Origin of the sequence: Bradyrhizobium diazoefficiens (assembly GCF_016616885.1) — a bacterium.
GTDB classification, from domain to species: domain Bacteria; phylum Pseudomonadota; class Alphaproteobacteria; order Rhizobiales; family Xanthobacteraceae; genus Bradyrhizobium; species Bradyrhizobium diazoefficiens_F.
Genome location: NZ_CP067102.1, coordinates 2,340,970 through 2,453,099, shown reverse-complemented (window position 1 = coordinate 2,453,099; position 112,130 = coordinate 2,340,970). Strand labels below are relative to the sequence as shown.

General features: G+C 64.1%; 110 protein-coding genes and 4 pseudogenes (2 of these 114 only partly in view). 44 read left to right on the top strand and 70 right to left on the bottom strand.

Translation table 11 applies throughout. From position 1 onward, the window contains the following. From JJC00_RS11115 to JJC00_RS11095, 5 genes are all read left to right on the top strand, one after another. Window positions 1-87, top strand: partial view of a LemA family protein gene (locus tag JJC00_RS11115; protein WP_200472600.1) — the 3' portion only. It extends 474 nt beyond the left edge of the window; 87 of the gene's 561 nt are visible here — the last part of the coding sequence; the start codon falls outside the window, past its left edge; the stop codon is at window positions 85-87. A 32-nt stretch (window positions 88-119) separates the two neighbouring features. Then, complete coding sequence (locus JJC00_RS11110) at window positions 120-1,367, top strand: M48 family metallopeptidase (RefSeq protein WP_200472599.1); 1,248 nt, start codon at window positions 120-122, stop codon at window positions 1,365-1,367. A 205-nt stretch (window positions 1,368-1,572) separates the two neighbouring features. Continuing rightward, window positions 1,573-2,325, top strand: coding sequence for a hypothetical protein (locus JJC00_RS11105; RefSeq protein WP_200472598.1), 753 nt, complete (start codon window positions 1,573-1,575; stop codon window positions 2,323-2,325). Between the two features lie 62 nt (window positions 2,326-2,387). Beyond that, entirely contained in the window at window positions 2,388-3,056 is a 669-nt protein-coding gene (locus tag JJC00_RS11100) for a hypothetical protein (RefSeq protein ID WP_200472597.1), read from the top strand. 85 nt (window positions 3,057-3,141) lie between these two features. Continuing rightward, window positions 3,142-3,474: a GIY-YIG nuclease family protein gene (locus tag JJC00_RS11095; RefSeq protein WP_200472596.1), complete on the top strand. Its 333-nt coding sequence runs from the start codon at window positions 3,142-3,144 to the stop codon at window positions 3,472-3,474. Between the two features lie 19 nt (window positions 3,475-3,493). On the opposite strand, the gene JJC00_RS11090 is transcribed toward JJC00_RS11095, so the two are convergent. The 5 genes from JJC00_RS11090 to petA all read right to left on the bottom strand — a co-directional run bounded on the left by JJC00_RS11090 (window position 3,494) and on the right by petA (window position 10,006). Then, the gene (locus JJC00_RS11090; protein WP_027529190.1) at window positions 3,494-4,033 is read right to left on the bottom strand and encodes an adenine phosphoribosyltransferase; all 540 of its coding nucleotides are present in this window, start codon (window positions 4,031-4,033) and stop codon (window positions 3,494-3,496) included. Between the two features lie 99 nt (window positions 4,034-4,132). After that, window positions 4,133-6,298: an anthranilate synthase component I gene (locus JJC00_RS11085; RefSeq protein WP_200472595.1), complete on the bottom strand. Its 2,166-nt coding sequence runs from the start codon at window positions 6,296-6,298 to the stop codon at window positions 4,133-4,135. A gap of 230 nt (window positions 6,299-6,528) precedes the next feature. Next, window positions 6,529-7,203 (bottom strand): dienelactone hydrolase family protein, encoded by a 675-nt coding sequence (locus tag JJC00_RS11080; protein WP_200472594.1) that lies wholly within the window; start codon window positions 7,201-7,203, stop codon window positions 6,529-6,531. 146 nt (window positions 7,204-7,349) lie between these two features. Beyond that, window positions 7,350-9,413 (bottom strand): cytochrome b/c1, encoded by a 2,064-nt coding sequence (fbcH, locus tag JJC00_RS11075; protein WP_200472593.1) that lies wholly within the window; start codon window positions 9,411-9,413, stop codon window positions 7,350-7,352. 62 nt (window positions 9,414-9,475) lie between these two features. Further along, window positions 9,476-10,006 carry a ubiquinol-cytochrome c reductase iron-sulfur subunit gene (gene petA / locus JJC00_RS11070; RefSeq protein ID WP_027529194.1) on the bottom strand — a complete coding sequence of 177 codons (531 nt, stop codon included), beginning with the start codon at window positions 10,004-10,006 and terminating at the stop codon, window positions 9,476-9,478. Window positions 10,007-10,306: 300 nt separating this feature from the next. Between petA and JJC00_RS11065 the strand changes: the two genes are divergently transcribed. From JJC00_RS11065 to JJC00_RS11040, 6 genes are all read left to right on the top strand, one after another. Continuing rightward, the gene (locus JJC00_RS11065) at window positions 10,307-10,765 is read left to right on the top strand and encodes a tRNA (cytidine(34)-2'-O)-methyltransferase (protein ID WP_200472592.1); all 459 of its coding nucleotides are present in this window, start codon (window positions 10,307-10,309) and stop codon (window positions 10,763-10,765) included. Between the two features lie 30 nt (window positions 10,766-10,795). Then, window positions 10,796-11,428, top strand: coding sequence for a 7-carboxy-7-deazaguanine synthase (queE, locus tag JJC00_RS11060; protein ID WP_200472591.1), 633 nt, complete (start codon window positions 10,796-10,798; stop codon window positions 11,426-11,428). Between the two features lie 16 nt (window positions 11,429-11,444). Continuing rightward, window positions 11,445-11,810: a 6-pyruvoyl trahydropterin synthase family protein gene (locus JJC00_RS11055; RefSeq protein ID WP_200474079.1), complete on the top strand. Its 366-nt coding sequence runs from the start codon at window positions 11,445-11,447 to the stop codon at window positions 11,808-11,810. 4 nt (window positions 11,811-11,814) lie between these two features. Further along, window positions 11,815-12,714, top strand: a complete 900-nt coding sequence (hemF, locus tag JJC00_RS11050; protein ID WP_200472590.1) for an oxygen-dependent coproporphyrinogen oxidase — start codon at window positions 11,815-11,817, stop codon at window positions 12,712-12,714. Beyond that, window positions 12,705-13,457, top strand: coding sequence for an HAD family hydrolase (locus JJC00_RS11045; RefSeq protein WP_200472589.1), 753 nt, complete (start codon window positions 12,705-12,707; stop codon window positions 13,455-13,457). The genes hemF and JJC00_RS11045 overlap by 10 nt, the downstream gene beginning before the upstream one ends. A gap of 316 nt (window positions 13,458-13,773) precedes the next feature. After that, the gene (locus JJC00_RS11040) at window positions 13,774-13,992 is read left to right on the top strand and encodes a YodC family protein (RefSeq protein ID WP_200472588.1); all 219 of its coding nucleotides are present in this window, start codon (window positions 13,774-13,776) and stop codon (window positions 13,990-13,992) included. 194 nt (window positions 13,993-14,186) lie between these two features. On the opposite strand, the gene JJC00_RS11035 is transcribed toward JJC00_RS11040, so the two are convergent. Together JJC00_RS11035 and dapD are read right to left on the bottom strand one after the other, a co-directional pair. Next, complete coding sequence (locus tag JJC00_RS11035) at window positions 14,187-14,915, bottom strand: sulfite exporter TauE/SafE family protein (RefSeq protein ID WP_200472587.1); 729 nt, start codon at window positions 14,913-14,915, stop codon at window positions 14,187-14,189. Window positions 14,916-15,212: 297 nt separating this feature from the next. Further along, window positions 15,213-16,184 (bottom strand): 2,3,4,5-tetrahydropyridine-2,6-dicarboxylate N-succinyltransferase, encoded by a 972-nt coding sequence (gene dapD / locus JJC00_RS11030; RefSeq protein WP_200472586.1) that lies wholly within the window; start codon window positions 16,182-16,184, stop codon window positions 15,213-15,215. Window positions 16,185-17,190: 1,006 nt separating this feature from the next. Between dapD and JJC00_RS11025 the strand changes: the two genes are divergently transcribed. After that, complete coding sequence (locus JJC00_RS11025; RefSeq protein WP_200472585.1) at window positions 17,191-17,463, top strand: hypothetical protein; 273 nt, start codon at window positions 17,191-17,193, stop codon at window positions 17,461-17,463. 42 nt (window positions 17,464-17,505) lie between these two features. On the opposite strand, the gene JJC00_RS11020 is transcribed toward JJC00_RS11025, so the two are convergent. The 7 genes from JJC00_RS11020 to JJC00_RS10990 form a co-directional block, all read right to left on the bottom strand. After that, window positions 17,506-18,579, bottom strand: a complete 1,074-nt coding sequence (locus tag JJC00_RS11020) for a TauD/TfdA family dioxygenase (protein ID WP_200474078.1) — start codon at window positions 18,577-18,579, stop codon at window positions 17,506-17,508. 1,134 nt (window positions 18,580-19,713) lie between these two features. Continuing rightward, a complete protein-coding gene (locus JJC00_RS11015; RefSeq protein WP_200472584.1) occupies window positions 19,714-20,454 on the bottom strand; it encodes a tetratricopeptide repeat protein in 741 nt (246 codons plus the stop codon). A 269-nt stretch (window positions 20,455-20,723) separates the two neighbouring features. Continuing rightward, on the bottom strand, window positions 20,724-21,494 hold the full coding sequence (locus tag JJC00_RS11010) for a sulfite exporter TauE/SafE family protein (RefSeq protein ID WP_200472583.1): 771 nt from the start codon (window positions 21,492-21,494) through the stop codon (window positions 20,724-20,726). Then, a complete protein-coding gene (locus JJC00_RS11005) occupies window positions 21,491-22,747 on the bottom strand; it encodes a CCA tRNA nucleotidyltransferase (RefSeq protein ID WP_200472582.1) in 1,257 nt (418 codons plus the stop codon). The genes JJC00_RS11010 and JJC00_RS11005 overlap by 4 nt, the downstream gene beginning before the upstream one ends. Continuing rightward, window positions 22,737-23,021: a DUF6111 family protein gene (locus JJC00_RS11000; protein WP_200472581.1), complete on the bottom strand. Its 285-nt coding sequence runs from the start codon at window positions 23,019-23,021 to the stop codon at window positions 22,737-22,739. The genes JJC00_RS11005 and JJC00_RS11000 overlap by 11 nt, the downstream gene beginning before the upstream one ends. Next, the gene (locus JJC00_RS10995; protein WP_200472580.1) at window positions 23,018-23,698 is read right to left on the bottom strand and encodes a CoA pyrophosphatase; all 681 of its coding nucleotides are present in this window, start codon (window positions 23,696-23,698) and stop codon (window positions 23,018-23,020) included. Before JJC00_RS10995 ends, JJC00_RS11000 begins: the two co-directional genes overlap by 4 nt. Next, window positions 23,695-24,306, bottom strand: coding sequence for a DUF1285 domain-containing protein (locus JJC00_RS10990; protein ID WP_200472579.1), 612 nt, complete (start codon window positions 24,304-24,306; stop codon window positions 23,695-23,697). The genes JJC00_RS10995 and JJC00_RS10990 overlap by 4 nt, the downstream gene beginning before the upstream one ends. Window positions 24,307-24,579: 273 nt before the next feature. Here JJC00_RS10990 and JJC00_RS10985 point away from each other — a divergent pair, with 273 nt between their 5' ends. The 4 genes from JJC00_RS10985 to JJC00_RS10970 all read left to right on the top strand — a co-directional run bounded on the left by JJC00_RS10985 (window position 24,580) and on the right by JJC00_RS10970 (window position 31,547). After that, the gene (locus JJC00_RS10985) at window positions 24,580-25,578 is read left to right on the top strand and encodes an AAA family ATPase (RefSeq protein ID WP_200472578.1); all 999 of its coding nucleotides are present in this window, start codon (window positions 24,580-24,582) and stop codon (window positions 25,576-25,578) included. Then, entirely contained in the window at window positions 25,578-26,522 is a 945-nt protein-coding gene (locus JJC00_RS10980; RefSeq protein ID WP_200472577.1) for a DUF58 domain-containing protein, read from the top strand. Before JJC00_RS10985 ends, JJC00_RS10980 begins: the two co-directional genes overlap by 1 nt. Further along, window positions 26,519-29,332: a DUF4159 domain-containing protein gene (locus JJC00_RS10975; protein WP_200472576.1), complete on the top strand. Its 2,814-nt coding sequence runs from the start codon at window positions 26,519-26,521 to the stop codon at window positions 29,330-29,332. Before JJC00_RS10980 ends, JJC00_RS10975 begins: the two co-directional genes overlap by 4 nt. A gap of 151 nt (window positions 29,333-29,483) precedes the next feature. Beyond that, window positions 29,484-31,547, top strand: coding sequence for a hypothetical protein (locus JJC00_RS10970; protein WP_200472575.1), 2,064 nt, complete (start codon window positions 29,484-29,486; stop codon window positions 31,545-31,547). A gap of 72 nt (window positions 31,548-31,619) precedes the next feature. Here the strand turns inward: JJC00_RS10970 and JJC00_RS10965 are convergent, their stop codons facing one another. From JJC00_RS10965 to JJC00_RS10955, 3 genes are read right to left on the bottom strand one after another with little or no spacing between them, the layout of a single operon-like run. Next, window positions 31,620-32,747 (bottom strand): nickel/cobalt transporter, encoded by a 1,128-nt coding sequence (locus JJC00_RS10965; RefSeq protein ID WP_200472574.1) that lies wholly within the window; start codon window positions 32,745-32,747, stop codon window positions 31,620-31,622. After that, on the bottom strand, window positions 32,744-33,469 hold the full coding sequence (locus JJC00_RS10960) for a DUF1007 family protein (RefSeq protein ID WP_246774174.1): 726 nt from the start codon (window positions 33,467-33,469) through the stop codon (window positions 32,744-32,746). The genes JJC00_RS10965 and JJC00_RS10960 overlap by 4 nt, the downstream gene beginning before the upstream one ends. 60 nt (window positions 33,470-33,529) lie before the next feature. Continuing rightward, the gene (locus tag JJC00_RS10955; protein ID WP_200472573.1) at window positions 33,530-33,982 is read right to left on the bottom strand and encodes a hypothetical protein; all 453 of its coding nucleotides are present in this window, start codon (window positions 33,980-33,982) and stop codon (window positions 33,530-33,532) included. A gap of 222 nt (window positions 33,983-34,204) precedes the next feature. Between JJC00_RS10955 and JJC00_RS10950 the strand changes: the two genes are divergently transcribed. The 4 genes from JJC00_RS10950 to JJC00_RS10935 all read left to right on the top strand — a co-directional run bounded on the left by JJC00_RS10950 (window position 34,205) and on the right by JJC00_RS10935 (window position 38,759). Then, complete coding sequence (locus JJC00_RS10950; protein WP_200472572.1) at window positions 34,205-34,393, top strand: hypothetical protein; 189 nt, start codon at window positions 34,205-34,207, stop codon at window positions 34,391-34,393. A 78-nt stretch (window positions 34,394-34,471) separates the two neighbouring features. Further along, on the top strand, window positions 34,472-35,701 hold the full coding sequence (locus JJC00_RS10945) for a GTP-binding protein (RefSeq protein ID WP_200472571.1): 1,230 nt from the start codon (window positions 34,472-34,474) through the stop codon (window positions 35,699-35,701). Window positions 35,702-35,846: 145 nt separating this feature from the next. Further along, on the top strand, window positions 35,847-36,251 hold the full coding sequence (locus JJC00_RS10940; RefSeq protein ID WP_200474076.1) for a DUF2946 family protein: 405 nt from the start codon (window positions 35,847-35,849) through the stop codon (window positions 36,249-36,251). A 147-nt stretch (window positions 36,252-36,398) separates the two neighbouring features. Next, window positions 36,399-38,759: a TonB-dependent receptor gene (locus JJC00_RS10935; RefSeq protein ID WP_200472570.1), complete on the top strand. Its 2,361-nt coding sequence runs from the start codon at window positions 36,399-36,401 to the stop codon at window positions 38,757-38,759. Between the two features lie 75 nt (window positions 38,760-38,834). On the opposite strand, the gene JJC00_RS10930 is transcribed toward JJC00_RS10935, so the two are convergent. The 6 genes from JJC00_RS10930 to JJC00_RS10905 all read right to left on the bottom strand — a co-directional run bounded on the left by JJC00_RS10930 (window position 38,835) and on the right by JJC00_RS10905 (window position 43,943). Then, a complete protein-coding gene (locus tag JJC00_RS10930; RefSeq protein WP_200472569.1) occupies window positions 38,835-39,218 on the bottom strand; it encodes a RidA family protein in 384 nt (127 codons plus the stop codon). A 23-nt stretch (window positions 39,219-39,241) separates the two neighbouring features. Beyond that, window positions 39,242-39,475: an amidohydrolase family protein gene (locus tag JJC00_RS10925; protein WP_246774173.1), complete on the bottom strand. Its 234-nt coding sequence runs from the start codon at window positions 39,473-39,475 to the stop codon at window positions 39,242-39,244. A gap of 35 nt (window positions 39,476-39,510) precedes the next feature. Continuing rightward, window positions 39,511-40,860: an N-acyl-D-amino-acid deacylase family protein gene (locus JJC00_RS10920; RefSeq protein ID WP_200472568.1), complete on the bottom strand. Its 1,350-nt coding sequence runs from the start codon at window positions 40,858-40,860 to the stop codon at window positions 39,511-39,513. Between the two features lie 10 nt (window positions 40,861-40,870). Then, window positions 40,871-42,190 (bottom strand): MFS transporter, encoded by a 1,320-nt coding sequence (locus JJC00_RS10915; RefSeq protein ID WP_200472567.1) that lies wholly within the window; start codon window positions 42,188-42,190, stop codon window positions 40,871-40,873. A gap of 162 nt (window positions 42,191-42,352) precedes the next feature. Then, window positions 42,353-43,123 (bottom strand): IclR family transcriptional regulator, encoded by a 771-nt coding sequence (locus JJC00_RS10910; protein WP_200472566.1) that lies wholly within the window; start codon window positions 43,121-43,123, stop codon window positions 42,353-42,355. Window positions 43,124-43,190: 67 nt separating this feature from the next. After that, complete coding sequence (locus JJC00_RS10905; protein WP_200472565.1) at window positions 43,191-43,943, bottom strand: haloacid dehalogenase type II; 753 nt, start codon at window positions 43,941-43,943, stop codon at window positions 43,191-43,193. 225 nt (window positions 43,944-44,168) lie between these two features. Here JJC00_RS10905 and JJC00_RS10900 point away from each other — a divergent pair, with 225 nt between their 5' ends. Further along, the gene (locus JJC00_RS10900; RefSeq protein ID WP_200472564.1) at window positions 44,169-44,801 is read left to right on the top strand and encodes a hypothetical protein; all 633 of its coding nucleotides are present in this window, start codon (window positions 44,169-44,171) and stop codon (window positions 44,799-44,801) included. A gap of 54 nt (window positions 44,802-44,855) precedes the next feature. Here the strand turns inward: JJC00_RS10900 and JJC00_RS10895 are convergent, their stop codons facing one another. The 5 genes from JJC00_RS10895 to JJC00_RS10875 are packed head-to-tail and all read right to left on the bottom strand — an operon-like array spanning window position 44,856 to window position 48,545. Then, a complete protein-coding gene (locus tag JJC00_RS10895) occupies window positions 44,856-45,323 on the bottom strand; it encodes a hypothetical protein (RefSeq protein ID WP_200472563.1) in 468 nt (155 codons plus the stop codon). A gap of 26 nt (window positions 45,324-45,349) precedes the next feature. Continuing rightward, window positions 45,350-45,865 carry a GNAT family N-acetyltransferase gene (locus JJC00_RS10890; RefSeq protein WP_200472562.1) on the bottom strand — a complete coding sequence of 172 codons (516 nt, stop codon included), beginning with the start codon at window positions 45,863-45,865 and terminating at the stop codon, window positions 45,350-45,352. Between the two features lie 57 nt (window positions 45,866-45,922). Next, window positions 45,923-46,858 carry a glycosyltransferase family 2 protein gene (locus JJC00_RS10885; RefSeq protein WP_200472561.1) on the bottom strand — a complete coding sequence of 312 codons (936 nt, stop codon included), beginning with the start codon at window positions 46,856-46,858 and terminating at the stop codon, window positions 45,923-45,925. Next, window positions 46,855-48,006, bottom strand: coding sequence for a hypothetical protein (locus JJC00_RS10880; protein WP_200472560.1), 1,152 nt, complete (start codon window positions 48,004-48,006; stop codon window positions 46,855-46,857). The genes JJC00_RS10885 and JJC00_RS10880 overlap by 4 nt, the downstream gene beginning before the upstream one ends. Window positions 48,007-48,053: 47 nt before the next feature. After that, window positions 48,054-48,545: an NUDIX domain-containing protein gene (locus JJC00_RS10875; protein ID WP_200472559.1), complete on the bottom strand. Its 492-nt coding sequence runs from the start codon at window positions 48,543-48,545 to the stop codon at window positions 48,054-48,056. 92 nt (window positions 48,546-48,637) lie between these two features. Here JJC00_RS10875 and JJC00_RS10870 point away from each other — a divergent pair, with 92 nt between their 5' ends. Further along, window positions 48,638-49,519, top strand: coding sequence for a metallophosphoesterase family protein (locus tag JJC00_RS10870; RefSeq protein ID WP_200472558.1), 882 nt, complete (start codon window positions 48,638-48,640; stop codon window positions 49,517-49,519). Between the two features lie 98 nt (window positions 49,520-49,617). On the opposite strand, the gene JJC00_RS10865 is transcribed toward JJC00_RS10870, so the two are convergent. The 3 genes from JJC00_RS10865 to JJC00_RS10855 all read right to left on the bottom strand — a co-directional run bounded on the left by JJC00_RS10865 (window position 49,618) and on the right by JJC00_RS10855 (window position 52,230). Beyond that, window positions 49,618-50,172: a hypothetical protein gene (locus tag JJC00_RS10865; protein WP_200472557.1), complete on the bottom strand. Its 555-nt coding sequence runs from the start codon at window positions 50,170-50,172 to the stop codon at window positions 49,618-49,620. A gap of 190 nt (window positions 50,173-50,362) precedes the next feature. After that, complete coding sequence (locus tag JJC00_RS10860) at window positions 50,363-50,572, bottom strand: DUF4170 domain-containing protein (protein ID WP_200472556.1); 210 nt, start codon at window positions 50,570-50,572, stop codon at window positions 50,363-50,365. A gap of 23 nt (window positions 50,573-50,595) precedes the next feature. Further along, window positions 50,596-52,230 carry an isocitrate lyase gene (locus tag JJC00_RS10855; RefSeq protein WP_200472555.1) on the bottom strand — a complete coding sequence of 545 codons (1,635 nt, stop codon included), beginning with the start codon at window positions 52,228-52,230 and terminating at the stop codon, window positions 50,596-50,598. A 236-nt stretch (window positions 52,231-52,466) separates the two neighbouring features. On the opposite strand from JJC00_RS10855, the gene JJC00_RS10850 reads away from it, so the two are divergent. Beyond that, complete coding sequence (locus JJC00_RS10850; protein WP_200472554.1) at window positions 52,467-53,912, top strand: helix-turn-helix domain-containing protein; 1,446 nt, start codon at window positions 52,467-52,469, stop codon at window positions 53,910-53,912. A 160-nt stretch (window positions 53,913-54,072) separates the two neighbouring features. On the opposite strand, the gene JJC00_RS10845 is transcribed toward JJC00_RS10850, so the two are convergent. Further along, complete coding sequence (locus JJC00_RS10845) at window positions 54,073-54,366, bottom strand: antibiotic biosynthesis monooxygenase (RefSeq protein ID WP_200472553.1); 294 nt, start codon at window positions 54,364-54,366, stop codon at window positions 54,073-54,075. A gap of 228 nt (window positions 54,367-54,594) precedes the next feature. On the opposite strand from JJC00_RS10845, the gene JJC00_RS10840 reads away from it, so the two are divergent. Further along, entirely contained in the window at window positions 54,595-55,407 is an 813-nt protein-coding gene (locus JJC00_RS10840; RefSeq protein WP_200472552.1) for a hypothetical protein, read from the top strand. A gap of 176 nt (window positions 55,408-55,583) precedes the next feature. Beyond that, entirely contained in the window at window positions 55,584-55,943 is a 360-nt protein-coding gene (locus JJC00_RS10835; RefSeq protein ID WP_200472551.1) for a hypothetical protein, read from the top strand. Between the two features lie 23 nt (window positions 55,944-55,966). Here JJC00_RS10835 and JJC00_RS10830 read toward each other — a convergent pair whose 3' ends face one another. Together JJC00_RS10830 and htpX are read right to left on the bottom strand one after the other, a co-directional pair. Continuing rightward, on the bottom strand, window positions 55,967-56,608 hold the full coding sequence (locus JJC00_RS10830; RefSeq protein ID WP_200472550.1) for a tetratricopeptide repeat protein: 642 nt from the start codon (window positions 56,606-56,608) through the stop codon (window positions 55,967-55,969). A gap of 135 nt (window positions 56,609-56,743) precedes the next feature. Next, window positions 56,744-57,724, bottom strand: coding sequence for a zinc metalloprotease HtpX (gene htpX / locus JJC00_RS10825; protein WP_200472549.1), 981 nt, complete (start codon window positions 57,722-57,724; stop codon window positions 56,744-56,746). Window positions 57,725-57,868: 144 nt separating this feature from the next. On the opposite strand from htpX, the gene JJC00_RS10820 reads away from it, so the two are divergent. The 5 genes from JJC00_RS10820 (at window position 57,869) to JJC00_RS10800 (ending at window position 61,576) form a co-directional block, all read left to right on the top strand. Continuing rightward, window positions 57,869-58,144: a hypothetical protein gene (locus tag JJC00_RS10820; protein ID WP_200474388.1), complete on the top strand. Its 276-nt coding sequence runs from the start codon at window positions 57,869-57,871 to the stop codon at window positions 58,142-58,144. Next, the gene (locus JJC00_RS10815) at window positions 58,134-58,325 is read left to right on the top strand and encodes a hypothetical protein (protein ID WP_246774172.1); all 192 of its coding nucleotides are present in this window, start codon (window positions 58,134-58,136) and stop codon (window positions 58,323-58,325) included. Before JJC00_RS10820 ends, JJC00_RS10815 begins: the two co-directional genes overlap by 11 nt. A gap of 34 nt (window positions 58,326-58,359) precedes the next feature. Next, complete coding sequence (locus JJC00_RS10810) at window positions 58,360-59,679, top strand: lytic murein transglycosylase (protein WP_433996524.1); 1,320 nt, start codon at window positions 58,360-58,362, stop codon at window positions 59,677-59,679. A gap of 110 nt (window positions 59,680-59,789) precedes the next feature. Continuing rightward, on the top strand, window positions 59,790-60,293 hold the full coding sequence (locus JJC00_RS10805; protein ID WP_200472547.1) for a DUF1993 domain-containing protein: 504 nt from the start codon (window positions 59,790-59,792) through the stop codon (window positions 60,291-60,293). A gap of 182 nt (window positions 60,294-60,475) precedes the next feature. Continuing rightward, on the top strand, window positions 60,476-61,576 hold the full coding sequence (locus JJC00_RS10800) for an alkene reductase (RefSeq protein WP_200472546.1): 1,101 nt from the start codon (window positions 60,476-60,478) through the stop codon (window positions 61,574-61,576). A 216-nt stretch (window positions 61,577-61,792) separates the two neighbouring features. On the opposite strand, the gene JJC00_RS10795 is transcribed toward JJC00_RS10800, so the two are convergent. The 7 genes from JJC00_RS10795 to glpD form a co-directional block, all read right to left on the bottom strand. After that, entirely contained in the window at window positions 61,793-63,589 is a 1,797-nt protein-coding gene (locus JJC00_RS10795; protein WP_200472545.1) for an ABC transporter substrate-binding protein, read from the bottom strand. Between the two features lie 76 nt (window positions 63,590-63,665). Beyond that, on the bottom strand, window positions 63,666-63,995 hold the full coding sequence (locus JJC00_RS10790; protein ID WP_200472544.1) for a DUF2160 domain-containing protein: 330 nt from the start codon (window positions 63,993-63,995) through the stop codon (window positions 63,666-63,668). 10 nt (window positions 63,996-64,005) lie between these two features. Beyond that, complete coding sequence (locus JJC00_RS10785; protein ID WP_045007915.1) at window positions 64,006-64,812, bottom strand: carbohydrate ABC transporter permease; 807 nt, start codon at window positions 64,810-64,812, stop codon at window positions 64,006-64,008. Further along, window positions 64,812-65,786, bottom strand: a complete 975-nt coding sequence (locus tag JJC00_RS10780) for a carbohydrate ABC transporter permease (RefSeq protein ID WP_027529250.1) — start codon at window positions 65,784-65,786, stop codon at window positions 64,812-64,814. The genes JJC00_RS10785 and JJC00_RS10780 overlap by 1 nt, the downstream gene beginning before the upstream one ends. Continuing rightward, the gene (locus JJC00_RS10775; RefSeq protein WP_200472543.1) at window positions 65,786-66,871 is read right to left on the bottom strand and encodes an ABC transporter ATP-binding protein; all 1,086 of its coding nucleotides are present in this window, start codon (window positions 66,869-66,871) and stop codon (window positions 65,786-65,788) included. The genes JJC00_RS10780 and JJC00_RS10775 overlap by 1 nt, the downstream gene beginning before the upstream one ends. Before the next feature lie 12 nt (window positions 66,872-66,883). Next, entirely contained in the window at window positions 66,884-68,023 is a 1,140-nt protein-coding gene (locus JJC00_RS10770; RefSeq protein WP_200472542.1) for an ABC transporter ATP-binding protein, read from the bottom strand. Continuing rightward, complete coding sequence (glpD, locus tag JJC00_RS10765) at window positions 68,020-69,570, bottom strand: glycerol-3-phosphate dehydrogenase (RefSeq protein ID WP_200472541.1); 1,551 nt, start codon at window positions 69,568-69,570, stop codon at window positions 68,020-68,022. The genes JJC00_RS10770 and glpD overlap by 4 nt, the downstream gene beginning before the upstream one ends. Window positions 69,571-69,855: 285 nt before the next feature. Between glpD and JJC00_RS10760 the strand changes: the two genes are divergently transcribed. Both JJC00_RS10760 and JJC00_RS10755 read left to right on the top strand, forming a co-directional pair. Next, window positions 69,856-70,107, top strand: coding sequence for a type II toxin-antitoxin system Phd/YefM family antitoxin (locus JJC00_RS10760; RefSeq protein WP_200472540.1), 252 nt, complete (start codon window positions 69,856-69,858; stop codon window positions 70,105-70,107). Continuing rightward, entirely contained in the window at window positions 70,107-70,523 is a 417-nt protein-coding gene (locus tag JJC00_RS10755; protein ID WP_200472539.1) for a type II toxin-antitoxin system VapC family toxin, read from the top strand. Before JJC00_RS10760 ends, JJC00_RS10755 begins: the two co-directional genes overlap by 1 nt. Window positions 70,524-70,527: 4 nt before the next feature. Here the strand turns inward: JJC00_RS10755 and JJC00_RS10750 are convergent, their stop codons facing one another. Both JJC00_RS10750 and JJC00_RS10745 read right to left on the bottom strand, forming a co-directional pair. Continuing rightward, complete coding sequence (locus JJC00_RS10750) at window positions 70,528-71,376, bottom strand: DeoR/GlpR family DNA-binding transcription regulator (RefSeq protein ID WP_200472538.1); 849 nt, start codon at window positions 71,374-71,376, stop codon at window positions 70,528-70,530. 105 nt (window positions 71,377-71,481) lie between these two features. Next, window positions 71,482-72,156 carry an HAD family hydrolase gene (locus tag JJC00_RS10745; RefSeq protein ID WP_200472537.1) on the bottom strand — a complete coding sequence of 225 codons (675 nt, stop codon included), beginning with the start codon at window positions 72,154-72,156 and terminating at the stop codon, window positions 71,482-71,484. A 154-nt stretch (window positions 72,157-72,310) separates the two neighbouring features. On the opposite strand from JJC00_RS10745, the gene JJC00_RS10740 reads away from it, so the two are divergent. Further along, window positions 72,311-72,763, top strand: coding sequence for a nuclear transport factor 2 family protein (locus JJC00_RS10740; RefSeq protein WP_200472536.1), 453 nt, complete (start codon window positions 72,311-72,313; stop codon window positions 72,761-72,763). Window positions 72,764-72,905: 142 nt separating this feature from the next. Here JJC00_RS10740 and JJC00_RS10735 read toward each other — a convergent pair whose 3' ends face one another. From JJC00_RS10735 to JJC00_RS10695, 9 genes are all read right to left on the bottom strand, one after another. Then, complete coding sequence (locus JJC00_RS10735; RefSeq protein ID WP_200472535.1) at window positions 72,906-73,097, bottom strand: hypothetical protein; 192 nt, start codon at window positions 73,095-73,097, stop codon at window positions 72,906-72,908. A 219-nt stretch (window positions 73,098-73,316) separates the two neighbouring features. Beyond that, complete coding sequence (locus JJC00_RS10730) at window positions 73,317-73,727, bottom strand: acyl-CoA thioesterase (protein WP_200472534.1); 411 nt, start codon at window positions 73,725-73,727, stop codon at window positions 73,317-73,319. A gap of 7 nt (window positions 73,728-73,734) precedes the next feature. Continuing rightward, window positions 73,735-75,831, bottom strand: a complete 2,097-nt coding sequence (locus JJC00_RS10725; protein ID WP_200472533.1) for a 3-hydroxyacyl-CoA dehydrogenase NAD-binding domain-containing protein — start codon at window positions 75,829-75,831, stop codon at window positions 73,735-73,737. Window positions 75,832-75,833: 2 nt separating this feature from the next. After that, a complete protein-coding gene (locus tag JJC00_RS10720) occupies window positions 75,834-77,117 on the bottom strand; it encodes an acetyl-CoA C-acetyltransferase (RefSeq protein WP_200472532.1) in 1,284 nt (427 codons plus the stop codon). Continuing rightward, window positions 77,117-79,384 (bottom strand): acyl-CoA dehydrogenase, encoded by a 2,268-nt coding sequence (locus JJC00_RS10715; protein WP_200472531.1) that lies wholly within the window; start codon window positions 79,382-79,384, stop codon window positions 77,117-77,119. Before JJC00_RS10715 ends, JJC00_RS10720 begins: the two co-directional genes overlap by 1 nt. A gap of 302 nt (window positions 79,385-79,686) precedes the next feature. Then, window positions 79,687-80,310: a flavin reductase family protein gene (locus tag JJC00_RS10710; RefSeq protein WP_200472530.1), complete on the bottom strand. Its 624-nt coding sequence runs from the start codon at window positions 80,308-80,310 to the stop codon at window positions 79,687-79,689. A gap of 108 nt (window positions 80,311-80,418) precedes the next feature. After that, the gene (locus JJC00_RS10705) at window positions 80,419-81,018 is read right to left on the bottom strand and encodes a TetR/AcrR family transcriptional regulator (RefSeq protein ID WP_200472529.1); all 600 of its coding nucleotides are present in this window, start codon (window positions 81,016-81,018) and stop codon (window positions 80,419-80,421) included. Window positions 81,019-81,051: 33 nt separating this feature from the next. After that, on the bottom strand, window positions 81,052-84,189 hold the full coding sequence (locus tag JJC00_RS10700) for an efflux RND transporter permease subunit (protein ID WP_200472528.1): 3,138 nt from the start codon (window positions 84,187-84,189) through the stop codon (window positions 81,052-81,054). 227 nt (window positions 84,190-84,416) lie between these two features. Beyond that, window positions 84,417-85,523 (bottom strand): efflux RND transporter periplasmic adaptor subunit, encoded by a 1,107-nt coding sequence (locus JJC00_RS10695; protein ID WP_200472527.1) that lies wholly within the window; start codon window positions 85,521-85,523, stop codon window positions 84,417-84,419. Between the two features lie 139 nt (window positions 85,524-85,662). Here JJC00_RS10695 and JJC00_RS10690 point away from each other — a divergent pair, with 139 nt between their 5' ends. Both JJC00_RS10690 and JJC00_RS10685 read left to right on the top strand, forming a co-directional pair. Further along, window positions 85,663-85,923, top strand: a complete 261-nt coding sequence (locus JJC00_RS10690; protein ID WP_349643547.1) for an antitoxin MazE family protein — start codon at window positions 85,663-85,665, stop codon at window positions 85,921-85,923. A gap of 106 nt (window positions 85,924-86,029) precedes the next feature. Next, a complete protein-coding gene (locus JJC00_RS10685) occupies window positions 86,030-86,383 on the top strand; it encodes a type II toxin-antitoxin system PemK/MazF family toxin (protein WP_200472525.1) in 354 nt (117 codons plus the stop codon). Between the two features lie 74 nt (window positions 86,384-86,457). On the opposite strand, the pseudogene JJC00_RS10680 reads toward JJC00_RS10685, so the two are convergent. Further along, window positions 86,458-87,784 (bottom strand): annotated as a pseudogene (locus tag JJC00_RS10680) (MFS transporter). Window positions 87,785-87,859: 75 nt separating this feature from the next. On the opposite strand from JJC00_RS10680, the pseudogene JJC00_RS10675 reads away from it, so the two are divergent. After that, a pseudogene (locus tag JJC00_RS10675) lies at window positions 87,860-88,343 on the top strand (DUF2809 domain-containing protein). On the opposite strand, the gene JJC00_RS10670 reads toward JJC00_RS10675, so the two are convergent. Next, window positions 88,309-89,343 (bottom strand): LacI family DNA-binding transcriptional regulator, encoded by a 1,035-nt coding sequence (locus JJC00_RS10670; RefSeq protein ID WP_200472524.1) that lies wholly within the window; start codon window positions 89,341-89,343, stop codon window positions 88,309-88,311. The pseudogene JJC00_RS10675 and the gene JJC00_RS10670 sit on opposite strands and share 35 nt — an antisense overlap. A gap of 161 nt (window positions 89,344-89,504) precedes the next feature. On the opposite strand from JJC00_RS10670, the gene JJC00_RS10665 reads away from it, so the two are divergent. Next, window positions 89,505-90,494, top strand: a complete 990-nt coding sequence (locus JJC00_RS10665) for an NAD(P)-dependent oxidoreductase (protein WP_246774171.1) — start codon at window positions 89,505-89,507, stop codon at window positions 90,492-90,494. Between the two features lie 18 nt (window positions 90,495-90,512). On the opposite strand, the gene JJC00_RS10660 is transcribed toward JJC00_RS10665, so the two are convergent. The 3 genes from JJC00_RS10660 to JJC00_RS10650 form a co-directional block, all read right to left on the bottom strand. Then, window positions 90,513-91,673 carry a winged helix-turn-helix domain-containing protein gene (locus JJC00_RS10660; protein ID WP_200472523.1) on the bottom strand — a complete coding sequence of 387 codons (1,161 nt, stop codon included), beginning with the start codon at window positions 91,671-91,673 and terminating at the stop codon, window positions 90,513-90,515. A 116-nt stretch (window positions 91,674-91,789) separates the two neighbouring features. Then, window positions 91,790-92,044, bottom strand: coding sequence for a hypothetical protein (locus JJC00_RS10655; RefSeq protein ID WP_200472522.1), 255 nt, complete (start codon window positions 92,042-92,044; stop codon window positions 91,790-91,792). A 122-nt stretch (window positions 92,045-92,166) separates the two neighbouring features. Continuing rightward, the gene (locus JJC00_RS10650; RefSeq protein WP_200472521.1) at window positions 92,167-92,424 is read right to left on the bottom strand and encodes a hypothetical protein; all 258 of its coding nucleotides are present in this window, start codon (window positions 92,422-92,424) and stop codon (window positions 92,167-92,169) included. A 385-nt stretch (window positions 92,425-92,809) separates the two neighbouring features. Here JJC00_RS10650 and JJC00_RS10645 point away from each other — a divergent pair, with 385 nt between their 5' ends. After that, window positions 92,810-93,451, top strand: coding sequence for an OmpA family protein (locus tag JJC00_RS10645; RefSeq protein ID WP_200472520.1), 642 nt, complete (start codon window positions 92,810-92,812; stop codon window positions 93,449-93,451). A 65-nt stretch (window positions 93,452-93,516) separates the two neighbouring features. On the opposite strand, the gene JJC00_RS10640 is transcribed toward JJC00_RS10645, so the two are convergent. Continuing rightward, the gene (locus tag JJC00_RS10640) at window positions 93,517-94,821 is read right to left on the bottom strand and encodes a phospholipid carrier-dependent glycosyltransferase (RefSeq protein WP_200474071.1); all 1,305 of its coding nucleotides are present in this window, start codon (window positions 94,819-94,821) and stop codon (window positions 93,517-93,519) included. Window positions 94,822-94,984: 163 nt separating this feature from the next. On the opposite strand from JJC00_RS10640, the gene JJC00_RS10635 reads away from it, so the two are divergent. Both JJC00_RS10635 and JJC00_RS10630 read left to right on the top strand, forming a co-directional pair. Continuing rightward, window positions 94,985-95,686, top strand: a complete 702-nt coding sequence (locus JJC00_RS10635) for a FecR family protein (protein WP_200472519.1) — start codon at window positions 94,985-94,987, stop codon at window positions 95,684-95,686. Window positions 95,687-95,694: 8 nt separating this feature from the next. Continuing rightward, window positions 95,695-96,837, top strand: coding sequence for a hypothetical protein (locus tag JJC00_RS10630; RefSeq protein ID WP_200474072.1), 1,143 nt, complete (start codon window positions 95,695-95,697; stop codon window positions 96,835-96,837). Window positions 96,838-96,965: 128 nt separating this feature from the next. On the opposite strand, the gene JJC00_RS10625 is transcribed toward JJC00_RS10630, so the two are convergent. The 8 genes from JJC00_RS10625 to ggt form a co-directional block, all read right to left on the bottom strand. Continuing rightward, on the bottom strand, window positions 96,966-97,454 hold the full coding sequence (locus JJC00_RS10625; RefSeq protein WP_200472518.1) for a VOC family protein: 489 nt from the start codon (window positions 97,452-97,454) through the stop codon (window positions 96,966-96,968). 26 nt (window positions 97,455-97,480) lie between these two features. Continuing rightward, window positions 97,481-97,909 (bottom strand): VOC family protein, encoded by a 429-nt coding sequence (locus tag JJC00_RS10620; protein WP_200472517.1) that lies wholly within the window; start codon window positions 97,907-97,909, stop codon window positions 97,481-97,483. Between the two features lie 130 nt (window positions 97,910-98,039). After that, window positions 98,040-98,555 (bottom strand): cupin domain-containing protein, encoded by a 516-nt coding sequence (locus JJC00_RS10615; protein WP_200472516.1) that lies wholly within the window; start codon window positions 98,553-98,555, stop codon window positions 98,040-98,042. Between the two features lie 221 nt (window positions 98,556-98,776). Continuing rightward, window positions 98,777-99,241 (bottom strand): FKBP-type peptidyl-prolyl cis-trans isomerase, encoded by a 465-nt coding sequence (locus JJC00_RS10610; RefSeq protein ID WP_200472515.1) that lies wholly within the window; start codon window positions 99,239-99,241, stop codon window positions 98,777-98,779. 60 nt (window positions 99,242-99,301) lie between these two features. Continuing rightward, a complete protein-coding gene (locus JJC00_RS10605; RefSeq protein WP_200472514.1) occupies window positions 99,302-101,593 on the bottom strand; it encodes a xanthine dehydrogenase family protein molybdopterin-binding subunit in 2,292 nt (763 codons plus the stop codon). Between the two features lie 2 nt (window positions 101,594-101,595). Then, a complete protein-coding gene (locus tag JJC00_RS10600; protein WP_246774169.1) occupies window positions 101,596-102,573 on the bottom strand; it encodes an FAD binding domain-containing protein in 978 nt (325 codons plus the stop codon). Window positions 102,574-102,616: 43 nt separating this feature from the next. Next, entirely contained in the window at window positions 102,617-103,231 is a 615-nt protein-coding gene (locus tag JJC00_RS10595) for a (2Fe-2S)-binding protein (RefSeq protein ID WP_200472512.1), read from the bottom strand. Between the two features lie 169 nt (window positions 103,232-103,400). After that, entirely contained in the window at window positions 103,401-104,987 is a 1,587-nt protein-coding gene (gene ggt, locus JJC00_RS10590; RefSeq protein WP_200472511.1) for a gamma-glutamyltransferase, read from the bottom strand. A 183-nt stretch (window positions 104,988-105,170) separates the two neighbouring features. Here ggt and JJC00_RS10585 point away from each other — a divergent pair. Then, a pseudogene (locus JJC00_RS10585) lies at window positions 105,171-105,935 on the top strand (rhodanese-related sulfurtransferase); the annotation flags it as partial. Then, entirely contained in the window at window positions 105,928-106,146 is a 219-nt protein-coding gene (locus tag JJC00_RS10580) for a SlyX family protein (protein ID WP_200472510.1), read from the top strand. The pseudogene JJC00_RS10585 and the gene JJC00_RS10580, both read left to right, overlap by 8 nt. A 6-nt stretch (window positions 106,147-106,152) precedes the next feature. Here JJC00_RS10580 and JJC00_RS10575 read toward each other — a convergent pair whose 3' ends face one another. Both JJC00_RS10575 and JJC00_RS10570 read right to left on the bottom strand, forming a co-directional pair. Continuing rightward, window positions 106,153-108,054 carry a diguanylate cyclase gene (locus tag JJC00_RS10575; protein ID WP_200472509.1) on the bottom strand — a complete coding sequence of 634 codons (1,902 nt, stop codon included), beginning with the start codon at window positions 108,052-108,054 and terminating at the stop codon, window positions 106,153-106,155. 166 nt (window positions 108,055-108,220) lie between these two features. After that, entirely contained in the window at window positions 108,221-108,436 is a 216-nt protein-coding gene (locus JJC00_RS10570; protein WP_200472508.1) for a hypothetical protein, read from the bottom strand. A gap of 111 nt (window positions 108,437-108,547) precedes the next feature. On the opposite strand from JJC00_RS10570, the gene hemE reads away from it, so the two are divergent. Further along, window positions 108,548-109,582: a uroporphyrinogen decarboxylase gene (gene hemE, locus JJC00_RS10565; protein ID WP_200472507.1), complete on the top strand. Its 1,035-nt coding sequence runs from the start codon at window positions 108,548-108,550 to the stop codon at window positions 109,580-109,582. A 180-nt stretch (window positions 109,583-109,762) separates the two neighbouring features. Here the strand turns inward: hemE and JJC00_RS10560 are convergent. Both JJC00_RS10560 and JJC00_RS10555 read right to left on the bottom strand, forming a co-directional pair. Beyond that, window positions 109,763-110,123: pseudogene (locus JJC00_RS10560) on the bottom strand (hydroxymethylbilane synthase); the annotation flags it as partial. 15 nt (window positions 110,124-110,138) lie between these two features. After that, the gene (locus tag JJC00_RS10555) at window positions 110,139-111,809 is read right to left on the bottom strand and encodes an amidohydrolase (RefSeq protein WP_200472506.1); all 1,671 of its coding nucleotides are present in this window, start codon (window positions 111,807-111,809) and stop codon (window positions 110,139-110,141) included. Between the two features lie 137 nt (window positions 111,810-111,946). Between JJC00_RS10555 and JJC00_RS10550 the strand changes: the two genes are divergently transcribed. Further along, window positions 111,947-112,130: the 5' end (the start) of a winged helix-turn-helix domain-containing tetratricopeptide repeat protein gene (locus tag JJC00_RS10550; protein WP_200472505.1), read on the top strand. 1,562 nt of this gene lie beyond the right edge of the window; the window shows 184 of its 1,746 coding nt (coding positions 1-184); it begins with the start codon at window positions 111,947-111,949; its stop codon lies beyond the right edge, outside the window.

Below are 112,130 nucleotides of genomic sequence, written 5' to 3'. Positions count from 1 at the left end.
GGCATGTTCGGCTTCACCAAGAAGGACTTCTTCGATCTCGGCACCAGCCGCGCCGAGGTCGAGGCTGCGCCTCAGGTGAAATTCTGATCTGAGCCGATCGACCGGCAGGGCAACGCGTCATGGCCGCGTATGGTCTCTACACGCACATCGCCTCGAACAAGTTTCGTTCGATGCTGCTGCTCGCCGGCCTGTTCGCGCTGGTCTATGTGCTGGTCTATGCCGGCGCGCTGGTCGCCGAGGTCGTCATCAACGGCAACGGGACCGTCGCCTATTATCTGAACCGCGCCTTCCACGACCTCATCGTCGCTTTCCCGTTTGCAACGCTTGCGGCGATCGCCTGGATCGTCATCGCCTATTTCTTCCACCAGTCGATGATCGACGCGGTGACCGGCGGCCATGACGTCACCCGGCAGGAGCAGCCGCGGCTCTACAATCTGCTGGAAAATCTCTGCATCTCGCGCGGCATCACCATGCCGAAGCTGAAGATCATGGACTCTCCGGCGCTGAACGCGTTCGCGACCGGCCTCAATCCGCGGCAATATGCGGTGACCGTCACCACCGGTCTCCTGAAGGCGCTGAACGACCAGGAGATCGAGGCGGTGCTGGGCCACGAGCTCACCCACATCAAGAACGGCGACGTGCAGCTGATGGTGGTCGCCGTGATCATCGCCGGCGTGGTCGGCTTCTTCGGCGAACTGTTCTTTCGCGTGTTCACCAATTTGAGCTGGAGCTCTGGCGGATCGTGGTCGTCAGGCTCTTCCTCCTCGTCGTCGCGGTCGTCCTCGTCGTCGAGCGACAGCAAGAGCTCCGGCGGCGGCGCAATCGTGGTCATCATCATCGCGGTCGTGCTGATCGTGGTGGCCTGGCTGGTGTCGCAAGTGGTCAAGCTCGCACTGTCGCGCTCGCGCGAATATCTGGCCGATGCCGGCTCGGTCGAGCTGACGAAGAACCCTGACGCCATGATCTCGGCGCTGCGCAAGATCGAAGGCCGCGGCGAGTTGCCGGGCGCGACCTCCGCGGTGATGGAGCTTTGCCTCGACAATCCCCGCGAAGGCTTTGCCGATCTGTTCGCGACCCACCCCTCGGTGCAGTCCCGCGTCGACGCGCTGGTCAAGTTCGCCGGCGGTCGTGATCCCGGTCCGCTGCCGCCGCCGAACGACGAGACGGAACAACCCGCCGCGGACGAGCCCGAGGCGCAGGCCGATCAGCAGGACGCCCCGCCGGCACTGCCCCAGGGTCCGTGGAGCGATGCAGGCGGCCGGGCCACATCGCCGCCCGTCCCTGCGCCACGCCCCTCCGGAACCGCGGCCGGCAATCCGTTGGGCAGTTCGATAGGCAATCCCATGGGTCCGTGGGGCCGCCACTGAGCGTGCGGTCTGGCCGCGCCTCAAGCCGGTTTCACTGCGTTTGGGAAAAACTTCGGGAATTGCCGGCACGGCATGCCGAGGATTTGAATTCTCCCTTGTTTCTGCCATGTTCGCGCCCAACAGCAGACTTGGGACATCCTTGGGACATCGATTTGGGGCCCGGCCGATTGCGATCTCGCGATCGGGGGCGCGTTAGGGGACAGCAATGGCAAAGCCGGCAGTGGTTGTGGTGGGCGCGGACAAGGGCGGGGTCGGCAAGACCACGGTATCGCGCACCCTGCTCGATTATTTTTCCGCCAACAACGTGCCGACACGCGCCTTCGACACGGAGTCGCCGCGGGGAACGCTGAAGCGTTTCCATCCGGAGATTACCGAGATCGTCGACATGATGACGACGTCGGATCAGATGAAGATCTTCGATACGCTCAACGCGGCGAGCCCGTCGGTGACCGTGATCGACGTCCGTGCCGGCCTGCTTTCGCCGGCGCTGGCCTCCTTGCGCGACATCGGCTTCCTCGACGCCGCCAAGGCCGGCCAGATCACCTTCGCGGTGTTCCACATCCTCGGACCCTCGATCGCCTCGCTGGACGAGATCGCCGAGACCGCGGGCTTCATGGGTGGTGCAAAATATTTCCTGGTGAAGAACTTCATCAACGACACCCAGTTCTTCCAGTGGGACCAGTCGACCTACAATTCCTACTTCCACCGCATCAAGGATGCGACCGAGCTGACCATCCCCAAGCTCAACGAAATGGCCTATGAACAGGTCGAGGTTTCGTCAGTTCCGTTCCTGAAATTCGTCGCCAACAAGGGCATCAACGACGAGGCCGCGAATTATTCGTTCGTGCTCCGCGGCTATGTCCGGCATTGGCTGGCGAACGTGTGGAGCGAGTTCGACCGGATTCGGCTGACCGACATCGTCGGCTCGAAGTCCGGCACCCGCAGCAGCGAAAAATAGTTGCGGGCGAGGTACGGATACGGCTGGATTGGGCGGTGAGTTCGCTCAGATAATAGCTCGTGATGCCCGCGACGCCCCTCTACATCATCTGCTCGCCCCGCCCGCAGGTCGGCAAGACGCTGCTGGCGCGGCTGCTTGCCGAATTCCTGCTGCTCAAGAACGGCAACGTCACGGCGTTCGACGTCAATTTGAAGGAGCCGTCGCTGCTCGATTACCTGCCGAAGGTGACCGAGACTGCCGACGTCATCGACACCTACGGCAAGATGCAGCTGATGGACCGCGTCATCGTCGATGACGGGCTCGCCAAGGTCATCGACCTCGGCTTCCACGCCTTTGACGAGTTCTTCAAGATGACCGACGAGATCGGCCTGCTCAAGGAGGCGGCGCGCCGGCACGTGGCGCCGATGATCCTGTTCGTCGCCGACACCGATCGCGTCTCCGTCCGCGCGCACGAGATGCTGCGCCAGCAGATCCCGCGGATCAACCTGATCACCGTCGACAACGAGTTCATCATCCGCGGCGAGCTGCCGCCCGCGATGGCCGGCGGCCGGCTGTTCCGTCTGCCGGCGCTGCCCGGCTTCCTCAAGACCTATATCGACCGGCTGAACTTCTCCTTCACCGGCTATCTGCGCCAGGAGAAGGACTCTTCGACCGAGCTGCACCAGTGGACCCGGCGGAATTACCTCGCCTTCCGCGAGCTCGAGCTCAGCCTGATTCTGCAGCGGTCCTGACTATTTTACCCGGGTAATATTGACGCCGAACGTCCCTGCTGCTACTAAGACTGCGCAGCAGCGTCCCTCAGCAAGGCCCCTCCCCGTGAGCATCGACCGGAAAGCAGCCATCGCCGCCTACAAGGAGCGGAAGACCATTGCGGGCATCTACGTCGTCCGCTGCGCGGCCTCGCGCGAGGCCTGGGTCGGCCAGGCGCCGAACCTGGAGACGATCCAGAACCGCATCTGGTTCACCCTGCGCCAGGGCAGCCATCCCTGCCGCAGCCTCCAGGCCGCCTGGAACGCGCATGGCGAGGCCGGCCTGACGTTCGGCGAATGCGAGCGTCTGGAGGATGAGGAGAGCGGCTATGTCAGGAACGCGCTGCTGAAGGAGCGCGGGGCCCATTGGCGGGCCGAGTTGAAGGCGGAGGCGATCTAAGGATCGCCACGGCGGAGACTCAATGCCCCTCGAACGTCATCAGCGTGCGCACCGGCACGTCCATGGCGCGCAGCTTGGCGGCGCCGCCGAGCTCGGGCAGATCGATGATGAAGCAGGCGGCGACGACGTTGGCGCCGATCTGGCGCAGCAATTTTACCGCACCCTCGGCAGTGCCGCCGGTCGCGATGAGATCGTCGACCAGGATCACACGCTCGCCGGGCGAGATGGCGTCGACATGCATTTCCATTTCGTCGATCCCGTACTCGAGAGAGTAAGCGATGCGCACGGTGGTGTGCGGCAGCTTGCCTTTCTTGCGGATCGGCACGAAGCCGGCCGAGAGCTGATGCGCCACCGCGCCGCCGATGATGAAGCCCCGCGCCTCCATGCCGGCGACCTTGTCGATCTTGTTGCCGGCCCAGGGATTGACGAGCTCGTCGACCGCGCGGCGAAACGCCCGCGCATCCGCAAGCAAGGTCGTGATGTCGCGGAACATGATCCCCGGCTTGGGATAGTCGGGAATGGTGCGGACGCTCGCCTTCAGATCGTGGTCAAAGGTCATTGGTCTCTCGCTTTGGTTTTCTCGTCATTGCGAGCGAAGCGAAGCAATCCAGATCTCTTCTGGATTGCTTCGTCGCTTCGCTCCTCGCAATGACGGCACTCAATTCGCTCCCGCATCCAGCCGGAACGCATTCTCAACAATCTTTAGGCCCACCTCGTTGCCGAGCGACATCAGCGATTCCGGATGGAATTGCACGCCGCCGACCGGCAGGGTCTTGTGCTCCAGCGCCATGGCGACGCCGTCCTCGGTGCTGGCCGTGACATCAAGAACTTCGGGCATGCTGTCGCGCTCGACAAAGAGCGAGTGATAGCGGCCGATCACGATCTCGTTCGGCAGATTGCGCATCAAGCGCCCACCGCGCACCTGAACCCGCGAGGGCCGGCCGTGCGCGGGATGGGTGAGCTGGCCGAGCTCGCCGCCAAAATATTCGCCGATCGCCTGCACGCCAAGGCAGACGCCGAACACCGGCAGCTTGTTCTCCAGAGCCGCGTCGATCGTTGTCTTGATCCCGAAATCTTCGGGGCGGCCCGGGCCTGGCGACAGCACCAGCAAATCCCACCTCTTCTGCTTGAGCATGTCGAGCGCATGCACGTAGCGGACCACGGTAACGCTGGCGCCGACCTGACGGAAATAATCGGCGAGCATGTGCACAAAACTGTCGTCGTGGTCGATCAGCAGCACGCGCTTGCCCGAACCGGTGGCATCGGGGGCAAACGCCGACAGCGGCTTCGGCGGATCGCCGCGCAGCGCCTGAAACAGGGCTGCGGCTTTCACCTGGCATTCGCGATCTTCCGCGGCGGGATCGGAGTCGAACAGGCATGTAGCGCCGACGCGAACCTCGGCGAGACCGTCCTTCATGCGGATGGTGCGGATGGTGAGACCGGTGTTGATGCTGCCATCGAAGTTCACCGCGCCGATCGCGCCGGCATACCAGCGCCGCGGCGAGCGTTCGTGATCCTCGACGAACTGCATGGCCCACAGCTTTGGCGCCCCGGTCACCGTCACCGCCCAGGCGTGGGTGAGGAAAGCGTCGAGCGCGTCGAAGCCGGGACGCAACATGCCCTCGACGTGATCGACGGTGTGGAACAGCTTTGAGTAGGTCTCGATCTGCCGGCGCGCCAGGACCTTGATCGTGCCGGGGACGCAGACGCGCGCCTTGTCGTTGCGATCGACGTCGGTGCACATGTTGAGCTCGAACTCGTCCTTCTCCGAGTTCAGGAGCTGGCGGATCTGCTCGGCATCGCCGATCGCATCGGTGCCGCGCGCGATCGTGCCTGAAATCGGACAGGTCTCGACGCGGCGCCCGTCGGAGCGCACGAACATTTCCGGCGAAGCGGAGACGAGGAATTCGCCGTCGCCGAGATTCATCAGCGCGCCATAGGGCGACGGGTTGATGACACAGAGTCGCTGGAACACTTCGGCCGGCGAGCGGTCACAGGGCTCGGCGAAGAGCTGGCCCGGCACGGCTTCAAAGAGATCACCGCGGGCAAAGGCCGCGCGCGCGGTCTCGACTGTGGCCTGGTATTCGCCGGGCGCGTGATCGGCAAAGCCCTGGCGCCCCGTCTTCACATACGGGCTGTCGGCTGTCTCGCGCGGCAGGCCTTCGGTCGACTTGCCCTTCCACGCGAAATCGTAGCTGAGCACGACGCCGCGCCCTGTGGCACGGTCATAGGCGAGCAGGCGATCGGGGACGTAGAGCACGATGTCGCGCTGATCGTCCTCGCGCCGACGCTTCTGCACGAGGTCCTCGATCTGGAAGACGAGATCGTAGGCGAAGGCGCCGAACAGGCCGAGCAGCCCGTCGTCATTGGCGGAGAAGGCGGCGACGAGATCGCGCACCAGCGACATCACGCTGGCGCGCCGCGTGCGCTGGTCTTCCTCGACCGGCGCGTCGCCACGGATGATGTGGCCGGCAAGGCGCGTGGCGGTCTTCCCGGAGACCACGACGCAGGGCTCGCGCAGGACGTCAGCGAGGAAGGCGATCAGCACCTCGCCACGCGCGTTGAGCGCTTCGAGCTTGAAATTGACGCCAGTGGTCTCGAGCTTGAGCGGCGGATCGGAGAAGCCAAGGTCAAAGCTCTCGTAGCGCCCGGGGACGGTCGTGCCGGAGGACAGCACCACGCCGCGGCGCCGGTCGAGCAGGCTGACGAGATCGTCGAGCCTGTTGGCGCCGCCGGTGAACTGCTCGGCCACGCGCGAGATCGCGAGACCGCCGCGGGTGACGTAATCGCTTCTGGCCGGGAGGGCAAAGACTGTCCTGTTCATGGGGTCCTCTTACGAAACTTGCCGAGGAAACGCCACACAGGACAAACGATCAGGCCGCCGCGCTGTGCTGGCGACCTCAGACGATTTTGGGAAAAGAAATCGCACCGGCCACCTCTTAGGAGGTGCGCCACCAAAGACGGGCTGGGCGGGCTGCGATGCTCATGGACGGATACTCACCATGGCGCGGGGACGGCGTCAAGGGTGCCGCCCCGCACAATGGGCTACGGCGATTACCCCAAGTGCTTCCTGAAAAACTCCGTCGCCCTGCCCCAGGCGAGCTCGGCGGCTTCGCGGTCGTGCACGGCCTGGCGCTGCTCGTTGACGAAGGCGTGCTCGGCGTCATAGCGGAACAGCTCGAGCGACTTGCCGGCGGCCTTCATGGCTTTTTCGAAGCCGTTGACCAGCTCCGGCGTGCACCAATCGTCTATGTTGGCGAAATGGGCCTGCAGCGGGATCTTGACGTCGGCGGGCTTGGCCGCTTGCTCCGGCGGAATGCCGTAGAACACGACGCCGGCGGCGAGCTCCGGCACATGCACCGAACCGATGATGGTGACGGCGCCGCCAAGGCAAAAGCCTGTCAGCCCGACCTTGGCGCCGTTGCGCGACAGATATTGCGTGGCGCCGCGCACGGTCTGCGTGGTGGCGTCCATGAAGTCCAGCGAGTTCATCTCTTTGCCGGCCGCGTCCATGTCGTGGTACGGCACCACCTTGCCCTTGTAGAGATCGGGCGCCAGCGCATCGAAGCCGGCGAGCGCAAAGCGGTCGCACAGGCCCTTGATCTGGTCCGACAGGCCCCACCATTCCTGGATCACGACCACGCCCGGCGCGTTGCCGCGCGCAGCGTTCGCAAGATAGCCCGAGGCGTCCTTGCCGTCCGGGCGCTTGAAAGTGATGACGGTTCCCATGGTGTCCTCCGACGATGTGCTGTGGAGCGGTTGGCGGTATTTTGGCCGCTGGGAACGCGATAGGCAACCGCGCTAACAACACACGCGCGTGTGCAACAAAAAAGCCCCCTCGCGGGGGCTTTTCATTCTCGTTTCGCGTCGGCCGCTCAGTGCGAGTCGGCCCAGACCTTCTTCTTGGTGAAGTACATCAGGAACGCGAAGATGATCAGGAACACGAACACCTGGAGGCCGAGGCGCTTGCGCGCTTCCATGTGCGGCTCAGCGGTCCACATCAGGAATGTGGTGACGTCCTTGGCATACTGCGCAACCGTCGCCGGCGAGCCGTCGTCATAGGTCACCTGGCCGTCGCTGAGCGGCTTCGGCATCTTGATGGCATGGCCCGGGAAGTACTTGTTGTAGTACGAGCCCTCGGGGATGGTCACGCCTTCCGGTACCTTCTCCTCAAAGCCCTGGAGCACCGCCGAGACGTAGTCCGGACCCTGCTCCTGGTACTGGCTGAAGAAGTCGATGATGAACATCGGGAAGCCGCGGCCATAGGAACGCGCCTTGGTGATCAGCGACAGGTCGGGCGGTGCCGCACCGCCGTTCGCCGCACGAGCCGCCTGCTCGTTGGGGAATGGCGAGGGGAAGTAGTCGGCCGACCGGCCCGGACGCTCGAACATGTCGCCCGCATCGTTCGGGCCGTCCTTGATCTTGTAGTCGGAGGCAAACGCCGCCGCCTGCGCCGGCGAATAGCCGGGGCCACCGGCTTCCGCAAGGTTGCGGAAGGCGATGTAGGACAGGCCGTGACAGTTGGAGCAGACTTCCTTGTAGACTTTCAAACCGCGCTGAAGCGCACCGCGGTCATACTTGCCGAAAGGGCCCGCGAACGACCAATTGTTGCCCGGCGGCCTGGTGCCACCTTCCTCGGCGCGGGCATCCTGCAAGCTGCCGACGAACAGCGCGCCGGCCGCGACGAGCGCAACCGCGATCGAAGCCATCGCCTTGCCGCGCTTGGCGAGGATCGCCTCCGAGATCGAGTTGGGCACCGGCCGCGGCGTCTCGATGCGCGCGAGCAGCGGCAGCACGATCAGGAAGTAGGCGAAGTAGCAGGCCGTCAGGACCCGGCCGGCGATCACGTAGATGCCTTCCGGCGGCTGCGCGCCGAGATAGCCGAGCAGGATGCAGACCACGACGAAGATCCAGAAGAACTGCTTGGCCAGCGGACGGTACTTCGACGACCTGGTCTTGGCGGCATCGAGCCAGGGCAGGAAGCACAGGATGATGATCGCCGAGAACATCGCGGTCACCCCCGCGAGCTTGTTCGGGATCGAGCGCAGGATCGCGTAGAACGGCAGATAGTACCATTCCGGCACGATGTGCGGCGGCGTCACGCCCGGGTTCGCCGGAATGTAGTTGTCGGCGTCGCCGAGATAGTTCGGCATGTAGAAGATGAACCAGGCGTAGAGCAGCAGGAAGCAGGCGACGCCGAAGCCGTCCTTGATGGTCGCATGCGGCGTGAACGGCACCGTGTCCTTTTCCGTCTTCGGCTCGACGCCGTCCGGATTGTTCTGGCCGGCGACGTGCAGCGCCCAGACGTGGAGCACGACGACGCCCGCGATCAGGAACGGCAGCAGGTAATGCAGCGAGAAGAAGCGGTTCAAGGTCGGGTTGCCGACCGAATAGCCGCCCCACAGCAGCGTCACGATGCTCTCGCCGACATAGGGAATGGCCGAGAACAGATTGGTGATGACGGTGGCGCCCCAGAAGCTCATCTGGCCCCAGGGCAGCACGTAGCCCATGAAGCCCGTCGCCATCATCAGGAGGTAGATGATGACGCCGAGGATCCAGAGCACCTCGCGCGGCTCCTTGTAGGAGCCGTAGTAAAGGCCGCGGAACATATGGACGTAGACGGCAACAAAGAACATCGACGCGCCGACCGCGTGCATGTTGCGGAGCAGCCAGCCGTAGTTCACGTCACGAACGATCAGCTCGACCGACTTGAAGGCGAGATCGGCGTGCGGCGTGTAGTGCATCGCCAGGATCACGCCGGTCAGGATCTGCATCCCCAGCATGAAGGAGAGGATGGCGCCGAACGTCCACCAGTAGTTCAGGTTACGCGGGGTGGGATAAACGACGAAGGAAGAATGGACGAGACCCAGGATCGGCAGACGCCGCTCGATCCATTGCAGGGCCGGATTGCTCGGCTGGTAGTCGGATGGTCCGCTCATGATGCGATCCTGAGGAAATAAAACGGCGAGACGGCGCGAAGCTTCGGACGCGGGTCCGAAGCTCAGCCGATCTGGATTTTGGTGTCGGAAACGAACTGGTACGGCGGCACCGGCAGGTTCGCGGGCGCGGGCCCCTGGCGGATGCGGCCGGACGAATCGTACTGCGAACCATGGCAGGGACAGAAGAACCCGTCGTAATTGCCTTCGTGGGCGATCGGGATGCAGCCAAGATGGGTGCAGATGCCGATCACGACCAGCCACTGGTCGTGGCCCGCCTTGACCCGGGCTTCATCGGACTGCGGATCGGGCAGGCTCGCCACCGGAACGGCGCGCGCCTCGTCGATCTGCTTCTTGGTACGGTGGCTGATGTAGATCGGCTTGCCGCGCCAGAACACCTTGATGTCCTGCCCCTCGGCAACCGGGCTCAGATCGACCTCGATCGGCGCACCGGCGGCGATGGTCGAGGCGTCCGGATTCATTTGGGAGATAAAGGGCCAGAGCGCAGCTGCGCCCCCTACTGCTGCAGCTGCCCCCGTTGCAACGAATAAGAAATCACGGCGTGTCGGATGGTCCGCCGAAGACGCTGTCGTCACGATTCCAACCCTTTCTTCTTATGCTGCCGGTGGAACTTCTTATGCTGCCGGTGGAACCGTTCCAGGAGCCCCCAAGGTCCCCGGAACAGTCTGCCGGCGCCCGCGGCCCCCGCGGCGGCAGAACTTGGCGTGTCCCCCACCAAAACAAGGCGAAAAACAGCAGTCCAGAATCGTTCTATTGGCACCCTTGCCGGGCGAGCGCAAGCCCGCTAACGGCGCGGGAGCGTGCAATGCACGAATTCCGCGGCTGGCGATGTTTTATTGAGACATTTCCGGCCCTCAACCAACCTGTCATCGCCCATGCAGATCGCACTTTTCCAACCCGACATCCCCCAGAACACCGGCACGATTCTCCGCCTGTGCGCCTGCCTGGGAATCGCCGCCCACATCATCGAACCGGCCGGCTTCCCGGTCTCCGACCGGCATTTCCGCCGGGCGGGAATGGACTACCTCGACCACGTCAGCATCGTCAGGCACGATTCCTGGTCGAAATTCGAGGAGTGGCGGGCGGCACAAGGCAGCCGCCTGCTGGTGTTCACCACCAAAGCTGCCACCGACTACCGCGATTTCCGTTACCAGACGTCGGACATCCTGCTATTCGGGCGCGAGAGCGCCGGCGTCACCGACGCGGTGGTAGAGGCCGCGGATGCGCGGCTGGTGATCCCGATCACGCCGGGGCTGCGGTCGCTCAATGTCGCCATGACCGCGGCGATGGCCGCAGGCGAAGCGCTGCGGCAGGTCCGGAACCCGCAAGTTTGATATCAAGTTTGATATGACGAGGAGAGAGCAGTGAGTTACGCGGTCAAGGAAATCTTCCTGACCCTGCAAGGCGAAGGCGCCCATGCCGGACGCGCATCCGTGTTCTGCCGTTTTGCCGGCTGCAACCTCTGGAGCGGCCGCGAGGCCGACCGCGCCGAGGCGACATGTCAGTTCTGCGACACGGATTTCGTCGGCACCGACGGCACGCTCGGCGGCCGTTACGCCTCGGCCGTGGAACTCGCTGACACCATCGCGGCACAATGGACTGGTGCCGGCGACAACCGCTACGTGGTGCTGACCGGCGGCGAGCCGCTGCTCCAGGTCGATGATGCCCTGGTCGAGGCTCTGCATGCCCGCGGCTTCGAGATCGGCGTCGAGACCAACGGCACGGTCGCGCCGCCTGACGGCCTCGACTGGATCTGCGTCAGCCCCAAGGGCGGCAGCGAGCTCGTCGTGCGCCAGGGGCACGAGCTGAAGCTGGTCTATCCGCAGGCCCTCGCGGCGCCCGAGACTTTCGAGGGCCTCGCCTTCGAGCGCTTCTCGCTGCAGCCGATGGACGGACCACAGGTCGCAGAGAACACCGTGCGCGCGATCGACTATTGCCTGCGCCATCCGCAATGGCGGTTGAGCGTGCAGACGCATAAATCGCTCGGCATCAGATAGGATGGGTGACGGACAGATGTGGGAATTGACGAAATCGTTCCGCTTCGAGGCGGCGCATTCGCTGTCGGGAACGACCTTTGGTGCGGCGAGCGAAGAGATCCACGGCCACTCCTTCCGCGCCGAGGTGACGGTGCGCGGCACGCCGGATCCTGCGACAGGCATGGTGGTCGATCTCGGCCTGCTTCAGCGCGCCATCGAGGACGTGCGCGTGATGCTCGACCACAAGTTCCTCAACAAGATCGAGGCGCTGGGCACACCGACGTTGGAGAACCTGTCGCGCTTCGTCTGGGATCGGCTCGCGCCTATCGGCAAGCTCACCCGCGTCAGCATCCACCGCGACAGTTGCAACGAGAGCTGCACCTATTACGGTCCGCAGGACTAACGGCATGACATCCCCATTGGACCCGAGCTTAATCGAAGACCGCAAGGCGCGCGCCAGTAGCTGGTTCGAGCATCTGCGCGACGATATCTGCGAAAACTTCGAGCGGCTCGAGGACGAGGCGCCGCAGAGCCTCTACCCCGGCGAGGCCGGCCGCTTCGCGCGCACGCCCTGGCAGCGCACCGATCACAGCGGGGCTGCCGGCGGCGGCGGCGTGATGTCGAGGATGTCAGGCCGGCTGTTCGAGAAGGTCGGCGTGCATTGCTCGACCGTGCACGGCGAGTTCGCGCCCGAGTTTCGCGCGCAGATTCCGGGCGCGACCGAAGACCCGCGGTTCTGGGCGTCCGGCATCTCGCTGATCGCGCATCTGCGCAATCCGCACGTGCCGGCAGTGCACATGAACACGCGCTTCGTCGTCACCACCAAGGCGTGGTTCGGCGGCGGCGCCGATCTCACGCCGGTGCTCGACCGAAGGCGCACGCGGGAGGACGCGGACGCGCTCGCCTTCCACGCCGCGATGAAGGAGGCCTGCGATCAGCCCACCGGCGTTGCCGATTACGACAAGTACAAGACGTGGTGCGACGAGTATTTTTATCTGCCGCACCGGAATGAGGCGCGCGGCGTCGGCGGCATCTTCTACGACTGGCATGACAGCGGCGACTGGGACGCCGACCTCGCCTTCACCCAGGACGTCGGCCGCGCGTTCCTGAAGATCTACCCCGACATCGTCAGGCGTAATTTCGCAACAAGCTGGACGACCGATGATCGCGAGGAGCAGCTGATCCGCCGCGGCCGCTATGTCGAGTTCAACCTGCTCTACGACCGCGGCACCATCTTCGGGCTCAAGACCGGCGGCAATGTGGATTCGATCCTGTCGTCGCTGCCGCCGGAGGTGAAATGGCCATGACGACGATCAAGCCCGCAATCAAGCTGCTGCCCCGCGCCATGCTGATCGACATGGACGACACCATCCTGTCGGCCTATGGCCGGCCCGAGATCGCCTGGAACAAGATCGCAGAAGAGTTCGCCGAGGAGCTCGCGCCGCTGCCGCCGGCGCAAGTCGCCACGGCCGTGCTGGCCTATGCGCGGCAGTTCTGGTCGACCGCAGAACCGATCTGGCGGATGAAGCTCGGCGAGGCGCGACGGCTCACGGTGCGCGGCGGCTTCGCCGCGCTCGCCGCCAATGGCCACCGCGCCCTCTCCGATGATCTCGCTGCACGCCTCGCCGACCGCTTCACCACCTATCGCGAGGAAGCGATCTTCGTCTTTCCGGGCGCACATGATGCGATCGACGCGTTCAAGGCGCACGGGGTCAAGCTCGCGCTGGTCACCAACGGCGCCGCCGACATGCAGCGCGCCAAGGTCGAGCGCTTCGAGCTGACCCATCGCTTCGATCACATCCAGATCGAGGGCGAGCATGGTTTCGGCAAGCCCGAGGAGCGCGCCTATCTGCATGCGATGGAGGCGCTCGGCGTCACCGCCGAGGAGACCTGGATGATCGGCGACAATCTCGAATGGGAAGTCGTGACGCCGCAGCGGCTCGGCATCTACGCGATCTGGATCGACGTGCACGGCGACGGCCTGCCCGCAGGCTCGACCGTCAAGCCCGACCGCATCATTCGCTCGCTGACTGAGCTCGTGCCGGGCTAAATCCCGAAAACAACCCCATGCACAGTAGACAGCTATTGCGAATTCAATAGCTTGCGGCAAAACGCAACGGGACTACTGATTTTACGAAATCATTTGACGCGTCGGGCAAAACAGGTGCATGATGCCATCATCGCCGCGCCCGGGACGGAATAATCCCTGGACGACCATCGCGCGATCTCCCACTCGAACCTCTGCCATCGACGTTCGCGCAGTCCACGCAAGCCGGCGCAAATTCACGGGTCTCGCAGCCCGTGATCGGCGTGTCATGACGGCTTGCTAGCCTCCGCTCTCGTCGATCAACTCGAAAGGACCATCCATGGAACTGAAAACCGGCGACGTCGTGATGCTGAAATCCGGCGGCCAGCCGCTGACCGTCGCAGAGGTGAAGGGCGACGACATCCTCTGCCTCTGGATGGGCTCGGAGGGCGATCTGTTCCGCGAGACGCTGCCGCTGTCCACGCTCGAGCGTCTGGAAATCGAAGACGACGAGGATGAGGACGACGAAGACGAGGAAGACGACGAGGACGACGAGTAGGCGCGCCCAAGATCGTACCCTGGTCACACCGGCGCGCTCAGCTCCGGCACATCTGATGTCCGCTTCTCCGCCAACAACGGCGTAGTAGCGGACATCGCTGGATAGCGCAGAAGGGCCAGAAAGCGGACGTCGCCTTCACGCCGCGATCGACTCCACGGGGCAGACTGCGCACCGGAGACCTGCCCGCACGACGGCTAGAAGATCAGGACGGCGCCCGAAACCAACAGCAGCAACAGCACGACCTTGCGAAACGTGGCTTCGTTGATGCGGCCGAACAATTTGAGGCCGAGCCACGTTCCCGCAAACAGCGCAGGTAGTCCGATCAGAAACAGTTTGACGCTGTCCGGCGTGATGGCCCCTTTCGCGCCGATCCATAGCGCGCTCATCAGGAATATCGTTACCGCGACAGGTTGGAAAACGGCGCGCTGAACGTCCTTCGGCCAGCCGCGCAGACCGCACCAGATGGTGACCAGGATTCCCGCTAGCCCCGTGATGCCGCCCAGCACGCCGTTGAGAAAACCAACGCCGGCGTCGGCTGCGGAGCCGCCCTTCATCGGGGCGATCGCGGGACGAAACCACGCGTACAAACTGTAGGCGACGAGGAAGGCACCCACACCCATGCGTATGTGCACGGGATTGGACCAAGTCAGGATCGTCACGCCAACGGGCACGCCAATCGCTGCGCCCAGCACAAACGGCCAGAGCTTGTGCCAGTCCAGTGCCTGGCGAAGCTTCCAGACCGAATAGCCCTGCACGATCAGGCCAAAGGCGATGACGAGCGTGGCGGTTTGCAGGGGCGTGAAGATGTAGAGCCAGATCGACGAGACGATGAGCCCGAACGCAAAGCCGGAGAGCCCGGCGACCAGAGCACCGGCAAATGTCGCAAGAAGAAAAAGCGGAAGCTCGATGGGTAACCCGTCCATGTGTTCGCTCCATAGCATAGGATAAGCGAACAGCACTTGCGTGGGATCACCACTTGACGGGGAGGCTGCTACAACCCCGAGTGGGAAACCTTAGGCCGAATGGTGAAGAACTTCAATCGGGTTAAGGCCTCTGCGACCAAACTCCCGATGGGCCGGCGGACTCAGCCCCGGCACATCTGATGTCCGCTTCTGCGCCAACAACGGCCACTAGCGGACAACGCTGGATATCGCAGAAGGGCCCGAAGGCGACACCGCTGACGCGCCACATGTCGCCGACGACGTCATCGCGTGAGCTGCCTAGCTGTGAAGTTGCGAGTTGAGGCCGTCCCAATTCGGTGTGCGTCTGGTTGCCTCGAGAGCGCCGCTCTGGGAGTTCCGACGAAAAAGCAGGCCCTTTTGGCCTGAAAGTTCTTTGGCTTTCAGGACTCTGCCATCTTCCAAAAGGATGCGCGCGCCGGCTGTGACATAACAGCCTGCTTCGACGATACAATCGTCACCCAACGAAATGCCGATACCGGCATTGGCTCCGATCAGGCAACGCTCGCCAACCGTGATCCGCTCTTTCCCGCCGCCGGACAGAGTGCCCATGATCGACGCTCCGCCACCAACGTCGCTGCCACGTCCCACAACCACACCGGCGCTGATCCGACCTTCGACCATGCAGGGACCGAGCGTACCCGCATTAAAATTGCAAAAGCCTTCATGCATCACGGTCGTGCCCGGCGCCAGATAGGCTCCGAGCCTGACGCGATCCGCATCCGCAATTCTCACGTCCGCAGGCATCACATAGTCAGTCATGCGCGGAAACTTATCCACGCCTGTCACCTCGAATGCGAGGGCACGCTTTCGTGCTGCGATTTGCGCTTCCGGCACACGAGCGCCTTCACAGGGACCGAGGGTCGTCCAGGCAACGTTAGGTAACAGACTGAAAATTCCATCAAGGTTCAGGCAATTCGGCTGGACGAGCCGGTGGCTCAGGAGATGGAGTCGAAGATACGCGTCGTGCACATCGGTCGGTGCAGATGCAAGGGAGGCAATGTCGGTACGGATTGGAACGATCTCGACATTGCGAATGTCATCGTGTCGCGCATATCCGTCCGCCGACCGACCCAACGATCCAATGATCTCGTCGTTCGTCAGCCGTACCGTTGCCGCCTTGTCGGCCTCCGCAACCAGGCGCAGCTGAAGAAACCAGGAATCCAACACGCGACCGTCAGCGGCAATCGTCGCAAACCCCTCGCCGCTCGCACCCCTCAGCTCTATCGCCATTTGAATTGCTCACACTCCGATCCTGCATACGATGCATACGCGAGTTCTCCCCGAGTTGGCAAATTTTGCACGCTCAAACACGTGCGCTTTGGTTCAGGTGCCGACATCGTTGACCGGCTGTAAGACGGTTGGGCGGTCAGACGAACCTGCAGACGCCGTCATGGGAAAGAAGCTGCCGAGCGCGGCTCAGCAGCCTCTCTTTCCCTGTCAGGTCACGAGACGAGAATGTCAGCGACCGGTGGGATCGTTGCTCCGGCCGGGACGAATATTCTGGGGGCCACCCTGGCCACTGCTGGTCCCGCCACTGCCGGTAGCACCTGCGTTGGATCCGGCACCCGCATTGCTGCCGCTGCCCATGCCGCTTGTGCCGCTGCCCGATCCGTTGCCCGCCGCGGAGCCGGCTCCTCCAGGGCCCGCACCGGCGCCCGCACCCGCGCCGGCTCCAGTACCCGCTCCGCCCCCTCCCCCTGCGCCGCCCGCCTGCGCATGGGCGAAACCGATCGACGCGCCGGCAAGCAACGCACACATGGCCACAGAGAAAATTGTCTTTCGCATGTTTCAACTCCGTTTGACGTTATGCTCGTCAAGCCAAGCTGCTTGCGGATGTTCCTAACAACTGATCACAAGCTTTCCCAGTTCGTCAGGAACGATGTCGTGTAACGCCGGATTGGCGCTTGCCGCTGGGACGACAATTCGTTAGCCCTGCTCAGCGACCGGCTAGTCTTTCCAGGCGCCGTCCGGCCGGCATGGACCCGCTGACCACGGCAACGCTGGCACGCGCTCAGCGCAGACTGCGCCCCCAGTCCCATTTGATCGCAGCGCCGGAAGGCTCATTCAACTTCTCGCGTACTGCGATGTCGCCAGACCACATTTGTCAAATCGCACGATCGCTCGCCCCATGCGGGTCCGTAATGTCGGGGATGTGACCAGTCGTGAAGCCCATATCTGTTGGGACTCCGCGGCCGAGCCTTACCTAGGGATGCAAGGGGCAGCTGGAGAAAAAGCGATGCGTTCCATTTTGGCCTTGGGCCTTTTGATTTCCCTGTGCGGCGCTGCGAACGCGGCGACGGTGCATCACACCCACCGGCACGCGGTTGTTCACTCCCATCAGGGCATGTTACCACGTTCCGCTTCGAGCTTTGCCTACGCGCCAGACCGGCCGCCGACGGAATTCGGCTCCCCGCCCTCCGGTGGCAACGGTGAAGCGTATTACGGCGCTTCTCAGGGGTATGCGCCAGGCGAAAAAGAGCGATTTCTGCACAGCCTGTTCAGCCCGTAGATGCCCAAGCGCGAATCCTTGGGGCCACTCTGACCTCGACCATCAATCCAAGGGCACGTTCAGACTGGTGCCTTTGGTGATGATGCCGCCGCGGTTTCCAATCTCGATCGAGCCATAGCGCTGCTTGAAGCAATCGGGCAGCGGCCGGTCGTCCTTCATGCTGAGCCAAAGCCGCAGCAAATGACGCTTTTGGCTGGCATCGGGCCAATCGCGGAATCCGGTCCGGTCGTGCAACAGGGCATGATTGTAGACGAACTGCATGTCGCCCGGCTGAAGCCGCATGCCAAAATGCAAGCCGGGGTCATTTGCGAGCGCGTCGAACAGATCGAGTGCCTCGACGTGAGCCGGCGTCAGTCTTGGCGCATCGGGAAAGCGCTGCGCGCTGTCGATATATTGGCGCTGATAGAACCCGGTCAAAAATCCCGCATGCCAATTCAGCACCGGGATTTCAAGATACGGCTTTTCGTTCTCCGGCACCTCGCCGCGCCGGTCCGTCGCGATTGCGTCGAACAGGAGAGCGGCAAGGTCGGGACGCCTGTCAAACATCGCGTTGTAGATCGACGTCGTGCTGACGAGGAGAGAGTCGCCTCCCTCCATGGCCTCGCGAATGCAGAACAGTCCCACCACGTCGGATGAATCCGTGTGGAAGGTTTGCCGTTCCGACGTCTGATAAATCCGGGTGTTCGGATCCCTCGCATCGGCGCCGACGTCGCGGACGTGACCGAGAATGTGACCCGCTGCATTTTGCGACCGCGCCGACCCCAGATGCGCGCCCACCCCGCAAAAGATCGTAGCCGCAAACTCCTGGCTGTAATTTGCCACTCGCAGGCCGCGGATGACTTCGAAGCCAAGGCCCACCAGCAGCTTTGTCTTGAGCTCTTCCAGATGCGCGCCGAAGCGGGGAAGCGGAAAGCTATCCCTGGTGATGTCGGCGATTTTCCTGCTTCTGCCAAGATAGGATTTTGCCGCGCTCTCAAGCTCCGCGATCTCGCTGGCCGCAAGCGATATCAACCATCGATCCGGATTGGCCTTCATCTCAGCACCCAGCCAGGCCGATGGGATGTCGATCTTCCCGGAAGGGCGATTGATGCCGCGGGTCGTTGAGACCACGTTCATGGTGTTTACTCCCGAGAAGATTGATCGCCAGAAAGAGCGTCGGACCATCGACGATATTGTGCTTGCTTGCAACTTGGCCAGGCAAGATGCACGGGCCGGGCAATCGTCGCACATAACGTTGAGATCAGATCTGCGACGGAACGCAAACGAATGACTCGTGCCCCGCGCTGAAGCGCAGCCGCGAGCCGAGTGCACGGTCACGGCAATACACTCGACGCCGGCTTCTCTGCGAACAACGGCGCACCAGCGGACGTCACTGGAGGTCACAGAAGAGGCAGAAGCGACATTGCAACGGCGCGATCGGGCGGCGTTCTGTCGGCCACCATGTCGATGGCGCGGATGCTCCTACGTCCTCCGAATTGCCGGTATCAGAATGTTGTGATACAATCTCTAGCTGTCGGGACGGCTGTTCCGTCCCGCATTTGGGGAGGTACGTTATGCGATCGTCACTAGGCTTCGCCGTGCCGTCAGTCGTCGCCACCTTGTCAGCTGTCTTGCTGTGTAGCACCACGGCAATGTCGCAACCCACGCCAAACTCCACCCTTCCCGCCGTCTCGGTCGAAGCGCCGAAGGCAAGACCGACAGTTGTGCCGAGGCAGGGGCCAACGACCGTGACATCTCATCACCGGGCAACCGGCTCATCATCAGCTCAAAATCCGCAGTTCGCCCCGGGTTCAGCATTGTGGAGGCTTGCCAAGCTGGAGAGAGAAGCCCGCAGCTGCAACGGTGGTTGCGAAACAAGTTTCAGGGTCGGCAACGCTCCCTGGGTTGGATGTAGCCTTGCTGGCCAGGGAGGGGTTGATGGTAGCATGTTCTCGCCAACATGCACAGACACGCTCAGCTACAACACTTACGCGCAGTGCGTAGAGACCAAGGCCTTCCTTGGCGCGCAACCCAGAGAATCTCGGTGGCTTTGCAGCAGCCTGCTGGCCGGGGGCAAGCTGCCCGGCGAAAAGCGCGTCGCCGAGCAATTGGGCCGCCGCTAGTTCACGTCGCCCGGCGGCTGCATCAGAGACATTGGTTAGCATGGCTCGAACGTTTCGAGCCATGCGGAATGCTTATTTCGGATCAGGAGCGCAGGTTCGGACAAGGTGCCGACAGCGTGCGCGTCGGCCAACCCCAGCCATCAAGCCGTCAGCGCCGCCCCGTCATCGCGCTCAATTCTGTCTTGACGCGCGCCACGGACTTTGGGCCATCCGGGTCGGACGGAACGAATTGCGCGTACGCTTCGAAGTCGGACAATGCATCTTGGAGACTGCGCTTCTTCTCCAGCGCCACGCCGCGGTTGTAATAGGATTTGGCAGATTTCGGATTGAGCCGGATCGCCTCGTCATAGTCTGCGATGGCGCTGTCGAGATCGCCCTTGGCCAGGAAAGCGTCGCCGCGGTTGTCATAGGCCTCGACATATTTCGGATCGAGGCGGAGTGCGGAATCGTAATCGCCGATGGCGCGATCGCGATCGCCCTTGACCGTCCAGGCGTTGCCGCGGTTGTTGTAGGCTTCGACGTAGTTCGGATCGAGCCGGATAGCCTCATTGTAATCGCCCATGGCGCGATCGGCCGCCCCCTTCTCCGACCAGATGACGCCGCGGTTGTTGTAGGCCTTGGCGTAGCCCGGATCGAGCCGAATGGCCTCGCTGTAATCGGCGGCGGCGCGGTCAAGGTCGCCCTTGGCTCGCCAGGCGTTGCCGCGGTTGAAATAGGCCGCGACGCGCTTGGGATCGGCCTGGATCGCCTCGCTATAGTCGGCGATGGCGCTGTCGAGGTCGCGTCTGTTCTTATATTCGATGCCGCGGTCCAGGTAGATTGTCGCAAGCTCCCCGCCCCTGAGCTCGCCCGACGCAATGGCACGGGAGCACCGCCGCGATGGCAGCATCGCCCGATTGCCTTGCGCAGCTGTCCACGTCGTCCGCCGCAGCCACCGTCGGCAACCCGGCGAGAGCCACCACGGTCAGCCATGGAAACAGCCGGTATGCCGACGAGCGCATCTGCATCGCATGTGGTCCGCGATTAAATGGTGAAGCCGGGATAGCGGCCTCGCTATTCCGCTGGGCGCTGAGCCCGCTCCCTTAGTCGGGGGCGCAACGCGAACGGTTCATCGGCGAGGGGCTGCTCGCGGCACCAACGCCAATGGAGGAACGTCACCTACCCGATCAACTGCCTCGCTGCCGCCGAGATCATCACCAGCCCGCCGGTGATCACGGCGACGTCGAGAATGGCGGTGTGGATATGAACCGGAATCCGCTCGACGAAAGCTTTTGCCAGGAACGCGCCGGGGATGGCGATGCCGCCGATCAGGAGCGCGAAGGCGAGCACTTGCGTGGTGACCGCGCCGGCGAGGCCGAACACCGAGATCTTGATCAGGCCGGTGCCGAGCGAGATCATCGCGTCGGTTGCGATCACGGCGGCGCCTTCGAGGCCTGCGGCCATCAGCAGCGAGAGCAGGATCACTCCCGAGCCTGACGTGCCGCCGACCAGGACGCCGTAGCCGACCGATCCCGCGGCGAGCCCGGTGTCGCCGATCTTGACCTCGCGGCTCCGCAGCACGCGGCGCAGCGGCACGCTCAGGATCAGCATGGTGCCGATCACCAGCGCCGCGCCCGCATTGGTGAGGCGCGTGTAGCCATAGGCGCCGTGCGCGGTCGTCAGTGCCGCGCAGGCCAGCACGATCAGCGCGCGGCGACGGTCGGCATAACGGAGATAGGCAACGGCACGGCTGGAATTGGTGAAGAGCGCGGAGATCGCGATGATCGGCACCACCGGCTCGGCGCCGACCAGCGGCACCAGCACCAGCGGCATCAGCGCGCCGGTGCCGTAACCGGCGAGACCACCGATGATCGAAGCAAACAACGCCATCAACGCGACCAGCAGGAGCTGAAAAATCGAGATGTCGGCGAAGCCTGAAACGATGGTCAATTTTTCTGTTCGCGGGCGACGCGTGCTGCGGCTTGATCGGCGATGGAAGCGAGTGCGGCTTCCTCTAGTGGAAAATCCGCCGCGAGCCAAGCGTCCTCGGCGAGCGTCAACACATGTCCGAGCGCAGGTCCTTCAGCCATGCCGCGCGCGATGAAATCGGCGGCCAGAAGCGGGAATTTCGGCGCGGTCCAGCGTTGCGGCAGCTCGGCGAGCTCGCGCCAGCGCGATGAGGTCACGTCGCCGCCGGCGCGCGCCCAGGCCAGCAACACGCGATCGTGATAGCGCTCGGCACCAAGTCGGTACAGCAGGCGCCGCGCATTGGCTTCGTCCTTGGTGGCGAAGCGCCACCAGCGATGCCCCATCGAGTCCAGCGCCTTGGCTTCGGCGTTGGAAAGCCTCAAGCGGGTCGCGACACGCTTGGCGTCTTCGGTCACGGCGACCGTCAGCGCCGCGAGGCGGCGCGTCGCGTTCGCCGGCAAGCCCATCTCGCGCTCGATCGCGATAATCGCCGTCAGCGGTCCGGTATAGACGACGCCGCCGATCAGCGCCTGCAGCAAGCCGGCATCGGCCATCGCAACCGCCGCGCTGGACGCGCCGCCCGCCACCAGCAATTTCAGCATCTCCATGCGCACGCGCTCGGCCGAGAGCGCGGCGAGGCCCGCGCGGCCGCGGATGCAGGCGAGAGTGCCGTCGCGATCCGGCTCGCCGGCGCCGAAGGCGGCATGGATGCGGTAGAAGCGCAGGATGCGCAAATAATCCTCGCCGATGCGCTGGTCGGGATTGCCGATGAAGCGCACGCGCCGTGCCCTGGCATCCGCGATGCCGCCGACATAGTCGTAGACCATGCCGTTCGCATCGACCGACAGGCCGTTCATGGTGAAGTCGCGCCGCTCGGCGTCCTTCACCCAGTCGCGGCCGAAGGCAACCCTGGCCTTGCGGCCGAAGGTCTCGGTGTCCTCGCGCAATGTCGTGACTTCGTAAGGCGTGCCGTCGATGACGAGCGTGACGGTGCCGTGGTCGATACCGGTCGGCACGCTCTTGATGCTCGCGGCTTTCGCGCGTCGCACCACCTCCTCCGGCAGCGCCGTGGTCGCGATATCCGTGTCGCCCGGCGGCAGGCCGAGCAGCGCGTTGCGGACGGTGCCGCCGACCACGCGCGCCTCCTCGCCATTGGCGTTGAGCAGTTGCAGGACGCGCGCCGTCCCGCCGGCGGTCAGCCAGGGCGCACCAGCGAGTATTGGCTCAGCGCTCATCATCCGGCCCCTGTTTTTCAGTGCCTGGCACGAGCTTGCCGTTCACGACATGGGCGGGAACGTAGGTCGAGTTCGGCGCGGCGCCGGAGAAATGCGCGAGCCCAATCAGGCCCGCGATGACAAGCACCAGCGCCACCAGGATCAGGCGCGCGACGACGGTGATCGGCCAGGACGATTGCACGAACAGGCCGGTCCGCGTGGCGGCCAGGAACAGCGCATAGACGGCAAAGGGGATGAGGAAGATTCCGATCTCGGTCAGAACCGGCCGGATCATGACGAATAGATCCGCTCATACAGAACACGCAGCATTCCGGCCGTCGCACCCCAGATGTAGCGCTCTGCAAACGGCATCGCATAGTAAAACCGCTCCATGCCGCGGAATTCCTTGCTGTGCACCTGGTGGTTGGCCGGATTCATCAGGAAGGATAGCGGCACTTCGAATGCGTCATCAACCTCGGAATGATTGATGGTGAGCTGAAAGCCCGGCCGCACCCGGGCCACCGTCGGCAGGATGCGGAAGCCGAACGCGGTGCCGTAGAGATCGAGATAGCCGATCGGCTCGACGAAATCTCTGGACAACCCGACCTCCTCCTCGGCCTCGCGCAGCGCGGCGTCGAGCGGCGAGGAATCGGTCGCGTCGATCTTGCCGCCGGGAAAGGCGATCTGGCCGGCGTGATCGTTGAGATTGGCCGAACGCAGCGTCAGCAGGATGGTCGGCTCGGGATGATCGACCACCGCGATCAGGACGGCAGCGGGGCGCACCGGCTGCTCGCGCGCGACGATCTCGAGCATCTTGTCGGTGCCGGGATCGCCGGAAGCCGGAATGATGTTAGGATCGAACAGGCCGGGCGGAACGTCGAAGCCGAGCTTCGCCCTGGAGCGGGCGAAGAAATCCGCCGCGCGGAAAGCGACGGGCTCGCTCTTCTCGCTTTTGGAGATAGGCTTGTTCAAAGCGCGGCCCTCACCTGCTCCGCGTCGGCCATGGCGAAGAATTCGCCGGCCGACTCGACGCCGAACATCGGCTGGCCATCGACCATCCGCTCCTCGCCCATGTCAACCAGATCGTAATAGAGCGCGCGGGTGACCTTGGCCCAGAGGTCGGCGCGGACATGCAGATACGGCGTCAACCCGCCGTCCCTGGCCTGCTCGAAGCGCAGCCGGTGCGCGGCGTCGCAGGTGACCCAGTCGTCGACATTGGTGCGGAAGCTCAGCACGCGATGGTTGTCCTCGCCGCTCTTTTGCATCTCGACCGCCATGAACGGCGCGTCGTCGACACGGATGCCGACCTTCTCCACCGGCGTGACGAGGAAATGCTTGTCGCCTTCGCGCTTCAGCACCGTCGAGAACAGACGGACCAAAGCGGGCCGGCCGATTGGCGTGCCCATGTAGAACCAAGTACCATCGGAGGCGATTCGGATATCGAGATCGCCGCAAAACGGCGGATTCCACAGATGCACCGGAGGCAGGCCCTTTTTGGCGCCTTCGGCAGTGGCAGCACTTTTGGCGGCGGCAGTCAGCCCCTCAAGACCGCGATCGGCGCTCTGCCCTTGGTTCGCCATGGTTTGCCCTGACTCTGTCATTTGGCACGATTGGTGCAAGTCTGATCAGTACGTCTACGTTGTACGTATCTGTACGGTTCCACCCGGTAAAGTGCGGTGTGGAGGTCGCCACTTCGTGATGCCGTACATAACCCGAAGCCGATAAGGTGGGGATAGGTTAATTCAACGAATACATGGTCTTCCTGCAAGTCTAGCATAGGGCCCATGTTGCAAAGTTGATGCGATCATTTGACGACGCAGAAAAGCCGCGTGGCAGGCTTAAGGAGCTAACGGATGGCGGAAAGTGTCGAGAAGCTCGAAGACGGCGTCGTCCGTTCGGCCGAGCAGGTGTCGAGCCAGGTGCGCGCCGCGAAGGACGCGATCGCATCGGTGATCTTCGGCCAGGATCGCGTGATCGAGAACACGCTGGTCACGATCCTCTCCGGCGGTCACGCGCTCCTGATAGGCGTGCCCGGCCTTGCCAAGACCAAGCTGGTCGAGACGCTCGGCGTCACGCTCGGTCTCGATGCCAAGCGCATCCAGTTCACGCCCGACCTGATGCCGTCGGACATTCTCGGTGCCGAAGTGCTCGACGAGAGCACCGCCGGCAAACGCTCGTTCCGCTTCATCTCCGGCCCCGTCTTCGCCCAGTTGCTGATGGCCGACGAGATCAACCGCGCCAGCCCGCGCACGCAATCGGCGCTGCTGCAGGCGATGCAGGAGCAGCACATCACCGTCGCCGGCGCGCGCCATGATCTGCCAAAACCGTTCCACGTGCTCGCGACGCAGAACCCGCTGGAGCAGGAAGGTACCTATCCGCTGCCCGAAGCGCAGCTCGACCGTTTCCTGATGGAGATCGACGTCGATTATCCCGATCGCGATGCCGAACGCCGCATCCTGTTCGAGACCACCTGCGCCGAGGAGACGCTGGCGAAGGCATCATTGACGGCGGACGCGCTGATCACCGCGCAACGGCTGGTGCGCCGCCTGCCGGTCGGCGATTCCGTGGTTGAGGCCATCCTGTCGCTGGTGCGCTCGGCTCGTCCGGGCGAGGAGAGCGGCGAGGCCGGCAAGTTCATCGCCTGGGGCCCCGGCCCGCGCGCCAGCCAATCGCTGATGCTCGCCGTGCGTGCCCGTGCGCTGATCGACGGACGTCTCGCGCCCTCGATCGACGATGTGCTCGACCTCGCCGAGCCGATATTGAAGCACCGCATGGCCTTGACGTTCCAGGCACGTGCCGAAGGCCGCACGATTCCGGACGTGATCAAACAATTGAAGACACGGATCGGTTGATGGCCGCAGAGACCGGGCACACAGCGAAGGAGGCAATAGCGATCCGACGTGCCGATGGCGAAAGCCGAACGCTCGCCGCTTCGCTGCCGCGCCTGGTGCTCGAGGCCCGCCGCATTGCCGCCAACGTCATCCACGGCCTGCATGGCCGCCGCCGCGCCGGCTCCGGCGAAAATTTCTGGCAATACCGCCGCTTCGTCTCGGGCGAGCCGTCGCAGAACGTCGACTGGCGCCGCTCGGCGCGCGACGACCATCTCTATGTCCGCGAGCTCGAATGGGAAGCCTCGCACACGGTCTGGATCTGGCCTGATCGTTCGCCGTCGATGGCGTTCGCCTCGAAGACCGCGCGCGACTCCAAGCTTGAACGCACGCTGATTGTCGCCTTCGCATTGGCGGAGCTGCTGGTCGCGGGCGGCGAGCGCGTCGGCATTCCCGGGCTGATGGCGCCGACCACAAGCCGCAGCGTCATCGACAAGATGGCGCAGGCGATGCTGCATGACGATGCCGACCGGCTGAGCCTGCCGCCGTCCTTCGTCCCTGCGGCGCTGGCCGAAACCATCGTGCTGTCGGATTTCTGGTCGCCGATCGCCGAGATCAGGACCACGCTCGCGGGCCTGTCCGGCTCGGGCGCGCATGGCACGCTGGTGCAGATCGTCGACCCCGCCGAGGAATCGTTTCCCTATTCGGGCCGCGTCGAGTTCGTCGAGCCGGAAGGCTTTGGCGTGATCACCGCCGGCCGCGCCGAGAGCTGGGCGGAGGATTACACGGCGCGGCTTGCGCTGCACCGCGACCAGATCCGCGCCGAAACCAACAAGCTCGACTGGCTGTTCACGACGCATGCGACCGACCGTTCGGCGGCCGAGCTGTTGCTGTTCCTGCATGCCGGCATGCAGGTGAGCAAGTCGGGCGGGCGCACTACGACGATCAAGGCGGGGCCGGCCGCATGATGGGATTGCCGCTCGCCTTCACCGAACCGCTGCTCCTGATCGGCCTCGTCAGCCTGCCGGTGCTGTGGTGGCTGTTGCGCGTGATGCCGCCGCGGCCGCGCCGCATCGAATTTCCGCCGACACGCCTGCTGTTCGACATCGCCCCGCGCGAAGAGACGCCGTCGCGGACGCCATGGTGGCTGACCGCGCTGCGGCTGCTCGCGGCGGCCCTGGTGATCTTCGCCGCCGCCGGCCCGATCTGGAATCCGCAGACGGGCTTGGCCGCCAGCAAGTTGCCGCTGATGATCATGCTCGACGACGGCTGGAGCGCCGCATCGAACTGGGAAACGCGGATCCGGGCCGCCGACGAGCTGATCGCCAATGCCGACAACGACCGTCGCGCCATCGCGCTGGTGCCGCTGTCCGAGCCGAATCGCGACATCACGCTCATGCCGGCGGGCGCGGCACGCGTTGCGCTGCGGCAGATCGTGCCGAAACCCTATTCGATCGAGCGCGTTGAAACCCTTACCGCGATCGATCGTTTCCTGAAAGCGACTGGCGACTGCGAGATCGCCTGGCTGTCTGACGGCGTCGACACCGGCCGTGGCGAAGAGTTCGTACAAGGGCTCGGCAAGACCATCGGAGATCGCAGCTTGACGGTGTTCGAAGGCGGCACCTCCTCCCCGCTGGCGCTGGTCGCGGCGGAGAACGCGGCTGCGAGGATGACGGTGAAGGTGCTGCGAACCGACAGCGGCATCGCCGCCGGCACCGTGCGGGCGCTGGACCACAAGGCCTCGCCGATCGGCGAGGCGCGCTTCACCTTCGGCCCGCAGGACAAGGAGACCGAGGCGGCGTTCGACCTGCCGGTCGAGCTGCGCAACGACATCTCGCGGCTCGAGATTTCCGGCGAGCGTTCGGCCGGCGCGGTGCAGCTGCTCGACAAGCGCTGGCGGCGGCGCGCCATCGGCATCGTCTCGGGCGCGAGCAGCGAAACTGCGCAGCCGCTGCTGGCGCCGACCTTCTACCTCACGCGCGCGCTGGCGCCGTTCGCCGACGTGCGGCTGGCCGACAAGGGCTCGCCGCAGCAAGGCATCACCCAGTTCCTCGACCAGAAGCTGCCCATGATCATTTTGGCCGACGTCGGCACGGTCGCGCCTGAATTGCGCGAGCGTCTCAACGCCTGGATCGACCAGGGCGGCGTGCTGGTGCGGTTCGCAGGTCCCCGGCTGGCGCAGGCCGAAGACGATCTCGTCCCGGTCAAGCTGCGCAAGGGCGGGCGCACGCTCGGCGGCAGCCTGACCTGGGAGAAGCCGCAGCATCTCGCCGCGTTCGCCGCCGACGGTCCGTTTTCCGGCGTCGTCGTCCCCAAGGACGTCACCGTGAGCCGGCAGGTGCTGGCCGAGCCCGATGCGGTGCTCGCCACCAAGAGCTGGGCCTCGCTCGAAGACGGCACGCCGCTCGTGACCGGCGAGCATCGCGGCAAGGGCCTCGTCAGCCTGTTCCATGTCAGCGCCGACATGCGCTGGTCGGATCTGCCGATGTCCGGCACCTTCGTCGAAATGCTCAGGCGTGTCGTCGACATGTCCGGCTACACCGCCAAGCCCGGCCCCGGCGTTGCCACTGAGGCCAGCACCGAGACGCTGGCGCCGCTGCGCATGCTCGACGGCTTCGGCGCCTTCGGGCCGCCGCCCGCCACCGCAAAGCCGCTGACGGCTGATTATCGCGACCGCGCCACGCCGGACCATCCGCCCGGCTTCTACGGTCCGGCAGAAGGACCGCTCGCCGTGAACACGCTCGCCGCCGCCGACCGCATCGCAGCCCTCAACACCGCAAGCCTGCGCGCCCGGCACGCGACCTACACGAACGCCGAGCCGCGCGACCTGCGTGGCTGGCTGCTGTCGACCTCGCTGGCGCTGTTCCTGGTGGACGCGATCATCGTGGCGCTGCTCGGCGGCGGCCTCGCCGCGCTGCTGCGCCGCCGCGCCGCGCCTGCCATGATCCTGCTTGGGGTCATGCTCGCAGGCATCGCGGTATTTTCGCCGACGCCGTCGCGCGCCGACAGCATGTCGGACGAGTTCGCGATGAAGTCGACGTCGCAGACCCGCCTCGCCTACGTCGTCACCGGCAATGCCGACGTCGATTCCATCGTCAAGGCCGGCCTGTCCGGCCTGACGCTGTTCCTGGCGCAGCGCACCGCGCTCGAGGCCGGCGATCCCGTCGGCGTCGATCCCGCGCGTGACGAGCTCGCCTTCTTCCCGCTGATCTACTGGCCGATCGTGCCGGGCGCGCCAAAACCGCCGCAGGACGCCATCAACAAGATCGACGCCTATATGAAGCAGGGCGGCACCGTGATCTTCGACACCCGCGACGCGGTCGAAGCGCCGCCCGGCGACAACGGCGCATCGCAGACGCAGGGCATGCAGGCCCTGCGCGAGATCCTGTCCTCGCTCGACGTGCCCGAACTCGAGCCGGTGCCGCGCGAGCACGTGCTGACCAAGACCTTCTATCTGCTGCGCGACTTCCCCGGCCGCTTCAACTCGGGCCAGGCCTGGGTCGAAGCGCTGCCGCGTGAGGACGACGACGAGAGCGCACAGCGCCCCGCCCGCGGCGGCGATGGCGTCTCGCCGATCATCATCACTTCCAATGACCTCGCCGGCGCCTGGGCACTCCGTCCCGACGGCCAACCGATGCTGCCGCTCACGCCCGGCGAGCCGCGCCAGCGCGAATTCGCCTACCGCGCCGGCGTCAATATCGTGATGTACACGCTGACCGGCAACTACAAGGCCGACCAGGTGCACGCGCCGGCTTTGATCGAACGGCTGGGGCAGTAGAGATGCGCGTGACGAGCTTGAGCTACACGCCCCGTCATTCCGGGATGGTCCGAAGGACCAGATCCGGAATCTCGAGATTCTCAGGCGCGCAGTTGCGCACCGGCGTTCGATGCTTCGCATCGCCCCGGAATGACGCTGATAGGTCTGTCTGATGAATTACGGCATCGCGTTCACGCCGCTGGTTCCCGCGATCGTCCTGTGGATCGCGCTCGCTGCGATCGTTGTCATCGCAATCGTGCTGCTGCTTGCGCGGGCGCGCGGCGGAGCCGTGCGCGTCGCCGCGCTGGCGCTGTTCTTGCTGGCGCTCGCCAATCCCTCCTTCACGCGCGAGGACCGCGATCCCCTCACCTCGGTCGCCGCCGTCGTGGTCGACAAGAGCCCGAGCCAGAATTTCGGCAAGCGCAACCAGGAAGCCGCGAAGGCGCAGGAGGCGCTGGTCGACAGCCTGAAGAAGATCAAGGGACTCGAGGTGCGCGTCGTCGATGCCGGACAGGCCGACGGCGAGACCGACGGCACCAAGCTGTTCGGCGCACTGGCCTCGGCGCTGTCGGACGTTCCGGTCGACCGCGTCGCCGGCGCGTTCCTGATCACCGACGGCCGCGTTCACGACATCCCGGCCAACGCCGCCGCGCTTGGGTTCCAGGCGCCGGTGCAGGCGCTGATCACCGGACAGAAGGACGAGCGCGACCGCCGCGTCGCGATCACGGCGGCGCCGCGCTTTGGCATCGTCGGCCAGAACCAGACCATCACCTACAAGCTCGACGACCAGGGCGTCGCCGGCGAGCGCGCCAAGGTCACGATCCGCCGCGACGGCGAGGTCATCAACGAGCGCACGCTCTCAAGCGGCCAGAGCGCCAGCGTCGACGTCGAGATCAAGCATGCCGGTCCGAACATCGTCGAGATCGAGGCCTCGCCGCTCGAGCGCGAGCTGACGCCGGTGAATAATCGCGCCGTGGTCGCCATCGACGGCGTGCGTGACAAGCTGCGTGTGCTGCTGGTGTCCGGCGAGCCGCATTCCGGCGAACGCACCTGGCGCAACCTGTTGAAGTCCGACGCCAGCGTCGACCTCGTGCATTTCACCATTCTGCGTCCGCCGGAGAAGCAGGACGGCACGCCGATCAACGAATTGTCGCTGATCGCGTTTCCGACGCGTGAGCTGTTCCAGCAGCACATCAACGAATTCCAGCTGATCATCTTCGACCGCTACGCGCGCCAGGGCGTGCTGCCGATCGCCTATTTCGACAACATCGCGCGCTATGTGCGTTCGGGCGGCGCCGTGCTGGTCTCGGCCGGCCCCGACTATGCCTCGACCACCAGCATCTGGCGCACGCCGCTCGACACCGTGCTGCCGGCCGAGCCGGTCGGCGTCACCGAGAAGCCGTTCTATGCGCATCTCTCCGACATCGGCAAACGCCATCCCGTCACGCGCGGGCTGGAGGGCGCGGCGTTCGAACCGCCGCACTGGAGCCGCTTCTTCCGCACCGTCGAGACCCGCAATTCGGTCAACCCGCCGGTGATGACCGGCGCGGACGGCAAGCCGCTGCTGTTCCTGTCGCGCTTCGGCGAGGGCCGCGTCGCGCTGCTGCTGTCCGATCACATCTGGCTGTGGGCGCGCGGCTATGAGGGCGGCGGTCCGCATCTCGATCTGCTCCGGCGGATGTCGCACTGGCTGATGAAGCAGCCGGACCTCGACGAAGAGGCACTGCGCCTGCAAGTGCAGGGCAAGGATCTCGTGGTAGTGCGCCAGACCATGGCGGACAGCGTGCAGCCGGTGAGCGTGACCTCGCCCTCCGGCGTCTCGCATGATCTGACGCTCAGCCCCGGCGATCCCGGCGAATGGCGTGCCAGCCTGCCGGCGAACGAGCTCGGCCTGTGGCAGGCGACCGACGGCACGCTGAAGGCGCTGATCAATGTCGGCCCGACCAATCCGAAGGAGTTTTCGGAGGTCACCTCCACCACCGAAACCCTGAAGCCGCTGACCCAGGCGACCGGTGGCAGCGCCGTGCGGATCGCGGATGGCGGAAGCGTCGAGCTGCCGCGCATCCTCCCGGTGCGCTCGACCAGCGTCTTTGCCGGCGACGGCTGGATGGGCGTACGGATGCGCGACGCCAGCGTCGTCAAGGGCGTCGGCGTGCTGCCGATCTTCGCAGGCCTGATCGGCCTGTTGCTGCTGCTCGGTGCCTTCGCCGCGACCTGGCTGCGCGAAGGGCGCTGATCTCGCTCCTTGTTAAGGTCCCGACGTGCTGCGGAGGCAAACCCGCCATCGCAGCGGGTCGGCCGGCGACGTCTATCCGGCAAACGTCCAGAGGCGCTCGCTCTCCAGATAGCCGGCCAACAATAGTCCTCCGAACGCGACGATGAGCGCCGCGGCGCCAATCTCAATCGCTCGCATGACAAGCATGCCCGTTCCGGCGCGTGACCCGGCAATGCGGCCCGCCACGCGGCGCGCGCCAACCGCGAGGGTTGCGATCGCGGCCACGGTGATCGCCGTTCCCAATCCCATGATCAGCGTTGCACCCACGCCGGTCCAGAACAGGTCCTGCGCCAGCGCGAAGATCAGCACGATGATTGCGCCGGAGCAGGGGCGCATTCCAACCGCAACCACCGCAGCGATCCCTCGCCGCCACCCGCCGACGCCGGCGAGAGCGGCTGGCTCGGGCCCATGGGCATGGCCCCAAGCCGAAGCATGATGGTCGTGATCGCCTTCACATTGGAAGCCGTGAGCGATACATCCGTCGAGTTGACACTGCGCTGCGCGCATGGCCATCGCACCCGGCCGTTTGCTGGACAATTGAAGGGTCGGGGCCCGGACGGCCGTGGCCGCGGGAACCGACACAAAAGCGAGGTCGGCCGCCGGGCGCCAGGTCAGCTTGCGGCTGGCGATCAGAAAGGCGCGGCCTTTGACATAGAGAAGCCGCAGGCCAATCAGGACAACGAGACTATAACTGACGATCTCGACCAGATGGACGGTCAGACCGATCGCCTTGGCCGTTGCGCCAAGCAGGACGGCAGCGATGGCCACGACGATGATGGCAACGACAGCTTGAACACCCGCGGACGCAAACGAGAGGACGACGCCGCGGCGCCAAGTCTCCTCATTGGCGACGAGGTAGGAGGAGATAACGGCCTTGCCATGTCCGGGACCTACCGCATGGAAAATGCCGTAGACGAAGGAAATGCCGAACAACTCCCACATCGCGGCCCCATCCTCGCGGGATGCTCGGATGAAGCCCGACAGCGAGCGGTAGAAGACGGCCTGCTCGGCAAAGATCCAGCCTGTAAGTCCAGACGAGGATATGGCTGTTGCAGGATGCGACGCACCGAACGGTGCGGCCCATGCCGACGCCACACCGGTCGCGCAGGTCACAAGGATCACGGTCCAGGCAGCCCATGAGAATTTGGGGGATTTTGTCACGGGCACTTCACCTGGATTTTGTTGGCGAAGATTTCTCCATAGGTGCTGGAGGAATCGAGCGGCACGGCATCGAGTTGGCTGAGCCGAGCCTGCTCGGCCGGCGTCGGCTGGTGCGGAAGATCGTAGGTCACGGCGCATTGCGGCGCGCCGCTCAGGGAAACCGGCTTATCCTTGGCGAATTCGAAGTCCACGAAGATGGTGGGGTCGTAGACCTCGATCTGCATGGCGTTGGCAGCGGCCGCCGCTCTCAGAGGCAAGGTGAAGTGCAGGGTTAGCGCGGCGTTCTTGTATTCGAGCCAATACTCGACAGGGTCGCCGAACTTCAGCTTCTTGCCGTCGGCGCGCGCGTAGGTGAAATAAGCGTACTCCTTCAGGGAATCCATGTTGGTCTGAGCCAGCGAGGTCAGCTCCTCGCGCGTGTACTGTCCTTTTTTGGCGTGGGAGATGCCCTGAAGCGCATAGGCCGAAAACATGTCGTCGAACGTCCAGGCATGGCGGACGCCTGTCATCTTGCCGTCGGCCGCGTAGAGCACTTCGCTATGGAACGTCACCCAGACGTGGGGATGCGCCTCCGCACGGTGCACAAGCGACCAAAGCAGAATGACTGCGCAGCAGTAAGACATCAGTTTCATGATGATGTGTTCGCCGAATCGAGAGATTGAGCACCCGCAGCAGCGGGGACGGTGGCCTGAAGCCCTCTTGTCCTGCGCGGGCTGGCGCATGCATGCGCGCGCATGCTACGCAGGGAATATCCCGGCAGGCACGGAGAGCGTCGTCGATAGTCAAGGGGCCGGCGGCGCGCGCGACAGGAATGCCGCACGGCGCTGTTGAAATATTCGATCGGAAACCGGGTTCAACGCACGATCAATTTCCGCGAACTGCAACGAATGCGGATGCGCCGGCGCAGCCGGCAGCGAAGAGTTCGAGAGCAGGAAGCTCGAGAAGCAGATTTGGCAGCGGTCCTCGTCATCGGCCAGCCGCGACGGGAGCTTCTCAAGGGCTTGCAGGGCCGAGCGGTCGTACCCGATGCTTGCGATATCGGCGCGGTCGAACCCTGAAGAAGCGAGACTGTGCTTGTGGACGTGCGCGAAGGACAGCGCGAACTGCAGCATCAACGCCATCAGCGCGAGATACGCTCCGCATCGATGTGCGAAGTGCCTTGCCGGCACGGTGTTCGCTCCTGCCAAGAGAGCTGTCCCCTTCTGAGGGTTCTGCAGCTTGAGAACCAGCAGCATCACACTTAGCCATCTTGCGCGGCGATCATTGCGCAATGGACGCGGAGAATGTGGCGACCGAGGGGCTGCCAGCGGCCCCCGACAAACCTGCAATCGTCCGCGCAGTCGCCCCCCATTCGACGATTGGACGCAGATGCCCGACGCGATGCATTGCGGCTTGACGACCTCGGCCATGGCGGTGTAGCTAAATGTAATGTTATAACATTACATATCGGAGCGTTCATGTCCAAGCCTCTCATCGCGAAAGTCCTCAGCCTGCCCGTCAGTCGCGAGCCGACACTTTGCAAGGCTTTGACCGCGGACGTCGTCATTCTCGGAGTTGATTTCAGGTCCAGGCGTCAGGAGCGGATTTACGACGCCGACAAGATCTGGTCCGGGGAGCACACGATCCTGGACTACACCGAGATCTAAGGCCGCTTGCGCTGCGGAATTCGATGCGAAGCGCCCGCAAGCCTGTCCTCGACTGTCCACGTTTGATCCGGAGTGTTCATGAGCAAGCCCCAAATCGCGGGAGATCGTCGTCTCGCCGTCACCGTCCTGTCCGGATTCCTTGGCGCGGGCAAGACCACGCTGCTCAATCACATCCTCAACAACCGGGACGGAATGAAGGTCGCAGTCATCGTCAACGACATGAGCGAGGTGAACATCGACGCCGAACTGGTGAAGCATGACGGCGGACTCTCACGGACCGACGAGAAGCTGGTCGAGATGTCGAACGGCTGCATCTGCTGCACGCTTCGCGATGATCTTTTGAAAGAAGTGCGGCGCCTCGCCGATGATGGACGCTTCGACTACCTCGTCATCGAGTCGACCGGCGTCGGCGAACCGCTGCCCGTTGCGACCACCTTCGACTTCCGGGACGAAGATGGCCTTTCGCTTGCGGACGTCGCGCGGCTCGACACCATGGTCACGGTCGTCGACGCTGTGAACCTGCTGAAAGACTATTCCAGCCAAGACTTTCTGCGCGATCGCGGCGAGGTTGCCAGCGAGGCGGACGAACGCGCCCTCGTCGACCTTCTCGTCGAGCAGATCGAATTTGCCGATGTCGTCGTGCTGAACAAGTCCGGGTCCGCCTCGCTTGAACAACGAGAGCTGGCGCGCAAGATTATCGCCTCGCTCAACGCGGAGGCTCGTATCATCGACGCCGATTATGGGCGCATCCCGCTCGACGCCATCCTCAACACGGGCCTGTTCGATTTCGAGCGTGCGCAAACCCATCCGCTCTGGTTCAAGGAACTGAACGGTTTCAAGGACCATGTGCCGGAGACCGAGGAATACGGCATCCGTTCTTTTGTCTATCGCGCCCGTCGTCCGTTCGCGCCAATGGCCTTCAACGCTTTCGTCAGCAAGTCATGGCCGGGCGTCGTTCGCGCCAAGGGATTCTTCTGGCTGGCGACCCGCCCCAATTTTGTCGGCGAGCTCGCCCAGGCCGGCGCGATGGTCCGGACCTCCAAGCGCGGCCTGTGGTGGGCCGCTGTGCCGCGCGAGCGCTGGCCTGACAGCCCTGAATGGCACGACAGCATGAAACCCTATCTCGATCGCTTGTGGGGCGACCGGCGTCAGGAAATCGTGTTCATCGGCCTCGCCGATCAGATGGACGAAATGGGCATCCGCGCAGAACTCGACGCCGCACTGACCGGCATGATCGATGCTTTCACGCCAGAAGCCTGGCGTCATCTCCCCGATCCATTTCCCAGTTGGGACAGGCAAGTGGCCTGATGCGCGACATCCGAAGTTGCAGGAATATCACATCGCTTTGTCGAACGAGTTTGGCGGCTCGGCCAAGGTTGACATCGGCCAAGTCGCCCTGCGACTGTCATTTGGTTGGCAGAGGAATTCTGACGGCGGCGGGGTGCATTTTCATATGATGTGGGTTCGGTCGAACATTCAGCACGGTGCCCGGCTCGCGCTGTTCGCGCTGCTGGTGCAGCTTGTGCTGACGTTCGGCCACAGTCACGGGTTCGCCCAGGCTGTCCCCCTCGTTCACTCGTCGCAACAGCAAGCTGACAGTCACAAACGCAGTACGGCGATCGATCACGTGTCGGTCGACAAGCAGTCTCCGGCCGGTCCCAACCGGGAGCACCCGGCGGAGGACAATTGCGCAATCTGTGCCATGGTCGCGATGGCCGGGACCGTGGTGTTCGCGACGCCGCCGCTACTCGAACTCCCGCGGGCCGTCCAACTCCTCTATCTCACCACCGATGCCGAATTCAACCATCTGAAGTCGGAAGGCCTGGCGTTCCAGCCCCGCGCTCCTCCCGCGTCCTGACTTCCAATATTTTTCGCGCTCGCGCCGGTGCCGCGTAATACGCGGACGAAACCAGCACAGCAATGGAAGTCGAATTCCGTCGTGTTTCGACGGCAGGGACGCCCTTGATCGACAATCGGATCGGCGCCTGGGTGGGGAATCGAGACAATGATATTCTGTTCAAGACGCGCGCAGCATTTGGGCGGAGCGAGTTTGCTCATGCTGTGTGCCGGCGCGACGCCGGCGATCTCACAAGACGCGGCGCCAGCCGAGCTCCCATCCGTAACGGTAACGGCGCCGAGTCCGATCGTGCGGCGACACGCAGTACCGTCGCGTACTGCTGCCCCACGCGTCGCACGCAGGGCCCCTGCCCGCACTCAGCCGCAGCCGGCGACGCCAGCTGCCGCAACCGTTGCCGCAGCGCCGCAGCAGGGCGTGCTGCCGATCGTGACCGACCAGTTCGCAACCGTCACCGTGGTCCCGAATGAGGAGATCCGCAGGGAGGGTGGCGGCCAGCTTGGCGATCTCCTGTTCTCCAAACCCGGCATCACCGGTTCGAGCTTTGCGCCCGGCGCTTCCAGCCGGCCGATCATCCGGGGTCTCGACGTCAACCGCGTCGGTATCCTCGAGAACGGCACCAATGCCGGCGGCGCATCCGATCTCGGCGAGGATCATTTCGTCCCGATCGATACGCTCGCGACCAACCAGGTCGAAGTGATCCGCGGACCCGCTGCGCTTCGCTATGGATCACAGTCGATCGGCGGTGTCGTCGCCGCCACAAATAACCGCATCCCGGATGCGGTCCCGTCGTGCGGCGCCTCGCCGTTCCAGACCTACGGCTTGCCTACCAAGGCTCCGCTGGCGACAGCGCAAACGTCGCCCTGCGTCACGGCGGAGACGCGCACCGCATTCGACTCGGTCAACCGCGGCGTCGAGGGCGGTATCCTGCTCGACGGCGGCGGCAACAACTTCGCCGTCCACGCCGATGCCTACGGCCGCAACACGTCCGACTATTACATCCCGAGCTATCCTTATCTGTTCGACAACACGCGACCGGTCGGCAGTCATCAGCCGAACTCGGCGGCCCGGTCGGACGGCGCCTCGATCGGCGGCTCGTACTTTTTCACCGGTGGCTTCATCGGCGCGGCGATCACGCAGAACGACGCGCTCTACCACATTCCCGGCATCGACGGCGCCGATCACCAAACCCGTATCGATGCGCATCAGACCAAGATCACCATGAAGGGCGAATACCGGCCTGACGCGGCGGCAATCGATGCGGTCCGTTTCTGGGCCGGTGCGACCAATTACCGCCACAACGAAATCGGGCTCGCCGACCCGGCCGATCTGACCACCTTGGGCGTACGGCAGACCTTCACGAACAGGGAGGAGGAGATCCGGGTCGAAACGCAGCTGATGCCGTTCAATGTACGCTTTGCGGAGGTGACGACTGCGTTCGGCTTTCAGGTCGGCCATCAGGAACTGACCGCGCCGAGCCCGGACGATCCGGGCACTCTCTTCAACGGGCTCTGGGACCCCAACCGCAACATGCGCGAAGCGGGTTATGTCTTCAACGAGCTCAAATTCACCGATACGACCAAGGCTCAGATTGCCGGCCGCATCGAGCATGTTGATCTGAGCGGATCGACGCCCGATTTCCCGGCCGATTTCCTGCCGAACGGCGATCCTCAGACCAGCATTGCGCGCAACCTGCATTTTACGCCGAAGAGCGGCAGTGTCGGCTTGATCCAGATCCTGCCATACGACCTCGTCGGCAGCCTCACGGCGCAATATGTCGAGCGCGCGCCCAAGCCCGCCGAGTTGTTTTCGCGCGGCGGACATGACGCCACGGCGACGTTCGACATCGGCAATCCCAACCTGACGATCGAGACCGCCAAAACGGTCGAGGTCGGCTTGCGCAAGGCGACGGGACCATTGCGATTTGAAGCGACCGCCTACTACACGCGCTTTGACAATTTCATTTTCCGCCGCCTCACCGGCGTGATGTGCGACGGCGACTTTGCCTCGTGTGGAGCGCCCGACGCGGGGCTCAATCAGGCGGTTTATTCGCAGCGAAACGCCATCTTCCGCGGCGGCGAATTCCAGAGCCAGGTCGATGTCGGGCCGCTCTACGGCGGCATCTGGGGCTTTGAGGACCAGTTCGACTTCGTTCGTGCCACCTTCACCGATGGCACCAACGTTCCCCGGATTCCGCCGGCACGCATCGGTGCGGGCCTGTTCTGGCGCGACTCCAACTGGCTGACGCGCATTAACCTGCTGCACGCCTTCCCGCAGAGCAATGTCGCGGAGATCGCCGAGACGCCGACGGCCGGCTATAATCTTCTGAAGGCGGAGGTCAGCTACAAGACCAAGCTCGGCCCCAACTGGATCGGCGCGAAGGAAATGTATGCGGGTCTGGTCGGCAACAATCTTCTCAACGAGAAGATTCGCAATTCGGTCTCCTACAACAAGGACGAGGTCTTGATGCCCGGCATCGGCGTGCGGGCGTTTGCGAACTTCAAGTTCTAGGCTTGCTCCGGTCGGGGCCCTAGCGGCCCCGACGTCTGGTCCTCTCCGCCAGTACCGCTTTGCGAGCGCCGCCAATCATTTGCGATAGGCGACGCAATCGATTTCGACCTTGCAATCCACCACCATGCTCGACACCACGCAGGCCCGCGCCGGTGGATTCGCGCCGAAATATTCGGCGAAGACCTTGTTGAAGCTTTGAAAGTCTCTGGGATCGTCGAGCCAGACGCCGCAACGCACGACATCCTTGGGCTCAAAGCCGGCCTCGGCCAGAATGGCGAGCAGGTTGCGGATTGCCTTGTGCGATTGGGGAATGATGCCGCCCTCGATCACCTCGCCGTTCTCCATCGGCGTCTGCCCCGAGACGTAAAGCCAGCCGTCGGCCTCGACCGCGCGGGCAAAAGGAAGGTGCTGGCCGCCGGTGCCGGTGCCGCCGGCCGCGCCGTATCGTTTCAGCGTCATTGGTCTCGTCCTGTGTGTGGTGATTATGTCAGGGCCCGGCCCGGCCGCGCGAAAGTGCTGCGTCCATCTGCGACCACGGCCTCGCCTGCGACGAATACCGAACGGATGCCTGCGGGCATTTCCGTCGGCGTCTCGAACGTCGCCTTGTCCATGATGGTCTCGTCGAACAGCGTGAGATCCGCGATCATACCCGGCCGCAGGATGCCGCGGTCGGACAGGCCGAAACGCTGGGCGGGCATCGCCGTCATTCGCCGCACGGCATCTTCCAACGTCAGCCAGCCCTGCTCGCGCGTCAGGCGCTGGCGACGCGCGGGAAACTGCCATAGGCGCGTGGATGCGGCTTGGTGCCCGGGCGCGGAATGCCGTCGGAGCCGACCATGTGCAGGCGATGGGTGAAGGCCGCGCGCAAATCGGCCTCATCGAGCTGGAACATGATGATGCCGGTCTGGCCCTGGTCCTCCTCGATGCACCGAACCATGAGATCGAACGGCGTGATGCCGAGCTCGCGCGCGGCGTCGACCATCGACTTGCCCTCAAGCGGCTTCAGCGCGAGATTGCCGGTGCCGGAGATGCGCACATTGTGCCAGCCGATCAACACGATCTTGGACTGCGCCGCATGCGGATCGGAATCGCCCTCCTCCACCAGCACGCGCAGCGCTTCGCGCTCGGCCGGATCGCGCAGCCGCGCCCGCAGCGCGTCGACGCCGCCTTCGAGCGCGGCCGGCGGCAGCAGTTGGAGCATGTAGGAGCTGCCGACAGGATAGGGATACATGTCGAACGAGATATCGATCCCCTCGGCGCGCGCGGCCTCGAGCCGGTCGAGCGCCCTTGGGATCGCCCCCCAGTTCGGCTTTCCCGCCGATTGCAGATGCGACAGCAGCCCGGCCGCCTTGGAGGCGCGCAGGATCGCGATGAACTCGTCGATGGATTGCAGCAGGCCCGCCTCGTAGCTGCGGATATGGGCGGTGAGCAGCTTGCCGTGAGCCCGCACCGTCTCCGCCAGCGCGCACAGTTCGTTGGTGTCGGCATAGGCACTCGGCGGATAGACGAGGCCGAGCGACAGGCCGGCAGCGCCTTGGGCGAGTTGCTGCGCGAGCAGCGCCTGCATCGCCGTGATCTCCTGCGCCGTCGCCGCGCGGCGGTCGTAACCGAGCACGGCGAGCCGGATCGCGGCATGGCCGACCAGCGAGACCAGGTTGAGCGCCACGCCCGGCCCTTCCAGGGCCAGCCGGTAGCCGTCGAAACTGTCGAAGACTTCGTTCGCCCGGGTTTCGCCGGCGAGACCCGAGAAGTGCAGGCGCAGCATCTCGGCGGACCCCGCGGTCGCCGGATAGAGCGAGAAGCAGCAATTGCCGACCACGAGCGTGGTCACGCCCTGCAGCGCCTTCTCGGGCCTGTCAGGTTCGCGCAGGCAGATCAGGTCGTCATGGCAATGGGCGTCGATGAAGCCCGGCGCGAGATAGCATCCGCGCGCGTCGATGATGTCGGCCTCCTCCGCCGGCAGCGAGGCCCCGATAGCCGCGATGCGGCTGCCGCTGATGCGCAAATCGGCCTCGAACCACGGCGCGCCGGTGCCGTCGATCAACCGGGCATTGCGGATGAGCGTGTCCTTGGCGCTGCTCTGGCTTGTACCTTGGGGCATGCCCCTCTCCTCAGTGAGCCGGCACGGCGTCCGGCGGCGGCGCCTCGGCGAAATCGGGAATTGATTCGATGCGCCCCAGCACCACGACATAGAAGAAGATGCCGATCAGCAGCACGACACCGGCGATCATGAAGGCACCGGCAAACGATTGCGTCCAGTCGACGACAATACCAGTCACGATCGGTGCGAGCACGCCCATCATGTTGTTGGTGAAATTGAGAATGCCGCCGACCGTTCCCGCCCCGCCCTTCGGCGCGATCAGCGATACGATCGAGGATCCGACCGGCGCCGCGGCGGACAATCCCGAGATCGCGATCGACAACCACAGCAGCGCCCAGCCCGGCTTCACGGTGAAGGCAGCGCCGATGACGGCAAGCCCCATCAGCATGCCGACGATGATCACCGACTGGCGCACCCGCGTGCTGTCGTAACCGCGCGTGATCAAATGGTCGACCAGGAACCCGCCGATCAGGAGGTCGGACAACGTGGCGAAAATCCACGGAATCGTCGAATAGCCCGCAGCCGACATCAGATTCATATGCATGGTCTGCGCGAGATAGCCCGGCAACCAGGTGAGGAAGAGATAGAAGGTGTAGCCATAGGCGGAGAATCCGATGGTCAGGCCCCAGACCTTGCGGTTGCGCAAGAGGTAGCCGAGCATGCGGCTCTGCCCCGCCGTGGCAGGACCTTCCGGCGTGCCGCCGCCGGCGATGATGTAGTCATGCTCCGCCTTGGAGAGCTTCGGGTCCTCGCTCGGATTCCGATAGATGGCGTAATAGGCGACGAAATACAGGAAGCTCAGCAGCGCGGTGATGCCAAAACCCCAGCGCCAGCCGTAGAGAAAGATCACATAGGCGACCAGCGGCACGCCGATCACGTTGGAGAATTTGGCGGCGGAATCGAAGATCGCGGTCGAGCGCGCGCGCTCGTCGAGCGGAAACCAATGGCCGGTCGCCTTCTGGCTTGCCGGAAACGCCGGCGCTTCCGCGACGCCGAGCAGCAGGCGCGCGGTGGCGATGCCCCAAAGCCCGCTGGCGAGCGCGGTGATGGTGGCGGCGACCGCCCACAGGAAGCTGCTGGCGCGACCGACGGCCGTGACGCCGTAGCGGTCGAGCACCATGCCGCCGGGGACCTGCAGCAGCGAATAGGTCCAGAAGAACGCGCTGCCGAGCAGCCCGATGTCGGTGGCGGTGAGGCCAAGCTCCCTGGTGAGTTCGGGCGTCGCGGCGGAGAGCCCGACGCGATCGATGTAGTTGATGAGAATTCCGACGCCGAGGAGGCAGCCGATCAGCCAGCGTCGCCCGGGTACCTGTTGGCTTGCATTCGCCATTTTGAATCCTCCATGTCCCTTATAACGGACAATATTATCTTATAGCGTCAGTTAGATATTACAGCGCCCTGATGTCAAGCCCGGACATTCCGGACCGCGTCGCCTGCGCGCGCGGCAAGGACCGCGCACAACGATGCGCGTTCGGCGACCTGTCGGCGCGGTTCAGTTGCGATCGGAGAGTTCGGTTGCGGTTGCGACGAGATCGTCGAGCAGCGCGGTCCTGCGCTCCTTGAGCGAGTCCGCGGGAACGACGAAACATAGCGTCGCGACCGCGACCCCCTTCTTGTCGCGGATGGGCGCGGCAAGACACGACGTAAACCGATCGGACAGCGCCGTCGTCACGCATTTGCCGTCACGTCTCGCGCGTGCGACGTCCTTGATGAAATCGTCGATATCGAGGACGCGGCCGTCCGGAAGGCGAAAATCCTCTTTCGGAACGAACGCGCGAATTTCCGTTGGGCTCATGTGATCCAGCAGCAAGCGGCCAGACGCGGTCCACGGCAGCGGCACCTCGATGCCGACATCCGTGGTGATCCGGAACAGGCCCGACCCGTCCCGTGTATCGACCACCACATATTTGCGGCCACGCAACGCGCAGAGTTGCGCGGTGGCGCTGTGCTGGGTCGCCAGCCGGTCGAGGGCTTCGCGGCACCGGCGATGCAGGGGATTGGCCTCCGCATAGGCCCGCCCGTAAAGATGCACCGCCTTGCCGAAATAGACCTGACCGCCTTCGCCGACGCTCTCCAGCAGATCCGCCTCGATCAGGCGGTTGGCGATGGCATAGACGGTCGATCGCGGCGCGCCCATTTGCTTGGCGAGATCACTGAGCCTGGAGGGCTCGCGCAAATGCAGCAGCGCTTCCAGGAGATCGATGGTCCGATCAATCCCGTTCTGGCGTTCCGCGGGCGAGGTGCCCTTTTTGGATGCGGCCAAACTTCACATATCCTTCGTCAGCTTTGCCTTCCGGTTTTGGCATAAACCGCGCTGACGGTATAGCGTGTCAGCCCGAAAGAAAATGCACCAGATCCATCATGCCCTGCCCCTCACCGTCTGGAACAGCCTCCAGCTGCTCGCGCGGCTGCTTCTGCCTGTTGACCCAGAAGGTGGGATAGCCGAACAGCTTTGCGCCGGAGGCGTCCCAGCCGGCGAACGCGGCAAAGAGAATCTCCTCGCGCTTCAAGCCGAAGGCGTCGACGCCCATGTGATAGGCGCGCGGGTCAGGCTTGTAGGCACGAACCGCATCCGTGCTCAGCTGAAACTCGAAAGTGCCCTCAAGCACCGTCCCGCCGATATTGCCGTCGAACATGGCGGGCGAGAAATTGCTTAACAATGCCAGCCGTAAACCGCTCTCCCTCAACATGGACAACGCGGGCAATACGTCGGGCCAGATCGGCATTTTGAGATAGCTCTCGACAAGCGCAGTTCTCTTGATCCCAGTCAGCTCAATAGCGAGCGACTTGCACGCGAACACCAGCGCATCGTCGATCACACCGAGAAAGTCGCGATAATGTCCCGTCATGGTACGGAGCCATGTGTACTCGAACTGCCTGGTTCGCCAGACGTTGGACAGCTCGGTACCGCGCCCGGGAAACAGGTTCTCGGCAAGAGCGAAGATCGGGCGCAGGTCGAAAATCGGAAAGCCGTCGAACGCGACCGCCCGGATCGGCGCGCCTGCTCCCCGGGAAGAGCTTGCAATCCCGGATGCGACCGTCAGCGACGTGATCGCGAGAAGTTGGCGGCGACTGAAGGGCATCTGTGCGTCCTCATGCGACGGATGATATGGGCTGCGATTTGCCCGGCTTCGGCCGGACAAATCGCGCTAACTACGATCCTCCATCGCCTTGGAATATTCCCGTTTGGGCCGGCTTGAATTCGTGCGCCGCAAGCGCGTGGGCGTCAGAACCCTGCCAAAGGGGGACATCTCTTCGCTGGTTCATTATAGTACGTTCGGGCCTTCCCATTCGTGAGGAGCAGTGAATTGGGCACCACATCATGGAGCAAGGTACGTGCGGGCCTATGGGCCGCTTCGATGTCAGCGTTCTCACTGCTCGGCCTTTGCCAGCCGACCATGGCGCAAGAGAGCGTCTATCGCTGGCGCGTCTTGACGACTGACGGACACTCGTTCCTGAATCAGGCGGACTCCGAAGCGACGGACACCGTTGGTCGCTTCGGGCTATCGTGCACCGTCGGATCGGGGAACGTCGAAGTCACGGTGAGAATGAAGGACGAGCAGCGCGCCCAATTTGCGGAGATCCTGAAAGGCGGACGCTATCCCGATGTCGTACTTTCAGGTGACAGCGCAGGCAGATCGGTGATCGACGCGTTGAAAATGACGGACGATCCCGGCTGGTTGTACACTTTCAGCGTTTCCGCCGACACCAAGTGGCTGGCTGATTTCGAGGTGACTGGAGCACTGCGCTTCGTTGTCGGCAAGACCATCAGAGACGGTGACAGCCTCAAGGTCGGCCTCGACGCCATCAGCGACTTTCGAAGCCAATGCACGAAGAAGCCCCAGTCGCCGCCGCCTGCTCCGCAATCGTCCCTGCCGTGGACCCGGCCAGACCCCAACGCGTTTCCGCCAGTGACGGCGCCGCCTGCCGCATCGCGCTAATGTGCGGTGAGCTTGGGCTAAATCGCCATCGCGCTTGGGTGCAGAACCGGCAGATCAGGAGCCCTGCATGTAGCGAACTGGATTTTCAGGATCCGCTTTGAAGATGCCGGCAACTTCCGCGAAGAGGGTCGATACCGCATCGAGCTTGAGGTCGTCGAACCGCTCGAAACTGAAGTTGTTGCCCCCCAATCGTAGTTCGCCGAGTTTTCCGGCATAATTGGATACGACAGGCACGCCTTGCCTGGTCACCGCCACGTACACGCTGATGTAGTTTTTCTGGAGCGCAACACCGATCACCGGCCACTCCGTGCTTTTTCCCGATTTGACGGCGTAGCGAAACTTTCCATAGCCGATCATCTTCATGCGCATCCCCGCCTCTCCCGCGGGCGTTCCGCGATGGAAATAGCGCTTGAGGGCCGGCGCGGCCGGAACGACCAGCTTGTGCAGCTCGGTCAGATCGCGCTTTCGCTCAGGATCGAAATCGACGTAGGCCTGCAATGTGTCGGCTGTCACGCGGAACATGTGAGCCTCGACCGCTATTTGATGCGCTACCCTCGCGCCTTGCTCCAGTCGGGAGCGACCGTGCCCGAGACGCCTTCGAAGGCGCCGTCGACAAGCTCGAACACCAGGACGCGGGCGGCATCGACCGGGCCCGGCATGGTCACGCGTCCCTTGGGGACGAGCTTGAAACCGACGCGGCTGTAATAGGGCTCGTCCCCGACCAGCAGCACGAGGGCGTGGCCTTTATCCCTGGCGTCCTTGAGCGCCCGCTCCATCAGCATGCGGCCGATGCCGCGGCTGCGAAACGGCGGCTCGACGGTGAGCGGCCCGAGCAGCAACGCCGGCGTCTCACCGATCATGACAGGCAATTGCCTGACGGAGCCGACCAGCAGCGTGCCGATGCGGGCGGTGAAGGAGACGTCGAGCAGATGGTCGACATGCTCGCGGATGCGGTAGGCGCTCAGCACGAAACGGCCGGGGCCGAAGGTGCGCTCGTGCAGCCGCTCGATCGCCTGGGCGTCGCCCGGGACTTCGGGACTGATGGTGATTGAGAGATCGTTCATGTTGCTTCGCGGAGTAGCATCTGCATTTGTCGAGGTCCATGGGCGTTGCGCCCGACTTCAGTTCCTTTCCGGCGCCGGCTGGGACAGATAGGCCAGCATCTTCATCTCCCGCCGTCCTCGCGTCACGGTATCGAGCACGAGGCCCGACGAGACCGACAGCATCGCCACGATCGTCAATCCCATCGACAGCACGGCGGTCGGCAGGCGCGGCACGAGGCCGGTTTCGATGAACGTGACGACGATCGGGATCGCAAGGGTGATCGCGGCCAGCGCCAGCAAAATCCCGATCACGGTGAAGAAGCGCAGCGGCCGCTCCGAGCGGTACAGCTTCAGCATGGTGCCGAGAATGCGAAAGCCGTCGCGCCAGGTGTTGAGCTTCGAGAACGAGCCTTGCGGCCGCGCGTAATAGGGCGTCTCGACCTCGGCAACCGGCAGCGACAGCTCCAGCGCGTAGACCGCGAGCTCGGTCTCGATCTCGAAGCCATCGGACAGCACGGGGAACGATTTGACGAAGCGCCGCGAGAACACGCGGTAGCCGGACAGGATGTCCTTGAAGGCGTGGCCGAAGGTCGAGGACAGGAAGCCGGTCAGCATGCGGTTGCCGGTGCGATGGCCGAGACGGTAGGCGGCCTGCGACTGGTCGATGCGGAGCCCGACCACCATGTCGAGATGTTCCTCGAGCAGCTTGTCGATCATGCGCGGCGCGCTCGGCGCATCGTAGGTGGCGTCGCCGTCGACCAGCACATAGATGTCGGCCTCGACATCGGCGAACATGCGACGAACGACGTGGCCCTTGCCCTGCCGCCGCTCGCTGCGCACGATCGCGCCGGCCTCGCGCGCGACGGCAGCGGTGTTGTCGCGCGAATTGTTGTCGTAGACGTAGATCTCGGCCCCGGGCAGCGCCTTGCGGAAGTCGGCGACGACAGTCGCAACCGCCGCCTCCTCATTGTAGCAGGGCACCAGCACGGCGATGCGGGGTTGAGTGGATGTCATCGCGGCAGCGCTCCCAGATTGGCCGGCTCGCAGCCAACCGATACAGTCTCACGCACCTCGGCCGGCTGCGAAAGCCGGGCAAACGACAATGTCCACAGCGACAGCATCGCGATCGGCACGACGTAGTACGGCGTGAAGACCGGATGGCTGAGGAAGAAGCCGAGATTGACGACGAGGTTGCCGGCAACGACGAAGGCGGCCTGCCGCACATGCCACTCGCCGGACCACACCAGCGAGAGCGTCGCGCCGGTCGCAAGCACGATCAGCACGATCTGCATGTCGTGCAGATACTGACCGAAAACCGCGAGATCGAACGCCGGCGCGACCACATCGGCGCTGCCATAGGTCGTCGCCAGCGCGCTGCCGGCGTTGATGGCCTGGGCGGCCAGCGTCGGCGCCATGCCGACGAGCACGCCGGCACCGAAGGCGAGGCCCTGCACGAAGGTCGCGAGCGAGCGCGTCCACAGGAAGGGAATGCCGAGGAACAGGAAATAGCCGGCCGCGAGCAAGGCATTCGGCAGTCTGAAATTGACGGATGCGCCGAGCAGGAGACCGATCAGCGCGATCAGCAGAACGCTGCGCTTGCCCCTGGCCAGCCACAGCGCCGTCAGGAAGCCCGCGACCGCGCATAGCGCCATGGTCGGCGCAATCGAATAGCTCGCCTTCGCCGGATTGACCATGAGATAGACGGCAAGTGCACCGAACACGCCAGCGCCCAGGATCGACGGCAGCGTCCGCGCCATGGCAATGCCTGATAGCGCCAGGCCGCACACGATCAGGCTCGCGGCAATGTAGAACGGCACGACCTGGTGGCCTTCCGGAAACAGCGCCAGCAAGAATCCCGTGCCCGGCGGATATTGCAACACGACCTTGCCGCCCGGCATCGGATTGTGGCAGGGCCAACGGATCGGATCCTTCCACTCTGCAAAGGCAATCTCCTTCAGCTTGCCTTCGAAATAACGGTCGTCGTCCCCAACCGCGTTGGTGTCGAGCCCACCGACGCCGAAGCGCTGGAACAGGTGCGCCTGCCGGAGATAGCAGATGTCGTCATACACCCCGCGCGCCTCGCTCCAGCGCGACATTGTCGCAATGTTGCTGGCGAGGATCGCGAGGCAGATCAGGCCGAAGGCGAGTTTTGCGGCTTTCATCAGGTTTCCGTGGCGCGCATTCGGACTGGTACTAGCATAGCCCGTCCTCAGCGCCAGGTCGCAATCAGGGGCTTGCCGTGAAGCACTTCCGCGAGCCGCAGCCGCGTGCCGGGCGTGGTACCCTCAGGCAGTCCGGCCGTGTCGAAGAACCCGCATTCGATGATCTCGTGGTTGGGCGCCGGCAGCCGGTCCTGCCGGAAATGCCTGACCACATAGACCGCGACATGGTCGCGGCGCGAGATATGGCTGTTGAGGAAGATGCCGTGCAGCGCGGCCTCTCCGGTCAGGTCGATATCGCCCTCCTCCTTGAGCTCGCGGCGCATCGCCTGTTCCATGGTCTCGCCATAGTCGACACCGCCGCCCGGCAGATACCAGCCCGAGACGTAGCTGTGCCTGACCAGAAACACTTTGTTGTCGGCATCGAGCACCACGGCGCGGACGCCGAGCGTCATGCCGCGGATCAGCAGGAAATAGGCGTGGAAGACACGCCGCAGCAGCGGCTCAAATCTCCGTCGAATCTCGTCCAGGCGCTTCGCCATTAGTCTCTCGTGATGCGCCCTTTCAGGCGTCCCTTGCGCAGATGTCGCGACCTTGCCATTACAGCAAGCGAATAGCGAGGCAATCGCGCGCCATGGCACCCTTCACGCTCGCCCATCTGTCCGACCCGCATCTGCCGCCGCTGCCGAAGCCGCGGCTGATCGAGCTCGCCGGCAAGCGCGCGCTCGGCTACGTCAACTGGACGCGCAACCGTCACAAATACCAGCGCCGCGACGTGCTCGACGCGCTGGTCGCCGACATGCAGACGCAGGCGCCGGACCACATCGCGGTCACCGGCGATCTCGTCAATCTGGCGATGGAGGCCGAGTTCGCGCCGGCGCGCGCCTGGCTCGACGGAGTCGGCTCGCCCGATCGCGTCACCACGATTCCCGGCAATCACGACGCCTATGTCCGCGCCACCACGCATCGCTTCGGCGAGACCTTTGCGCCCTGGCTCGCCAGCGATGACGGCAGCGTCGGCTTTCCCGGCGTGCGCCGGCGCGGGCCGCTCGCGCTGATCAGCCTCTCCAGCGCCGTGCCGACGCCGCCTTTGATGGCGACGGGCACGCTCGGGCGCGATCAGCTCGACGCGCTCGATAAGGTGCTCGACCAGCTCGCGGCCGAGGACGTCTTCCGCGTGCTGCTGGTGCATCATCCGCTGAAGTCCGATGCGCGCCAGAAACGGCTGACGGATTCCGCAGCCCTGCTGGCGCTGCTCAAGCGCAGGGGCGTCGAGCTGGTCCTGCACGGGCACGACCACATCCATTCGACGATGTGGTTCAAAGGCCCCAACGGCAACATTCCCGCAATCGGCGTGCCGTCGGCCTCGGCGCTCGCGCACGGGCGCTATCCGGCGGCGGCCTACAATCTGTTCAGAATCGAGAAGGACAATGCCGGCTGGCGCTGCGAGCAGACGGTGCGAGGCGTCGGGGCGGGGTTTCAGATTGGCCAGATCAGGCATGCGAGGTTGATCTAGTTCACCGTCATTGCGAGCACAGCGAAGCAATCCAGGAATCTTTCCGCGGAGGGACTCTGGATTGCTTCGCTTCGCTCGCAATGACGGCGGAGAGATCCTCACCAGCTCCGCAACGCCGCGAGCACAGCGAGGCCGAACAGCGCGGCAGCGCCAAGGATGAAGCCGAACACGAACGGCCAGAGGCGCGAGCGGCGCGGCGGCTCCACGATCTCCGGGTTTGGCTCGGGCAGGATGACCATCGCGTGCTCGCGCTCGATCATGCGGCGGGCGACGTAATCAGTCACGGCGTCCACGATGACCGCAGTGTCGTGCGATTCGGCGAGCACGATGCGGCCGAAGCGGGTGTCCTGGACGAAGCGGTACATCCTTTTGTCGCGCCCCATCATGATGTGCGCGACGACGTCGATCCAGAGCCTGGGCGTATCGCCCTGGCTGATGCCACGGTCGAACAAATCGATCCGCTCGGGCACCTGGGCGAACAGCGGATCGAGCGCGTCGTTGAGAATCTCGAGCCGCGCCACCTCGGCGTCCCTGAGATCGACGACGACGCCGGTCCGGTCGGCGGCCTCGATCCGCGCGCGCAGCAGCGCATCGCGCAGCCGCATTGGGCGCGGCTGGCTGGGATGTGTCCCGCTGGTCTCGGGCTCTGACATTGTCGGCCTTGTCCTCGACTTTCTGCCATTAACCTATCAGCAACCACAGCGCCCGCAAAGGGTCCATAATTCCAGATACTTACGGGCCCACAGGCCGTTGATGTGTGCCAAAAACAGACGATCCCACCCGGCTTGCGCCGGATGGGACCCTCCGTCCTTGGACGTCTTCTTAGATTTTGTCAGGCAGCCGTCAGGCCGAGACCCGCGACGGCTCTTCCACGATCGAGAAACGGACGCCGGCCTTGTGGCGGTTCTCTTCCGAAACCGAGCGCCAGGCGTCTTCGGCTTCCTTGCGGGTCTTGAAAGGACCCTGCACCTGGGCCGAGCCTTCGACGAGCTTGTGGAAGTTCATCGAGCCGAACTCGCCGCCGATCACCCAGAAATTGCTGCCGTTGGTCATTGTCAGTCTCCTGTTGCGTGGCGTTAGCCGAACTGGTTCATCGTGTTGTGGGCGCCGCCCGCCTTCAGGGCAGCCTCGCCTGCGAAATATTCCTTGTGGTCGTCGCCGATGTCGGAGCCAGCCATGTTCTGGTGCTTGGCGCAGGCGATGCCCTGACGGATCTCCTGGCGCTGCACGTTCTTCACGTAGCCGAGCATGCCCTGCTCGCCGAAATACTCGCGTGCGAGGTTGTCGGTCGACAGCGCGGCCGTGTGATAGGTCGGCAGCGTGATCAGGTGGTGGAAGATGCCGGCGCGCTTGGCCGAATCCGCCTGGAAGGTGCGGATGCGCTCGTCGGCTTCAAGCGCCAGCGGCGTATCGTCGTATTCCGGCTTCATCAGCTCGGCGCGGTTGTACTTCGAGACATCCTTGCCGGCTTCCTTCATCGCGTCGTAGACCTGCCAGCGGAAGTTGAGCGTCCAGTTGAACGAGGGCGAGTTGTTGTAGGCGAGCTTCGCGTTCGGCACGACCTTGCGGATGCGGTCGACCATCTTGGCGATCTGCTCGATATGCGGCTTCTCGGTCTCGATCCAGAGCAGGTCGGCACCGTTCTGCAGCGACGTGATGCTGTCGAGCACGCAGCGGTCCTCGCCCGTGCCGGGACGGAACTGGTAGAGGTTCGAGGGCAGCCGCTTCGGACGCATCATCTTGCCGTTGCGGTTGATGATGACGTCGCCATTGCGGGCGTTATCCGCCGTGACTTCCTCGCAATCGAGGAAGCTGTTGTACTGGTCGCCGATGTCGCCCGGCTTGTGGCTGACGGCGATCTGCTGGGTCAGGCCAGCGCCGAGCGAGTCGGTGCGGGTGACGATGACGCCGTCCTCGACGCCGAGCTCGAGGAAGGCGTGGCGGCAGGCGCGGATCTTGGCGATGAACACCTCATGCGGCACGGTGACCTTGCCGTCCTGGTGACCGCACTGCTTCTCGTCGGAGACTTGGTTCTCGATCTGCAGCGCGCAGGCGCCCGCTTCGATCATCTTCTTGGCGAGCAGATAGGTCGCCTCCGCATTGCCGAAGCCGGCGTCGATGTCGGCGATCACAGGCACGACATGGGTCTGGAAGTTGTCGATCTTCGCGATCAACTCCTTCTCCCGAGTCTTGTCGCCTTCCTTGCGCGCCTTGTCGAGCGCGCGGAAGATGTCGTTGAGCTCACGGGAATCCGCCTGACGCAGGAAGGTATAGAGCTCCTCGATCAGCGCCGGCACCGAGGTCTTCTCGTGCATCGACTGGTCGGGCAGCGGTCCGAACTCGGAGCGCAGCGCGGCGATCATCCAGCCGGACAGGTACAGGTAGGTGCGATCAGTCTTGCCGCCGAAGTGCTTCTTGACCGAGATCAGCTTCTGCTGGGCGATGAAGCCGTGCCAGCAGCCCAGCGACTGGGTGTACTTGGTCGGATCGTTGTCATAGGCCGCCATGTCGGCCCGCATCACCGCCGCGGTGTAGCGGGCGACGTCAAGGCCGGTCCTGAAGCGGTTCTGCAGGCGCATGCGCGCGACGGCCTCGGCCGACACCCCGTTCCAGGTCGGTTGGGTCTCAAGGAGCGCCTGGGCCGCATCGACTTCGCTCTGATACGAAGCCGGGCCCTGGAAGGTGCTGATGCCGCGTGGCTGGTAATTCATGGCCTTATCCCTTTCGACTGATGGCAGAGGCGACCGGCCTCATCATCGACATTTTTGACAGTGCATTGCGAGATGCGTGTCACGAGCTAAACGCGAGAAAGGGAAGTTGGTACAGAGGCCTTGTATTTGAATGGTGATGTCATGTAACATCGGAACATGTAATAGATGTTAATTTGTCAATCTTGTAAATAATACAGTTCAGCTTGCCTGTCCTTAACGTGCCTGGAGGCCTGAAAATGCCCGCCGAATCCGGGAAAAAGCTGTTCGTCGGTCCGCGCTTCCGGCGGATCCGGCAGCAACTTGGGCTGTCCCAGACCCAGATCGCCGAGGGGCTCGGGATCTCGCCGAGCTATGTCAACCTGATCGAACGGAACCAGCGCCCGGTGACCGCGCAGATCCTGCTGCGGCTGGCCGAAACCTACGACCTTGATCTGCGCGATCTCGCGACCGCCGACGAGGACCGCTTCTTCGCCGAACTCAACGAGATCTTCTCCGATCCGCTGTTCCGCCAGATCGACGTGCCCAAGCAGGAGCTGCGCGACCTCGCCGAGCTCTGCCCTGGCGTCACCCATGCGCTGCAACGGCTCTACGCGGCCTATACCGAGGCGCGCCAGGGCGAGACGCTGGCGGCGGCGCAAATGGCCGACCGCGACGTCGGCACCCGCTACGAGGCCAATCCGGTCGAGCGCGTGCGCGAGCTCATCGAGGCCAACCGCAATTATTTTCCGGAGCTCGAGCAGGCTGCGGAGACCCTTCGCGATGAGCTGAACGTGCCGGCCGAAGGGCTCTACGCCGCGCTCGCCGCGCGCCTGCGCGAAAAGCATTCGATCCAGACCCGCATCATGCCCGTCGACGTGATGCGCGAGACGCTCCGCCGTTTCGACCGCCACCGCCGCCAGCTCCTGATCTCGGAGCTGGTCGATCCGCCCGGCCGCGCCTTCCAGCTCGCTTTCCAGCTCGGCTTAGGCGAATGCGCGCAAGCCCTGGAGACCATCATCGGCCGCGCCGGCCCGCTCGACGACACACCGCGCCGGCTGTTCCGCATCACGCTCGGCAATTACTTTGCAGCAGCGGTGATGATGCCCTACCCGGCGTTCCTCGCGGCGGCCGAGGCGCTCAACTACGACATCCATGTGCTGGCGCAGCGCTTCAATTCCGGCTTCGAGCAGGTCTGCCATCGCCTCACCACGCTGCAGCGGCCGAACGCGCGCGGCATTCCATTCTTCCTGCTCCGCGTCGACAATGCCGGCAACGTCTCGAAGCGCTTTTCGTCGGGCACCTTCCCGTTCTCGAAATTCGGCGGCACCTGTCCGCTGTGGAACGTGCACTCGACCTTCGACACGCCCGATCGCCTGCTGAAGCAGGTGATCGAGCTGTCCGACGGCACGCGCTATTTCTCGATCGCGCAGATGGTGCGCCGCCCCGTGGCGCCACACCCGCTGCCGCAGCCGCGCTTCGCCATCGGCCTCGGCTGCGAGATCCGCCACGCTACGCGCCTGACCTACGCCGCCGGCATGGATCTGGAGAAGACGGAGGGCACGCCGATCGGCGTCAACTGCCGGCTCTGCGAGCGCGAAAACTGCGCCCAGCGTGCCGAGCCGCCGATCACGCGCACGCTGATCCTGGACGAGACGACGCGACGGATGAGCTCGTTCGCGTTCTCGAATGCAAGGGAGCTGTGAAGGCGTACGTGTTTTGCGGAAAGCGTGCGCTCCGCACACAACTGTCATTCCCCGCGAAGGCGGGGAATCCAGTACGCCGCGGCCTATCGGCTCCATCACTGCTGTCACGGCGTACTGGATCGCCCGGTCAAGCCGGGCGATGACAGCGGAGAGTGTGGCCCTACGCCAGCGTATGCACGATCACCGGTCCCGCCGCGGCACTGGCATGTCCCGCGAGCAGCGAGCTCAGATCCTTTTCGATCCAGGCGATGGCGCGCTTGTTCGCTTCCTCGGCCTGCTCGAACTTGTCGAAGATGGAGATCGCGGTCACCGTGTCGTCGCCGGCATAGACCACGTAATAGGCCCTGAAGCCGTCGACGTCGCTGATGATCGGAACGGCGCCGTCCTTGATGCGGCGCGCCAGCTCTTCGGCGCTTCCGCTCTTGGCCTTGGCCTGACGGATGGCGGCATACATGGCATCCTCCCTTCGGCTTCCGATGTGGGGCATGGTGCCCGAAGCGAGATGCTACGCCGAAGTGCGCGGCCGATCTACGGCTTGGTTAACCCTGCCCTAATCCACTCCCGCGATCTGCAACCAGCGATTAAGCACGCCTCAACATCGCTGCCTTAGTCTCGCCCCACTCACTTTTCGCAAACAACGGCAGCCTATCCTGCCGCGTGAAGTGACATCAGGGGGTTCATCATGCGCATTGCGTTGCTGCTGACCGCGACCATTGTCGGCGCGCTCTTCGCCAGTCCATCCTACGCCGGCTCGCTCGACCTCGCGTCCGCCGATGCCGCGAAGGCGCTGCCGCCCGGCTTCCAGAGCTACCGCGGCTACATGTTCGACGTGTCGGAGAATTCCGGGCGCAAGGACGTCGACAAGCTCACCGAGAATCTGAAGCAGCAGATCGACGTCGTCGAAGGCGCCGGGTTCTCCCCGCGCGTGCTGCGCTTCTTCCGTACCGTCCCGATCATCGCAAGCGAGCTGGCCTGCCTCGACGAAGGCGCCGCGACCGCGTGCTACGGCCGGGTCACGCCGGACATCCAGCGCACCACCCCGCGCACGCTGACGGTGTGGGACCACGACAAGCAGCGCTGGACCAACCCGAACGCCGTCGACCTCGCCGTCGATTCCGGACTCGGCGTGATCATGGTTCGGCCGGACATGATGCGTTACGAGAAAGAGGCCGTGCTGCTCCACGAGATGCTGCACGCCTATCACGCGCGGCTGCTGCCGGACGGCTACGCCAACAAGGGCGTGATCGGCTATTACGCCTATGCCAAGTCCAAGGATTTCCTGCCGAAGGAATCCTACGCGCTGAAGAACCACATGGAGTTCTTTGCGGTGACCGCCAGCATCTTCCTGGCCGGCAAGAGCGAATTCCACGATCCCAAGACCCGCGAAGCGCTCAAGGAGAAGATGCCGGACTATTACAAATATCTGGTCGGCGTGTTCGGCTTCGATCCCGATCCGGCAGCAGCATCGAGCGGACCGGTCGCCTCGCTGAAATAAGACCGACACGGCGCGCCTCGCGCGAGACGAATGCCAAAAGCCGCGCGAAAAGCGCGGCTTTTCTGTTTTGGTAACCGGAAGCTGCGGATGACGCCCGGGCGGGAATTGCCAAGGCGGGGCCCGATCTGCATAGTCCCGCCGCTTCGATTGAGACTGTTTCGAAAAGGATAGAAGACATGGCGGACGCCGACCTGGATGTCGTGATCCGGCAACTGGCCAGACAGCTGCAGACGGGCCTGATGACCCGCGCCAAGGAGCGGCGGGATCGCTTCAGCGGCCTCGCGGCCAAGGCCAAGGGCAAGGCGACCGGCGCCCGCTTCAAGATGATGGCCAAAGCCACCATGGAGCAGGCCACGGCAGCCGCAAGGCGCCTCCAGATGTCCGCCGACAACGTCGCTGACAGCTACGCCCGCGCCATGCGACTGGCCGCCAGCACGCCTGTGGAGACGAAGGCCGAGAAGCCCGCCAACGACAAGCCGGCGAAGAAGGCCGCGAAGGCCAAGAAGGCCAAAGCCAAGAAGGCGAAAGCGAAGTAGCGACGGCTGCTGCGTTTCACCTCTCACCGCCGCGGCGTGGAGACCTGGTTCGGCTCGACGTGCGTGAGCTCGGCGATTTTCGCGCGCGCGGCGTCGCGTGTACGGCCGTCCTTGCCGGGCGGCAACGCAGCGGCGGCTTCGAAATCGGCGCGGGCATCGTCGGCCTGGCCGCGGGCGAGGAACGCAAGACCGCGATCGAAGCGGGCCTGCGCGTCCGTTGGGTCGAGGCGCACGGCGGTGCTGTAGCTCAGGATCGCGCGGTCGAGATCGCCCTTGGCGGCGAGCGCGAGGCCGCGCTCGTGATAGGGCACCGCCGGCCTGGGATCGAGCGCGATCGCTTCGTCAAAATCGGCAATCGCAAGGCTCAGCTCGCCGTTCGCCCGATACGCCTGCGCGCGGTCGCGATAGAGCGAGGCGCGGTTGGGATTGAGGTGGATGGCCTCGTTGAAATCGGCGATCGCCCGGCCGTTATCGCCGTGGCGCAGCGCGATCCGTCCGCGCCCCTCATAGGCGAAGGCAATCAGGGAGCCGCGAAACGGCGAGAAGCCGATCACGGCCGAGCAGATGTCGGGCTCGTCCTCGTCGCCGCAATTCACGACCGTATGCGTGGACAGGCCAATGGCCACGCCCAGGACGATCAACAATGACACGGCAGCTCTGGTCATCTTCGACGGTGACCGGCGACGGGCCGGCCACGCATCCCCTTTCGAAGGAATACTCTCGATCGGGTGTTAACACCGACCGGGCCGGCCCTGTGTGCGCCAGGTCACAAAGCCGGGCGAGATCCGGCCGGTTTCTTATCAGCCCCAAGGACCACGTGAAGGACCACGTGAAGGACCACGTGAAGGACCATTCGAGGGACCGCGTGAGGACGAGCGGCCCCATGGGCCCTGCGGCGGATAGTTCTCATTGGCGCCGACCGACGGCGCGGCTCGGGTGCCGAGCTCGGCCGCGAGTTGCTGGAGCGCCGCAATGCGGTTCTGCGTCGAGGGATGGGTGGCGAACAGATTGTCGACGCCATGGCCCGACAGCGGGTTGATGATGAACATGTGCGCGGTCGCGGGATTTCGCTCGGCGTCATAGTTCGGCACCTGATGCGCGGCGCCCTCGATCTTGACGAGCGCCGACGCCAGCCACATCGGCTGTCCGGCGATGCGCGCGCCGAGATTGTCCGCGGCGTATTCGCGGGTGCGGCTGATGGCCATCTGCACCAGCATGGCCCCGAGCGGCGCCAGGATCATCATCAGGATCGAGCCGACGATGCCGGGGCCGTTGTTGTCGCGATTGCCGCCGAAGAACATGCCGAACTGCGCCAGCATGGAGATCGCGCCCGCAATGGTCGCGGTAACAGTCATCAGCAGCGTGTCGTGGTTCTTGATGTGCGCGAGCTCATGCGCGATCACGCCGGCGAGCTCCTCGCGGCTGAGCTGGTTCATCAGGCCGACGGTGACAGCGACGGCGGCGTTCTCGGGATTGCGGCCCGTCGCGAACGCGTTGGGCTGTGCCTCGTCCATCAAGAACACGCGCGGCATCGGCAAGCCGGCGCGGCCCGCAAGCTCGGCAACGAGCCCGACCAGCTCCGGCGCGCTTTGACGGTCGACCTCATGGGCGCCGTACATCGAGAGCACCGCGCGGTCGGAGTTCCAGTAGGTGAAAAGATTGGTCGCGGCAGCAATCACGAGCGCGATCATGGCGCCGGTGGCGCCGCCGATCAGATAGCCCACGCCCATGAACAGGGCGGTGAGGCCTGCGAGAAGCATTGCGGTACGCAGATAGTTCATGGCCGTCTCCCGGGCCGGCCACGGCCGTTTGGCGGCCGGCGATGATGAGGTAGGAATGACCCCTGCCGGGGTGCAAGGTTTCAGGGTGCGTCTCGGAGCCGCGGCTATTGACCCAGCCCGGGACACCCGAGCACGATTGACATCATGCAATTCGAGATTGTCGGAGAGATTACCGCGATCGAAACCTTCGCCAGCGGTTCCGGCATCCGCGAGATCGCCCGCCTGCGGCGGATTTATGGGCGTGGACGATGGCGCAAACGCAAGGGGATCGCCGAGGTGCGATTATCCAATGGCTCTGCCCACCTCGCTGAGATACACTGGTACGAAGCTGCCGGCCGCAAGGATTCAAGATCAAGAGCCTGCTCTGACCAACATGACGAAATCGCGAAGCAAGCAACTGGTGATCTGCGTGGACAATGAGGGCTACGAGGTGTCCCTTGAGAAGCGCAAGATCTATGTGACGTTGCGCGATCCGGCGGCCGAAAAACTCGACATGCTGCGGATCGTCGATGAGTCCGGCGAGGACTACCTCTATCCGAAGACATTCTTCCGCGAGATTGCCCTTCCCCTCGCTGTGAAACGCGCCGTATTGGCGGCCTAGCAGCTCCCCGACAGCACCAGAGATATCGATGCCGATGAACTGCCTTGGTTCTCGCCTTGCGGTCGTGACGATCGCGGTCTCGTTCGCTCTTCCCGCCGCCGCCCAGTTCGCGCCGCCACCCGCAAGGCCCGCCGCGCCCAAGGCTACGGCACCCAAGACCACCGCGCCTTCGCCGCGCGCGGCGTCGTGTCACAACGGGGCTAGCTTCGATCGCTTCCTCGCCGACGTGAAGAGCCAGGCGGTTGCGGCCGGCGTGTCGCAGCGAACGATATCGGAGGCTTCGCCCTACCTCGTCTACGACCAGGGCATCGTCAACCGCGACCGCGGCCAGCGCGTGTTCGGCCAGCTCTTCACCGAATTTGCCGGCCGCATGGCCGCGCCCTATCGCATGCAGAACGGCCAGCAGCACATCAAGCAACACGCGGCGGCGTTCGCGCGCGCGGAAAAGGAATATGGCGTGCCGCCGGCGGTGATCGCCGCGTTCTGGGGCCTGGAGAGCGATTTCGGCGTCAACATGGGCAATCTGCCGACGCTGAAATCGCTGGTGTCGCTCGCCTATGACTGCCGCCGTTCGGAGATGTTCGTGAACGAGACCATCGCCGCACTGAAGATCATCGATCGCGGCGATCTCACGCCCGACGAGATGATCGGCTCCTGGGCGGGCGAGCTCGGCCAGACGCAGTTCCTGCCCGCGCACTACGTCAACTATGCCGTCGACTATGACGGCGACGGGCAGCGCGACCTTCTGCGCAGCGAGGACGATGTGATCGGCTCGACCGCGAACTACATCGCCAATGGCTTGAAGTGGCGGCGCGGCGAGCCGTGGCTGGAAGAGATCAAGGTGCCGCAGAACCTGCCATGGGATCAGACCGATCTCAGCGTGCAGCTGCCGCGTTCGAAATGGGCGCAGTTCGGCGTCACCTATCCCGACGGCCGTCCGCTGCCGAATGACAATCTCGCGGCGTCCGTGCTGCTGCCGATGGGACGCAACGGGCCGGCCTTCATGGCGTATGCGAATTTCGCGGCCTATACCGAATGGAATAACTCGCTGATCTATTCGACCACCGCCGGCTATCTCGCCTCGCGCATTGCGGGCGCTGCCCCAATGCGCAGGCCGGCCGGGCAGGTCGCGCAACTGCCGTTCAATGAACTGAAGCAATTGCAGCAGCTTCTGGTCCAAGCCGGCTTCGATGTCGGCAAGATCGACGGTGTGCTCGGTCAGCAGAGCCGTGCCGCCGTGAAGGCGATGCAGATCAAATACGGCCTGCCCGCCGATTCCTGGCCGACCGCGGAGCTTCTGGCTCGCATGCGCGGCGGCACGGCACAGGCGCAGCCGGCAGCGATGGTGCGGTAGAAATTTCGCGCTGCACAAACCACTTTGACGATTGTATTATTCCATGAGACTCCCATGTGAGTGGCTCAGGTTTTCCCCTGAGATTTCCCACCATTTGAAGCGAGCATCACATGTCCTTCCATGACGCCGTCGTCCCCGCCTATCTGCAGATGCTGAACAGCCTCACCAGCCTGCTCACCAAGGCCGAGGCGCATTGTGCGGCCAAAAAGATCGACCCGAGCGTCATGCTCGGCTCGCGCCTCTTCCCGGACATGCTGCCCTTGTCGAAGCAGATCCAGCTCGCCAGCGATTTCGCCGCCAAGGGCTGCGCCCGGCTGACCCATAGCGAGGTGCCTTCGATGCCCGACACGGAAAAGACGTTTGAGGAGCTGAAGCAGCGGCTCGCCAAGACGATCGACTACGTGAAATCGTACAAGCCGGAGCAGTTCGAAGGCGCCGACACCAAGGACGTGACCTTCCCGGCGGGCCCGGACCGGACCATGACGCTCAAGGGCCAGCAGTTCTTCAGCGCGGTCTCGTTGCCGAACTTCTATTTCCACGCCACCACCGCTCACGGCATTATGCGTCATAACGGCGTCGAGATCGGCAAACGCGATTTCCTCGGCGCGAACTGACTTCGTCAGATCGCACGGCCGCGGCAGCAGAAATGCGCTGCCGCAGCCTCCGATTGCAGATGAATCATGCTGCGCGGAGCCTGCCGCGCAGCTCGCCTGCACTTTCCGTATGGCTCGTCCCTTGCGCTGATTGTCGCGATGCACAATTGTTCCAGACATCTTAACTCCTGGAAGCATCCCCAATGAGCCGTCCGACCAAATTGTTTGAGACCTACAAGCTCGGCCCGATCACGCTGGCGAACCGTCTGGCGATGGCGCCGCTGACGCGCAACCGCGCCGCGCCGGGCACTTTCGTGCCGAGCCCGCTCGCTGCCGACTATTACGGCCAGCGCGCTTCCGCAGGCCTGCTGATCACCGAAGCGAGCCAGGTCTCGCAGCAGGGCCAGGGCTACCAGGACACCCCCGGCATCTATTCGAAGGATCAAGTCGCCGGCTGGCGCAAGGTCACCGACAAGGTGCATGAGCGCGGCGGCAAGATCTTCATCCAGCTCTGGCATGTCGGCCGTATCTCGCATGTCGACCTGCAGGCCAACGGCGCTGCCCCGGTGGCGCCGAGCGCGATCCGCGCCAAGGGCAAGACTTTTGTGAACGGCACCTTCGCCGACGTCTCCGAGCCCCGCGCGCTCGAGCTCTCCGAAATTCCAGGCATCATCGACGACTTCAAGCGCGCCACCAGGAATGCGCTGGAAGCCGGCTTTGACGGCGTCGAAATTCATGGCGCCAACGGCTATTTGCTGGAGCAATTTGCCAAGGACGGCACGAACAAGCGCACCGATGCCTATGGCGGCTCCATCGAGAACCGCGCCAAGCTGATGCTGGAAATCTCCAAGGCCGTTGTGGCCGAGGCCGGCGCCGACCGCACCGGTATCCGCATCTCGCCGGTGACCCCCGCCAACGACATCTCGGACTCGAACCCGCAGGCCCTGTACGACCACATCGTCGACGGCCTCAGTGCGCTGAAGCTGGTCTATCTCCACGTCGTTGAGGGCGCCACCGGCGGCCCGCGCGACATCGCGCCGTTCGACTACGCGAGCCTGCGCAAGCGCTTCTCCGGCGCCTACATGGCCAACAACGGCTACGACTTCGACCTTGCGACCAAGGTGCTCGACGCGAACGCGGCCGACCTGATCGCCTTCGGCAAGCCGTTCATCTCCAACCCGGACCTCGTCGAGCGACTGAAGACGGGCGCGACGCTGAACGATTGGGACAAGAACACGTTCTACGGCGGTGGCGCCAAGGGCTACACGGATTATCCGACGCTCGCGGCCGAGCCGGCGGAGTAAGGACGACGCCGGCGCTCCATCCTCCGTCATTGCGAGGAGCTCGCGACAAAATTGCGTAGCAATTTGCGCTGATGCGACGAAGCAATCCAGGCTGTCTCCGCGGATATATTCCTGGATTGCTTCGCTTCGCTCGCAATGACGGCGCAGTTGCAGCGTTCGTTCGCAAAAGAAAAAGGCCGGGATTGCTCCCGGCCTTTCGTCGTTATGCGACGTCGCTTACTGCAGCGAGGCGCGCTTGGGCGGGGTGGCCGGCCACGACTTGATCAGCGTGTCGTAGTCGACCGTTTCGCCCTTCGGCTTCTCGTTGGCGAGCTTGCGCTGCGGCGCGATGGTGCCGTCCTTCTGGGCCTTGGCGAACCAGAACTCGGCCGACTCCTTCTTGTGCAGCTTCGGACCGCAGGCGCCTTGCACGCCGGACTTCTCGATACGCTCCATGACGGAGTCCTGCGCGGCGGCAAGAGCATCCATCGCAGCTTGCGGTGTCTTCGCACCGGACGACGCATCGCCGATGTTCTGCCACCAGAGCTGCGCGAGCTTCGGATAGTCAGGCACGTTGTTGCCGGTCGGGGTCCACTGCACGCGCGCGGGCGAGCGGTAGAACTCGATCAGGCCGCCGAGCTTCGGCGCACGCTCGGTGAACGACTTGTCCCAGATGTCGGATTCACGGATGAAGGTGAGACCGACATGGCTCTTCTTCAGCGACACCGTCTTGGAGACGATGAACTGGAGATAGAGCCAGGCTGCCTTGCGGCGATCCGCCGGGGTCGACTTCAGAAGCGTGAGCGAGCCCGCGTCCTGGTAGCCGAGCTTCATGCCTTCCTTCCAGTAAGCACCGTGCGGCGACGGAGCCATGCGCCACTTCGGCGTACCGTCCGCGTTCATCACGGCGATGCCCGGCTTCACCATATCGGCGGTGAAGGCGGTGTACCAGAACATCTGCTGGGCGATGTTGCCCTGCGCCGGGACCGGACCCGACTCAGAGAAGGTCATGCCCTGCGCCTGCGGCGGAGCGTACTTCTTCATCCACTCGAGGTACTTGGTGATCGAGTAGACCGCCGCGGGACCGTTGGTGTCGCCACCACGCTCGATCGACGAACCGACCGGGCGGCAGCCTTCCATGCGGATGCCCCACTCGTCGACCGGCAGGCCGTTCGGAATGCCCTTGTCACCGTTGCCGGCCATCGAGAGCCAGGCGTCGGTGAAACGCCATCCGAGCGACGGGTCCTTCTTGCCATAGTCCATATGGCCGTAGACCTTGACGCCGTTGATCTCCTTGATGTCGTTGGTGAAGAATTCGGCGATGTCCTCATACGCCGACCAGTTCACGGGCACGCCGAGATCGTAGCCATACTTGGCCTTGAACTTGGCCTTGTAGTCGGGGTTGGTGAACCAGTCGTAGCGGAACCAATAAAGGTTCGCGAACTGCTGGTCGGGCAGCTGATAGAGCTTGCCATCCGGCGCGGTGCCGAACGACTTGCCGATGAAGTCGTTGACGTCGAGCTGGGGATCGGTGACGTCCTTGCCCTCGCCGGTCATGTAATCCGACAGCACGATGGTCTGGCCGTAGCGGAAGTGGGTGCCGACCAGGTCGCTATCGTTGATCCAGCCGTCATAGACGTTCTTGCCGGACTGCATCTGGGTCTGCAGCTTTTCGACGACGTCACCTTCCTGAATGATGTCGTGCTTGAGCTTGATGCCAGTCAGCTCAGAGAACACCTTGGCGAGCGTCTGCGACTCGTATTCGTGGGTCGCGATGGTCTCGGAGACGACGTTGATCTCCATGCCCTTGAAGGGCTCGGCGGCCTTGGCGAACCACTCCAGCTCCTTCTTCTGGTCGTCCTTCGAAATGGTCGAAGGCTGGAATTCCGCGATCCACTTCTGGATCGTGGCATCGTCCGCGGCGCGGACCGGCGCCGAGGCAGCGAACGCGGTGGCGAGAATGGCCGCGGCGCTCGATACGGTCAGAAAACTGATCTTGGTCAATGGACCTTTCCTTCTCCTAAACTGTCGCATGTTGTTCCTCCGTTGCAGCGACAAACTTTTATACAGGCCCGGGTTGCCCCCGGATCTGGCCGTCCCTTCGCAAGCTTCAGACCGTGCGGAAAATGAGCACGGCCGTGACCAGCGAAATTCCACTTGCGAGCCACAGGCTCGAAATCTCAATCCCCTCCTCGCCAATCGGCAGCGAGGCGATCGGGTCGGTGCCGACCAGGCCGATCCATACCAGGTGGATGACGGCAGCCAAAATCAGCGAGATGAACAGGCGATCGCCGCGCGTGGTCGGGATGCTGAGCACGCCGACACGCTCGGCCTCGGGATAGACTGCCGCAAGCCACGTCATCACCGCGAGCGTACAGGCGAGCGCGACGAAGAAGATCGCCGTCGGCAGCGTCCAGGCCATCCATGCGATGGATTCCACAAGCGCCTCCCTAAACTCTGCCGAGCGCAAAGCCGCGCGCGATGTAGTTGCGGACGAACCAGATCACCAGCGCGCCCGGAATGATGGTGAGCACGCCGGCAGCCGCCAGCAAGCCCCAATCCATGCCGGCCGCCGACACCGTGCGCGTCATGATCGCCGCGATCGGCTTGGTTTGCACCGAGGTCAGCGTCCGCGCCAGCAGCAGCTCGACCCAGGAGAACATGAAGCAGAAGAAGGCGGCGACGCCGATGCCGCTCGCGATCAACGGCACCAGGATCCGGATGAAGAAGCGCGGGAAGGAATAGCCGTCGAGGAAGGCGGTCTCGTCGATCTCGCGCGGCACGCCGGAGACGAAGCCCTCGAGGATCCACACCGCCAAGGGCACGTTGAAGATGCAGTGCGCCAGCGCAACCGCCCACGGCGTATCGAACAGGCCGATCGCCGAATAGAGGTTGAAGAACGGCAGCGCGTAGACCGCGGCCGGCGCCATCCGGTTCGACAGCAGCCAGAAGAACAGATGCTTGTCGCCGAGGAAGCGGTAGCGCGAGAACGCATAAGCGGCCGGCAACGCCACCGAGATCGAGATGATGGTGTTGAGGACGACGTATTCCAGCGAGTTGATGTAGCCGGAATACCAGCTCTCGTCGGTGAAGATGCGCTTGTAGTGCTGCAACGTCGGCGCATGCGGCCACAGCGTCATCGTCGAGACGATCTCGGCGTTGGTCTTGAAGCTCATGTTGACGAGCCAGTAGATCGGCAACAGCAGGAAGATCAGGAACAGCGCCATGATGAGGCGGCGGCCGGGGATCGAGTGCATCAGACCACTCCTTCCTTTGGCTTGAGCGCAGTCACGGGCTTGAGGCTGGCCGAAGGCTTGGGAACCGCTGCCGGCTCGCTCTCCGCCTGGACTTTGCGCTCGGCGCCGGCATTGGTCATGACCGTGTAGAAGATCCAGCAGACGATCAGGATGATCAGATTGTAGACCAGCGAAAGTGCTGCAGCCTTGCCAAGGTCGAACTGGCCGAGCGCGATCTTGACCAGCTCGATCGACACGAAGGTGGTCGAGTTGCCGGGCCCGCCGCCGGTGACGACGAACGGCTCGGTGTAGATCATGAAGCTGTCCATGAAGCGCAGCAGCACGGCAATCAGCAGCACGCGATTCATCTTCGGCAGCTGGATCGCCTTGAACACCGCCCAGCGCGAGGCGCCGTCGATCTGAGCTGCCTGGTAATAGGCCTCGGGGATCGACTTCAAGCCGGCATAGCAGAGCAGCGCGACGAGGCTGGTCCAATGCCAGACGTCCATCACGATGACTGTAACCCAGGCGTCGACGGCGTTGGACACGTAATTGTAGTCAATGCCCATCGCATTAAGCGTATAGCCGAGCAGGCCGATGTCGGGCCGGCCAAAGATCTGCCAAATCGTGCCGACCACGTTCCAGGGAATCAGCAGCGGCAGCGCGAGGGTGACGAGGCAGGCCGCGACGGTCCAGCCCTGCCGCGGCATCGACAGTGCGACGACGATGCCGAGCGGCACTTCGATGGCCAGGATCACCAGCGAGAAGAACAGATTGCGGCCGAGCGAGGCCAGGAAGCGGCCGCCGAGATCGGTCGAAGGATCGAGCAATTCCTTGAACCAGCCAACGCCGTTCCAGAAGAACTGGTTGTTGCCGAAGGTATCCTGCATCGAATAGTTCACCACCGTCATCAGCGGCAGCACCGCCGAGAAGGCGACGACCAGGAACACCGGCAGCACCAAGAACCAGGCTTTTTGGTTGATAGTCTTGTCCATCAGGCGGCTCCTTCCACCAGAAGGCTGTCGGCGTAGACGTGGACGTGCGCCGGATCGAATTTCAGCCCGGTCGTGCCGTCGGAGCTGGTGAAGCCTGCCGGAGCCCGCGCCGCGAGCTTGGCGTCGCCAAGACGCGCACGCGCAAAGCGGACGCGGCCGAGATCGTCAATACGCTCGATCTTCGCGGTGAGCAGCCCCGCCGTGGGCGCGACAACCTCGACGAATTCCGGACGCACGCCGATCTCGATCTTGGCGCCTGCCGGTAGATTGTCGTAAGCGCGGTTGAGCGCGATGACATGGCCGCCGATCCGCGCCTCGCGCCCCTTCACTTCGGCTGGCAGGATGTTCATGCCGGGAGAGCCGATGAAATAGCCGACGAAGGTGTGGGCCGGCTTGTCGAACAGCTCAGCCGGCGTGCCGCTTTGCACGACGCGGCCGTCATGCATGACGACGACCGTGTCGGCGAAGGTCAGCGCCTCGGTCTGGTCGTGGGTGACGTAGATCATCGTGAGGTCGAGCTCGCGATGCAGCGCCTTCAGCTTGGAGCGAAGCTGCCATTTCAGCTCCGGATCGATCACCGTCAGCGGTTCGTCGAACAGCACGGCGGCGACGTCGGAGCGGACCAGGCCGCGACCGAGCGAGATCTTCTGCTTGGCGTCGGCGGTGAGCCGCGTCGCCTTGCGGTTCAGATAGGGTTCGAGATCGAGCAGGCGGCCGATCTCGGCAACGCGCCTGTCGATCTCGGTCTTCGGTACGCCGCGGTTCTTCAGCGGAAACGCCAGGTTCTGCCCCACCGTCATGGTGTCGTAGATGACCGGAAACTGGAACACCTGGGCGATGTTGCGCTTCTGGGTTGACAGCGGTGTGATGTCCTTGTCGTCGAACAGGATTTTCCCCCGCGACGGCGTGATGATGCCGGAGATGACGTTGAGCAGAGTGGTCTTGCCGCAGCCGGACGGGCCGAGCAGCGCATAGGCGCCGCCCTGCCGCCAGGTCATGGTCACCGGCTTCAGCGCAAAGGTTTCCTGCGGCGCATCATTGCCGCCGTAGGAATGGGCGAGATCGACGAGGTCAATGCGGGCCATATCGCACCTCCCTCACGAGCTTTTACTTGTTGACGCGTTTTCGTCACGCGAACCGCTACGCACTTCGCTTGAAAACGCTACGGCAGGCGCGGCGACTAGGCGATCAGCCGCGTCGAAGACAAAGACGTCATTGGGGTCGAGCACGGCGTCGATGGTCTGGCCGGGCTCGAACTCGTGCACGCCGTGCAGCACCGCAACCCAGTTCGATCCGTCGCGGGTCAAATGCACGAAACTCTCCGAACCGGTGATCTCGGTCACCGTCACTGTGGCATGGAAGGCGTGACGATCAGTCTGGCCATTGGCGAGTGCAAGCTGATGCGCGCGAAAACCGACGCGATAGGCGCCATCGGCGAGTGAGGAATAGAGACCGGAAGCCGGTGCAGCGATGCCTCCCGCATATTGCACCGAGCCGTTCTTCTTCTCGATGCCGACGAGATTGAGCGGCGGATCGGAAAACACCTGCGCGACCCGCAGGGTCTGCGGCTGGCGATAGACGTTGGGCGTCCTGCCGATCTGGAGCGCCTGCCCTTCCCACATGCAGACCGTGTTGCCGCCGAGCAGCAGCGCCTCGGTCGGCTCGGTCGTGGCATAGACGAAGATCGCGCCCGACGCCTCGAAGATGCGCGGCAGCTCGGCGCGCAGCTCCTCGCGCAGCTTGTAATCGAGATTGGCGAGCGGCTCGTCGAGCAGCACGAGATCGGCGCCCTTCACCAGCGCGCGCGCCATCGCGGTGCGCTGTTGCTGGCCGCCGGAGAGCTGGAGCGGCGTGCGCTTCAGGAACGGCTCGAGCCGCAGCAGACGCGCCGCTTCCGTCACGCGCGCCTCGATCTCCTCCCGCGGCTTGCCCTGCACGCGCAAGGGCGAGGCAATGTTCTCATAGACCGTCAACGAGGGGTAGTTGATGAATTGCTGATAGACCATGGCAACCGAACGCTGGCGCACGTCCACACCGGTAACGTCCTTGCCGTTGACCAGCACCTTGCCCGTGGTCGGCTTGTCGAGGCCGGCGAGCAACCGCATGATCGAGGTCTTGCCCGACAGCGTCGGCCCGAGCAGCACGTTCAGCGTGCCGCTCTCCAGCGTCAGCGAGACGTCGCGAATATGTGGGACACCGTCGACGGTCCGGGTCACGTGATCGAGTGTCACGCTCATGAGCGTCCTCCTGCTTCCAGCAGTGGACTTTGCGACACGACGTGGGTCCTGATCCAGTCGTCCAGAGCGGCAATTTCATCGGCAGATAGTCGCAGACCGAGCTTGGAGCGGCGCCAGACGATATCCTCGGCGGTCACCGCCCATTCATTGGTCATCAGGTAGCGAACCTCGCGTTCGGTCAGAGTTGCGCCAAAGGCCTGGCCGAGATCGGCGGCCGATTTGGCGTCGCCGAGCAATTTGATGGCGCGGGTGCCGTAGGCGCGCGCGAGGCGTCGCGCATGCTCATGGCTGAGGAAGGAATAGCCGCGCTGCAGCTCGCCGATCAGGCCGTCGACGGCCGACACGTCCATGTCGCCGCCGGGCAGCGGCCATTTGCCGGTCCAGCCCTCGCGCGCTTTCGCACTGCGAAGGTAGGGCGCGAGCCGTTCCAACGCCTCTTCGGCAAGGCGGCGATAGGTTGTGATCTTGCCGCCATAGATCGACAGCAGCGGCGAACCGCCGGGCGTGTCGAGCTCGAACACGTAATCGCGGGTCGCGGCCTTGGCTTCGCTGGCGCCGTCGTCATAAAGCGGCCGCACGCCGGAATAGGTCCAGACCACGTCGTCTGATGTCACGGGCTTGGCGAGATATTCGCTTGCGGCCGCGCAGAGATATTGGATCTCCTCCGCTGTGGCCTTCACCTTGGCGGGATCGCCGTCATAGTCGCGGTCGGTGGTGCCGATCAGCGTAAAATCGTCCTGATACGGGATGACGAAGATGATGCGGCCGTCGGCGTTCTGGAACATGTAGGCGCGGTCATGGTCGTAGAGCTTCTTGACCACGATGTGCGAGCCCTGCACCAGGCGCACCTTTGCTTTCGCATTCACGCCGGCACCGCGTCCGAGCACGTCCTCGACCCAGGGGCCGCCGGCATTGACCAGCGCGCGGGCCTGGATCTGCGAGCGCGCGCCGGTCAGCGTGTCGACCATGCCGACGGTCCAGATGCCGTCGGACTGCTTGATATCCGTCGCACGGGTGCGGGTGCGAATCTCGGCGCCCTTGTCGGCGGCGTCGCGCGCATTGAGCACGACCAGGCGGGCGTCATCGACGAAGCAGTCGGAATATTCGAATGCGCGGCTATAGCGATTCGGGATCAACGGACGGCCGACCTCGTCGCGCCTGAGATCGACCGAGCGGGTCGCCGGCAGCAAATGACGACCGCCAATGTGATCGTAGAGGAAGAGGCCAAGGCGCAGCAGCCAGGCCGGGCGCAGGCCTGCGTGGTGCGGCAAGACGAAACGCAGGGGACGGATGATGTGGGGCGCGATGCCCCAGAGAATCTCGCGCTCGATCAGCGCTTCGCGGACCAGCCGAAACTCGTAATATTCGAGATAGCGCAGGCCGCCATGGACCAGCTTGGTCGACCAGGACGACGTCCCGCTCGCCAGATCGTTCATTTCGCACAGGAAAACCGTGTTTCCGCGGCCCACGGCATCGCGCGCGATGCCGCAACCGTTAACACCGCCTCCAATGATGGCGAGGTCGAAAATACGCTCCAACAGACGCATCCCCCGGCGACCACTCGTTCCGTCGAGTGGCTACTTTCGTTTTTGATTAGATCACACCGAAAAACGAAAGCAAGACGAAAGAGAGGGGACCGGAAGTGAAAGTGGAACTTTTTCCTCCACCAGAATGGCGCAGGAATAGGCAGAGAGACAGGCAGATTCAGAAGCAATCGGCGTGATTGCACGGCATGTGGATGATTCAACCAATGAGCCGATTCGTGGCCTTGAATGTAGAAACATGCCTACATATACTTACCCAAGATACCGTCGCAACTGGGAGCTCTGACCATGGTGACCACCCTCTCCAGTCGAGAATTCAATCAGGACACTAGCGGCGCGAAAAAAGCCGCTTCGCAAGGACCCGTCTTCATTACGGATCGCGGCCGCCCGGCCCATGTGCTGCTGACGATCGAAGATTATCTGCGCCTGAGCGGCGAACGCATGAGCCTTGCCGAAGCTCTGGCGCAAGCGAGCGCGGACTTTGATTTCGATCCGCCTCGCGTGCCCGGCGGGGTCTTCAGGCCCGCCGATCTCGATTGATGTTTCTACTGGATACCAATGTCGTTTCCGAACTCAGACGACCGGATAAAGCCGATCGCAACGTCGTCGCTTGGGCCAATGCAGCTCCCGTGGCGAATTTCTTCTTGTCCGTCATCTCGATTCTCGAGATTGAACTTGGCGCGCGTCTGATCGAGCGCAGGGACGCTGTGCAAGGCGCTGTCTTGCGCGCGTGGATCGGGGATCAAGTTCTGACTCGCTTCGAGGGACGCATCCTGGCCATCGACACGGCCGTGGCACAGCGCTGTGCGCAACTTCATGTTCCCAATCCGCGGGCCGAACGCGACGCTCTCATCGCAGCGACAGCGCTAGTTCACGGATTGACGGTTGTCACGCGCAATGTCGGGGACTTCGAACCTACTGGCGTGCCGCTGCTCAATCCGTGGCGCGCCACCTAACGCGCTATCTCAGCCGCACCACTGGTGCGGCTTCCGGCGCGGCGTCCTGCGCTTCGGCCTGCGCGTCATCGATATCTCCCGCTCCTTTCGGCATCGCTTCCACCACCTCGATGCCCTTGCTGTGGCAGATGGTGGTGAGGCGCTCGGGCAGCTCCTGATCGGTGACGAAGGTCTGGATCTGGCTGATATGGGCGATGCGGACCGGCGCGCTGCGGCGAAGTTTTGTGGAATCGGCCACCAGCATGACGCTGCGGGCATTGGCGATGATGGCCTGCGCCACCTGCACCTCGCGATAGTCGAAGTCGAGCAGCGCGCCCTCCTCGTCGATCGCGGACGCGCCGATGATGGCGTAGTCGACCTTGAACTGGCCAATCAGCTGCGTTGCAGTCGAACCGACCACGGCGCCGTCGGCGCGCCGCACCGTGCCGCCGGCGACCACCACCTCGATGCGGGGGTGGCGGTAGAGCAGCATGGCGACGTTGAGGTTGTTGGTGATGACGAGGAGATCCTCATGCGAGGTCAGCGCGCTCGCAACCTCCTCCGTCGTCGTGCCGATGTTGATGAAGAGCGAGCAGCCGTTCGGGATCAGCGAGGCTGCGGCCGCGCCGATCGCCTTTTTCTCGTCGGCGGCGACGAAGCGGCGCGCCTCGTAAGCGAGATTTTCGACGCCCGAGGCGATGATCGCGCCGCCATGGACGCGGGTCAGCGAACGGCGCTCGCAGAGATCGTTGAGGTCCTTGCGGATCGTCTGCGCCGAGACTTCGAACCGGCGCGCCAGCTCTTCGACCATGACGCGGCCGGAAGCGCGGGCGATGTTGAGGATCTCAGCTTGGCGATGGGTCAATCCGGTCACGGCAATGGCCTCAAATCAGAACGATGCATGGTGCGGCGGTTTGCGCGCGCGGTCAATGCGCGCGCCGATCACGGTTAATGGATGAAACCCTCAACACGCCGTTTCTTACCAGGTCATGGCAGCAGCGAGCCGCGCGAGCAGCGCCGGATCGTCGAAGGCACTCGCGGAGGCGACCGCGCCTGATCCAACAAGGTCAGCGTCGCTGAGGCTGGTCCGGATGCCGATGGTTGGAATGCCGGCGGCGGTGGCCGACTGCACGCCGGAGCGCGAATCCTCGAAGGCGATCGAGGCAGCCGCGCTGGCGCCGACGAAGCGCAAGCCCTCCTGATATGGCAGCGGATGCGGCTTGCCGTGCGGCAGTTCGTCGCCGATCACGAGCGCCTTGAAGCGGTGCGTGATGCCGAGGCCGGACAGCAGCAACTCAGCATTGAGACGCGGCGCATTGGTCACGGCGACCATGGGAATGCCGGCCGCGTCCGCGCGGTCGAGCAGCGCCATCAGGCCCGGCAGCGGCTCGACCTGTCCTGCGACCAGCGTGCGGAAGACTTCCTCCTTCTCGCCGAGAATGGCGGCGCGTCGTTCCAAGGTCTCGTCAGGCAGAAAACGCTCACCGATCGACACGTTGGCGAAGCCTTGCAGCTCCCTGGAGAAGCGCACGTGGTCGAAAACATGACCGTGAGGACCTAGTACCTGATTGAACGCCTTCAGGTGCAGCGGGTCGGTGTTGGCGAGCGTGCCGTCGATATCGAACAGCAATGCCCTGCCGAGAGTCTCGATCATGTCTGTACTTTCCCGAATGCGCGACGCATCAATGCCGAAGACGTATCAATAGAGCCTCGCGCGCGCAATGACGCACACGCATGACGACCACGCGCCACTCGACAAAGCCGCGCGCTGCTGCAACACTCCATACAAGATCAAAAAGGAGGAAACGATGACGATCAACCGACGCGATCTGGCTCTCTCGACTCTTGCCGTCTCCACGCTCGCTTTCGCAACACCGGCGCTGGCGGCCTCTGCCGACGATGAAGCCGTGGCGAAGCAGGTCGAGGCCTTCCGCCTCGCCCAGATCGCGGCCGACCCGAAAGCGCTCGGCGCGCTGTGCTGGGACGATCTCAGCTACAGCCATTCCAGCGGCAAGGTCGAGGACAAAGCGACCTTCATCGCCAACGCCACCGACGGCAAATCGAAGTTCCTCTCGATCGAATACAAGGATCCGACCATCAAGGTGGTCGGCCCCGCCGCGATCGTGCGCTTCCACTGGGTCGCGGAACAGGAGATGGCGGCCGATGGGAAAAAAGTGCCGACCAACCTCCACATCCTGATGAACTGGCAGAAGCAGGGCGGCGAGTGGAAGCTCCTGTCGCGCGCGGCGACGAAGCTGTGATTGACGGGTCATTCCGCGGCGCGCCGAAAGGCGCGAACTATGATGCGGAATTGCGCATCTGAGAATCCGTTGATCGGCAATTTCTGCAGCACGATATATTCCGGGCTCGCGCTTCGCGCGCCCCGGAATGACCGGCGGCTGACTACGCCGCCTCCTTCACATCGCCGTTAACCAGCTTGCGCGCAGCGCGCTCGGCTTCGCGCGCGTTGCGGAAGAGCTGGCCTTCGAGGCGATTGAACTGATGGGACGAGGCGAAGAAGCAGTAGCCTCCCTGACCGCGGACGACAATGCCCGCGGCCTCTGAATTCACTTCGATGATGTAGCTGTCCGGCATGGCCCGTAGATTCCTCAGTGCGGGCAATAACGACGACTCTGCCCAAAGGTTCCTGAGGACAAATCGGCCGTTTCCACCCCGAATCGACGCGTTATTGAGTACCCTGGGACCTCATCCGTTTTATGACTGGTTGTTGGCAAAGCCGCGGCGCGTTGACTCACGGTCGCCGCGTTTCACGATGCTGCAAGATTTCGTGAGATGCCGGAACGCTGCGCGCGGTTACGTCGCGATCGGCGGAGCATTTCGCTGGATCGCCTGCGGGTGGCCGCTATCGTCGATCGAGACGTAAGTAAAATTGCCGTCGGTGACGAGGATCTGCTGCAGCTCACGCCGCCGCAGCGCCCAAGCTTCAAGATGGATGGTGAGCGAGGTGCGGCCGACGCGCACCAAATTGGCATAAACCGAGACGAGATCGCCGACATAGACGGCCTTGCGAAAATTCATCGCGTCGATCGCAACCGTCACAGTGCGTGACTTCGCGAGTTTTGATGCGAACACGCCGCCGCCGACGTCCATCTGGCTGAGCAGCCAGCCGCCAAAGATGTCGCCATTGGCGTTGGTGTCGGCGGGCATCGCCAGCGTACGGATGCAAAGATCGCCGCTCGGCTCGGTGTCGGCCTGTTCGCTCATGTGCCTCTCACTTGAAATTGTCCCAGCCCGGATCGGGCGCGAAGCGCCCACCGAATCGCTCGGCCAGCGCGCGCATGGTCGATACGACATTCTCCACGCCGCGTGCACGTGCATAGTTCAGCGGCCCGCCGCGGAACGGCGCATAACCGGTGCCGAAGATCATGGCGCCATCGACCGCATCGGGATCGTCGACGATGCCTTCGCGCAGGCACGCGACGCAGACATTGGACATCGGCAACACCAGGCGGTCGATCATCTGGTCGGTGACGCGCGGACCGGTCTCCGGCAATGGCGCCTTCTCCGCCTTGCCGTCCTTCCAGGTGTAAAACCCCTTGCCGGTCTTGCGGCCAAGCTCGCCCTTGGCGACTTTTTCGCGCAACCACGCCGGCGTCGGCGGCAGCAGGTCACCAAACCTGGTGCGCAGCATGTCACCGACGTCGAGACAGATGTCGAGACCGACCTGATCGGCCAGCTCGATCGGACCCATCGGCATGCCGAACTGTTCGGCGGCGGCGTCGATCAGGCGCGGATCGATCTTCTCGTCCAGCATCACCATGGCTTCCAGCATGTAGGGCGTCAGCGCGCGGTTGACGAGGAAGCCCGGCGAGCTCTTCACCGACAGCGGCAGGCGGTCGATCGCACCGACGAAAGCGAGCGCCTCCTTCAGCACCTGCCCATCGTTGCCGTCGTGGCTGACGACCTCGACCAGTTGCAGCCGCGACACCGGATTGAAGAAGTGCAGGCCAACGAGGCGCTCTGGCCGCGTCAATGTCGTTCGGAGGTCCTGAAGCGGAATGCTCGACGTGTTGGTGGCGAGGATCGCATCCGGCTTCATCTTGGGCTCGAGGCCGGCATAAACCTTCTGCTTGAGCTCGAGCTTTTCCGGCACCGCCTCGATGATGAGATCGGCATTGCGGACGCCCTCGCCGTCCATGTCGGGGATCAGGCGATCGAGCGCATCGCGGACCTCGGTCGGCTTGCGGATGATCTTGCCGTAAAGCTCGGCCGCGCGCTTCACCGCGCCCGCGATCGGCTCGGCCTTCATGTCGGCCAGTGAGACGCGCAGCCCCTGCCCCGCGCACCACGCGGCGATATCACCACCCATGGCGCCGGCCCCGATGACATGGACGTGCTTGACCGTGTTGCCGGAGCCGGCGGCTTTCTTCATCTGCTCGCGCAGGAAGAACACGCGGATCAGATTCTGCGCGGTCGGCGTCACCATCAGCTTGGCGAAGGACGCCTGCTCTGCCTTCAGCATCGCAGCCTTGCTGCCGCCATGCGTCTCCCAGAGATCGATCAGCGCGTATGGGGCGGGATAATGCTCGCGGGGCGCGGCCTTCGCCGCCTCCGAGCGCATGCGTTTGGCAAGGAGCCCACGCACCGGGCCGAGATTGGCCGCGCGGGTGAGCAGGCCGGCCCGGGCCCGCTTCAGCCGGCCGAACAGCACATCTTTCACCGCGTTGCGGACATGGCGCTCCTGCGTCACGCTGTCGACGAGGCCGAGCGCTTTGGCGCGGCGCGCATCGATGGTGCGGCCGGTCAGCATCAGCGCCATCGACTGGGTCGGATTGACCAGTGCGGTGAAACGCGCGGTGCCGCCGAGACCGGGATGCAGGCCTAGCATCACTTCCGGGAAGCCGAAGCGCGCGCCGTCGATGGCGATGCGCGACTGGCAGGCGAGCGCGACCTCGAGTCCGCCGCCGAGGCAAAAACCGTGGATGACCGCGACCGTCGGCAGCTTCAGCACTTCAAGATGGTCCACCACCGCATGCGCGGCGCGGATGCGGGTTTCCACCATCGCGGGATCGCTGGCGCCGCGGAATTCGTTGACGTCGGCGCCGGCGATAAAGCCGGACGGCTTTGCCGAGCGGATCACGAGGCCCGCGGGCCGCTCGGTTTCGATCGCCGCGAGCACGGCGTCGAACTCCTCCATCACGTCGGAGGACAGCGTATTGGCGCTGGCATCGGCCCGGTCGAACAGCAACCAGGCGACGCCGTCGGCATCGCGCGTCAGCTTGAAATGCCTGTACGGACCGTCGGCCGCGGGCTGGGGTCCGAGCGCCAGCACGCGGTCGCCGAGCGCGGTCATGATTTTCGAATCCATGGTCACACCGCCTCGATCAGCATGGCACCGCCGAGCCCGCCGCCGATGCATTCGGTCGCAATCCCGCGCCGCGTGCCGAGCCGCTTCATGGCATTGACGAGATGCAGCACGATGCGGTTGCCGGAGGTGCCGACGGGATGGCCGAGCGAGATCGCGCCGCCATCGACGTTGAGTTTTTCGCGATCGATCTCGCCGGCCGCGCCGTCGAGCCTGAGAATCTCGCGGCAGAATTTGTCGTCGTTCCAGGCTGCGAGACAGCCGAGGACTTGCGTCGCAAAGGCCTCGTTCAGCTCCCAGGTCTCGACGTCCTTGATGGTGAGATTGTTGCGGGTCAGGAGCGGCGTGGCCGACATCACGGGGCCGAGGCCCATGATAGCAGGATCGAGCGCGGCCCAGTTGCTGTCGACGATCGCAGCCTTCGGTGTGAGCTTGTGCTTTGCGACCGCCGCGTCGGACGCCAGGATCACCCAGGAGGCGCCATCGGTGATCTGCGAGGAATTGCCGGCGGTCACCTGGCCCCAGGGACGCTCGAACACTGGCCGGAGCTTTGCCAGCGTCTCGGCCGTGGAGTCCGGACGCACGCCGTCATCATGGTCGAAAAATTTTCCGTCGCGGGAGAAGGCGGTCTCGACCTCGCCCTTCAGAAAGCCCGCGCCTTGCGCATGCGCGAGCCGGCGATGGCTTTCGGCGGCGTAGGCATCGGACTGGGCGCGCGTAATGCCGAAGAGATGGCCGACCACTTCGGCCGTCTGGCCCATGTTCAGTTCGGTGATGGGATCAGTGAGCCCGCGCTCCAGCCCGATGATCGGCTTGAGATAGCGCGGCCGCAGCTTGAACGCGGCGGCGAGCTTGGCGGCCATGCCCTTGGCAGTGGCGAGGCCGGCGAACCAACGCACACCGGAATTCGGCCAGACCAGCGGCGCGTGGCTGAGCGCCTCGGTGCCGCCGGCAAGGACCATGTCGGCATGGCCTTCGCGGATGTAGCGGTAGGCGGTTTCGATCGACTGCATGCCGGAGCCGCAATTGATCTGCACGGTGAAGGCGACCATGTCCTCGCCCATGCCGAGCCGGAGTGCGGCGACGCGCGCCGGGTTCATCTCGTCGGCGATCACGTTGACACAGCCGAGGATGACCTGGTCGAAATCGGTTGGCGAAAACGGCTGGCGCGCCAGGAGCGGCCGGCCGCACTGCACGGCGAGATCGACCGGCGTGAACGGGCCGGGTCCGGAGCGCGCTTTCAGAAACGGCGTCCGGCTGCCGTCGACGATGAAAACCGGTCGTGCCATCAGCTCGCCGCCCTCTGTTCACCGAGTTCCTGGAAGAACTGATGCACGTCGCCGGATTTCTTGTAAATCGGCGACAGCGCTTCCGGCGCAAAATCGTCGACCTCGATCACTTTTGTGACGGCTTCATGAGCGGCCGCGAGCTGCTCGCCTTCCGCCTGCGTGATCACGCCCTTGGTGACGGCGTCCTTCCAGTCGCGGATATGCGCGGCGCGCATGCGCTTGGCGATGGCATCGGTCGCCACGACCAGCTTGAACGCCCGCTCCAGCCGAGCGAAGCCGTTGTCGTCGTCGACATGTGCGAGATCGGGTGTGAGCCGATCGCGCGCCGCCGAGGGCTCCAGCACGAGGCTTGCGCATTGGTGGACGACGCGGTCGGACGGGCCGAGCACGCGGGCGCCGAAGGGCTGCACCACGAGCTTGAGGATCACGGCGACGAAGCGATTCGGCAAATTGGCGAGGATTTCGGCAAGCCGGTTCTCGATGGTTCTAAAGCCCGTCGCCATGCACCATTCCAGCGCAGCAATGTCCTGCTTCTGCCGGCCCTCGTCCTGCCAGCGTTTTAGCGCGGCCGAGAGCAGATAGAGTTCGGAGAGAATGTCGCCGAACCGCGCCGACAGCATCTCCTTCCGCTTCAGCGCACCGCCGAGCGTGAGCAGCGCCATGTCGGCGCAGAGCGCGAACGCCGCGGAGTAGCGCGAAAGCTGGCGATAGAATGGCGTGGCATCGCCCGCATCCGGTGCAAGCGCGAAGGCGCCAAAGGTCCAGCTGCGGCCAAAGGCGCGGAACAGCGTCCGGAAGCTGTGGCCGACATGCTTCCAGAACGCGCTGTCGAACGCTGTGAGCCCGCGCTCGTGATCGGTGTCGGCGAGCGCCTTCATCTCGTCGAGCAGATAGGGATGTGCGCGGATCGCGCCCTGCCCGAACACGATGAGGTTGCGGGTGAGGATGTTGGCGCCCTCGACCGTGATGCCGACAGGCACGGCGCGGTGGAGATTGCCGAGGTAGTTCTGGGGCCCGTCGATCACGGCCTTGCCGCCATGGATGTCCATGGCGTCGTCGATTGCGATGCGCATCCGCTCGGTCGCGTGCAGCTTCATGATGCCGGAGATGACGGCGGGATGGACGCCGGCATTGAGCGCCGCGCAGGTCAGCCGCCGCGCCGCGTCGAGCTGATAGGCTGTGGCGACGATGCGCGCGAGCGGCTCCTCGACGCCCTCGAACTTTGAGATGGAGATGCCGAACTGCTCGCGGATGCGGGCATAGGCGCCGGTGGTGCGCGCCGCGTAGGCGGCGCCGGCCGCAGAGAGTGACGGCAGCGAGATGCCGCGGCCGGCGGCGAGCGCGGTCATCAGCATCTTCCAGCCTTGGCCCAGCCGTGCCTCACCGCCGATGACATAGTCGAGCGGAATGAAGACGTCGCGGCCCCAGTTCGGGCCGTTCTGGAACACCTGCATTGACGGCAAATGGCGATGGCCGATCTCGACGCCGGGCAGATTGGTCGGGATCAGCGCCACCGTGATGCCGAGCTCTTCCTGTTCGCCGACGAGATGATCGGGATCGTAAGCCTTGAAGGCGAGACCGAGCAGCGTCGCGACGGGGCCGAGCGTGATGTAGCGCTTGTGCCAGTTGAGCCTGAGGCCTGTGACCTCTTGCCCCTCGAAGTTGCCCTTGCAGATGATGCCGGTGTCGACCATCGAGGCGGCGTCGGAGCCGGCCTCGGGGCTGGTGAGGCCGAAGCAGGGAATGTCGCGGCCATCCGCCAGGCGCGGCAGCCAGCGCTCCTGCTGCTCCTTGGTGCCGAAGCGCATCAAGAGCTCGCCGGGGCCGAGCGAGTTCGGCACCATCACCGTGACGGCGGCCGCGATCGAGCGCGTCGAGATTTTTCGCACGACTTCCGAATGCGCATAGGGCGAGAAGCCGAGCCCGCCAAACTCCTTCGGAATGATCATGCCGAAGAATTTTTCGCGCTTGATGAAGGTCCAGGCCTCCTGAGGAAGATCGCGCCATTCCCAAAAAATCTTCCACTCGTCGAGCATGGCACAGAGCTCGTCGACGGGACCATTGAGGAAGGCCTGCTCCTCGTCGGTCAGTTTCGCCTGCGGGATCTTGAGCAGCTTCGACCAGTCGGGATTGCCGGTGAAGAGGTCGGCGTCCCACCAGACGTCGCCGGCCTCCAGCGCCTCGCGCTCGGTGTCGGACATCGCCGGCAGCACGCCGCGCGCCCAGGAGAAGATCGGCTTGGTGATGGTGTCGCGGCGGAAGCTCATGGCGGACCTCATGCAACGGCGCGGTTATCGGGTATTTTAGCGGAAATTGGCCGTCGGGAGTGAAGACTTCGCGGGCAAAAAGATGCGAATTGACGCGGCCGGGCAGCCGCCCCCGGGGACGATAACGGCCGAGGCGTGCTGGCAGTTCCGGGAGGGGGCGGGGCCGAATGCCTCCGCCGTCATTCCGGGGCACGCGAAGCGTGAGCCCGGAATCCATCGTGTGGCAGCGTTGGTTGATGAATGGATTCCGGGCTCGACGCTAACGCGTCGCCCCAGAATGACGATGGGAGAGAGACTTGGACCTAATCCGGCCGGACCAACTCGAACATGTTTTCCGGCTTGATCTCGAAATAGTCGCCCCGGCGCCCCGCACGAACGATCGGGCGGGCGGCGGCGGTCTGGTAGACGCCGTCCTTGATCATGGCCCTGTCGATGTGGACGGCGACGACCTCGCCGAGCGTCAACCAGGCGTCGGCCTCCTTGCCGTCGGCGCCTTTGAGGCGGACGATGTCGGAGACCTTGCATTCAAAGGCGACCGGGCTTTCGCCGACGCGCGGCACGTTGACGAGCTTGCCCGGCACGGCGGTGAGGCCCGCGATCTCGAACTCGTCGACCTCAGGCGCGACATGCGCGGCGGTCGCGTTCATGTGCCTGGCGAGATCCATCGTGGCGAGATTCCAGACGAATTCGCCGGTCTGCTGGATGTTCTCAACCGAGTCCTTCCAGTTGGTGGAGGAGAAGCCGATGATCGGCGGCACGTAAGCGAAGGCGTTGAAGAAGCTGTAGGGCGCGAGGTTGACGTGGCCCCTGGTGTCGCGCGAGGAAATCCAGCCGATCGGCCGCGGCGCGATGATGGCGTTGAAGGGATCGTGCTTGAGGCCGTGGCCCTTGGCGGGCTCGTAGAAGTACAGGTCTTTGTCGGTCACGCTAGCGCTCCACTTTGCGTCATTCCGGGGCGATGCAAAGCATCGAACTCCGGTGCGCGCGCCCCGGAATGACGACAGGTGTGCTTATAGGGGAAACTCGGCCGCCCGTCAGTGGTGCGGCGACAGACCCGCGATGACGAAATCGATCATCTGGTCGATGCTCGGGCCCGGCTTGGTGGCGCACTGGGCGATCATCTGGGGGTGGAAGAAGCGCATCATGGCGGTGCAGGCGCATAGCGATGCCAGCTGCAGGTCGGGCGCCTCGAACTCGCCGGTGGCCGCGCCTTGCGCGATCATCTGGCCGATCACGCCGGCGATGCACTCCATATGGGTGACGCAGACGTCCCAGTCTTCCTGCATCGCGATCTCGACCATCTCGTGCAGCTTGGAATCACCGACATAGCGCTCGGTGTTCATGCGGTGGATGGTGGTGAGCAGCTCGCGGAAGCGCTCCTTGACCGGACCCGGCTTCGCCACGATCCGCTGCGCTTCCAGCTCGACCTCGCCCATCAACCCCCGTGCCACCGCCTGGTGAATCGCCTTCTTCGATTCGAAGAAGCGATAGACGTTGGCGGGGCTCATCCGGAGCTCTTTGGCGATGTCCCCGACCGTGGTCTTCTGATAGCCGATTACGCGGAACAGCCGCTCGGCCACCTCGAGAATACGGTCCCGGGTGTCGCCTTCGATATGTTCCGCAACCAGTGTCATGTTTCAGGACTCGTTCATCGGTAGTCTTCTCATTTATTCAGCCGCTTCAGCAAGCGGAATTGCGTGCTCGTCATCGCTCCCATGCTGCGGCGCGGCAGGCTGCTCCGGCGTCCCCGCCTCGTCCAGGCTCTTCCTGAACCACAGGGCATAGAGGCCCGGCAGGTACAGCAGCGTCAGGAAGGTCGCCACGAACAAGCCTCCCATGATCGTGATCGCCATCGGGCCCCAGAAGGCCGAGCGCGACAGCGGGATCATGGCGAGGATGGCGGCAAGCGCCGTCAGCACCACCGGACGGGCGCGGCGAACGGTTGCTTCCACGATCGCCTCGCGCCGGGTCAGGCCGTGCGAGACGTCGGTCTCGATCTGGTCGACCAGGATGACCGCGTTGCGCATGATCATGCCGGCGAGCGCAATCAGGCCGAGCAGCGCCACGAAGCCAAACGGGGCATTGGCGACGTTGAGGCCGAAAGAGGCGCCGACGATGCCGAGCGGCGCGGTCAGGAACACCAGGAACAGGCGCGAGAAGCTCTGCAGCTGGATCATCAGCAGCGTCAGCATCACCATGACCATCACCGGGAAGAGGATGAAGATCGAGGCATTGCCCTTGGCGGATTCCTCGAACGCGCCACCCGGCTCGATGCGGTAGGCCGGCTCGAGGTAGTCCTTGATCTGCTGCAGCTTCGGCGTGATCTGGCTGGTGACGTCGGGCGCCTGCACCCCGTCGACGACGTCGGAGCGCACAGTGATCGCCATGTCGCGGTTACGCCGCCACATGATCGGCTCCTCGTGGGCATACTCGATCTTGGCGATCTGCTGCAGCGGCACGGCGACGCCGTTCTTCGAAGTGATGGTGAGATCGCCGACGCCGCCGAGATCGAGACGCTCGGACGGGATCGCTCGCGCAACCACGCCGACCTTCTCGATGCCATCACGCACGGTCGTGACCTGCGCACCCGAAATCAGCATGGACAGCGCCTGGGAGACGTCCTGCGGGGTGAGACCCATGGCGCGGGCGCGATCCTGGTCGACGACGAGCTTGAGGTAGGGCGACTGCTCGTTCCAGTCGAGCTGGACGTCCTTCACGCTCTTGTTCTGCCGCATGACGTCGCGAACCTGGTAGGCGATCTCGCGCACCTTGTTGGCGTCGGGGCCGATCACGCGGAACTGCACGGGGAAGCCGACCGGCGGACCGAAATTGAAGCGGTCGACGCGTACGCGCGCTTCGGTCAGCATGCCGTCGGCAACCGCGCCCTCGATCTTGGCCTTGACCCGTTCGCGCGCCTCGACCCCCTTGGCGACGATGACGATCTCGGCAAAGGCCTCGTTCGGCAGCTGCGGGTTGAGACCAAGCCAGAAGCGCGGCGAGCCCTGGCCGACGTAAGACGTATAGGTTTCGATATCCTTGTCGTCCTTCAGCAGCGTCTCGGCCTTCTTCACCGCCTTCTCGGTGACGTTGAAGGCGGTGCCCTCGGGCAGGCGCAACTGCAGGAACAGCTCAGGCCGTTCCGACAGCGGGAAGAACTGCTGCTGAACATGGCCGAAGCCGACGATGGAAGCGATGAAGACGCCGACGGTCGCGGCCACCACGGTGATGCGGTGGTTGACGCACCATTGCACGATAGCGCGCAGGCCCCGGTACATGCGGGTCTCGTAGACCGCATGCGGATCGTGGTTGTGGTGCACCTTGATGTTGGGCAGCAGCATGACGCCGATATAGGGCGTGAAGATCACCGCCACGAACCAGGAGGCGACCAGCGCGATCGCCACGATCCAGAAGATGCTGCCGGCATATTCGCCGACCGCGGAATTGGCAAAGCCGATGGGGAGGAAGCCAGCGGCCGTGACCAGCGTTCCCGTGAGCATCGGAAACGCAGTGGATTCCCAGGCAAACGACGCCGCGCGAAAACGATCCCAGCCCTGCTCCATCTTCACCACCATCATCTCGACCGCGATGATGGCGTCATCGACCAGCAGGCCGAGCGCGATGATCAGCGCACCCAGCGTGATGCGGTGCAGGTCGAGCGACATCGTGTTCATGACGATGAAGACGATGCCGAGCACCAGCGGCACGGACAGCGCGACCACGATGCCGGTGCGCCAGCCCAGTGCCAGGAACGAGACGAACAGCACGATGACGAGCGCTTCCATGAAGGAGTGCACGAACTCGCCGACGGCGTGCTCGACCACCTTGGGCTGGTCGGCAATCAGGTTGACGTCGACGCCCTGCGGCACCGCCTTCATGAACTCAGCCGTCGCCTTCTCGACCTCCTTGCCGAGGTCGAGGATGTTGGCACCCTTGGCGGTGACGACGCCGATGCCGATCGCGGGCTTGCCTTCCTGGCGCACCACGAAGCTCGGCGGATCGACATAGCCGTGGGTGACGGTGGCGATGTCGCCGAGGCGGAATACGCGGCCGTTGCTCTCGACCGGGGTCTCGGCCACAGCCTTGGCGCCGTCGAGCGCACCGGTGACGCGCAGCGGCACGCGCTGCGACGAGGTCTCGACAGTACCGGCCGGCGTCACGTTGTTCTGCTTGGCGAGCGAGTCGAACAGCGCCTGCGGCGTGATGCCGAGCGTGGCGAGCTTCGCATGCGAAAATTCGACGAAGATGCGCTCGTCCTGATTGCCGTAGACGTCGACCTTGGTCACGCCGGGCACCTTCAGCAGGCGCTGACGGAAACCTTCCGAGACCTTCTTGAGCTGGGCGTAGTCGGCGCCGTCGCCGGTCATCATGTAAAGGATGGAGTCGACGTCGGAGAATTCGTCGTTGACGACCGGTCCCAGAATGCCTGCCGGCAACTGGCCCTGCACGTCGACCAGCTTCTTGCGCAGCAGATAGAAGAGGTACGGCACGTCCTTCGGCGGCGTGGAGTCGCGGAAGGTGACCTGGAGCGCCGTGAAGCCGGGCTTGGAATAGGTCTGCACCTTCTCGAAGTAAGGCAGCTCCTGGATCTTCTTCTCGATGGGATCCGCGACCTGGGTCTGCATCTCCTGTGCCGTCGCGCCTGGCCACATCACGGAGACGTTGACCACCTTCACGGTGAAGAACGGATCCTCGGCGCGGCCGAGCTTCTGATAGGAGAAGAAGCCGGCGACGCCGAGCACGAGCATCAAGAACAGGACCAGCGTCGGATGGCTGACGGCCCAGGCCGAAAGGTTGAAGCGCTTCATCGCTCTCTCCGGAAAAACGATCCAATTGCCAAAAACGACAGCCGCTCTGTTCAAGGCGTCGTCGCGAGGCAGCGAAGCAATCCAGGGGGCTGGGCAGATTCTGGATCGCTTCGCCGCTTCAGCCTTTGCGTAGGGGCAAAGGCCGAAACTCACCTCACACGACGTAACTGGTACTTCTTTTGTCATTCCGGGATGGTCCGAAGGACCAGACCCGGAAATGACACCAACTAAAAGGACAGTGACGACACGACCCGCACCTTCTGGCCGGGATCGAGCTTCTGCACGCCGAGCGTGACGATCTTGGCGCCCTCGTCGACACCGCTGGTGATGACGACGTCGTTGCTGTCGTAGGACTTCACCGCGACAGGCTTGAGCGTGACCGCGCCATTGTCGTCGACGACGTAGAAGGACGGCTTGCCGCCTTCGTTGAACAGCGCCGACAGCGGCAGCCGCGCGACACGCTCGGTGGCGGCGTCCGACAGCGTCAGCGTCGCCGTCATGCCGAGCGAAACCTTGTCGTCGGCTTCGGGCAGCGAGAACTTTGCGAGATAAGTGCGCGTCGCGGAATCCGCGGTGGGCGCGATCTCGCGGAGCTTCGCCGTATATTTCTTGTCCGGCTCCGACCAAAGAGTGACGCTGGCGGCGCCCGACTTGGCACGTCCGACCAGCGTCTCAGGGATCGCGACGACCGCTTCCTTTTCGGCAAAGCGGGCGACACGGATCGAGGTCTGGCCTGCGGCAACCACCTGGCCGGGCTCGATCAGCGTTGCGGTGACGACGCCACGGGCGTCGGCATTGAGCGTCGCGTAGGAAAGAGAATTCTTGGTCAGCTCGACCGAGCGGACGGCGCGGTCGAGGCGCGCACGTGCCTCGTCGGCGGCGGCGCGGCTCGAATCCATGGCCGCGTCGGTGGTCCAGCCCTTGGCCTTCAAATCCTTGGCACGCTGTTCGGCCGCGGCAGCCTGGGCCAGCACGCCGGTGGCGGCGGTCTGCTCGGCGACGGCCTGCTCGGCCTGCAGTTTCAGATCGACCTCGTCGAGGGTGGCGAGCGGCTGTCCGATCTCGACGGTCTGGCCGACTTCCACGAGACGCTTAGCGACCTTGCCGGCGACGCGGAAGCCGAGATCGCTCTCGATCCGGGGCCTGACGGTGCCGACGAAGCTGCGCTCCGGGGTCTCGGCATCATAATGGGCGGTCGCGACCAGGACCGGCCGCGGCGGCTCGGCTTTTTGCGCCACGGTATCATTACACCCGGCCAGCGCAGCGGCCATCAGGGCCAGCGACACACCCGCCAAGAGCCTGGAATAGCTGGACAAAACGGACCGAACGAACATCGGAGGACACTCCTGCGTCTGCAATGAGAGGAATGTCGACTAATCACTGATAAAAGTCAATAATCGTCAGTCATCAGGAAAGCGTGATCGTTAAGGGGTGGTAAGTCATCGACCATTGGCCGAGCTCGCCTGTTTTGATATGGTTACATGTAACCGAATGGAGAGACCTATGCCGTCCTCGTCCAAGTCAAAGTCGTCGCGGGCGAAGGTCCGCGAGCATCGAGAGCGGCTTCGCGCGCAAGGACTCCGCCCGATCCAGATATGGGTCCCTGACGTGCGCTCAGCGTCCTTCAAGGCGGAAGCCCATCGCCAGTCACTGGCGGCCGCATCGAGCCCTCATGAATATGAGGATCAAGCCTTCGTCGATGCGATATCCGACTGGCCTGGTGAGATCGAATAACCTGTGAGTAGAGGGCGGAATCTAGTCGGCAGGACCTCGGGCGCGAAACATTTTTCAGCAGACTTCGACTCAAACTCGCTCCCACAGGATGGCGGTTTATCGACCTATGCAGAGAGGCCAGGTTTGGACAGCAGCCGGCGGAAAGGACTACGCGGGGAAACCACGTCCGGTCGTTGTCGTGCAGGACGACGATTTTGACGCAACAGAATCGATTACGGTTTGCCCAATAACAACATACGAAACTCAGGCGCCGCTCTTCAGGTTGCAGGTCGAACCGGACGATCGCAACGGACTCCGAGTGACTTGCCACCTGATGGTCGACAAGATCACCACGGTGCCGAAATCCAAGATGGGGGCACTGATCGGGCGCCTCGATGATGAGGATCTCTTGCGCCTCAACCGGGCTCTGCTGGTGTTTCTCGGGTTGGCCGGCTCACAAAAAGCCACCCGCGCAGATTAGCCATCCGCACGCTCGTCGCAGCGGCGTCCTTCCGGGATGGTCCAAAGGACCAACCCAGAAATGACAGCCAAACTTCACCGCCCCCGTTCGGCGAACTCGTGCTTGCTCTCGTGGCCGCCGATGAAGGCCAGGATGCCGGCCAATAGCGGCAGCACCGCGAGCACCAGAAGGCCGGTCGAGGTCTGGCCGGTGGCTTCCTTGACCCAGCCGATCAGATAGGGCCCGCCGAAGCCGGCGAGGTTGCCGACCGAATTGATCAGCGCGATGGCGCCGGCAGCGGCCGTGCCGGAGAGCCAGGCGGTCGGCAGGGTCCAGAACACGCCGAAGCAGCAGAACACCCCGATCGCGGCGACCGTCAGCACCACCATCGTCATGGTGGGATCGGTGAGGGAGCTGGAGACGGCGAGCGCGACCGCGGTGAGCAGCAGCGGGGCGCCGACATGCATCACGCGCTCGCGCGTGGCATCCGAATGCCGCGCCCACAGGATCATGGCGACGGTGCCGAACAGATAGGGGATCGCGGTGACGAAGCCGGTCTGGGCGTTGGTCAGGCCGAACGCCTTGACGATCTGCGGCAACCAGAACTGCATGCCATAGAGCGCGCCGACGAAGCCGAAATAGATCAGGCTGAGCGCGATCACCTTCGGCGACGAGCGCTTCGCCGAGCGAGGGGTGCTTTACCGCCTGTTTGATTGCGATTTCGGAATCGAGCCGGGCCTTGAGCCAGGCTTTCTGCTCGGCCGAGAGCCAGTCCGCCTTCTCCGGCCGGTCGGTGAGGTAGAACCAGGTGACGATGCCGAGCAGCACCGAGGGAATGCCCTCGAGAACGAACAGCCACTGCCAGCCCTTCAGCCCCATCGCGCCGTCGAGCCCGAGCAAAAGGCCCGAGATCGGCGCGCCGATCACGGTCGAGACCGGCACGGCAATCGCGAAGGCCGCGAGGAAGCGGCCGCGATATTCGGCCGGATACCAATAGGTGAGATAGAGGATGATGCCGGGAAAGAAGCCGGCTTCCGCTACGCCGAGCAGGAAGCGCAGGACGTAGAAGCTCGTCACGCCGTTCACCAGCGCCATCATCGCCGAGATGATGCCCCACGTCACCATGATGCGGGCGATCCAGCGGCTGGCGCCAAACCTCTCCAGCGCCAGATTGCTCGGCACCTCGAAGATGAAATAGCCGATGAAGAAGATGCCGGCACCCCAAGAGAAGATCAGCGGCGTGAACTTCAACTCGGCGTTCATGGTCAGCGCAGCGAAGCCGAGATTGACGCGATCGAGATAGGAGAAGAAGTAGGCCAGCACCAGGAACGGGATCAGGCGCCAGGAGATGGCGCGGATGGTCGCCGTCTCGATTTCCGACTTGGCTCCCGTGGAACCGATATAGGTTGTGGTCTGGCTCATGGCTTCCCCCGATTTGTTGCTTTTGTGAGCTAAAAGGCGGTTTTCAGCATCGTCGGCAAAGAGTCAATGGAAGCCATGCAAGTAGCGCAGCCAGTCAACACCATTACGCTGCGACGGAAGATGCTGATCCGAGCCGGGCTGGCGCTGGTGGTGATCGCCTGCGGGCTGTCCCTACGCATATACGGCTTTCCGCTCGGCCTTCCCGCCTTCGTGGTGAAGTATGGCGGCTCGCTGCTGTGGGCGACGATGGTGTTCTTGCTGATCGGGGTTTTGCTGCCGCGGCTGTCGCGGACGCAGATCGCGGCCATCGCGACTGCTATAGCGATCGTCGTCGAGTTAACCCGCCTGGTGCATGCCCCCTGGCTCGACGCGTTCCGGCTCACTACGGCGGGCGCGCTGCTGCTCGGGCTTCTCGCTGTGGAATTTGGTTGCCTACCTCGCCGGTGTCGTGGTCGGCCTCTGGCTCGACGTCCGCGTCGCGGATTTCGTCACCCCAAACCGGATCGTGCCTCAGGCGAGCACGTTCAGTTCGCAAGAGACCGGCTCGACCCGCGAATGATCAGCTCCGTCGGCACAATGAGAGCGCGGCCAAGTTCGATCTCATCGCCGCGCATCCGCTCCAGCAGCATTGTCGCTGCGTGGCGGCCCATCGCCGCCAGATCCCACTCGATCGCGGTAATCGGCGGGGTATGCAGTTCAGCTAGGTCGGAATCGCTCCCGGTCACCACGGAGATCCCGTCCCCGACCGCAATGCGCATGGTCCGTAGCGCTCTCAGGCAGCCGCCGAGCATGTCCATCGCCGCGACGAAGAGCGCCGTCGGAGGATCCGCGAGATTCATGAGCGACGCCGTCGCCCGATAGGCGTCTTCGCTCGAGAGCACATTGTCTCCCGACAGTCTCGAATCCGGCGTGATGCCCGCCGCCGAATACGCCTCACGGAATCCCTCCAAGCGGCTGCGCGACGGAAAGGCCTTGATATCGCCGACCAGCATGGCGATCCGCCGGTGCCCGAGACCGAGCAGATGGCTGGTCGCAAGGCGTGCGCCCAGGCGATGATCGGCCGTGACGCGATCGAGCGCCTCGATGCTGTCTCTGTCGATGAGCAAGACCGGCATCGGAGCCTCCGCCAGCGCCTGGCGCACGTCCCGGTGCGCCTCATCACTCAGCGTCATCATCACGCCATCCACCCGGCGCCTGCGGAAGGCGCGCAGCAAGGAGATCTCGACTTCGGGGCGGTTGGTCGTGCTCGCCAGAAGCAGGGTATATCCGGCCTCGCGCAGGACCGCCTCGGCCTCCTTGATGAACAGCGCGAAGCGCGGGATGTCGAAGTCGCGAATGGCGCAGGCCACGAGCCGCGACCGTCCCGCGCGCATGCTCTGCGCCGTGACGTCAACCTCATAGCCAAGGTCGGCCATGGCCCTTTCGACGCGCTCGCGCAGCTCTCTGGTCACCGTGGGATGATCGTTGAGTACACGGGATACCGTGCCGACCGCGACGCCGGCCGCCCGGGCCACGTCCCTGACTTTCACGGTTTGCGGGCGGCGGGTCTGCGAAGTCATGCTCCCACATGAACCGGTTCACCATTCTAAGCAAGTCTTTCGGCCATTATCTGCCGAAATATTGGCCAGCCCCGATACTACGGGAGTAAGATTGTCCCCGGCCCGATGAACCGGTTCATTGACTCCAGCGCCGAACTTGGCACAATGGCCGCGATGAAGCCGTGCGCGGAGACCTCACCCTTTCCGTCGAGCGATCCGGAGAAGTTTCAGCCATGCCGCAGCCCAAGGTCGCCTTTGTTGGATTTGGCGAAGCCGCGCAATGCTTTGCGTCGCATCTGGCAGCTCAGACCGGAGCGCCGATCGTCGCATTCTGTCAGGGCAAGACCAACGCACCGCCCTACTCCCAAGCCTTTCTTGCGGTCGCGGCCAGATGTGGCGTCACGCTGGTCGAACGGCTCGACGACCTGTCGGAGGCGGACGTAATATTTTCCGCCGTTGTCGTTGCCGTCGCGACCGAGATGGGAGAGGCCATAGCCAGAATTCTGCGTCCCGGCTGCCTCGTAGTGGACATCAACGCGGCGACCCCGAGAACGAAAAAGCGTGTCGCCGAGGTCGTGGAGGCGCGCGGCGGCGTGTTCGCGGATGCGAACCTGATGGGCTCGGTCGATCTCTATGGCGCCGCAGTCCCGCTCTACACGTCGGGGAGCGGCGCCGAGCGCTTCGCAGAGACGTTCAGGCCATTTGGCTTCCACATCGAGGTGGCCGGCCCCGAAGCCGGGACGGCAGCGGCCGTGAAGATGCTTCGGAGCGTGGTGACGAAGGGTATGGAAGCGCTGCTGGTCGAGGCTCTGACCGCCGCAACGCTCGCCGGCGTGCGCCGTGAAACCATGCGCGGGCTTTGCCAATCCATGGATGCCACCACCTTCAGCAAGTTCCTGGACATGTGCGTCCGCTCCGACGTGCTGCATGCCGAGCGCCGCGCAGTGGAAATGGACGGCGTGGCGGCGGGCCTGCGGGAATTGGGCTTCGATCCCCTCATGACGAGCGCGACAGCGGAGCGACTGAGGGTCTCGGCGCGACTGGAATTGCGCGAGGAGTTCGCGCGACGCTCGGGCTATTCGGCCGACGAAGTGCTGGACACGTATGCGCATATGCTGTCCGACCTTGGCGGCGAACCGCGAGGCACGCGCGACCTCCAAGAAAGGCCTTAGACAGGGCGACGGTCACGCTCACTCCGCGAGCTGAAACCGCTCAAACCGCTCGAGCTCGTCCTCGATCTTCTGCTTGAGCTCCTTGCGCCCCGCTAGCTTCTTGCCCTGCCCGAGCCAGGTCCATTTCTGCATCAAGAGCTTCTTGGCCTGCCGGTCGGTCTTGAGATCGAGCGCGGCAACGATCTCGTCGCCGACCAGCACGGGCAGCGCGAAATAGCCGAGCTTGCGCTTGGCCTTCGGCACATAGGCCTCGAACAGATGGTTGTAGCCGAAGATGAGATTGGTGCGCTTGCGCTGGATGATCAGCGGATCGAACGGCGACAGGATGTGGACGAGATCGGGCGATACCTCGGCAGGCTCGAGCGCCGCGGGCGTCGCCCAATGCTCCTGCTTGCCGGCGCCCTCGACCGCGACAGGCACGAGCTCGCCGCGGCGGACGCGCGCGGCGATCAGGCTTGCCACCGGCTTCTTGCTCGGCGCATCGAGATGGCAGATCGAATCGAGGCTGACCACACCTTGCGCGCGCAGCGCGCGGTCGAGCAGATAGGCCGTGATCTCCTTGGCCGAGGCCGGCTTCGGCACCTTGTCCCAGCCGAAATGTCGCGTCATCAGATCATAGGTCTTGAGCATGCCCTGGCGCGCGCTGACGGTCGCGACGCCGGTGTAGAAGGCAAGCTGAAGTGCCCGCTTCGAGGGTTTTCGGCTCTGCCACAGATGCTCCTTCTCGGTGAGCACGTCGTCCTCGATGTCGCGGATCGTCAGCGGGCCGGCCCGCAACAGCCGCATCACCTTGCGCGTGTCGGACGGCGTCACCGAGGCATACCATCTGTGCCCCTCGCGCTTGTGCTCGCGCATCGCCGGCAGGAAGAAACGAAAATCGTTCGACGGCACGTAGGACAGCGCATGGGTCCAGTATTCGAACACGCTTCTGTCGACGCTCTGGGCCTCACGCAGATCGGCGCGGCGATAGGACGGGATGCGGCTGAAGAGGATGTGATGGTGGCAGCGCTCGATCACGTTGATGGTGTCGATCTGCACATAGCCGAGATGGGCGATCGCCTCCGCGACGGCCTGCGCGCCCTCGCCAAACGGTGCGCGCGTGTCGAGCCGCTGGGCGCGCAGCCAGATCTGCCGGGCCTGTGTCGTCGAAAGCGGGAGGGGTTTTGGTGCGCGGGACATTGCGAGGCGCAATGTAGCGGGATTCGCGCCAGGAAAAAGAACAGGTGAAAGATCGTGGCAAAGAAAAAGCCGCGCTGCCATCTGCTGACAGCGCGGCCGGATGGGGTGGCCGAGGCCTACTTCATCATCATGGCCTTCTGCGCCTTCATGTAGTGCATACAGGCGCCCTTCATCTTGCCATTGCTCATGTCCGTGTTGGCCATGGCCATTTCCTTGTTCGCGGCCACCTTGGCGGGCGTATCGGCGGTGCCGGTCATCATGGCCGTCGATTTCATCATGTTATCGCCGGTGCACGCCATCATCGCGGCGGATGCCGGCGAAGCTGAAAGAGCGAACGCGATAAAGGCTGCAGCGGTGAGCAAGATCTTCATCGAAAAGTCTCCTTGAGCAAAACGAAACCGGCGTCATGCCGGCCTTCGCAACTACGTATTCTCTCGCGACAATGTTTCGTGGAGAAGAAAATTGTCTTGCTGCAATGCGAAGCGATACGACCTCAGCGGCCGTCCTTCGGCGGCTTGGGCCGGTCGTTGGGCCGGTCACCGAGGCTGCCGGTGGCAACGTCGGGCTCGCATGCGGCTCTGCCCCGGCCCTCCGCCTGGCAGCGATAGACGCTGCCGGTGAGGCGGTCGACCAGCCACATGTTCTCGTCGGTCGGCGCTTCGAGGCCGACATAGCGGGAGGTCAAGCCCGTGATCAGCGTCGAGAGCAGGATCGCGACCGCGATCATCGCCGCGCCGATATAGATGGGCATGGCGTTCAGAGATACAGTCCGATCCGGCGGGCCGCTGCGATAGAATTGATAGTCACTTGGCCTCGGCACTGGATGGAACTCGGCTCCCTCGCCCGCGATGTCTGATGAAGGCTGTCTGCTAGGCGCGCATCTGGCCGATTTCTTGTTCGCGAGCAGGCCATGCGGCGACGGCTTTGCGACGATCAATGTGCGCCGGTTTCTGCGATGCCTGCCCGCGGTCACCAGCGCCGGAGCGGAACCAAAGCTCCCCCGGTACAACCCAAATGGGCAGGATAAATCCGGAAGCCTCAGCGGCCACCGTGACCAAGATCACATCCGAGCCTTTGAACCTTCCCTATGCTCGCAGCATCAAATCGCCATCAGGCGTCACAGCGAGGATACGACAATGACCCATTTCAATAAGTTTTTTGGACTGAAGGCGATCACCCTTACGGCCGCGCTGTCGTTGACGGCGGGTCTGGCCTTCGCCGGTGACGCCAACGTTTCCACCAACCAGATCCTGGATGCGTTGAAGCCCAAGCCGATCACCCGCGGCCTGTCCGCCGGTCCGCAGGCCGATCCGACGGCGCAAGCCAAGGAAGCGACCTTCCTCAACACCGTGCGCAACCGGCAGACCCGTTCGCTGTCGATGGGCGAGCGCGATCAGATCGCCGAGCTCGCGGCGACCAAGCCGAACATCGATCTGGAGATCCAGTTCGACTACAACTCGGCCGACATCGCCAAGACCTCGGTGCCGTCGGTGCAGGCGCTCGGCAAGGCGTTGTCCGATCCGTCACTGAAGGGCTCGACCTTCGTGGTCGCCGGCCACACCGATGCGGTCGGGACCGAACAGTACAATCAGGGCCTCTCGGAGCGTCGCGCCGACACCATCAAGAAGTACCTGGTGCAGAACTACGGCCTCAGCGGCAACGATCTCGTCACCGTCGGCTATGGCAAGACCAAGCTGAAGGACGCCGCCAACGGCGCCGACCCGATCAACCGTCGCGTCCAGGTCGTGAACATGGACACCAAGACCGCATCCAAGTGATCTGAGAAGCAATTGCGGCAATCGAAAAACCGCCTGCCGCGACAACGGCAGGCGGTTCTCTGTTGTCAGATCCAGCTCTGGAACAGCATCAGCCGGTTGAACATCTGCATCGACGTGCCGATGAAGGCGGCTGAGATCGGCAGCATCACCGCAAAGCCCATCGCCGCAGTACCGACATACGCCCACAACAGCCAGCGCGGCAGGCCCTCTCTGCGCAGTGCATAGACCAACGCGAGCGAGGCCGCGGTGGCGGCCGGCAGATAATAATAGATGAAGCCCAGCGTGCGCGGCAGCAGCGCCCAGGCGAGCCAGAGGCCGAAATAGAACGCCGCGATCAGGAACGCATCCCAGCGACGCGTGATGATGAAGTCGCGCAACACCACGACGAGCGCGAGCAGCGCCGGCCACGCGACCAACGGATTGCCGAGGAAAACGACCGCCGCGACGTGGTCGTCCGAGGTCTTGTCGAACAGGAACCACACTGGCCGCGCCAGCAACGGCCAGGACGGCCATGAGCTCATATAAGTGTGGCCGGCGATCGCGGTGGTGGTGTTGTCGGCGAAGATCCGGTGTTGCGCTTCGATCAGATCCGGCAACGACACCCCGTAGAGCGGAACGAAGGCGGCGAGATAGGTCACGGCCGGCAACAGCGCGAAGCAGAGCGCAGCATGATGGGCCCTGAAGGCCGGCCAGAGATCGGGGCGGTACCAGTCGCTTGGCCTCGCATCCGCGAACAGCGTGTGCCAACCCTGCATCAGGCGGATCACCGCAACGATGACGATGCAGACACCGAGCGGAAACAGGCCGCTCCATTTGCAGGCGGCGGCGAGGCCGAACAACGCCCCTGCAAGCGCGAACAGCGCCTGCGGCCGCTCTCGTCGAAAGCCGTGCATGAAGGCGGCGATGGCGAGCAGACCGAGGCCGAGCGCAAAGATGTCGAGCATCGCGATGCGCGCCTGCACGTAGAGCATCTGGTTGAACGCCGCGATCAGTGCTGCCGCGATCGCGGACCCCTGCGATCCGAACAGCGCGAGGCCGCAGAGATAGATCGCGACGATCGCGAGCGCACCGAACAGCGTCGCCGGATAGCGCCAGCCCAGCGCATTGTCGCCGAATGCTGCGATCGAACCAGCGATCAGCTCTTTCGCCAGCGGCGGGTGCATCGGATTGAGCATCGGCTGCGACGTCTCGGAGCCCAGCATCTGCCGCGCCGCCGGCACGTAATGCACCTCGTCGAACACGAACTTTTCCGGCGTCGCCAGCCCGATCAGCAGCGCGAGATGCGCAGCTAGGAAGATCGCGACAGCGACCACTGCGCTTCGCGACAACTTCGGAACCGCATGTGCTTCGCGCGACTGCTGTGGGGCTATTTTACGTGGCAAATCTGCGTCACCGCGAATAAAAAACAACTCAGCCGATCCATTGAACGCATTCTGCCGCAACTGTCACTAAGCTAACGCTCGTCTCGCGCCGCTTGTGATCATTCTACCACAACAGAGGCGTGCGCGATCAGGGACTTCGATCGGGTACGGTATGAATTTGCGTTTTCTGCTTTTCCCTGCACTGCTGTCGGCCATACTGTGCGCAGCGACTAGCGCGCAGGCCCAAGCGCGCGTCGGCGAAGCCGTCCTGGTTCAGAACGAGGTGGTACGCGTCGCCGCGACCACGTCGCCGATCAGCGTCGGCGACAGCATGCTGCGCGACGAGACCGTGCGCACCGGCGCCGACAGCGCAGCGCGCTTCGTCATGGCCGACAGCACCAATCTGTCGCTGGGACCGAGCGCCACGCTGAAGCTCGACCGCACCGTCTTCAACGACGAGCACAGCTATCGCGACGTCGCGATCCGCATGGCCACCGGCGCCTTCCGCTTCGTCACCGGACATTCGGAGAAGACCGCCTACAAGATCACGACGCCGCTCGCGACCATCGGCGTTCGCGGCACCACGCTCGACATCCTGTCGCAGCGCGGCCGCTCGGTCGTCGTGCTTCAGGAGGGCGCGGCCAGCGTCTGCACGCTGAACTTCCAGTGCATCCAGCTCACCCAGCCGGGCGACACCGCGGTCATCACCTCGACCGGCGGGAAGGCCTCCATCACCAAGACCAACACGCCGCCCTGGACTTTCGCCGCCAACTGCGCCGCCAATGCCGGGCTGTGCTCAGTCAACCAATATGCCGACGCCTCACCGACCATCACGCCCGCCCTCCATGACGATGGCATGCTGTGCGGGCGCTGACGATGGCGATGGCGAAGCTCGGCTTCAAGCGGCTAGTCCTTGCGGGCGCATTGCCCGCAACCGCGGCGTTTGCACTGTTCGCGCTCGACACCCGTCCCGCCGCGGCCGCGAGCACCTGCGAGTTTGAATGCGGCGATCCTAACCCCTATCCGTCACCAAGCCCATATCCGTCGCCGAGTCCCTCTCCGGCGCCGAGCCCGTCCCCATCACCGACCCCATTCCCGTCGCCAAGCCCGACGTCAAGCCCGACTCCGACCGGCTCCGATTCCAGCGGCAACTCGGTCGGCGGCCTCGCCAACCAGCGCTTCAACCAGATGATCACGAACCGGGTGCTCGGTACGGTGCTGCTTGGCGTCAACGAGCAGGTCAATTGCAGCGACTGCGTCAGCGCGTTCGGCTCGGTCGGCTCGTTCTCGGCCGGCATCCATGGCCGCAAGGAGCTGACGCCCAATCTGTCGCTGCTCGCCGGCCTCGCCTACACGCAATACAGCGAGGGCGGCTACAACATTACCAGCGCACCGATCGGCGCCTTTGCGCTGCGCTATGACTTCACCGATTGGGGATCGTCGCGTCCGTTCTTCGACGTCGGCACGATCCTGACGCCGTGGGAGAAGGCGCGCTACACCCGCAGCTACAACACGAGCCTGGGTCCAGTGAGCGTGACCAGTTCGACCAATGCCGCGAACTACGCGGTCTACGGTCGCGCCGGCTGGACGAGCCGGTTGTCCCCGCGCGACGAGGTCGCAGCCTCCGTCGAGGTCTGGCAGCTCTGGCAGCGCGTATCGGGCTATGCGGACAACACGGTCGCGTTCAATCCGTTCGACGCCAATATTGCGACCGGCACCGACCGCACCAGCCTGGTCAAGATCGGCGGCCAGTGGACCCATCTCTTCGCCGGCGACATCGAGACCAACATCAATGGCGGCTGGGTGCAGTCGTTCGCCAGCCATAGCGGCATCGTCGCCACCGTGACCGGCGACGGCATGGTGGTGCCGACGACGGGCAACCAGGGCTGGTTCGAATATGGCGGCCGCCTCGGCTTCCGCGTGCAGAAGGGCTGGGTCGCGGACCTCTTCGCCAACGGCACGCTGGGCCCGCAGCCGGTCGGGAACACCATCCATGGCGGCGTGGGGCTGAGGATCAATTACTAGCGGGCGGGCACGGTCTCGTAGGGTGGGCAAAGCGAAAGCGTGCCCACCACTCCTCTCTCGACCGGGGGACGGATGATGGGCACGGCGCTATCGCGCCTTTGCACCACCCTGCGGCACCTCTGCTGACGTCACGCCGCCGACTTGCCCTCGAAGGCACGTCGCAAGGCGTCCACATCAAGCTTCACCATTTTCATCATGGCCTGCATCGCACGTGCGGCAGCGGCCTTGTCAGGGCTCGACAGGAAGTCGAACATCACCTTCGGCACGACCTGCCAGGCCACGCCCCAGCGATCCCTCAGCCAGCCGCACTGCTCTGCCTTGCCACCGTGAGCCAGGAATGCATTCCACACGCTATCGACCTGGGCCTGGTCGTCGCAATGGATCATCAGCGAGATCGCGTGCGTGTACTCCATCTTCATGCCGCCGTTGAGCGCCACCAGGGGCTGCCCGGCCACCGTGAACTCGACAACGAGCACCGAGCCTTCCTTGCCGGACGGGCCGTCCGAAACATTGTGCTGAACGTGCGTGATCGCCGAATTCGGCACCAGCGAGACGTAGAATTTTGCGGCTTCCTCGGCATCGCCATTGAACCACATGCAGGGCACGAGGTTGGACATCGTAAATGCTCCTCTTCAGTTTTCGATCAGGCGTTCGCCATTGCTGGCTTCGGGGGGACCGTTGCCATATCCAGCCAGTTCACACCCCACATATGACCATCCGGATCCTCGAAGCTGCGGCCATACATGAAGCTGTATTCGTCCTTCGGGCTGGGATCGGCCACGCCGCCCGCAGCCTCGGCGTTGCCGACGATATCGTCGACCTCGTTCCGGCTATCGGCGGACAGGCAGAACAACGCCTGGTTCGAGGTCTTTGCATCCGCGATCGGCTTCGGCGTGAAATGACGGAATTTGTCGTGGGTCGTCAGCATCACGAAAATGGTCTCGGAAAAGACCATGCAGCTCGCGGTGTCGTCGCTGAATTGCGGATTCCTGGTCGCGCCAATCGCCTCGTAAAAGGCAGTCGCACGCTTGAGGTCGGTCACCGGCAGATTGAGGAAAATCATCCTGGGCATCGGAAGCTCCTTGGGCGGGGTTCTGCCCAAGGACGGACGGCTTGGCCGCCATCCGACACCGGCTTCCGAAATATTTTCCGACCGTCGGCTGTGGGGTTCTGTCGCACCGCCCCCCGCGCGGTCTTCAGCCTTACTTCTTCTCGTTCGGATCCCGGTGGATGGGATCGACCCACAGCACGGTCTCGGGCTTCTCGACCGGCTCGATGTCGAGATTGATCGCGACCGCCTCGCCGTCGCTGCGCACCAGCACGCATTCCAGCACCTCGTCCGGGCTGGCATTGATCTCCTGGTGCGGCACGTAGGGTGGCACGAAAATGAAATCGCCCGGGCCCGCCTCTGCGGTGAATTGCAGGCTCTCGCCCCAGCGCATCCGCGCCTTGCCCTTCACGACGTAGATGACGCTTTCGAGATGCCCGTGATGATGCGCGCCGGTCTTGGCGTCGGGCTTGATGCTGACGGTGCCCGCCCACAATTTCTGCGCGCCGACGCGTGCGAAATTGATCGCGGCCGCGCGGTCCATGCCCGCCGTCGACGGCACGTTGGTATCGAGCTGGTTGCCGGGAATGACGCGCACGCCGTCATGTTTCCAGCGATCGTCGTGATGATCGTGGTCATGGTGGGAATGCGTGTGGTCATGGCCGGTCATGGGACTTGCTTTCTGTTGGTTCCTTGCCGGTGAAACTAACCCAAAGCTACCGCGGCAAGCCACACCAAAATCGGAACTCTCATAGTCGCCCAATGTTTTTAGCTGTAGCCATCTGGAAGGAGAGTTTCCATGGGTAGCAGCGGCACGTCGCGCGGCGGAGTAGCGCGCGTTCGACTGAAAGCGAAAAGACCGACCCTGAGGCCGGTCTTTTTGTTGTCTGCTCACTTCACCGCGAGCAATTCCACGTCGAACATCAGCGTCGCGTTCGGTGGGATCACGCCACCGGCGCCGCGCGCGCCGTAGCCGAGCTGCGGTGGGATGATCAGCGTGCGCTTGCCGCCGACCTTCATCGTGGACACGCCCTCGTCCCAGCCGGCGATGACGCGGCCCTTGCCGATCGGGAATTCGAACGGCTCGTTGCGATCGACGGAACTATCGAATTTCTTGCCCTTCTGGCCATTCTCGTAGAGCCAGCCGGTATAGTGCATCACGCAGATCTGGCCGGGCTTCGGCGAAGCGCCGGTGCCGACGACGCTGTCGATGGTCTGCAAGCCTGAAGCTGTGGTCATGGGTTTTCCTGCGGTCTGGGCCGATGCCGTGGTGGAGACGAATGTCGACACGCTGGCGATCACAGTGATCGCGAGTGCCGACATGATGGCGAGGAGTGCGCGCTGAAAACGCTGCATAGAACACCTTCCGTTTGAGGCGGAAGGTGTCTAGCGCAAGGCCGAGGCCGTTTCCACCCCTCAGACCTCGATATTTTCCAGCCGCACCGGCAGCTTGCGGATGCGCTGGCCAGTGGCGTGATGGATCGCGTTGCAGATCGCGGCGTTGGTGCCGACATTGGCGAGTTCACCGAGGCCCTTTGCACCGGCCGGGTTGATATGATCGTCCTGCTCGGAGAGCAGAATGACCTCGACACCAGGCACGTCCGCATTCACGGGCACGAGATAATCCGCGAAATTGTCGTTGACGTAGCGCGCGGTGCGTTCGTCGATCTCGGTGGCCTCCAGCAGCGCCGAGGACATTCCCCAGATCAGGCCGCCCATGAGCTGGCTGCGCGTCGTCCGCGGATTCATGATGCGACCGGCCGCGAACGCACCGACCAGGCGGGGCGCGCGAATCTCGTGCGTATAGCGGTTGACCCTGACCTCGACGAACTCCGCACCGAAGGCATAGGCGATCTTGTCCTTCATCGCCGCGCCGCCAACGAGACGCACGTGGCCGCTATGCATGGCCTTGAAAGAATCCAGCGGCGCACCTTCCGGCTTCCATTCGCCGTATTCCTCGACCACGCCGGCGCCGAGCGCGTCGAACGCCTTCTCGATGTCGAGCGGACGGTCACTCCTCGCCGCCTGCGTCGTCGGCGCCTGACTGAGGCCTATCGTTTCCTTCGCCTTGTCTGTGAGGGTGTCGCCCGGCATTACCGCCTTGAACAGCCGCTGGCGTATCTGGTCGCACACCATCATCACTGCCGAACAGGTGCTGGCCGTCGAATTCGATCCACCGGCGACGGGTCCCGGCGGCAAGTCGCTGTCGCCGATGAAGACCGCGACCTTCTCCAGCGGCACGCCAAGCCGCTCGGCTGCGGTCTGCGCCAGAATCGTGTAGGCACCGGTGCCGATCTCATGACCGGCGATTTCGACGCGGGTGCGGCCGTCACGCTGCAAGCGAACGCGCGCCGCTGCAGGCCCCATCTGCGTCGGATAGCAGGTGGCCGCGCAGCCATAGCCGATCAGCCAGTCACCATCGGACATCGATTTCGGCGCGGCCGAGCGCTGCCCCCAGCCAAAGGCTTTGGCGGCCTCGTCGAAGCATGCCATCAGCGACCGCGTCGTGTAGGGCTTGCCGCCGATCGGCTCATTGGTGGTGTCGTTGATGCGACGGAGCTCGATCGGATCCATGTTGAGCTTCACGGCAAGCTCGTCCATCGCGCTCTCCAGCGCGAACAGATACGGCACCTCCGGCGGCGAACGCATGAAGCCCGGCGTGTTGCGGTCGGCGCGCACGATCGATACGAGGCTGTCGACATTGGGGCAGGCATAGAGCCGCGTCGTGGTCTTGGTGCCTCCGACGCAATAGGCATCAGCGCGCGAAGACACCTCGGCGCCCTCGTGCCTGAGGGCGACCAGCTTGCCGTCCCGGCCAGCGCCGAGCTTGATCTCGTGCCGAGTCTCGGCGCGATAGGTGGCAATGGTAAAACCCTGGTCGCGCGTCGGGACCAGCTTGATCGGCCGGTTCAGCCGCTTCGCGATGCCGGCGATGATGGCGGTGCGCGGCGTCATCGAGCCGCGCGAGCCGAAACCGCCGCCGACATAGGGATTGACCACCCTCACCTTGTCGGCGTCGATGCCGAGCTGCTCGGCCACGCCGTTCTTCAGGCCGTACACATATTGGCTGGGCTCATAGATGACGAGATTGTCGCCCATCCAGGCGCAGCTCGTTGAAAACAGCTCCATCGGATTGTGGTGCTGCGTCGGCGTGTCATAGGAAGCGGTGATCTTCACCTCCGCCTCCTCAAACGCCTTGGCGAAATCGCCGACCTGCGGGTCCTCCTTGAACTGCGCGTTCTGGCCTTTCGCGGCGGCTTTCGTCGTTCCTGGCGAATCGAAGCTCGCGCTCGGGGCTATGGCTGAGTAGCTGACCTTGACGCGGTTAGCGGCCTCGCGCGCCGCCTCGTAGCTTTCCGCAACGACCACGGCGATGATCTCGCCGTCATGCGCGATGTCGGCCGACTTCAATGGCTGGATCGTGGTCCCGGCGTAGCCGCCATTGCTGAAGAGCTTTGATTCCTTCAGCTTCGGCGCATTCTCGTGCGTGACGATATCGATCACGCCACGGACGTGTCTGGCATCGTCGAGATCAAAACTGTTGATGCGGCCCCTGGCAATCGCGCTGGTGACCAGGAACGCATAGGCCGGATTGTCCAGCGGCATATCGGACCCGTAGGTCGCCCGCCCCGTGACTTTTGCTGCTGCATCATAGCGCGGCGCCGGCTGGCCCATATTCGCCTTCGGATCGGGAGCAGCTACGGTCATGGTCAGATCTCCATCGTTACGGCCTGCTGCAGCGCGCGTGCCACCACGCGCTTGCCGAGCGCGATCTTGAAGCTGTTGTGTTGGCGCCCCTTCGCGTCCGCAAAGGCGGCATCGGCGACACGCTGTGCCAGACCGTCATCGAACTTTTGCCCCTTGAGCAGCGCTTCCGCCTCTCGCGCGCGCCAGGGCACCGTGGCGACACCGCCAAGCGCGACACGCGCATCCCGGATCGTGCCGTCCTGCACGTCGAGCGCGACCGCAGCCGAGGACAGCGCGAATTCATAGGACTGCCGGTCGCGCGCCTTCAGGTAAACCGAGCGCGGCCAGCGGCCGCGAATGACGAAGGCGGAGATCAGCTCGCCCGGCTGAAGCACGGTCTCGATCTCGGGCGTATTGCCAGGCGCCTTGTGCAGCTCCGCGAACGGCATGCCGCGGGTCCCGGATCTGCCGGTGATCTCGACCGTGGCGTCCAGCGCGATCAGCGCCTGGGCAAGATCGCCGGGATAGGTCGCGATGCACTGGTCGGAAGTGCCGAGCACCGCATGCATGCGGTTGACGCCATCCATCGCGGCACAGCCCGAGCCGGGATTACGCTTGTTGCAATTCTCGTAGGAAACATCACGAAAATAGCTGCAGCGGGTCCGCTGCATCACATTGCCGCCGAGCGTGGCCATGTTGCGAAGCTGGGCGCTGGCGGCAAGCTTCAGGGAGTTGGCGATGACCGGATAGTTGCGCTGAATTTCGTCATGCGCGGCGACATCAGACATCTTCGCAAGCGCGCCCAGCCGCAAATTGTCGGCTCCCGGATCGATCGCCGACCAGCCTCGCGCCAGCGGATTGATGTCGACGATCGCGGCGGGCCGCATCACGTCCAGCTTCATCAGATCGATCAGCGTGGTGCCGCCGGCGAGCGGCTGTGCATTGGCCTGCGTCAGTGGATTGTTGGCAGCCGCGGCGGCGCTGAGCGTCTGCACGGCCATGCCCGGGTCTGTCGCCCTCTGATATGAAAACGGTCGCATGCACCTAACCTTTCATGATCTCCGGCGCTGCCTGCTTCACCGCGGCGACGATGTTGGGATAGGCCGCGCAGCGGCAGATGTTGCCGCTCATGTACTCGCGGATATCGGCGTCGGTGCCGGCATGTCCCTCCTTCACGCAGGCAATCGCCGACATGATCTGGCCTGGCGTGCAATAGCCGCACTGGAAGGCATCGTTGTCGACGAAGGCCTGCTGCATCGGATGCAGGCGGTCGTCGGTGGCGAGTCCTTCGATGGTCGTGATCTCCTGCCCTTCGGCCGCGAGCGCGAGCGTCAGGCACGACACCACCCGGCGATCGCCGATCAACACCGTGCAGGCGCCGCACTGGCCGTGATCGCAGCCCTTCTTGCTGCCGGTGAGCTTGAGATGCTCACGCAGCGCATCCAGCACGGTGGTGCGCGCGTCGAGGCTCAGGCGCTTGTCCTTGCCGTTCACCCGCAGCGTAACGTCGACGGGAAGCGCCGGATCCTGCGGGGCTGGTGCGCTCGCATCTTGCGTGGCGGCTCGCGCGGTCATCGGAACGAGCGCGCTGCCGGCAGCGCCTGCGATGAAAGCACGCCGGTGGAATCCGGAGGGTGGGGAACCTGAAGCGTTGGACATAAGCGGCCTCCGCTGCTTGCAAGGAAAGCAGCGCACGCCTGCACCGCTTATCGCCCCTCAACTTTGGGCCGCGAGCTCCGTTCCGAACGGGACGGGGCGACGCAGCAGAAGTCGCGTCGTCCCATCGTCAACTTTTGCTGATTGGCGCGGGAACTTGTTCCCACGAAGATCAATAGCCGAGCGCGCAGCCATCCTTGCGCGGATCGGAACCGCCGGTGAGCGTGCCCTTGTCCCAGTCGATCCAGATCGCCTGGGCGCCGCCGAGCGGGCCGACCACGCTGGTGGTCTTGTGACCGAGCTTCTTGAGGCCCTCGACGATATCGGCCGGCACGCTGTCCTCGAGCTGGTACTGGCCCTCGTAGTGCAGGCCGCGCGGCATATCGATCGCCTCCTGCACGTCGCATCCGTAGTCGAGAATGTTGGTCACGACACGGGTCTGGCCGACCGGCTGATACTGACCGCCCATCACCGCGAACGGCATCACCGAGCGGCCGCCCTTGGTGAGCAGGCTCGGCATGATCGTGTGCAGCGGACGCTTGCCGCCTTCGATGCAGTTCGGATGACCCGGCTGGATGCGGAAGCCGCCGGCGCGGTTCTGGAACAGCACGCCGGTCTTGTTCGAGACGATCGCCGAACCGAAGGAATGCGCGATCGAGTTGATGAACGAGCAGACGTTGCGATCCTTGTCCACGACCGTGATGTAGATGGTCGATGGATTCATCGGCGGCGCGACGTTCGGCAGGTCGAGCATGCCGTCCATGCGGATTTTCGCGATGTGCTCGTCGCAGAATTCCTTGGCGAGGAGATTGGAGACCTCGACCTGCATGTGATTGGGATCGGCGACATGCAGCTCGCGATGCATGTAGGCGATGCGCGCGGCTTCCGCCTCGAGATGGAATCGCTCGACGCTGAGCGGCGCGTACTTGGTCAGGTCGAACCGCGACAGGATGTTGAGCATCAGCAGGGCGGTGAGGCCCGGCCCGTTCGGCGGGCACTGCCAGACGTCGTAGCCCTTGTACATGGTGCCGATCGGCGTCGTCGTCTCGGTCGTGTGCGCGGCGAAATCGTCGAGCGTGTGCAGGCCGCCGATCCCACGCAGGGTCTCGATCATGTCCTCCGCGATCGCGCCTTTGTAAAAGGCGTCGCGGCCGTCCTTGGCGATGGCACGCAGCGTCTTGCCGAGCTCGGCCTGGCGGATGACGTCGCCGGCCACCGGCGGCTTGCCGCCCGGCAACAGGTAACGCACGGTGTTGGTGCCGCCCTTCAGCTTCTCGAACTGGTTCTTCCAGTCGAACGCGATGCGGGGGGCGACGACGTAGCCTTCCTCCGCCGCCTTGATCGCGGGCTGGAGCAGCCGGTCGAAGCCGAGCTTGCCGTGGTCGCGCAGCACGGTCGCGAAGCAGTCGATCACGCCGGGGATCGAAACCGCATGCGCCGAGGTCAGCGGCACGGAATTGATCTTGCGCTCAAGATACCAGTCGGCGTTGGCCGCCTGCGGCGCCCGGCCGGAGCCGTTATAGGCGATGATCTTGCCCTCGCCGCGCGGCTGAATCAGCGCAAAGCAATCGCCGCCGATGCCGGTCGATTGGGGCTCGATCACGCCGAGCAGGGCCGAACCCGCCACCGCCGCGTCCACCGCCGTGCCGCCCTCGCGCAGCACCTCGATCGCGGCAAGGGATGCCTGCGGATGCGAGGTCGCCACCATCGCGTTGGTGGCGTGGACCGTGGACCTGCCGGGGAAATGGAAGTTTCTCATCGAGTTTTGCTTTCTCAGACCGTGGGCGCAGAGGACGCGCCGTCTCGGAAAAAATCGGGCCTTCATGACACATTCAGGGCCGCCCGGGCAATGCTGGCATACCAGGGAAATGGCTGCCATTCGCTGGGAATAGAGCTGTCGGTTGCGGGTTTTCCGGGCGCCGGCCGCCTGCTAAAGGGGCGCATGACTTACAAGGTCTGCGCCTTCTACCAATTCGCTGCCCTGCCCGATTACCGCGAACTGCGCGAGCCGCTGCGCGCGCTCTGTGCCGGGCTGTCCCTGAAGGGCAGCGTGCTGCTGGCCCAGGAGGGCATCAACGGGACGATTGCGGGCGCGGGCGAGGCGATTGACGCCTTTGCCCACGAGCTCGCGCAAGGCGCCATGTTCGGGGGCCGGCTCAACAATCTCGAGCTGAAATGCTCGACCGCGGAAGCGATGCCGTTCGGCCGGCTCAAGGTGCGGCTGAAGAAGGAGATCGTCACGCTCGGCGATGCGGCCGCCGATCCGACTCGTCAGGTCGGGACCTATGTCGAGGCCGCCGAATGGAACGCGCTGATCGCCTCACCCGACACGCTGGTGCTCGACACCCGCAACGCCTTCGAGGTGGCGATGGGGACGTTCGAGGGCGCGGTCGATCCTGACATCAAGAGCTTTGGCCAGTTCAAGGATTTTGCGGCAGAGCAGCTCGATCCCGCGAAACATCGCAAGATCGCGATGTTCTGCACCGGTGGTATCCGCTGCGAGAAGGCGAGCGCGCATCTGCTGGCGCGCGGCTTCGCCGAGGTCTACCACCTCAAGGGCGGCATCCTCAAATATCTGGAACAGGTGCCGGAGGCGCAGAGCCGCTGGCGCGGCGAATGTTTTGTGTTCGACGAGCGCGTGGCGCTCGGCCATGGTTTGCAAGAACTTGGTTTGCGCGAGCTGGACAAGGACGCGATACGTGACGAACGAGATCAGGGCGCTCGCCGAGCGCATCGACACACTGGAGACCCGTCTTGCCTATCAGGACGACACCATCGATACGCTGAACCAGACCATCACCGCGCAGTGGAAGCAGATCGATGTGCTGACGCGGCAGCTCGCGCAGCTCAATGAGCGATTGCAGGAGGCCGAAGCGAATGCGCCGGGCCCTGCCAACGAGCCTCCGCCACACTACTGAGCAGACTTACTGGCCGGATGCCTTCAGCAGGTTCATGACCTCGCCCGACATCATCAGCCGGTCGCGGCCCGCGTCCTTGGCGGCGTAGAGCGCCCGGTCGGCGGATTCCACCAGCGATCCCGCGCCCGCGGTGCGCTCGAACGACGGCCGGCAGGCCGCCCCACCGACCGAGACGGTGACGCATGCCGCCGTCGGATTTGAGGCATGGACCAGACCTGCATCGTGGACGGCGCTGCGAATCCGCTCGCCGATCCGGGCACAGCCGGCGGCATCGGTGTTCGGCAGCAGCATGGCGAATTCCTCGCCGCCGTAACGCGCCGCGAGATCGCCGACCCGCTGCATCTCGGCCGCGATGATCTTTGCAACCACGCGCAGGCAGGCGTCGCCGGCGGGATGGCCGTATTCGTCGTTGTAGGCCTTGAAGTGATCGACGTCGATCATCAAGAGGCCGAGGCTGGAGCGGTCGCGATAGGCGCGCGCCCATTCTTCCCTGAGCCGCTCGTCGAAGCGGCGGCGGTTGGCAAGCCCGGTGAGGCTGTCCTCGATCGCGAGCGTCTCGAGCCGGGTCTCCAGCTTCTTCTGCTCGGAGATGTCGCGCGAGATCGCGACCACGCCGTCGACATTGCCGTTGTCCTTGCGCGTGACGCGCATGGTCGATTCCAGCCAGACCTCGGACTTCTGCCGGTGCACGTTGCGGTAGGTGACGCGCGCTTCGTCCGTATCGCCGCGCTTCATGGCATCGACAATGGCCTGCACATGCGGCCGGTCCTCCGGATGGATGCCAGCGAGCGCGTCGGTGCCGATGAGCTGATTGGGGCGCCAGCCGACAACGCGATTGGACGATGGCGAAACGTAGCGCAGCCGCTCGTCGAGCCCGATGCGGGTGACCATGTCGCTGGAGCCTTCGGCGAGCAGGCGGAAATGCGACTCCTTCTCGATCAGCGCCGCCGCCATACGCTGGCCACGCTGCAACTGCCGCACCAGCACCGCGCCGATGACCGCGATCAGCATCACCAGCGCGACCACGTAGAGCATGCGGGAGATCGCAGCAGCCCGCCACGGCGCGAGCAACTCGTCCTTGTCGACGGTTGCGAGCAGCACGAGCGGATAGCGGCCGCTGCGCTTGAAGAAGCTGACGCGCTCGGCGCCGTCCAGCAGCGACTTGAAATGATAGGCACCGCTCGGCCGTTGCAGGCTGGCGTCGCGGAACAGCGGAGCGTCGCCGATACTGCGACCGACGAATGTCTCGTTGTTCGGATTGCGCGCGATGATCATGCCGTCGCCGGACATCAACGTCACGGAGCTATTGCGGCCGATCTCGAACTGCTCGTAGAAATGCGAGAGATATCTCGAGCCGATCGCCGCGAGCACCACGCCGCCGAAGCTGCCGTCCGGCTTGTTGAAGCGGCGCGAGAGAGTGACGACCCATTCGCCGTCGACGAGGCTCTTCACGGGTCGGCCGACATAGGCCTCGCGCTTAGGCGAGAGCTGGTGGTGGCGGAAGAACGTGTCGTCGCTGAGGCTCGAGGCGATCGTGCCTGGCGAGGTCAGCCAATTGCCCTGGTCGTCGATGATGGCGAGGCTGTGGACGCGCTCCACCGCCTTCTTGCGCGCGTCCAGGAGGTTGCGCAGCTTCGCGATCGTGGTGGGGTCGGCGCCATCCATCTCCAGCCGGCTGACGACGCCGACAACGCCGGAATCCAGGAGATCGAGGCTGTCCTCGGCATGCTGCGTCAGCGAGCGGGCGACGTTCGCCATCTCGGTTTCAGCGCCCTTGAGCACCGCATCCCGCGCGGCCCATTCGCGCCAGCCACTGACGCCGAGGATCGCTACGCAGGTGAACACGACGAACGCCGCCGCACGCAACGGCAGGCGGCTCCATCCGGCTCTGTGTGAGGCGACGTTCATGCGGCAGAATTCTCCAGTCCGGGGAAACTCTGCCGCTTCTCTTATTGAACCCTGAAGCGCCTGCCGGGATTCGCATTTATCTGCGGGTTTTCCCGTACTCCTACGGACCGGAGCTTCCGCAGATCGCTAACAAGGTCTTATCAAGCCTATCGGAAACCGGCGGCCCCTAGCTGAAGATCGACTTGACCTTCTCCCAGAGCGAGGGATTGTCGGCATCCGCGTCGGCCTTCGACGGCGTCGGCTGCGTGGCGCTCACGGGATCGGAGGCGGGGAAGGTATCTTCCAACCCGGTATCCAGCTTGGCGTGGCGGTCGGCCGCGAGCGCCTCGCGCGGATTGTCGGCGTGCTTGTCATGCGGCGCGGGATTGAATCTCTGAGCCATGGAATTCCTCCTCCATTTGGCGGGTCAACGCTGCGCATTTGCGCTGGTTCCCCTGTTCCGCTCGGGCCGCGCACGGTGTATCAGGAACTCCAATCTGCATCAGGATCGTTCGTGCCCCAGTCTGCGACAAAGCCCTTCATCGACGTGCTCTCCGGCCAGCGGCAAGCCGTCCCGCCCATGTGGATGATGCGGCAGGCCGGCCGCTATCTGCCTGAGTATCGCGAGGTGCGCGCCAAGGCCGGCGGCTTCCTCGATCTCTGCTTCAATCCGGAGCTTGCCGCCGAGGTCACGCTGCAACCGATCCGCCGGTTCGGCTTCGACGCGGCGATCATCTTCTCCGACATCCTGGTAATCCCCTACGCGCTCGGCCGCTCGGTGCGCTTCGAGGTCGGCGAAGGTCCGCGGCTGGAGCCGCTGGATGATCCGGCCAAGGTCGCAACGCTCGCCGCGCAGGCTGACTTTGGCAAGCTCAAGCCGGTGTTCGACGCGCTCAGGATCGTGCGCGGCGCGCTCGATCCAAAAATCGCGCTGATCGGCTTTTGCGGCGCGCCGTGGACGGTTGCGACCTACATGGTCGCGGGCCACGGCACGCCGGACCAGGCGCCGGCGCGGATGATGGCCTACCGGCATCCGGAGGCGTTCGCGAAAATCATCGACGTGCTGGTCGACAACTCGATCGCCTACTTGTTGGCGCAGCTCGAAGCGGGCGCCAATGCCTTGCAAATTTTCGACACCTGGGCCGGCGTGCTGCCGCCGGCCGAGTTCGCGCGCTGGTCAACCGAGCCGACCCGCCGCATCGTCGAGGGCGTGCGCGCGAAAGTGCCGGATGCCAAGATCATCGGCTTCCCCCGCGGCGCCGGTGCGCAATTGCCCGGCTACGTCGAAGAGACCGGCGTCAACGCCGTCAGCATCGATTGGACCGCGGAGCCGGCGTTCATCCGTGAGCGCGTGCAGAGCCGCGTCGCTGTGCAAGGCAATCTCGATCCGCTGGCGCTGATCACGGGCGGCTCAGCGCTCGACCGCGCGGTCGACGATGTGCTGGCGAATTTTGCGCAAGGCCGCTTCATCTTCAATCTCGGCCACGGCATCCAGCCGGAGACGCCGATCGCCCATGTCGAGCAGATGCTCAAGCGCGTGCGGGGCTAAAAAAGTTGCGCTCCCTCAGGGGGCAGAAACAAAACCGCGAAAACAACCCCATGCACAGTAGAAATCATTGAAGGATTTCGCACCGCGCGGGTTGAGTGGCTGTCGCACTGACATTTGACACGTCGGGCAAAACAGGAGCACGATGGCATCATCCCGACGATCGTGACTTCGCAGTCAGGCCTAGCGCGGCCGGCTGCGCGCGATGATCTCGGCGGCGCCCTTGTCCAGCAGATCCAGACCGACCGCACGGCCGAGCTCGCGCGGGCGATTGGCGGGGCCTGCGCGGGAGGCTTCGATGATGGTGTTGCCGGAGAGGTCGAGCACGGACGCCGCAAGCGACATCTGATCGCCTGATATGGTCGAGAAACCCGCCACCGGCGAGTTGCAGTGGCCGTTCAGCACCCACAGCACTTCGCGTTCGGCATCGGCGCAGGCGTGTGCCGCGGGATCGTCGATCGATGACAGGATTTTTCGCGTTTGCCAGTCCTGCGCCGCACATTCGACCGCGACGATGCCCTGCCCCGCTGGCCGGCAACATCTCAAGTCGACTTGCCGACTAGTTTGAGGTTGCGAACATCGCATCTGTGAAAATCACTTCGCCGTCCACCATCGTCAGCAAGCTGGTCGTGGCGGGCAGTTGTGGCGCCGGAATCGTTAGGACATCCTGGGAGAGTACGGCGATATCGGCGGAAAAACCGGGCGCGAGCCTTCCTTTGCGTTGCTCCTCGCCTTCGGCATATGCGCCGCCGGCGGTATAGGCCGTCAGCGCCTGTTCCCGCGTCAACGCCTCGGCACGATCTCCCGGTCCAAGAACGGCCAGCATCAAATTGAGGAACGGATTTTGCTCTTTCGGCCCGGCGTCGGAACCGAGCGCCAACGGAATACCGGCATTAATGAAGCTCTTCAGCACCAGATCGTGATCGAGCATTTTCTTACCTTCGATCGGCGGCGGTGCAAGGTGGGTCGGGTTCTGGATCACGGCCAGGCCGAGACCTGCCACGCGTTGGAATGCATCAGGCCCGATGCCGTCGCCATGTTCGATACGTACCCGCTTGGCTCGCCAGGTTGAAGCGGGCGCCAGTTGCTCCATCAAATTCAGCAGGCGGTCGGATTCGGCGTCGCCGACCACGTGCAGTGCCAGTTGCGTCGGTCGCTCCAAGGCAAGTTGCAATATCTCGCGCAGTTGTTGGTCGGTGAAATTCGATCGTCCGCGCCATCCGGGACGCCCATTGTAGGCCGCACGCTGGAAGGAATTCTGTTCGATCGGTGTTCCGTCCAGCATCCACTTCGGTCCTTCGACGCGCACCTTGGCCGGCGCTTGTTTTACAGCGGCATCGATGACGGCCCAGGCGTCGGGAATGCGTTGTGTTTGCCAGGTGCCCCACGAATAGACCGTCCATTTTTGCAGCGGCTTCGCCGTGGCAAGGGCCGCGAGCGTCACCGCCAGCGACTTGTCATTATTCATCAGGTGGATCGATGTGACGCCCCAGCGCGCATAGCGTTTTTGCGCTTCGCCGAACGACATGGCCAGTCGTTCGGCAGTGGCGGGGCGAATGAGCGGCGTCATCGTTTCGGCCGCCTCATAGGCCCGCCCGTCCAGACGGCCGCTTTCGTCCCGACCCCACCAGCCGCCAAGGGGATCGGCGGTGTCCTCGGCAATGCCGAGCCGTCTCAGACCTTCGCTGTTGAGGATGCTAGTATGCGCGCCCCATGAGCCTCTGAGAAACACAGGCGTTTCGGGCGCTACGGTGTCCAAGGCCTTGCGCCAGTTGCGGCGATCACGCGCGACAAGAGGCCCGACATAGGCAGTGATCCAGTCCCTGCGCGTCCTCGCGGCCTCCTCCAACACGGCCAAGGCTTGCTCGGGGGTCGGCCCTGGAAATGGCAAGTTCGGCATCGCGAGCGGCGGCGTCGGCAGCTCGGTTCCGAGATGGACATGCGCTTCGATCAGGCCGGGTGTGACCAAACGGCCGCCAGCGTCGATGATGCGGGTGTCCGGTCCGGCCAACGCGCGAACTGCTTCGTTACTGCCGACGGCAAGGATGCGACCGCCCTCGACTGCAACGGCCTGGGCGTAAGGCAATGTTGGATCGGCCGTGAACACCTTGGCATTGACCAGCAGCACCTGCGGTTCGGCGAGCGCGGCCGAGCCGACAAGGAGCACCGCAACAATCCCGGTACATCCCGCAAGGCGGCCAATCCGGCCATTGATAGGCGACATCCTCATGAAATCCCTCCGCTGGCACGAGTTGGGGCCGTTTTGGTTTGACCCACGCCGATGGACATATTTGACCGCCGCAAGCCTTTGTTTGACCGCTGCAAGCCTTGCGCGTCCCGAAGGAACGCTGAAGAATTGCCGAAGCAATGCTGAAGAATGCCGACCGGCGGCCTTTTGGCCGAGTTCGGTCCGGAAGGGGCAAGATCTCGATGTCGGCAGATCGGTACCTGATCGGCGAATCGACGCTTGATGTCACCCTCGGCTGCCTGTGCCGAAACGGCACGGAGGTTTCACTGCGGCCGAAGAGCTTCGCGTTGCTGCAGTATCTGG

Coding starts and splice junctions, on each gene's coding strand:
- JJC00_RS10935 (WP_200472570.1), top strand. CDS start 36,399: ATGATATTCTGTTCAAGACGCGCGCAGCATTTGGGCGGAGCGAGTTTG.
- JJC00_RS11035 (WP_200472587.1), bottom strand. CDS start 14,915: ATGGACGGGTTACCCATCGAGCTTCCGCTTTTTCTTCTTGCGACATTT.
- JJC00_RS10945 (WP_200472571.1), top strand. CDS start 34,472: ATGAGCAAGCCCCAAATCGCGGGAGATCGTCGTCTCGCCGTCACCGTC.
- JJC00_RS10760 (WP_200472540.1), top strand. CDS start 69,856: ATGGTGACCACCCTCTCCAGTCGAGAATTCAATCAGGACACTAGCGGC.
- JJC00_RS10630 (WP_200474072.1), top strand. CDS start 95,695: ATGGCGAAGCTCGGCTTCAAGCGGCTAGTCCTTGCGGGCGCATTGCCC.
- JJC00_RS11045 (WP_200472589.1), top strand. CDS start 12,705: ATGGCCATGACGACGATCAAGCCCGCAATCAAGCTGCTGCCCCGCGCC.
- JJC00_RS11000 (WP_200472581.1), bottom strand. CDS start 23,021: ATGATCCGGCCGGTTCTGACCGAGATCGGAATCTTCCTCATCCCCTTT.
- JJC00_RS10595 (WP_200472512.1), bottom strand. CDS start 103,231: ATGTCCAACGCTTCAGGTTCCCCACCCTCCGGATTCCACCGGCGTGCT.
- JJC00_RS10655 (WP_200472522.1), bottom strand. CDS start 92,044: ATGAAGATCTTGCTCACCGCTGCAGCCTTTATCGCGTTCGCTCTTTCA.
- JJC00_RS10730 (WP_200472534.1), bottom strand. CDS start 73,727: ATGAGCGAACAGGCCGACACCGAGCCGAGCGGCGATCTTTGCATCCGT.
- JJC00_RS11055 (WP_200474079.1), top strand. CDS start 11,445: ATGTGGGAATTGACGAAATCGTTCCGCTTCGAGGCGGCGCATTCGCTG.
- JJC00_RS11065 (WP_200472592.1), top strand. CDS start 10,307: ATGCAGATCGCACTTTTCCAACCCGACATCCCCCAGAACACCGGCACG.
- JJC00_RS10755 (WP_200472539.1), top strand. CDS start 70,107: ATGTTTCTACTGGATACCAATGTCGTTTCCGAACTCAGACGACCGGAT.
- JJC00_RS11090 (WP_027529190.1), bottom strand. CDS start 4,033: ATGACCTTTGACCACGATCTGAAGGCGAGCGTCCGCACCATTCCCGAC.
- JJC00_RS10865 (WP_200472557.1), bottom strand. CDS start 50,172: ATGTCAGAGCCCGAGACCAGCGGGACACATCCCAGCCAGCCGCGCCCA.
- JJC00_RS10960 (WP_246774174.1), bottom strand. CDS start 33,469: ATGCGCCAGCCCGCGCAGGACAAGAGGGCTTCAGGCCACCGTCCCCGC.
- JJC00_RS10645 (WP_200472520.1), top strand. CDS start 92,810: ATGACCCATTTCAATAAGTTTTTTGGACTGAAGGCGATCACCCTTACG.
- JJC00_RS10735 (WP_200472535.1), bottom strand. CDS start 73,097: ATGCCGGACAGCTACATCATCGAAGTGAATTCAGAGGCCGCGGGCATT.
- JJC00_RS10860 (WP_200472556.1), bottom strand. CDS start 50,572: ATGACCAACGGCAGCAATTTCTGGGTGATCGGCGGCGAGTTCGGCTCG.
- JJC00_RS10625 (WP_200472518.1), bottom strand. CDS start 97,454: ATGTCCAACCTCGTGCCCTGCATGTGGTTCAATGGCGATGCCGAGGAA.
- hemF (WP_200472590.1), top strand. CDS start 11,815: ATGACATCCCCATTGGACCCGAGCTTAATCGAAGACCGCAAGGCGCGC.
- JJC00_RS10575 (WP_200472509.1), bottom strand. CDS start 108,054: ATGAACGTCGCCTCACACAGAGCCGGATGGAGCCGCCTGCCGTTGCGT.
- JJC00_RS10745 (WP_200472537.1), bottom strand. CDS start 72,156: ATGATCGAGACTCTCGGCAGGGCATTGCTGTTCGATATCGACGGCACG.
- JJC00_RS10615 (WP_200472516.1), bottom strand. CDS start 98,555: ATGACCGGCCATGACCACACGCATTCCCACCATGACCACGATCATCAC.
- JJC00_RS11080 (WP_200472594.1), bottom strand. CDS start 7,203: ATGGGAACCGTCATCACTTTCAAGCGCCCGGACGGCAAGGACGCCTCG.
- JJC00_RS11085 (WP_200472595.1), bottom strand. CDS start 6,298: ATGAACAGGACAGTCTTTGCCCTCCCGGCCAGAAGCGATTACGTCACC.
- JJC00_RS10885 (WP_200472561.1), bottom strand. CDS start 46,858: ATGACATCCACTCAACCCCGCATCGCCGTGCTGGTGCCCTGCTACAAT.
- JJC00_RS11105 (WP_200472598.1), top strand. CDS start 1,573: ATGGCAAAGCCGGCAGTGGTTGTGGTGGGCGCGGACAAGGGCGGGGTC.
- JJC00_RS10785 (WP_045007915.1), bottom strand. CDS start 64,812: ATGCACTCGATCCCCGGCCGCCGCCTCATCATGGCGCTGTTCCTGATC.
- JJC00_RS10940 (WP_200474076.1), top strand. CDS start 35,847: ATGATGTGGGTTCGGTCGAACATTCAGCACGGTGCCCGGCTCGCGCTG.
- JJC00_RS10840 (WP_200472552.1), top strand. CDS start 54,595: ATGCGCATTGCGTTGCTGCTGACCGCGACCATTGTCGGCGCGCTCTTC.
- JJC00_RS10805 (WP_200472547.1), top strand. CDS start 59,790: ATGTCCTTCCATGACGCCGTCGTCCCCGCCTATCTGCAGATGCTGAAC.
- JJC00_RS10690 (WP_349643547.1), top strand. CDS start 85,663: ATGGTTACATGTAACCGAATGGAGAGACCTATGCCGTCCTCGTCCAAG.
- JJC00_RS10905 (WP_200472565.1), bottom strand. CDS start 43,943: ATGCCCTTCAGTCGCCGCCAACTTCTCGCGATCACGTCGCTGACGGTC.
- JJC00_RS10980 (WP_200472577.1), top strand. CDS start 25,578: ATGGCCGCAGAGACCGGGCACACAGCGAAGGAGGCAATAGCGATCCGA.
- JJC00_RS10920 (WP_200472568.1), bottom strand. CDS start 40,860: ATGCCCCAAGGTACAAGCCAGAGCAGCGCCAAGGACACGCTCATCCGC.
- JJC00_RS11110 (WP_200472599.1), top strand. CDS start 120: ATGGCCGCGTATGGTCTCTACACGCACATCGCCTCGAACAAGTTTCGT.
- JJC00_RS10795 (WP_200472545.1), bottom strand. CDS start 63,589: ATGCGACAGTTTAGGAGAAGGAAAGGTCCATTGACCAAGATCAGTTTT.
- JJC00_RS10570 (WP_200472508.1), bottom strand. CDS start 108,436: ATGGCTCAGAGATTCAATCCCGCGCCGCATGACAAGCACGCCGACAAT.
- JJC00_RS11100 (WP_200472597.1), top strand. CDS start 2,388: ATGCCCGCGACGCCCCTCTACATCATCTGCTCGCCCCGCCCGCAGGTC.
- JJC00_RS10950 (WP_200472572.1), top strand. CDS start 34,205: ATGTCCAAGCCTCTCATCGCGAAAGTCCTCAGCCTGCCCGTCAGTCGC.
- JJC00_RS10715 (WP_200472531.1), bottom strand. CDS start 79,384: ATGAGCTTCCGCCGCGACACCATCACCAAGCCGATCTTCTCCTGGGCG.
- dapD (WP_200472586.1), bottom strand. CDS start 16,184: ATGGCGATAGAGCTGAGGGGTGCGAGCGGCGAGGGGTTTGCGACGATT.
- JJC00_RS11015 (WP_200472584.1), bottom strand. CDS start 20,454: ATGCTGCCATCGCGGCGGTGCTCCCGTGCCATTGCGTCGGGCGAGCTC.
- JJC00_RS10955 (WP_200472573.1), bottom strand. CDS start 33,982: ATGCTGCTGGTTCTCAAGCTGCAGAACCCTCAGAAGGGGACAGCTCTC.
- JJC00_RS10685 (WP_200472525.1), top strand. CDS start 86,030: ATGCAGAGAGGCCAGGTTTGGACAGCAGCCGGCGGAAAGGACTACGCG.
- JJC00_RS10705 (WP_200472529.1), bottom strand. CDS start 81,018: ATGACACTGGTTGCGGAACATATCGAAGGCGACACCCGGGACCGTATT.
- JJC00_RS10895 (WP_200472563.1), bottom strand. CDS start 45,323: ATGTTCCGCGTGACAGCCGACACATTGCAGGCCTACGTCGATTTCGAT.
- JJC00_RS11020 (WP_200474078.1), bottom strand. CDS start 18,579: ATGAACGTGGTCTCAACGACCCGCGGCATCAATCGCCCTTCCGGGAAG.
- ggt (WP_200472511.1), bottom strand. CDS start 104,987: ATGAGAAACTTCCATTTCCCCGGCAGGTCCACGGTCCACGCCACCAAC.
- glpD (WP_200472541.1), bottom strand. CDS start 69,570: ATGCGTCTGTTGGAGCGTATTTTCGACCTCGCCATCATTGGAGGCGGT.
- JJC00_RS11005 (WP_200472582.1), bottom strand. CDS start 22,747: ATGAGCGCTGAGCCAATACTCGCTGGTGCGCCCTGGCTGACCGCCGGC.
- JJC00_RS10670 (WP_200472524.1), bottom strand. CDS start 89,343: ATGACTTCGCAGACCCGCCGCCCGCAAACCGTGAAAGTCAGGGACGTG.
- JJC00_RS10985 (WP_200472578.1), top strand. CDS start 24,580: ATGGCGGAAAGTGTCGAGAAGCTCGAAGACGGCGTCGTCCGTTCGGCC.
- JJC00_RS10930 (WP_200472569.1), bottom strand. CDS start 39,218: ATGACGCTGAAACGATACGGCGCGGCCGGCGGCACCGGCACCGGCGGC.
- JJC00_RS10695 (WP_200472527.1), bottom strand. CDS start 85,523: ATGTTCGTTCGGTCCGTTTTGTCCAGCTATTCCAGGCTCTTGGCGGGT.
- JJC00_RS11040 (WP_200472588.1), top strand. CDS start 13,774: ATGGAACTGAAAACCGGCGACGTCGTGATGCTGAAATCCGGCGGCCAG.
- htpX (WP_200472549.1), bottom strand. CDS start 57,724: ATGAACTATCTGCGTACCGCAATGCTTCTCGCAGGCCTCACCGCCCTG.
- JJC00_RS11025 (WP_200472585.1), top strand. CDS start 17,191: ATGCGTTCCATTTTGGCCTTGGGCCTTTTGATTTCCCTGTGCGGCGCT.
- JJC00_RS10725 (WP_200472533.1), bottom strand. CDS start 75,831: ATGGATTCGAAAATCATGACCGCGCTCGGCGACCGCGTGCTGGCGCTC.
- JJC00_RS10600 (WP_246774169.1), bottom strand. CDS start 102,573: ATGGCCGTGCAGACGCTCAGCGCCGCCGCGGCTGCCAACAATCCACTG.
- JJC00_RS10610 (WP_200472515.1), bottom strand. CDS start 99,241: ATGCAGCGTTTTCAGCGCGCACTCCTCGCCATCATGTCGGCACTCGCG.
- JJC00_RS10970 (WP_200472575.1), top strand. CDS start 29,484: ATGAATTACGGCATCGCGTTCACGCCGCTGGTTCCCGCGATCGTCCTG.
- JJC00_RS10635 (WP_200472519.1), top strand. CDS start 94,985: ATGAATTTGCGTTTTCTGCTTTTCCCTGCACTGCTGTCGGCCATACTG.
- JJC00_RS10975 (WP_200472576.1), top strand. CDS start 26,519: ATGATGGGATTGCCGCTCGCCTTCACCGAACCGCTGCTCCTGATCGGC.
- JJC00_RS10620 (WP_200472517.1), bottom strand. CDS start 97,909: ATGCCCAGGATGATTTTCCTCAATCTGCCGGTGACCGACCTCAAGCGT.
- JJC00_RS10650 (WP_200472521.1), bottom strand. CDS start 92,424: ATGCCCATCTATATCGGCGCGGCGATGATCGCGGTCGCGATCCTGCTC.
- JJC00_RS10855 (WP_200472555.1), bottom strand. CDS start 52,230: ATGAATTACCAGCCACGCGGCATCAGCACCTTCCAGGGCCCGGCTTCG.
- JJC00_RS10915 (WP_200472567.1), bottom strand. CDS start 42,190: ATGGCGAATGCAAGCCAACAGGTACCCGGGCGACGCTGGCTGATCGGC.
- JJC00_RS10820 (WP_200474388.1), top strand. CDS start 57,869: ATGCAATTCGAGATTGTCGGAGAGATTACCGCGATCGAAACCTTCGCC.
- JJC00_RS10810 (WP_433996524.1), top strand. CDS start 58,360: ATGAACTGCCTTGGTTCTCGCCTTGCGGTCGTGACGATCGCGGTCTCG.
- JJC00_RS10850 (WP_200472554.1), top strand. CDS start 52,467: ATGCCCGCCGAATCCGGGAAAAAGCTGTTCGTCGGTCCGCGCTTCCGG.
- JJC00_RS10740 (WP_200472536.1), top strand. CDS start 72,311: ATGACGATCAACCGACGCGATCTGGCTCTCTCGACTCTTGCCGTCTCC.
- JJC00_RS10880 (WP_200472560.1), bottom strand. CDS start 48,006: ATGAAAGCCGCAAAACTCGCCTTCGGCCTGATCTGCCTCGCGATCCTC.
- JJC00_RS10990 (WP_200472579.1), bottom strand. CDS start 24,306: ATGGCGAACCAAGGGCAGAGCGCCGATCGCGGTCTTGAGGGGCTGACT.
- JJC00_RS10800 (WP_200472546.1), top strand. CDS start 60,476: ATGAGCCGTCCGACCAAATTGTTTGAGACCTACAAGCTCGGCCCGATC.
- JJC00_RS10660 (WP_200472523.1), bottom strand. CDS start 91,673: ATGTCCCGCGCACCAAAACCCCTCCCGCTTTCGACGACACAGGCCCGG.
- JJC00_RS10770 (WP_200472542.1), bottom strand. CDS start 68,023: ATGAGCGTGACACTCGATCACGTGACCCGGACCGTCGACGGTGTCCCA.
- JJC00_RS10775 (WP_200472543.1), bottom strand. CDS start 66,871: ATGGCCCGCATTGACCTCGTCGATCTCGCCCATTCCTACGGCGGCAAT.
- JJC00_RS10605 (WP_200472514.1), bottom strand. CDS start 101,593: ATGACCGTAGCTGCTCCCGATCCGAAGGCGAATATGGGCCAGCCGGCG.
- JJC00_RS10555 (WP_200472506.1), bottom strand. CDS start 111,809: ATGAGGATGTCGCCTATCAATGGCCGGATTGGCCGCCTTGCGGGATGT.
- JJC00_RS10845 (WP_200472553.1), bottom strand. CDS start 54,366: ATGTATGCCGCCATCCGTCAGGCCAAGGCCAAGAGCGGAAGCGCCGAA.
- JJC00_RS10780 (WP_027529250.1), bottom strand. CDS start 65,786: ATGGACAAGACTATCAACCAAAAAGCCTGGTTCTTGGTGCTGCCGGTG.
- JJC00_RS10890 (WP_200472562.1), bottom strand. CDS start 45,865: ATGAACGATCTCTCAATCACCATCAGTCCCGAAGTCCCGGGCGACGCC.
- JJC00_RS10870 (WP_200472558.1), top strand. CDS start 48,638: ATGGCACCCTTCACGCTCGCCCATCTGTCCGACCCGCATCTGCCGCCG.
- JJC00_RS10720 (WP_200472532.1), bottom strand. CDS start 77,117: ATGGCACGACCGGTTTTCATCGTCGACGGCAGCCGGACGCCGTTTCTG.
- JJC00_RS10700 (WP_200472528.1), bottom strand. CDS start 84,189: ATGAAGCGCTTCAACCTTTCGGCCTGGGCCGTCAGCCATCCGACGCTG.
- JJC00_RS10875 (WP_200472559.1), bottom strand. CDS start 48,545: ATGGCGAAGCGCCTGGACGAGATTCGACGGAGATTTGAGCCGCTGCTG.
- JJC00_RS10835 (WP_200472551.1), top strand. CDS start 55,584: ATGGCGGACGCCGACCTGGATGTCGTGATCCGGCAACTGGCCAGACAG.
- JJC00_RS10830 (WP_200472550.1), bottom strand. CDS start 56,608: ATGACCAGAGCTGCCGTGTCATTGTTGATCGTCCTGGGCGTGGCCATT.
- fbcH (WP_200472593.1), bottom strand. CDS start 9,413: ATGAGCGGACCATCCGACTACCAGCCGAGCAATCCGGCCCTGCAATGG.